Below are 115343 nucleotides of genomic sequence, written 5' to 3'. Positions count from 1 at the left end.
CGGTGGAGCCGGAGGTGTAGATGACGTAGGCGAGGTCGTCCGGACCGGCCGTCGCCGGGACCCGGTCGCTGCCGGACCGCTCCCCCGGGGCCGGTCCGCCGTCCGGCCCGCCGGTGCCGGGGCCGGGCCGGTCGAGCAGGACGGTGGCGGCGCCGTGTGCGGGGAGGCGGTCGCGCAGGCTGCTGTGGGTGAGCAGGACGGAGGCGGCACAGTCGGCGAGCATGTGGCGGATGCGTTCGGCGGGGTAGCCGGGGTCGACGGGTACGTAGGCGCCGCCGGCCTTGAGGACGCCGAGGATGCCGGTGTAGGTGTCCGGCGAGCGCGGGGTGCAGAGCGCGACCAGGGTGCCCGGGCCGACGCCGAGCGTGCGCAGGTGCCGGGCGAGGCGGTCGGCACGGGAGTCGAGTTCCGCGTAGCTGACGGTCGTGCCGTCCGGGCAGCGCAGCGCGACCGCGTCCGGGCGCTGTCGCGCCTGCTGTTCGAAGAGGGCGTGTGCGGTGGTGCCGGGGACGGAGCGGCTCTCGCCGCGGCTCCACGCTTCCACCGCGCGGGCGTCGCGCTCGGTGAGCGCGGGCAGTGCGGACAGGGGGCGTGCGGGGTCTGCGGCGGCCGCTTCGAGAAGGGCCACGAAGTGGTCGAGGAGACGGTCGGCCGTGTGCTGCTCGAAGAGGTCGGTGTTGTACTCCAGCGCGGCCCGCCAGCCGCCGTCGCGGGGCACGATCTCCAGGACGAGGTCGAACTTGGAGGTGCCGGTGTCCACGTCGAACGGGCGGACGCGGGCGTCTCCCATCCGGGTCTGCGGCACCTCGACGTTGCCGAAGGAGAACACCGTCTGGAAGAGGGGGGTGCGGGAGAGGTCGCGGGCGGCTCCGGTCTCCTCCACCAGACGCTCGAAGGGGACGTCGGCGTGGGCGTAGGCGTCCAGGCAGGTGTCGCGGACGCGCGCGACGAGTCCGGTGAACGCCGGGTCCGAGGAGAGGTCGGTGCGCAGCACCAGGTTGCCGACGAAGAACCCGATCAGTCCCTCGGTCTCCGGCCTGCCGCGCCCGGCGACGGGTGAGCCGACCGCGAGGTCGTGCCGGCCGCTGTACCGCTGGAGCAGCACGTAGTAGGCGGCGAGCAGGACCATGAACAGGGTGGCGCCCTCGCGGCGGCCGATGTGCTCCAGGGTGCGCAGCACCTCGCCGGGCAGGGTGCGGGTGCGGACCGCGCCGTGGAAGGTCTGCACGGGCGGGCGGGGGTGGTCGGTCGGCAGGTCGACGACGGGCAGGTCGCGCAGCTTCTCCCGCCAGTGGGCGAGTTGCGCCTCCGTCTCCGGGGAGTCCAGGCGGGCCCGCTGCCAGGCGGCGTGGTCGGCGTACTGGACGGGCAGCGGCGGCAGGTCCGGCTCCCGGCCCTCGGTGAGGGCCTCGTAGACCGTGACGAGTTCCCGGACGAGGACGGCGACGGACCAGCGGTCGCAGATCGCGTGGTGGAGGACGAGGGAGAGGACACGGCGGTCGGCGCCGGTGCGCAGCAGGGTGAGCCGCAGCAGCGGCGCCCGGGTGAGGTCGAAGGGGCGGGTGGCCGCCTCGCGCAGCAGGCGGCCGGCCTCCTCCTCGCGTGCGGACTGCGGCAGCGTGCGCAGGTCGCCGCGGTCCAGGGAGACGGTGGCGTGCGGGGCGATCGCCTGGCGGGGTTCCCCGTCCACGTCGACCAGCGCGGTCCGCAGGCTCTCGTGGCGGTCCACGAGCACGTCGACGGCCCGTTGCAGGGCGTCCTCGTCGACGTGGCCGTGGATCTCGACCTGTCCGGACATCAGGTAGGCGGTGGCGCTGCCCGGGTCGAGGCGGTGGAGGAACCACAGCCGTGCCTGTCCGGGGGACGCGGGCAGCAGTACGTGGCCGGGTGCCGGGCCGCCGGACTCGGCGGCCCGGGGCAGCGGGACGGGCCCGTCGCCGGCGGCCGGGCCCGGGGGCGCGGGGCGAGCCGCCGGGGCGGGCGCTTCCGGCGCCCCGGGGGGCGGGACCGCCGGGGACGGGCCGGCGGCGGTCCCGGCGTCGGCCTCGGCCTCGGTCTCGGTCTCGGCGTCGAGCCGGGCGGCGAGGGCGGTGACGGTGGGGTTGTCGAACAGCGTGCGGACGGGAATCCGCCGCCCGTACCGCCTGCTGAGCCGGGAGACCACGCGGCCAGCCAGCAGCGAGTGGCCGCCCAGGTCGAAGAAGTCGTCGCCGGCCGACACCACGTCGGTCTTGAGCACCTCCGCCCAGAGTGCGGCGACGTACCGTTCGGTGTCCGTACGGGGCGCGGTGGACGCGTCGTCGGACGCGCGCGCCGGGCCCTCCGGGTCGGGCAGCGCGCGGCGGTCCACCTTGCCGTTGGGGGTGCGGGGCAGAGCGGGCAGCACCACGACGACCGCGGGCACCATGTACTCCGGGACGCGGAGGCGGGCGAAGTCCCGCAGCGCGGCGGCGAGTGTGCCGGGATCCGCCGGCATCGCGGCGGGCTCGGCGTACCCGACGAGCCGCCGGTCCCCCGGGGTGTCCTCCCGCACCACGACGACGGCTGCGCGCACCTCGGGGTGCTCGCGCAGCACCGCGGTGATCTCGCCGAGTTCGACGCGGAAACCGCGGATCTTGACCTGGGAGTCGGCGCGTCCGACGAACTCCAGGCGCCCGTCGCCGCGGTAGCGCACCAGGTCGCCGGTGCGGTACATGCGCGCGTCCGGGGCCTCGGGGTCGGGCAGGAAGTGCCGGTCGGTCAGGTCCGGGCGCCCGTGGTAGCCGAGGGCGACGCCGGGGCCGCTGATGTGCAGCTCGCCGGTGACGCCGACGGGGACGGGCCGCCCGGCGCGGTCCAGCACCCGGAAGCGGGTGTGGGCGAGGGGGCGTCCCAGCGGGACGGGGGCGTCGCCCTCCCGGAACCGGTGGCAGCCGGCCCAGACGGTGGTCTCCGTGGGCCCGTACACCTGCCACACCTCGACGCCCGCGGCGGCCATCCGGCGGGCCAGGCCGGGGTCCAGGGGTTCGGCACCGCAGAGTCCGCGGAACGGGTGGGCGGCCCGCCAGCCGGCGTCCAGCAGCAACTGCCAGGCGGCGGGGGTGGCCTGCCAGTACGTGGCACCGGTGGCCGTCATGCGGGCGGCGAGCCGTTCGCCGTCGACGGCTTCGTCGCGGGGCACCAGCGCGATCGTCGCGCCGGTGGTGAGCGGCAGGAAGAAGTCCAGCACCGACATGTCGAAGGCGTGGGTGATGGTGGCGGCCACGACGTCGTCCTCGCCGAGGCCGGGTTCGCGGCGCATGCAGTCGAGGAAGTTCGGCAGCCGCCCGTGCGGGATCATCACGCCCTTGGGGCGGCCGGTGGAGCCCGAGGTGTAGATGACGTACGCGAGGTCGCCGGGACCGCCCACGGGCTCGGGGTCGTGGCCGGGCTCGTCCGCGGCCGGGTCCGCGTCGAGGCAGACGGTCTCGGCGTCGTGGCCGGGCAGGGCGGCGGCGACGCTGCGGTGGGTGAGCAGCACCGCCGCGTCCGCGTCACGGAGCATGAACCGGACCCGCTCGGCCGGGTAGCCGGGGTCGACCGGGACGTACGCGCCGCCGGACTTGAGCACCGCGAGCAGGGCGACGAGGAGGTCGGGGGTGCGCTCGGTGCAGACCCCGACGCGGGTGCCCGGGCGGACTCCCCGGCGGCGCAGCAGGTGGGCGAGACGGTTGGCGCGGGTGTTCAGCTCCCGGTAGGTGAGCGTGTGGTCGTCGAGGAAGACGGCCGTCTTGTCTCCGGTGCGGGCGGCCTGTTCCTCGAACATGCGGTGCACGGGCAGCGTGCGCCGGGGCGCCGCCGTGTCGCCGCTCCCCCAGGCGGCGAGCAGTTCCGCCTCCGCCTCCGGCAGGGCCGGGAAGCGGGAGAGCGGGCGGGACGGGTCCGCGGCGGCCTCCCGCAGCAGCAGGGTGAGGTGGTCGAGCATGCGGTCCGCGGTGTCCGCCGTGAACAGCGCCGTGTCGTACTCGAGGGTCACGCGCAGCCCGCCGGCGCCGTCCGGCACCAGGGAGAGGAAGAGGTCGACCTTGGCGGTGCCGGTGTCCGCCTCTACGGGCTCCACGTCCAGGCCGCCCATGCGCAGGTCGCCGGGGGGCGTGTTCCCGAGCATCAGCCACACCTGGGCGAGGGGCGAGCGGGAGAGGTCGCGTTCCGGCTTCACCTCCTCCACCAGGCGTTCGAAGGGGAGACCGGCGTGGGCGTAGGCGCCGAGGCAGGTCTCCCGGGAGCGGTCCAGCACCTGCTCGAACGTGGGGTCGCCGCTGAGGTCGGTGCGCAGCACCAGGGTGTTGATGAACATCCCGATGAGGTTCTCCAGCTCCGGCCGGTCGCGGCCGGCGACGGAGGTGCCCACGGGGATGTCCTGCTGCCCCGAGTAGCGGGAGAGCAGGACGCAGTAGGCGGCGTGCAGCACCATGAAGAGGCTGGCACCGCGCTCCCGGGCGAGGCGTTCCAGGTCGCCGACCAGCTCCGCGGGGAGACGGGTGCCGCGGACCGCGCCGCGGAAGGACTGCACCGGGGGGCGGGGCAGGTCGGTGGCGAGTTCGAGGACGGGCAGGTCGTCGAGGGTCATGCGCCACCAGGCGAGGTCGCCGAGGAACTCGCCGTCCTCGAGCCGCCGCTGCTGCCAGGCCGCGTAGTCGCCGTACTGTACCGGGAGCGCGGGGAGGTCCGGTGGGGCGCCGGTGAGCTCGGCCTCGTAGCAGGCCGCGAGTTCCCGTACGAAGACGGCTCCGGACCACATGTCGCCGATGCCGTGGTGGAAGGTGACGACGAGCAGGTGGTCCTCGGGGCCCAGCCGGACCAGCGTCATCCGGGCGAGGGGCGCCGCGTCGGTCCGGAACGGCGTGGAGGTCTCCTCGGTGAGGATCTCCTGCAGGGCTGCGTCGGGGTCGTCCGCCGCGGGCAGGTCACGTCGCGTCACCGGGAGCCGGCCGGTGGGATGCACGTACTGCACGGGCTCGGTGCCGTCCAGGCCGAACGAGGTACGCAGCGTCTCGTGCCGCCGTACCAGGGCGTCCGCGGCCCGCTGCAACGCCTCCTCGTCCAGCCGCCCGCGCAGCCGGGCGGCGCCGTGGCCGAGGTAGGCGGCGGCGCTGCCGGAGTCGAGCTGGGCGAGGAACCACAGCCGCTGCTGTCCGGAGGACATCGGCAGGACGGCGGGGGCCTCCTCGTCGGGAGCCGTGGAGGCTGCCGCCGGGTGGGTCTGCTCCGTCGTCACGTCAGTCCTCCTCGGTGTGCCCGGCGGTGCCGGCGGCGGGGCGGCGCGGGGTGCGGGGCACGGCGACCAGGTCGCCGCCCGCCGCGGCCCCGGCGTCAGCGGTCTCGCGGAGTGCGCGGGCGAAGTCGGCCAGCACCGGCCGGTCGAAGAGGGTGCGCACCCGTACCTCGCGGCGCAGCGCCGACTTGAGCCGGCCGGTCACCCGGGTGGCGAGGAGCGAGTGACCGCCCAGGGCGAAGAAGTCGTCGTGGGCGCCGACCCGTTCGGTCTCCAGGACCTCGCTCCACACCTGTGCGACCTGGCGCTCCAGGGCGTCCCGGGGGGCCACGTACGTGCCGGCCGCCTCCGACCGGCCGGTGCCCGGGGCCGGCAGGGCGCTGCGGTCGGTCTTGCCGTTGGCGGTGAGCGGCAGCGCGTCCAGCAGGACGAGGGACGAAGGCACCATGTACGCGGGAAGGCTGCGGCGGGCGAGTTCCAGCAACTCCGTCTCGGTGGGGACCGGCGTCTCCCCGGGCGGCCCGGACACCACGACGTAGGCGGCGAGCCGCACATCGCCCTCGCCGTGGTCGTGCGGCACCACGACGGCGTCGCGTACGGCGGGGTGGCCGGTCAGCACCTCGGCGACCTCGCCGGGCTCCACCCGGAAGCCGCGGACCTTCACCTGGTCGTCGATCCGGCCCAGCACCTCCAGGGTGCCGTCCTCGAGCAGCCGGGCGAGGTCGCCGGAGCGGTACATCCGTGCCTCGCCGTCCGCGTAGGGGTCGGGAACGAACCGTTCGGCGGTCAGTTCGGGCAGGTTGCGGTAGCCGCGGGCGACACCGGGACCGGACACGTGGATCTCGCCCGCCACGCCCTGCGGCACGGGCCGCAGTCGGGAGTCGAGGAGGCGCAGCGTCAGGTCCGGGAGCGGGCGCCCGATGTTGCTGCGCACCCCCGACGCGGCGTCACGGCGGGTCACCCGGTGGAACGTGGCGTGCACGGTCACCTCGGTGATGCCGTACAGATTGACCAGCTCCGGTTCCTCGTCGCCGAAGTGGTCGAACCAGGGAGCCAGGGCGGGCACGTCCAGGTACTCGCCGGCGAAGAGCACGTACCGCAGCGGAGGCTGCTTGCCGTCCGTCTCCAGCGCGTGCCGCGCGTACGGGCGGAAGGCCGACGGGGTCTGGCTGAAGACGGTGACGCCCTCCTCGGCGAGGAGCTCGTGCAGGGCGTCGGCGGCCCGCACGGTGTCCCGGGGGACGACGACCAGGCGGGCGCCGTCGGCGAAGGCGCCCCACATCTCGTACACCGAGACGTCGAAGGCGTAGGAGTGGCACATGCTCCACACGTCCGCCGCGCCGGTGTCCAGGAGCCGCCCGGCGCCGCGTACCAGGCGCACCACGTTGGAGTGGGGCACCTCGACGCCCTTGGGCCGGCCGGTGGAGCCGGAGGTGTAGAGGACGTAGGCGAGGTCTGCGGGGGTGGCGCCGGTGTCCGGGGCGGTGGGGTCCTGTGCGGCGAGGGCGTCCGCGTCCTTGTCGAGGTGGACCGGCGTGCCGTCGAAGGCGGGCCCCCGGCCCGCGGCGGCGTCGTGCGTGACGAGCAGCGAGGCGCCCGCGTCGGCGAGCACGTACGCCATGCGGTCGGCGGGCTGGGCGAGGTCGAGCGGCACATAGGCGGCACCGCTCTTCAGCACGGCGAGGACGGCGGCGACCATGTCGACGGACCGCTCCAGGCAGAGGCCGACGCGTTCGCCGGGCCCGGCGCCGAGCCCGGCGAGGTGCCGGGCGAGGCGGTTGGCGCGTTCGTCCAGTTCCCGGTAGGTGGCCGTCTCCGGGCCGCAGACCACGGCCACCGCGTCCGGGGTCCGGGCCGCCTGCCGGGCGAACATCTCGTGCAGCAGGTCGTCGCCGTCCACGGGTTCCGGGCGGTGACCGCCGTCCAGCAGCCGGACGCGTTCGGCCGGTGTGTAGGGCTCGATGTCGCCGAGGCTGCGGCCGGGGTCGCCGGCCATGCCGCCGAGGAGGTGGTGGAAGTGGCCGAGGAGGCGCTCCGCGACCGGGGCGGGGAAGCGGCGGCGGTCGTGCACGAGGCGGGGCGGCAGCTCCTCCTGCGGGAAGACGACCATGGTCAGCGGGTAGTGCGGCCGGCCGTCGTAGGCGAAGTCGGTGATCTCCAGCCCGTGCAGGGCCATCTCGGGGGCGGGGGTGTTCTCGAAGGCCAGGTCGGTCTCGAACAACTGCGTACCGCCGGGGAGCCCGGCCCAGCGTGGGAAGAGGTGCAGCGGGACGTCGGCGTACTCACGTGCCGAGGTCATGGCGTCCTGGAGACGGTGCAGCCAGGGCAGCAGCCGCTCGGCCGGGTCGATGCGGGCCCGTACCGGGGTGGTGGTGATCATGGGCCCGACGATGGTCTCGGCGCCGGGCAGGTCGGCGGGCCGGTGGGTCGAGGTGGCGCCGCTGACCACGTCGTCGCGGCCGGTGTAGCGTCCGAGCAGCAGCAGCCAGGCGCCCTGCACGAGGGTGTTGAGGGTGAGGCGGTTCTCCCGGGCGAGGCCGTCCAGGTCGCGGACGAGCGAGCCCAGCCGGCGGTCCGGGACGAAGGTGTGGGTGGGGCCGCCGTCGTCCGGTGCGCCGGGCCCGGTCTCCAGCGGCCCCGGCGTGGCCCCGGCCAGTTCCCGGCGCCAGAACTCCTCGGCACGGCCCGTGTCGCGGCGCTTCCACCAGGCGACGTAGTCCCGGTACGGGCGGGCGCCCGGAAGCTGCGGCGCCGCTCCCGCGCAGCGTGCGGCGTAGGCGGCGGCGAACTCCTGGAGAACCAGGCCGAACGACCAGCCGTCCATGACCAGGTGCGGGAAGCTCCAGAAGAGCCGGTGCACGTCGTCCTCGAGACGGAGGAGCGCGAGCCGCATCAGCGGAGGCCGGCGCAGGTCGAAGCCGCGGCGGCGCTGCTCGGCGCGGAAGGCCTCGTACCGTCCCTCCCGCTCGGCGGCGGGCACGTCGCGCCAGTCGTGGTGCCGCACCGGCACCTCGACACGGCGGTGCACGGCCTGCAGGGACCTGCCGGCCTCCTCCCAGTGGAAGCCGGTGCGCAGGATCGGGTGCCGGGCGACGAGGTCCTGCCACGCCTGCTGGAAGGCGTCCGGGTCGAGTGTGCCGCGCAGGGTGAAGGAGAGCTGCTCCACGTAGACGCCCGACTCGGGGGTGAAGAGGCTGTGGAAGAGCATGCCCTCCTGGACGGGGGTCAGTTCGAAGACGTCCTGGAGGTTCTCGGGCTTCATCGGGTCTCCTCGGCGTGTCGGGTCGGCCGTGCTGCGCCGGCCGGGGTGCCGGTGTCCGCTGCGGTCTCGGCGTTCTCGGCGGTATCGGCGTTCTCGCCATCCGCGCCGCCTCGGGCGCCGGGGCCGTCGTCGGCGAAGGCGCCGAGGAACGCGGTCAGGGTGTCCTCGTCCAGGCCGGCCAGCGGGAAGTCGCCGGGGGTGAGGACGGCGGTGCCGGTGGCGCGGCAGTGCGCGGCGATCCGCCGGCATGCGCCGGGAAGGGCGTCCCGCAGCGCGGTGAGGTGCGGGACGGCCGCCTCGTCGGCGCGGCAGGCGAGCGTGAGGTGCAGCCGCCCGGACTCCAGGTGGGTGTCGAGGACGACCGGGTGCCCGGCCGCGTCCAGCCGCGGAGGTCCGGCGAGCCGCAGCGGTCCGTCCGGCGGCAGGTCGAGAGCCCCCAGGTGGCGGACGAGGACCGGGGCTGCCGGGCCGTCCGCGGAAGGCCGGTCGCCCTCGCGCAGGGACTTCACCGCGCGCAGCAGCACGTCCGCCTCGGCGTCCTCGCCGCTCGCCGGGGGTTCGGAACGGTCCCCTCGTGCCGCGGGGCCGGGCGGGAGCAGTGCGTCGAGGGACGCGCTGAAGCTGCCGGCGGGCAGCCGTTCACGGCGGTCCTCCTCCCCGGCGGGGTGCTGCTCGTCCTCCACCTCGCAGCGCAGGGCCTGCCGGTGGCCGGCGGCGCGGGCGGCGAGGGCGAGGGCGGCGGCCGCGGTACGGGCGGGCGACAGCCGGTAGGTGCCGTCCACCGCGTCCAGCAGGTCCGTGGTGTCCTCCTCGGTGAGGGCGGTGTGCAGCGTGTGCGGGGCACCGGCCCCGGTGAGACCGAACAGGTCGCCGCCGTCGTCGCCGTCTTCCGTCTCCGGCGGGGGGCCGGGCTCGGAGACGTACGCGGAGGTCTCTGCGGCGAGTGCGGTGAGGGCACGGACCTGCTGCTCGTCCGCCGCGGGGAGGGACGGGTCCGCACCGTCCCGCACCGCCTGGGCGGCGCCGCCCAGGTCGCGCAGGAGAGCCTGCCAGGACGCGCCGTCCACGAGGAGTTCGTGCACGAGCCAGACCAGGCGCCGGCCCTCGTCGCCCAGGTCGAACAAGGCCGCCTTGGTCACCGGCCCGCGGTACGGGCACAGCTCCTGGTGCATCTCCTCGACCATGCCGTGGAAGGCACGCGTCCGGCGGTCCCCGGGCAGCGAGGTGAGATCGATGTGCGGCACGGGGACGTCTGCCCCGTCTGCGTTCCGCACGAGGCCGCCGGTTCCGCCGGCCTCGGCGAGCCGGTGGTGCAGCGCGGTGTGCCGGGCGGTCACCGCGGCGAGGGCGGTCTCCAGCTCCTCGGGGCCGGTGCCGGGCGTCACCAGGAGTTCGGCCCGGTGCGCCCCGGCGGGAGTACCGGGCGCGGCGGCCTCGAGCAGCCGGGCCTGGCGGCGGGTCGCGGGCACCGTCTGCGCCGTGCCGGCGACGACCGCGCCACGCGCCTCGAGTACGGCGGCGAGTTCGCCGAGGGTCTCGTGCTGGAAGAGGTCGGCAGCCGTGAAGTCCAGGCCCTCGGCGTTGGCACGGGAGACGATCTGGACGCCCATGATCGAATTGCCGCCGACGGAGAAGAAGTTGTCGTGCGGGCCGACGCCGGGGACGCCGACCACCTCGGCGACGAGCTCGACGAGTCTGGCCGCGACGGGGCCGGCGGCGGCGTCCGCGCCGGCGGTGGTGCGTGCCGGGTCGGGCAGCGCGGACCGGTCGACCTTGCCGTTGGCGCTCAGCGGCAGCCGGTCGAGGACCAGGACCGCGGTGGGCACCATGTAGGCCGGCAGGGCGGCCTCCGCCAGGGCCGTGACCTCGTCGACGAGCCGGGCGTCGGACTCGGGGGTACGTGCGTCCGGGTCCGCCTCGGGCAGCAGGTAGGCCACCAGGCGGCGGTTGTGGCGGTCCCCGGGGGCCGCGGCGAGGGCGGTGCGCACGTCCGCGTGGCGGGTGAGCACGGCTTCGATCTCGCCGAGTTCGATGCGGAACCCGCCGACCTTGACCTGGAAGTCCTCCCGGCCGAGGAACTCGAGGGTGCCGTCGGGCAGGCGCCGGCCCAGGTCGCCGGTGCGGTACAGCCGCTCCCCCGTGGCCGGCCAGGTGACGAACGAGGAGCGGGTGCGTTCCTCGTCGCGCCAGTACCCCAGGGCGAGGCCGGCCCCGCCGATGTAGAGCTCGCCGGTCCCCCAGACGGGGCAGGGTTCCATCCGGTCGTTGAGGACGTGGAAGGTCTGGTTGCGGAGCGGGCGGCCGTAGGGCACGGACTCGCGCTCGGTGTCGTCGGGGTCGATGGGGTGCCAGATGGACCACACGGCGGCCTCGGTGGCGCCGCCGAGGCTGACCGGGCGGGCGTGCGGGGCGACCTCGCGCAGCCGTGCCGCGAGGTCGACGGGGATCCAGTCGCCCGACATCAGCGCCAGCCGCAGGGGGTGGTCGGGTCCGGCACCGGCTCCGTCCCCGCCCGGCGCCCCGGCGAGGTGTTCGACGTACATGCGGAGCAGCGCGGGCACGCTGTTCCACAGGGTGACGCGGTGCCGGCGCACCAGGTCGTCCCAGTGTCCGGGGTCCCTGCTGGTGCCGGGGCGGGGCAGCACGAGCAGCCCGCCGGCGCCGAGCACGCCGAACACGTCGTACACGGACAGGTCGAAGCTCAGCGAGGACAGGCCGAGGACGGCGTCCTCGGGGCCGACGTGGAACCGTTCGTTGATGTCCTCCAGGGTGTTCAGCGCGGCCCGGTGGGAGAGCATGACGCCCTTGGGCTCGCCGGTCGAGCCGGAGGTGAAGATCACGTAGGCCAGGTCGTCGGGCACCTGGACCGGCTCCGGCGGAACGCCGTCGGCTCCGGGGCCCTCCGGGGCGGCGGCCAGGTCGACCGGGACCTCGCGCGCGTCGCCGGGCCAGTGACGCCCGGTGCCGTCCGCGCGGGCGAGGACGAGCCGCACCTCGCCGCGGCTGCACAGGTGGTCCTGTCGCTCCGCCGGCAGTCCGGGGTCGACCGGCAGGTAGGCGCCGCCGGCCAGTTGCACGGCGAGGGCGGCGACGATCTGCGCGCGGCCCTTCTCCAGGGCGACGGCGACGAGCCGGCCGGGGCCGGCGCCGAGGCCGCGCAGGCGGTGAGCGAGCGCGCAGGCGTGGGCGCGGAGCTCCCCGTACGTCAGCTCCCCGTCGTCGGCGGTGACGGCGACGCGGTCCGGGTGTTCCTCCGCCCGGGCCAGGAACGCCGAGTAGAGGAAGCCGTCCGGGAGCGGGCCGCCGGTGGCGTTCGCCTGCTCGATCAGCTCGCGCTGCGCGGGCGGCAGCGGGCAGTGGGCGGCGGAGCCCCAGGCCTCGTCGGACGTGGCGAGGCGGTCGACGAGCGCGTGGAAGGCGTCGAAGACGGCGTCGACGACGCCCTCGGGGAAGAGGCGGCGCAGCCAGTGCCAGCTGAGCTGGACGCCGTCGGCGTTCTCCATGACGGCGAAGTCGAGCCACACCTGCGGGGTCTGCGCGATCTCGTGCAGCATCTCGCCGAGCCACCCGAACATGGAGGCGTCCTCCGCCTCGTTCTCCTGCACCAGGGTGCTGGTGAAGACGACGGGCATGACGGAGCCGCTGGTGCCGCCGCGCAGCCGGGCCATCTCACGGAGGATCTCGACCCCGTTCAAATACCGGTACTCCAGGTCCTCCCAGCTCTGCCGCTGCAACGCGGTGGCGAGTGCGCCGAAGCTCTGCCCGGTGGACAGGTCGACGGGCAGCAGGTCGAAGGAGGCGAACTCGCCGACCAGGTCGCGCACGTCCTCGTGCACCTGGAGACGGTTGATGACGGTGACGTTGAGGCTGAAGCGGGCAGTGCGGGACCAGGTGCCCAGCGCGGCCGCGTAGGCGGCCAGCAGGGCGGCCGAGGGGGTCACCCCCGCGGCGGCGGCCCGGCTGCGGAAGGACTGCCACCGGTCGGCGGGCAGTTGCGCGTCCCGCGCGGTGAAGTCGGGGTCGGTGAGGGCGCCGGGGTTGAGCGCCAGCGGCAGGTCGGGGCCGGGCGGCAGCTCGGCGACGCGGTCGCGCCAGTACTCCAGGGAGCGGGTGTGGAGGGCGGTGTCGCGGATCCGCTCGGAGGCGAGGACGTAGTCGCGGTAGCTGATGCGGAGCGGCCGGATCTCGTCCTCGCGCTCCTGGTAGTAACGGCGCCAGTCCCGGACCAGCAGGCGGATGCTGCCGATGTCGGCGATGAGCAGGTCGAAACTGAAGTGGAGGCGGGTGCGGTCGCCGGGCAGCAGGGTCACCCGGACGTCGAAGAGCGGCCACCGGTCGGCGGGCCGGACCTCGTGGGACAGGGCGTCGCGCAGTGCGGTCAGGCGCCGTTCGGCGTCCTCGGCTGTGGACTGCCGCAGGTCGAGGCGGGCGAAGGGGTACGGGCCCGCCTCGGGCAGGATGCGCTGGGTGCCGTCGCGGTCGATGACGGCGCGGAGCATGTCGTGCCGGTCGACGACGCGCTGCCAGGCCGCCTCCAGGCGTTCCAGGTCGACGCCGGCGTCGACGTCGACCTCCCAGTAGACGTGTGCGGCGATGTTGCCGCCCTGGAAGCTGTCCTGGCGGCCTATCCACTGGGCCTGCTGCATCTCCGACAGCGGGAAGGGGTCGTGCAGCCGGCCCGGGTCCGGTACGGCCGCCGGCAGGCGGTCGCCGTGCGTCGGCGCCTGGTCGCCGGCCGTGCCGGCGTCCTCCCCGGCCCCGTCGGCGAGGAGGGCGGCGACTCCGGCGACGGTCGGCTCGGCGAGCAGGTCGGCGAGCCGGACCTCGGTGCCGAGGGCCGCCTTGACGCGTTCGACGACGCGGGCGGCGAGCAGCGAGTGGCCGCCGAGTTCCATGAAGTTGTCGTGGACGCCGACCGGGGCGACGCCGAGGAGTTCCCGCCAGATCGCCGCGATCTCGCGTTCGCGGGGGTCGCGGGGTTCGACGTACTCCGTGGTGAGGGCGGGCCGGGGGTCGCAGGCGCCGTCGGTCTGCGGCATGCCGTCCGACTCGGCCGGGGTCCCCTCGGGCACCTGCAACCGGTAGCCGCCGGAACGGGCGGGCGTCTCCCCGGAAGCGGGCTCGATCCAGTAGCGGCGCCGTTCGAACGGGTAGGTGGGCAGGCCGGTACGGCGTGCGGTACCGCCCTGGACGAGTTCCCAGTCGAGTGCGGCACCGGCCAGCCACAGCCGGCCGAGCCCCTCGGTGAAGCAGTGCGCGTCGTCCTGCTCCTCCCCCGGCCCGGGCAGCAGCGGCACGGTGGCGGCGCCGCGGCCGCGGGCCGCCTCCCGCGCCAGGGAGCACAGGGTGGTGCCGGGCCCGATCTCGACCAGCACGGCCGGGCCGGATTCGGTCAGCAGGCGCACGCCGTCGCCGAAGCGGACCGGCTCCCGGATGTGCCGCACCCAGTGCCGGGGGTCCTGCGCCTGCGCGGCCGTGGCCCAGGTGCCGGTGCGGTTGGTGACGTAGGGCAGGCGCGGGGCCCGGAAGTCGATGCCGTCGAGCGCGGCGCCGAACGCGTCCAGCACGGGTTCGACCATGGCCGAGTGGAAGGCGTGCGAGGTGTGCAGCCGGCGGGTGGGGACGTCGTCGGCGTGCAGGGTGTCGGCGAAGGCGGCCACCTGGGCGTCGGGGCCGGAGACCACGCACAGTTCGGGGGCGTTGACCGCGGCGAGGGAGAGCCCGTCGGGAAGCCGGCGGCGCACGTCCTCCTCCGCCAGGGGGACGGAGAGCATGCCGCCGGGCGGCATCTCCTGCATGAGCCGGCCGCGTACGGCGGCGAGGCGGAGCGCGTCGGGCAGGGAGAGCACTCCGGAGCGGCAGGCCGCCAGGATCTCGCCGACGCTGTGGCCGACCATGGCGTCGGGGGCCACGCCGACGCTGCCGAGGAGCTCGGTCAGGGCGTACCCGAGAGCGAAGAGCGCGGGCTGGGCGAGGTCGGTGCGGCGCAGCCGGGCGGCCGCCTCCCCGGGGTCCGCGTCGCCGGCCGGGTGGACGACCTCCCGCAGGTCCAGGCCGAGGTGGGGGGCCAGCTCGTCGGCGCACTCGTCGAAGTGCCGCCGGAAGACGGGCTCCTGCTCGTACAGGCGCCGTCCCATGCCCGGGTACTGGCTGCCCTGGCCGGGGAACATGAACACCACGCGGGGGTCCTCGGCTGCCCGGTGGGTGACGACCCGGCCGGCGTCCCGTGCCCGCAGCGCCTCCCGGGCGTCCGCGGCGCCGCCGGCCACCACCAGCCTGCGGTGACCGTGGTGGGTCCGGCCCTGCTGCAGGGTGGTGGCGGTGGCCGCCAGGTCGTCCCCGGCGGGTCCCGTCAGCGCGGTGGCGAGCGCGTCCGTGGCCGACTCCAGCGCGGCGGGGGTGCGGGCGGACAGGGGCAGCAGGAACAGGTCGCGGGTGAAGGGGCGCGAAGGCTCCGGCGCGGGGCCCTCCTCGAGCACGACGTGCGCGTTGGTGCCGCCCATGCCGAAGGAGCTGACGCCGATGCGGCGGGGTGTCCCGCCGGTCTGCCACTCCTCCAGTCCGGTGACGACGCGGAAGGGGGAACGCTCCAGCCCGAGTTCGGGGTTGGGCTTCTCGAAGTGGAGGCTGGGGACGAGCTCGCGGTGGCGCAACTGGAGGACGGCCTTGATGAGGCCGGCGACGCCGGCGGCCTCCGCGAGGTGGCCGACGTTCGACTTCACCGAGCTCAGCGCGCAGCCTCCGTCCGGGGCGGGGCCGCGGCCGTAGACCCGGGTGAGGGCGGTGACCTCGATGGGGTCGCCGAGGGGGGTGGCGGTGCCGTGGCCCTCGATCGCGGTCACGGTGTGCGGCTCGATCCCGGCCACGCCGAGAGCACCGGCGATCGCACGGGACTGGCCGTCCACTCCGGGGGCGGTGTAGCCGACCTTGGCGGAGCCGTCGTTGGTGACCGCGGAACCCTTGATGACGGCGTCCACGCGGTCGCCGTCGGCGAGGGCGTCGGCAAGGCGCTTGAGGACGACGGCTCCGACGCCGCTGCCGAACATGGTGCCGCTGCCCGCGGCGTCGAATGACCGGGTGTGGCCGTCCGCGGAGAAGATCATGCCCTGCCGGTGCAGGTAGCCGAGTCCCTGCGGCAGGCGTACGGACGCGCCGCCGGTGACGGCGACGTCGCATTCGTGGCCCAGCAGGGCCTGCACGGCCATGTGGACGGCGACCAGCGAGGACGAGCACGCGGTCTGCACCGACACGGCGGGGCCGTCGAGGTCGAGGCCGTAGCTGATGCGGGTGGCGAGGTAGTCCTTGTCGTTGGTGGTGAGCAGCTCGGTGGCGTCGGCGATGTCGGCGAACCCCGGGCCGGCGGAGAGCAGGTGGGAGACGAGGTAGGTGGAGAGGCTGCTGCCGGCGTAGACGCCGATGGAGCCCGGGAACGCGGCGGGCACGCACCCGGCGTCCTCCAGCGCGGCGTGCGCCGTCTCCAGCAGGATGCGCTGCTGGGGATCGATCATGGCGGCGTCCCGGGCGTTGTAGCCGAAGAACGCGGCGTCGAACAGCTCGGGCTCCTCCAGGACGGAGGCGGCCCGCACGTACCAGGGGTCGGCCAGGAGTTCCGCCGGCACCCCTCGCTCGAGGAGCTCGGCCTCTTCGTAGAAGCTGACCGATTCCACGCCGGTGCGCAGGTTGTGCCAGAAACGGGACGTGTCGGGGGCCCCTGGGAAGCGACAGGCGAGGCCGATGACGGCGATGTCGCCCGCGTCGTCCACCGGCTCCTGGGGAGCACTGCTCTGCTGGGGGGTCATACCGGGGGCTCCTCCTGGTGTGTGCGCGTGCGTCGTCGCCCGTTCCGTCGGAGTGGGGGTGGCGGCCGGGCGAGCCGTGGGGCGTGTGACGGGTGAGGCGGCGGATCAGGTGAGGGCGCCGTGCGGGGCGCGTCCGGAGGGCCGTCCCTAGGGCCGCGGGCGTGCCGGGTCGTGGCCGGTGCCGACCTGCCGGTTCTCACCGTCGACGAAGACCACCTGCGGCCGGTGCGTGCCGAGTTCGTCCTCGGGGACCTGGGCGTAGCTGATGACGATGACGAGGTCCCCGGTGTGGACCATCCGGGCGGCCGCTCCGTTGACCCCGATGACGCCGCTGCCCGCCTCGCCCTCGATGACGTAGGTCTCCAGCCGGGCGCCGTTGTCGATGTCCACGACGTGCACGAGTTCGCCGGGCAGGAGGTCGGCGGCCTTCATCAGGTCGGTGTCGATGGTGAGCGAACCGACGTAGTGCAGGTCGGACTGGGTGACGGTGGCGCGGTGGATCTTGGATTTGAGCATGGTGCGGTGCTTCATGGTCGCCCCAAGCGGTGGGAGGGTTCTGCCACCACGGGAGGATGCCGAGATCGCGGGCGGGGGTCTCACCCCCTTCGGCGCGTCCGTTCGTACGCCCGGGGAGGTGGTACGGCGGCCTGGGCTGCCGTGATACCGGCGGGGTGCCCGTTCGGGCACCGCGGAGTGACCGCGTGGCGCGCCCGGTTCCGGGCGAGGCCGGTGCCGGGGTGGCGAGCACGCCGTGCCGGCGAGGACGTCGCGGGGCGGAGCGGGAGGGCAGGGGGCAGGGCGGGGCGGGGAGGGGCAGGCGGAGGACGCGCAAGAGCACGGAGGGGGCGGAGGGCGGGGCACGACCGGCCCCGCGGGTCTCAGCGCGCGGCGACCTGCTCGCGGCGTGGGCGCCGGCGCTCCGCGACGAACCTCACCGTGAGGGCCGCGCCGGTCAGATAGGCGGCGCCGCTCACGGCGAGCCCGCCGTGGATGCCCTCGGTGAACGCGGAGTCGACGGCCTCGCCGCGTGCGCCGCCGGCGGAGGGCCCGGTGCCCAGGCTGCCCTGCACCGCGTCGTGGACGAGCTCCCGGGTCGCGGCGGTGGACAGGTCGAGTGCGGCGGCGCGTTCGGCGAGTGCGGTGGCGAAGCCCCCGGCGACCACCGCTCCGATCACGGCGACCCCGAGGGCGTTGCCGACCTGCTGACTGACGATCGACGTGGCCGAGGCGATGCCCGCCTTGTCCGGCGGGACGCTGCCCATGAGCGCCGCGTTGGTGGGGGTCATGGTCAGGCCGACACCGGCGCCGAGGGGCACCAGCACCAGCGCCCACAGGGCGTACGGGGTGTCGGCGCCGACCCTGGTGAGCGCCAGCAGGGCGGCGCCGGTGGACGTCTGCCCGGCGACCATGGGAAGTGCCGGGCCGTGGCGTGCGGCGAGCCGCCCGGCCAGCGGTGCGGCCGCTGCGGCCGGCAGCAGCAACGGCAGCATCCGCAGGCCGGCCTGGAAGGGCGCGTACTCCTGGATCTGCTGGAGGAAGAGGGAGAGGAAGAGGAAGGAACTCAGCAGCCCGAACGCGCCCACGAAGAGCACGCCGTTGCACGCGGCGAAGCGGCGGTTGCGGAACAGGGCGAGGGGCAGCATCGGCTGCCGGGCGCGGCTCTCGGCCGCCAGGAAGGAGAGCAGCAGCACCCCTGCGGTGGTCAGCAGCGCCACCGTGCGCAGCGAGGACCAGCCGGCCTGCTCGGCCTCGATCAGGGCGTAGGTCAGGCAGCCCAGCCAGCCGACGCCCAGCAGCTGGCCGGACACGTCGAAGGCCCGCCGGGCGCGCGGCGTCTCGGACAACGCCCACCAGGACACGGCCAGTGCGGCGGTCCCCACGGGGAGGTTGAGCAGGAAGACGCTGGGCCAGCCGAACCCGTCGACCAGGACGCCGCCGAGCACCGGCCCGAGCGGCAGGGCGGTTGCCGAGACCCCCGCCCACACGCCGATGGCCCGGGCTCGTTCGCCCGGTTCCGGGTAGAGCCGGGTGAGGACGGCCAGCGTGGCCGGCACGAAGAGCGCCGCCCCGACGCCCTGGCCCACCCGGCCCGCGACGAGCACGCCGAGGGTGGGCGCCGCCCCGCAGAGCGCGGAACTGCCGGTGAAGACGGCCAGGCCGGTCAGGAAGACCCGCTTGCGGCCGAACCGGTCGCCGAGCGAGCCGCCGGTGAGCAGCAGACAGGCGAAGGCGAGGACGTAGGAGCCGACGACCCACTGGAGTCCGGAGACACCCGCGCCGAAGTCACGGCGGACGCTGGGCAGCGCGAGGTTGACCACCGTGAGGTCGAGCATCGACATGAACTGGGCCGCGCACAGTGCCGCGAACGCCCAGGTCCGTCCCCTCCCGTCCATGATCCCGGCCTGCCTTCCGGTCCGCGTGTGGCGGGGCCGTCACCGCGCCGCGGAAACCGTAGGCGCCCGCGGGCGGGCGTCGCAGCCCCCGGCGGGGCCCGCCGTCCGGGGTGCCCGGCCGGGCACGGCGGGGGCGGCCCGGCGGGAGCGCCCGTCGGGCCGGGCGAAGAGACCGCCTCCGGGGCCACGGTGCCGCCGCACGCCCGCTCCTACGCTGTCGCGGGCGGGCTCGCGGAAACGGCCGGCGGACCCCCTCGGCATCCCGTCGAAGGCTCACCGGCCTGCCCGGCAACCGGACGGAGGCGCCATGTCCCACCCCCACGTCGTCGAGTCGCTGAGCCCGGCGGAGTTCCTGAACCGGCATCTCGGGCCGGGACAGCCGGTCGTGGTGCGCGGCGCCCTCGACGGGTGGCCCGAGCCCCCGCCGTGGCACCTGGAGGACCTGGCCCGGAAGTTCGGGGACCACGAGGTCACGCTCTTCGACACGCTGTTCGCGCTGGAGGAGGTGGCGACCTTCGCCGAGTACGTCGACCGGCACACCGGTGCGGCGGTGCAGGGCGTGCCGCCCTACCTGCGCTGGTTCACCCGGCAGAGCGACGAGCAGATGATGGAGGCGGACGAGGCGTTCGCGGAACTGGCCGAGGACTGGACGATGCCGTCGTGGCTGCCGCGCGGGGACTACGTCTTCCCGCCGGCCGAGGGACCGGTGGACGCCGCACGCGACCGCTTCCCGGCGCGTGGCCTGTTCGTCTGCGGCCGGGGCGGGCGTACCCGGCTGCACGTCGACCCGTGGGCCAGTGACGCCTGTCTCTGCCAGGTCACGGGCCGCAAGCGGTTCGTCATGTACGCCCCCGGCCAGGGCCCGCTGCTCTCCGACGCCGAGGGCGTCGTCGACCTGGACGCGCCGGACGAGACGCGCTTCCCCCGGTGGAAGGAGGCGGTGCCCACGCTCGACGAGGTACTCGCCCCCGGGGACGCCATCTTCATCCCGTCCGGCTGGTACCACACGGCCGTCGCCCTGGACGACAGCGTGTCGCTGACCTGGAACTTCACCCACCGTGTGCACGAGGAGCGCTTCGCGGCGCACCTGCGCGCCGGTGGTGGCTCGGACCCCGTGGTCGCCTACTTCCTCAACCGGGACGGCGCTTCGTAGCGGGGCGGCGGTCTTCCCACGGTGCGTGGTCCGCTCGCTGCACGAACACCGCGTCCGGGGCGGAGGACCCGTCGAGGAGGCACCGGACCGCCGCCGGGTCGAGCCGCCCGGAGCCGGCGACGAACCGGCGCACCGAGGAGAACGGCCGGGTGGGCGCCGCCGCGAGAGGCAGCCAGGCGGTGAGGGCCGCTGCCGGCGCTTCCAGTGACACCGGCCGGTGCTCCCGCAGCAGGGCGTCCACCAGCGGCTGCTCCGTACGGACCACGGCGAGCAGCGGCACGCCCTGCTCGAGCGCCGCCAGCAGTGTGGCGCAGGCGTGCGCCGTCCCGAAGTCCAGGTGGACGAAGCCGGTACCGGCCGGCCTCGGCTCGCGCGTGGGGGCACCGGCCGGCGTCCGGGGGCAGGCCAGTGCCCGGGCGCGGGCCCGGAGGTCCGGGGTGGGCAGCAGCCGCGGCCGGCGGCTGCGCCCGTCGTGGAGGACCACGCCGCGGGGTTCCGGGACCCGCGCCGGGAGGGTGCCGGGGACGGCTGCCGGGAGGGGCGGTGCCCAGGCGGCGGTGGCGTCGTCGACCGGCCCCAGGGTGAAGACGCCCGAGCACAGGGCGCGCGCCGCGTCCTCCGCCTGGTGGAGGCGGTTCACGCCCGCCACGTCCAGCACCAGGTACGGGCGGCCGAGGAGGGCGAGGCAGTGCAGGATCTCGCGGCGGTTCAGCCGGGTGGGCAGCAGAGCCGGGACGGCACCCGCGCGGAGCGCACCGTAGAGCTGGGCCTGCAGATCGGCGTGGTTGCGCCGGAGGACCGCGACGACGTCGCCGGGGCGGACGCCTCCGGCGACGAGGCGGGCGGCGTGCCGGGCCACCGCCGCGGCGAAGCCCGCGACGGTGTCGACGAGTCCGGCTCCCGCGGTCCAGCGGACGTCGCTGCCGAGCAGCAGGTCGCCGTGCGCCCGCGCCGCCAGGTCCGGGACGCGGTCCAGCGGCGCTTCGCCGAGGCAGGGCACGGGGGCCGCCTCAGCCGCGGCGGGCGGGGCGCCGGCGGCGGGCGCGGGCCCGTTGCAGGGCGTCGTCGACGACGTCCCGCCCGGTGTGCGTGCCGGTCAGGTGGGCGGCCAGGGTGCGTATGGTCGCGTGCTCGAACATCGTCATCAGCGGGAAGTCGCGCCCGAGGGCCTCCTTGAGCGCCCGGTGGATGCGGACGATGACGACGGAGTCCGCGCCCATGTCGAAGAAGCGGTCCCGGACGGTGAGGCGTGTGCCGTCCGGGAGTGCCGCACGGAAGACCGCGAGGATCTCCGCCTCGGTGTCGTTCTCGGCGCCGCCGTCCACCGGGCCGTCCCCGGCCCCGCCCGCCGCGTCCTCGGCGAGGCGGCGCAGGGCGGCCCGGTCGAGCTTGCCCCGGGCGGTCAGCGGCAGGGCGGGGACCTCGACGAAGGTGGCGGGGACCATGTGGTCCGGGAGGGTGGCGGCGAGGTGCCGGGCGAGCATGTCGGAGAGCCCTCCGGGGGCGTCCGGTGCCGGCGCCGCCTCGTCGGTGAGCACCCCGCCGAGCATGCCGTGCAGGATCTCGGCCGACTCGCCCAGGGCGAGGGCGTCGCGCAGCTCTTCGGTGTCCCGCACGAAGCCGACCTGGCAGAGCCCGATGCCGCACGCGGTGGCATGCCCGTCCAGGAGCTGGGTCATCAGTCCGGCTTCCAGGAGGCTGAAGTCGCGGGCCCGCTTGCCGTACAGCGGCTCGACGGCGTCCCGGTGGGCGACGAGGAAGAGGGTGAAGGCCGCGTTGTCGTGGGCCGGCCGGTTCTCCGGCGCGTGGACGCCGGCGTCGAGCACGGCGCCGGGCCGGATCTCGACCAGGCGGTGCCCGTCCGGGTCGTGGTAGTAGGTGCCGCCGGGCAGGCCCTCGACACGGCCCTCCGCGACGTGCAGGTAGGTCTGCACCGGGTAGAGGGCGCCGGCCGAGGCGTACCGGTGGCGCGGGAGGGCTCCGCCGTCGTCGTGCTCGGCGCACAGGGGCTCCAGCAGGCGGCCGAGCGCCGCCTGCGGGAGCGGGCCCGCCCCGTAGTCGCGGCGGCTGCGGCGCGGCGGGGGCGCATCGTCACCGTGGGGTCGCCCGGGGGCGGGGAACGGGTGGGCGGTGCCGTCGAGGCCGGTGCGCAGGCCGGGGCGGCGGGCCTTGAAGGCCAGGCGCTCCAGCGGGTCGGTGATCACGTCGCCGAGGGCCTCGTCGTGAAGGTCGCCGTCGGAGCCGGGAGCCTCCTCCGGCGCACCGGCCCGGGCGTCGCCGGCGGTCCCGGTGCCTTCGGGGACGACGACGGCCGCGAGGCGCAGGCCCTCGGGGCCGTCGCCGACGGGGGTGACGGCGGCGGTACGGACGTCGTCATGGTGCAGCAACGCCGCCTCGATCTCGCCGAGTTCGATGCGGTGCCCGCGGATCTTCACCTGGGAGTCCTCGCGGCCGAGGATCTCGATCTCGCCGTTCGGCAGGCGCCGGCCCAGGTCACCGGAGCGGTAGAGACGCCGCCCGGTACGGGGGTGGACGACGAACGACGCGGCGGTGCGTTCCGGGTCCCGCCAGTAGCCGTCCGCCAGGCCGCTGCCGCCGATGTACATCTCGCCGGCCACCCACAGCGGGCACGGCTGCATGCGGTCGTCGAGAATGTCGATGGTGTGGTTCCGCATGGGCAGGCCGTACGGGATCACGTCGCGGTCGTCCTCGGTGACGTCGTGGGCCACACACCAGATGGCCGTCTCGGTCGGGCCGCCGGAGGCGACCACGCGCGCCGAGGGGGCCGCCGCGCGGACACGTCCGGGCAGGTCCAGGGGGATCCAGTCGCCGGAGAACCAGACCAGTCGCAGCGCCGCCAGGCCGGGGTGGGCGGGCCGTCCGCCGCCGTCCGGGTTGCCGAGGTGTTCCAGCAGCATGCGCATCAGGGCGGGCACGGAGTTCCAGACGGTGACTCCGTGTGCGGACATCAGCTCGATCCAGCGACCGGGGTCCTTGACCGCTTCGGGCTCCGGGAGCACCAGCGCGCCGCCGCTGCGGAGGACGGCGAAGAGGTCTCCGGCGGAGAGGTCGAAGCTGAGGGCGGACAGGGCGAGCGCCCGGTCCTCGGGGGTGAGGGCGCAGCGGTCGGTGAAGTCGGCGACGGTGTTGAGCACGGCCCGGTGCGACAGCGCGACGCCCTTGGGTTCGCCGGTGGAGCCGGAGGTGTAGAGCACGTAGGCCAGGTCGTCGGGGCGCTGTACGGGGGACAGCGGTGTGTCGTCGCCGGGCGCGTCCAGGTCGACGGGGATCGCGGTGGTGCCGGCGGCGGGTGCCCGGCCGCTGCCGCCGGGCGGGGTGAGGACCAGCCGTGCGCCGGAGTGGGCGAGCAGCTTGTCGCGGCGGCCCGCCGGCAGGTCGGGGTCGAGCGGCAGGTAGCCGGCGCCCGAGAGGTGGACGGCGAGGACGGCGACGATCTGCTCGACGCTCTTGCCGAGGGCGACCGCCACCGGGGAGCCGGGGGCGGCGCCGTGCTCGCGGAGCCGGCGGCCGAGGCGGCAGGCGTGCCGGTACAGCTCCCCGTAGGTGAGGGTACGGCCGCCGGCGAGGACGGCGGTACGGTCGGGGTGCCGTTCGGCCTGGGCGACGACGGCGGTGCAGAGCAGCTCGTCCGGCAGGTCGCCGGCGGTGTCGTTGGCCTGGTCCGTGATCTCGCGGTGCGCCGCGGGCAGGACGTCGGCCGTGTCGGCGTTCCACGCCTCCTCGTCGTCGGCGAGGGCGTGCAGGAGGTCGTCGTAGGCGGCGAACATGTCGTCCATGACGCCGGGCGGGAAGAGCGCCTCGACGGCGTCCCACTTGTAGGTGAGCGCACCGCGGTCCTCGTACACCTGGTGGTCGAGGAGGACCTGCGGGGTCTGGGAGACGGCGTGGACCGTCTCGCCGAGCCAGTCCGCTCCGAGTTCGCCCCGGCTGAAGTCCTGGTCGCGGCCCTGTTCCCGGGCGCTGGCGAAGACGATGCCGGCGTAGGCGCCGGCGGACACGCCGCGTGCGCGGGCGATCTCCCGCATCACCTCCACCCCGCTGAAGAAGCGGTGGTCGAGATCGCGCCACAACTGGTGCTGGATGCGGTCGGCGAGGGCGAGGAAGCCGCCGCCGGGGCGGAGGTCGACCTCCAGCAGCGTGACGGAGGTGAAGTCGCCGATGATCAGGTCGATGTCGGGATGCAGCGGGTGCCGGTTGAACAGCGGCACGTCGATCGTGAAGTGGCTGGTGCGGCTCCACGCGCCGAGGACGGTGGCGTACGCGGCGAGCTGCACGGCGGAGGGGGTGATGCCGCGTGCGCTCGCCCGTTCCTTGACACGGGCCCAGCGTCCGGCGTCCAGCCGGGAGACGCGGCGCCGGCGTTCCGGCCGGGCGCCGGGGGGCAGTCCGGTGCGGGAGACGGGCAGTTGCGGGTTGGGCGGCAGTGTCGGGAGACGCTCCTGCCAGTACGCCTTCGACCGGGTGTACGCCTCGGTGTCGCGCAGGCCGCGCGCGGCGAGGACGTAGTCGCGGAAGGAGACGGTGAGCGGCGGCAGTGCGGCGTCCCCGCCGGCGTACAGATCCCCGAGCTCCAGGAAGAACAGCCGGACGCTGGCGACGTCGGCGACCAGCAGGTCCAGGCTGACGTGGACGCGCGCCCGGCGGTCCCCGTCACCGCCGGTCCAGGTCACCCGGACGTCGAACATGGGCCACTGGTCGAGGGGCAGGACCTGGTGGCCGAGTTCGTCGCGGACCCGCTCCAGGTGCGCGTCGAGGGCGGCCGGGCCCGCTCCGCGGAGGTCGTACTCGGTGACGGGCACCTCGCCCACGTCGGGAAGGATGCGCTGATGCCCGTCGGCGGAGATGACGGCGCGGAGCATCTCCTGCCGGTCCACCAGCGCGTCGAGGGCCGTGCGCAGCCGCTGCACGTCCAGGTCGGGGCAGTCGTACTCGGTGTAGAGGTGGATCGAGGACCCGCCGAGGTCGTAGGCGCTGCTGCGCCCGACCAGGTAGCCGTGCTGGATCTCGGTCAGCGGGAACGGCTCGTGCCGGTGCGCGGGATCGGCGACGAGTTCGGGCCAGGCGATGCCCTCCGTGCCGTCGCCGCGCAGGCTGTTCAGCACCCGCCCGGCCACGTCGGCGAGGCTTCCGCGCACGAAGTCGGCCATGGGGAGGGTGAGGTCGAAGTCCCGGCCGAGGGCGTACCGGAGCTCCACGATCCGCAGCGACTCCAGCCCGAGGGCGATCAGCGGCGTGTCCTCGGGCACCTCCTCCGGCGGGACGGCGAGCGCCGCGCCGATGCGCCGGCGCACCTCGGCGGTGACCACCTGGGCACGCAGCTCGGGGGCGAGAGCCAGCACCATGTCCCGCAGCGGGGCGGCGGCCGGGGTGCCGGTACGGGCCTCCGCGGCGCCGCGGCCGGGCTCGTCGGCGCCGGGCCGGCCGCGTGTGGTGTCGGAGTGCAGGGCCTCGATCCCGCCGTCGAGGAAGGACTGCCGGCAGGTGGTGCGGCGGATCTTGCCACTGCCGGTCGTGGGGATGTGGTCGGGGTGGACCAGCAGCACGGTGTCGGGTTCGACCTCCTGCTCGGCGGCGACCCGGGTCCGTACCAGCCGGGCCAGTCCGGCGAGCTCCGGCGCGTCACCGTGAGCCGGGTCCACGCCCTGCACCACGATGAGGCGCTCGCCCTCCTCGGCGTCCACGGAGAAGGCCGCCCCGGGGGCCGCCGTGAGGGCCGGGTGGGCGCGGCGGGCGGCGGCCTCCACGTCCTGCGGGTGGATGTTGCGGCCGCGGATGATGACGAGTTCCTTGAGCCGTCCGCAGACGACGACGTCCTCGCCGTGGCGGAAGGCGAGGTCGCCGGTGCGCAGGTAGGGCCCGGCGCCGCCGGCGAGGCGGCCGGCGAAGGTCTCCTCGGTCTGCTCGGGGCGCCGCCAGTAGCCCTGGTTCACCACGTCACCGCCCACCCAGATCTCGCCGACCTCGCCCTGCGCGCACTCCGTTCGGGTGCCGGGGTCCACGACGAGCATCCGGACGCCGGGGTGGGCGGGGCCGCAGCTGACGAGATCCAGGGTGCGGGAGGTGCCGGGCCCGGCCGGCTGCGCCGTGCCCTGTTCCAGGGCGGCCGCGTCCACGGTCAGGGTGAGCGGGTCGGCGCCGCGGCGGCCGCAGATGCCGAGGGTGACCTCGGTGAGGCCGTAACCGGGGAACCATGCCTCGGGGCGGAAGCCGTGCGGGGCGAAGGTCTCGGTGAAGGCGTCGATGGTGCGGCGCTGGACGCGTTCGGCGGCGTTGAACGCCGCGTGCCAGCGGCTGAGGTCGAGTTCCGCGCGCTGCTCCGGGGAGACGTGCTCGACGCACCGGTCGTAGGCGAAGTTGGGGCCGCAGCTGAAGACGGGAGCGGTGGCGTCGGAGACCGCCTTGAGCCACCGGAAGGGCTCGGCGACGAAGTCCTCGGGGGCGAGCAGAGTGCAGCGTCCGCCGATGAACTGGGACATGGTCACGGTGCCGGCGATGCCGAGGGCGTGGTAGACGGGCATCCAGGTGACGGTCTCCGCGCCGTCGGGCAGCCCGGCCAGGTCGCGGAAGACGCGCAGCTGCGCGAGCAGGTTGGCGTTCGACACCATGACGCCCTTGGGGTTGCCGGTGGAGCCGGAGGTGTACTGCATCAGCGCCAGGTCGTCGTCCCGGACGGCCGGCGGGGTCCACAGGTCCGGGTCCGCGTGCCGGCCGTCGACCGCGATCCAGGGGACGCCGGGTGCGCCGCCCGCCTGCCAGGCGGCGCGCAGCTCGTCCACCCGGGCGCCGTGACAGACCACGGCTGCCACATCGGCGTCCAGACCGACCTGCACGAAGCGTTCCCCCTGGACGCCGTCCGGCGCTCCCTTGGGCGGGGCGCAGGCGACGATGCAGGAACCGGCGTAGTAGCAGCCGAACTGGCCGGTGACGAAGTCCTCGCCGGGCGGCAGCAGCAGCAGGACCCGCCGCCCGCCCGCCCCGTGGTGCTGGAGGGTGGCTGCCATGCTGCGCGCCCGGGTGTCGAGCAGGCCGCGGCTGAGGTCGAGGGGCGGCAGCTCCCGGCCGTCACGCTCGTCGAAGGCGGTGAAGCGGAACGCGGCCGCCTCCGGATCGGCCTCGACCCGTTCGCGGAGGATGCCGAGCAGGCTGCTGCTGCGAAGGCCCGTGTCGTTCGGGAGGCCGACTGTCATGACGCTGATCCCCAATCTCGACGGTCTCGGACGGTCGCGACGTCAGGCGGCCGTACGCGTCCGAGGAGAAGGATGGGAGGCTGCCGGCCGCCGTCCCAGACCCGAGTGAGGTGACCGAACGGGCACCTGTGAAGGTCGCCCGACTGCCGCGCAGTTCGAGGCTGCATGGCGGTTCCGCTTCGGCCGAAGCTGGGTGCGTGCCCGTCTCGCCCCGGCGGGTGCGGCCGCCCGTCGACGGGACGGGGGGCCCGGCTGGTCCGCGGGGCCGGAGAGCGACGCCGGGAGGAACGATGCACCTGCGGGTCGTCCGCGCCGGACGTCTGCCGGAGCGCCGCCCGGGCGCCGTCGGGCGGCAGGGGCGCCCTGCCGGAACGCCGCGCCCCCGGGCGGCGCTCCGGAACGGCGCAGTGCGGGGAAGCCTCTCCGGTCACGGCGGACGGCCGGCGCCCCGGCCGCCGCACGCCGCGCCGCCCTCGCAGGCGGGCCCTCACGTGCCCGTACGCGGCATCTTCGCCGGGGCGGAGGCCGTCCGGGCCGGACCGGGCCGGGAGGCGCGTGCGACCACCACGGCCCCTTTCCACCCGAACCCACCAGAAGGAGAACCCCGGTGAGCGTCAAGCGATGGATGTACCAGATACTGTACCGGATCGGCGCACCCTGGGAAGGCGGAGTCCGCGAGAACCTCGTCCAGCTCCTGGAGCACGAGCAGCGCCTCTCCCCGGACCGGCAGAAGACGGTGCTGGACATGGGGTGCGGCAGCGGCACCTGCTCGGTGTACCTGGCCGGGCACGGCTTCGAGGTGACCGGGGTCGACTTCACGCCCGTCGCCCTGCGCAAGGCCCAGCGGGCCGCGCAGGAGGCCGGGGTGACGGACCGTTGCCGCTTCGTCCGCGCCGACCTGAGGTCCCCCCGCATACCCGGGGTCGAGGGCACCTACGACCTGATCGTCGACTTCGGGACCCTCGACGACCTCACCGGGCAGGACCGCCTCGACATGGCGGCGAACATCACACGGCACTCGCACCCGGGGACGCTGGTGGTGCTCTGGTGTTTCTACAGCAAGGGCGACAGGAGTCTCCCCCTGTTCCGGTACTCCGGAGTGTCCCGCGCGCTCAGCGGCCTGCGCCCCGGCGAGGAGCAGGAACTGTTCGGCGCGGACTTCGAGATCGAACGTCTGCCGGAACCACCGGTGGACTCCACCATGGCATGCTTCCTGATGACGCGACGGTGACCGGACCACCGGCGGGCCGGGGGACGGCGGCCGTGTCCGCGGGCGGCTCACAGCCGGGTGCGCAGCTCCCACAGAGCGGGGAAGAACCTCTTGTCCAGCGTGGACCGCAGATACTGCGCACCGCTGGAGCCCCCGGTGCCGGCCTTGGCGCCGATGACCCGCTCCACCATCAGCACGTGCCGGGCACGCCAGGTGCTGAACAGCTCGTCGTGGTCCAGCAGCGCCTCGGCGACGGCGAGCACCTCGGAGTCCGGGGCCTCCGCGCGCAGCAGCTCGGTCAGGTCGGGATCGCCGCGCTTCTCGCACAGGGCCCGGAAGGCGTCGTACAGGGCGGGTTCGGCGAGCCGCCGGTGCAGCCTGGTGCGCTCCCCGGCGCTGAGGTCGGCCCGCTCGGCGTACCGCCGGTCCTTGAGCCCGGAGAGGAACTCGATCTCGCGGAACTGGACCGACTGGATGCCGCTGGCCTGGTACAGCGAGGGCCGGAGCAGGGCGAAACTGCCGGGGGTGATGGTCCTGAGCACGTCGACCTGCCCGGCGAGCACCCGCTCGATGACCCCGGCCCGGCGCAGCGCGTGCAGGGCACAGGGCACGTCGTCGGCGAACATGCCCTCCCGGGCCCGCTCCAGTTCCTGCAGTACGACCTTGAACCACAGTTCGTAGACCATGTGCGCGACATAGAAGAGTTCCTCGTCGTGCAGGTCCGTGTACCTCGGCGGAAGCTCGAGGAGGTGGTCCAGGCGCAGCAGCTCCCCGTAGGAGGGGCCGGGTGCGTCCGGCTCCCGCGCCGGGCCCGCGAGGGGGCACCCGCTGAGCGCGTCCATGGTCTCCGGGCCGGCGGTCGAGCCGTTCATCGACGCTCCTTCGCTCAACTCTCCACGTGCGGCGAACGGCTCTCAGCATCGAAGTGCCCCGTACCCGCGCACAACCGCCTCCCGCCCGGTCGGGCGGCCTGCCCGGATGACCACCCCGCCCCGCGAGCGGCCGTCCCCGTCCGGCGGGCCGCTCGGAACAGCACGCGCGGGCCCGATGGGGCACCGCGGCCGCGCGGTGCCCCACACCTCCTCCGGCACGCGGACGCCGTCCGGAGAAACCACGGGAGAGGATCGTCATGCACAGCTTCCACGGGCATCCCCTGCCCCAGCACACGGCATCGCTCGCCGGAGCGCTGTCGCCTCCGAGGACCGTGGCCGGCCTGGCGCGGGTACGTCCGGGGGGCGCGGCAGCCCCGGGGGCGCACCGGATCCGGGTGTGCGTGGTGCATCCGCACGAGATGGTGCGGTGCGGGCTGGAGGCGATGCTGACGGACATCGTGGAGGAGGTCGTCGTGCTGGCCGACGCCCGTCACGCCCGGCACCGGCTGGCTGCGGAGCACTTCGACGTCCTCGTCTGCCGGTGTGCGGCCACCGAGGAGGTGCTCGGCCTGGTGCCGGTGTGCCGGGACCGCCGGACGAAGATGGTCGCCTTGCTGGACAGCGCGGAGGAGCAGCAGTTCGCGCTCGCCTCCGAGGTGCCGGCCGACGGGTTCCTCCTCGCCGGCGATCTCACCGCCCGCTCCCTCGACGACACGCTGCGGCGCCTGGGGAGGGGGGAGATGCCGCTCCCGGCCGCGCTCTCCCGGTGGCTGCTGGGGCGCATGCGGGAGGGACCCGCCTCCTCCGCGGGCCGCTCCGAACGTCCGTACTGCCTGACGCCTCGCGAGCAGGAGGCGCTCAACCTGCTCGCCCAGGGCCTGAGCAACAAGCAGATCGCGCGGACGCTGGGCATATCGCAGCACGGGGCGAAGAGGCATGTCGCCAACGTCATCGCCAAACTGAACTGCCCCAACCGCACGCTGGCGGTGGCGCTCGCGCTGCGCGAAGGGCTGGTGGACGCACCGGGCACCGACCCGGCGGGCGCGGAGGCCCGCCCCGCCGGTGCGGGCAGGCGTCAGGAGCCGGCCTCCACGGGGCTGTCCGGCTGAACCTGCGGAACCGGTCGCGGCGGTGCGTGCCGGCGCCGGTCGGCACCGGCACGCGCTCCTGGAGGGGCCGTGTTCCCCTGACGAGGCGAAGAGCCGCTCCGGCCGGATCCGGCCGGAGCCGGACCGCGCCGGGCGGCTCCACCGGCAGGCCACGGAGGCCGGGGCGGCCGGCGGCCGGCGCCGACCTGCGCACCGCCCGGTGCCACCGCCGGGCGGGCCCGCCGTGCGCTTCCGGGCCACCAGGCCCGGCGCCGTGCGCACCGGTGGTGCCGGCCGGTGCACGGCCGGCACCACCCGCCGTGTCAGCTCTCCAGCCGCAGAGGGGCGTCGGTCTGGGCGCGGAGGGTGCCGCCGGCGTCCACCGCGACCGTGAGGTCCGCGCCCGCCACGCGCAGCCCCGCCGCCCGCAGCGGCCCCGGGTCCGCCCCGGGCGGCGGGGCTGCCCGTAGCCGGCCCTCCGGGACGTCGGGTTCCAGCCCGAGCACCGCCCGCAGGAGGAGGAAGACCGCGGCGGCCGACCAGGCCTGCGGGCGGCACGCCGCCGGGTAGGGCGCGGGGGCCGTGTCCGGGCCGTGCCCGTGCCCGGCGTAGAGCTCGGGCATCCGGCCGGCGAAGGTCTCCGAGGCCCGTACGAGCCCGTCGGCGAGCGCCGCGGCGGTGCCGCCGAAGCCCGCGCGGGCGAGGCCGTACACCGCGATCGCGGTGTCGTGCGGCCACACCGACCCGATGTGGTAGCCGAACGGGTTGAACCCGGTGGCCTGCGGGGTGAGGGTGCGCACCCCGAAGCCGCAGTCGAGCTCCGGGCGGGCCAGCCGGGCGGCCACCGCGGCGCTCTCCGCGCCGTCGAGCAGGCCGGTGCCGAGCAGGTGGCCCATGCTGGAGGTGACGGTGTCCAGCGGCCGCTTGTCGCGGTCGAGGGCGGCGGCGCAGTACGGGCCGTACTCGTCCTCCAGCCAGAACCGTTCCCGGAATCGCTCGCGCAGCCGCCCGGCCCACTCCTCCCAGCGGTCGGCGCCCGGCCGGCCGAAGGCCCGGAGCAGCGCGGCCCCGTCCGTCGCCGCCTGGTGGGCGTACGCCTGGACCTCGCTGAGCGCGACCGGGGGCTCGGCGAGGGTGCCGTCCCGCCGGCGGATGGAGTCGCCGGAGTCCTTCCAGCCCTGGTTGGCCAGCCCGGTGCCGGTCCGGTCCACGTACTCCAGGAGGCCGTCCCCGTCCGCGTCCCCGTACTCGGCCATCCAGCGGAGCGCGGCCTCGGCGTGCGGCAGGAGGGCGGACACCTCCTCCTCCGCCAGGCCCCAGCGCCAGGCGTCGTGGAGGAGCACCACCCACAGCGGGGTGGCGTCCACGGTGCCGTAGTAGCGGGGCGGGAGGACCCGCCCCGCGCCCAGGTCGAGCGCTTCCCGGCGGACCTCGTGCAGGATCTTTCCCGGCTCCTCCTCGGTGGCCGGATCGGTGCGGGTGCCCTGCCGCCGGGCCAGCACCCGGAGGGTGCCGGCGGCCGCTCCGGTGCCGAGCGGCAGCAGCATCCGGGCGGCCCAGAGCGAGTCGCGGCCGAAGAGGGTGAGGAACCAGGGCGCCCCGGCGGCGAGGAAGGTGTCCCGCGGCTCCTCGGGATCGCTGAGCAGGAGACGGCCCAGGTCGGCGGCGGACTGCTGCACCAGGCGGTCGAGCCGGCGGTCGGCGCTCTCCACCCGCGGGGTCGCCCAGGGGACGGCGCCGGGCGGCACGGCGGCGAAGGGGCCGGGACGCTGGTGGTGGGCGGTGCACTCCAGCGTGCCCTCCCAGGTGTCGCCGGGCCCCAGCTCGACGGTGTACCGGAGGGTTCCGGCGGCCGGGTCCACCGCGTCCGGGGCGGGCGTGCCCTCCAGCCGGGAGCGGAGCTCGCCGGAGCTCCAGTGCAGGCCGCGGGTGTCGCCCCGGGCCCGTACGGGTCCGGCGCCGGGGCGGCCGGCCTTGACGTCCTCCATCGCGGCGAAGTCCGCGGCCGCCGTGACCGTCAGCTCCAGCCGGACCCGGCAGCCGCCGGCGTTGTGCACCGTGAGGTGCTCCGCCAGGCGCTCCGGCCGTACCCGGCGCACCCGGTGCAGAGTGACGGCGGGGTCCGGGGTGCGCTCCCCCGCGCCGCGGACGACGGCGCGGAACGCGGCCTCGTCGGCGTCTCCCGTGGCGCCCCCGGCCGGGGCGAGGGGGTGCGCACCGAAGTCCAGCTCCAGGCGGGAGAGGAAGCGCCTGTCCTCGTGGTAGAACCCGTCCGCGCCCGTGGAGACGTCTCCGCCCGGCCGGGAGACCGCGAGCGCGGGCGCCCACAGGGCGAGGGACGCGTCGTGCAGGAAGGGCTGCAACTCCGGTGGCGGCTCCGGGGTGCCGGGCGCGGTGCCGCCGTTCCGGACGCCCGCGCTCCCCTTGACAGATGAGGTCATCAGGGTCAGCCTTTCGTGGCATTGGATCGATCAAATAAGTCTCCACGATAGGCATACTGCTCGGATGGTCCGAACGATTTTTTTGATCGATCCAACCCATGCGGCGCCCGCCGGGCCCGCGGCCGAGGAGTGGTGATGACGCGGAAGACACGTGCGCAGAGCGCATCGGTGACCATGGCGATGGTCGCCGCGCGGGCCGGGGTCTCCGCACAGACCGTGTCCAACGCGCTGAACGCACCCGAACTGCTGCGCCCGGAGACCCTGGAGCGGGTCCGGGAGGCGGTGGCCGAGCTCAACTACCGGCCGCACCGTGACGCCCGGGCACTGCGGACCCGGTCCAGCCGACTCATCGGGCTGGCCGTCCGCGCCGCCGACGAGAACGGCGTGCTCGACAGGTTCCTGCACGCCCTGTCCCTGGCCGCCGGCGAGTCCGGCTACCGCATCCTGCTCTTCCCGGCCTCCGGCGGCGACGCGGAACTGGCGGAGTACGAGGCGCTGCTGAGCGAGCACTCCGTGGACGCCTTCGCCCTCACCCACACCGACCGGGGCGACCCGCGGCCGCGCTGGCTGCTGGATCACGGAGTGCCCTTCGTGTCGTTCGGCCGCGCCTGGGGGTCCCGCCTGGACGCGGACTGGGTGGACGTGGACGGCGCGGACGGCACCGCGCAGGCCGTGGACCACCTGGTCGCCCTCGGCCACCGGCGGATCGCCTTCCTCGGCTGGCCGCTCGGCTCCGCCGTCGGCGACGACCGCCGGCGCGGCTGGACCGAGAGCATGCGCCTGCACCGGCTTCCGGTGCGGGACCTGCACGCCCAGTCCGTCGGCGAGGTAGAGAAGGGTGCGGAGGCCGCCGCCCGGCTGCTGGACGCGGGAGCGACGGCCGTCGTCGCGGTGAGCGACACCCTGGCGACGGGGGCCTATCTGGCGCTGCGCGACCGCGGCCTGACGGCCGGCCGGGACGTCTCCGTGGTCGGCTTCGACGACACTCCGGCCGCCCGCGTCCTCTCCCCCGGGCTCACCACGCTCCAGCAGCCCCTGGACCGCGTCGGCGAGGAGTGCATGCGGCTGCTCCTCGCCCGCATCAAGCGGCCGGAGGCTCCGCCGGAACATCTGCTCCTGCCCCCGCGACTCGTCGTGCGCGGCAGTACGGCGCCCGCGCCCCCGGCGGACGGTCCCGCCGGGAGCGGGGGCGCACCCTCTCATCCGTGAGTCCCTTGGAGGAACCATGCGCATCCGGGCACGTACCGCCGTTCTCACCGGCTGTGCCGCACTCGTCCTGACGGCGTGCGGCGGCGGCTTCGGCAGCAGCGAGGAGACCGCCCAGGACACCTCGGAGCACCAGCGGCTCCGGGTCCTGATCGGCACCTCCGCGGACGCCGAGACGGAGGCGGTCAAGGCGGCCGCCGCGGCCTGGGCGCAGCGCACCGGCAACGAGGTGACGGTGACCGTCGCCCGGGACCTCCCGCAGCAGCTCGGCCAGGCGTTCGCGGGCGGCACGCCGCCGGACGTCTTCTACGCCACCTCGGACAAGTTCGCCGACTACGCGGAGGGCGGCTCCCTCCACGCGTACGGCGACGAGCTCGCCGAGCCCGAGGCGTTCAGCGAGGGGCTGCGCGAGGCGTTCAGCCGGGACGGCGAACTGGTGTGCGCCCCCAAGGACTCCTCCACCCTGGCACTGGCGATCAACAAGGACCTGTGGCAGGAGGCGGGACTGACGGACGCCGACATACCCCGGGACTGGGCGGGGCTGGAACGCGCCGCCGGGAAGCTGACGAAGGGCGAGGTCACCGGCCTGAGCTTCGACCCGACCTACAACCGCATCGGTGCCTTCCTGCGGCAGAGCGGCGGCTGGCTGACCGACGCCGAGCAGAGCCGCATGACCGCCGACTCGGAGGAGAACCTCCGGGCGCTGGAGTACGTGCGCGGGCTGCTGGACAAGGGCGTCCTGGCCTACCCGAAGGACATCGGCGCGGGCTGGGGCGGCGAGGCGTTCGGCAAGGAACGCGCGGCCATGGTGATCGAGGGCAACTGGCTGCTCGGCGCCCTGGAGAAGGACTTCCCGGACGTGGACTACCGGCTGGTCGAGCTCCCGGCCGGGCCGGCGGGCAAGGGGACCCTGTCGTTCAGCACCTGCTGGGGCGTGGCGAAGAAGAGCGCACACCACAAGGCGGCGGTGGACCTGGTGGAGTCGCTGACCGCGCCCGGCCGGCAGCTCGCCTTCGCCGACGCGTTCGGCGTCATGCCGTCCCGCGAGGACGCGATGGCACGCTACGAGAAGGAGTACCCGGAGCAGCAGGCCTTCGTGGCGGGCACGGCGTACGCCCAGGGCCCGGTGACCCTCGCCGGCTTCCAGAAGGTACTGGGGCAGTTCGACACCGGGCTGGCCTCGCTGGAGTCCGAGGACCCGGAGGAGATCCTGGCCGCCCTGCAGCGGCAGGGCACCAGCGCCATGAAGAGCGGTGACTGACGGAATGAGCGTGCCGTCCTCCACCGCACCGCCCGCCGCGGTGCGCCGGACCGGCGGTCGTGCGGTGGGGCCCGGCGGCGGCCGGGTCCCACCCCGGCGCCACGGCATCCGCGGTCGCGAGGCGCTGTGGGGCTGGCTCTTCGCCACCCCCGTGGTCGCCGTACTGGGCCTGTTCCTGCTCGTCCCGATCCTCATGGCGCTGTGGGTGAGCCTGCTGGACTGGAACGGGCAGACCAACCCGTTCTCCACCTCGGCCGACTTCGTCGGCCTGGGCAACTACACCGAACTGCTGTCCGAAGACGGCCTCGACCGCCAGCTGCTGATGACCGCGCTGCGGAACAACTTCTTCTACGTCCTGCTGGTGGTGCCGCTCCAGACCGCGGTCGCCCTGCTGCTGGCGGTGGCCGTCAACCAGCGGCTGCGGGGCCGCGGGCTGTTCCGCACCGCCTTCTACTTCCCGTCCGTCACCAGCTCCATCGCCATCGCCACCGTGTTCCTCTTCCTCTTCCAGGGCGACGGGGCGGTGAACGCGATGCTGGCCCTGGCCGGGATCGACGGGCCGAACTGGTTCACCGACGCCCGCGGGCTGACCTGGGTGCTGACGGACGCGCTCGGCCTCACCGACGGGGCGCGCGCGCCGGCGGGGCTGGCGGAGCAGAGGTTCCTCGGGCTGCCGTGGGGCGAGTGGCTGGCGGGCCCGTCGGTGGCGTTGTGCACCATCATCGTGCTCGCCGTGTGGACCACCTCCGGCACCTTCATGCTCATCTTCCTGGCCGCCCTCCAGGACGTGCCGCCGGAGCGGGAGGAGGCCGCCCGCATCGACGGGGCCAACCGCCGCCAGGTCTTCCGCCACGTCACGCTGCCGGCGATCCGCCCCGTGCTCTTCCTCGTGACCACGCTGGGCCTGATCGGCACCTGGCAGGTCTTCGACCAGGTGTACGTGATGAGCCAGGGGGCGCCGGGCAACACCACCCTCACCCCGGCCTACCTCTCCTACCTCCAGGCGTTCGAGGACGGCCAGTACGGCAAGGGAGCGGCCATCGCGTTCCTGCTCTTCGGGCTGATCGTGGTGATGACCCTGGTGCAGCGCCGGCTGATGCGGGAGCGGGACGGAGCACGCCCGGTCCGGCCGCTGCGCCGGCGCGGGCGGGCCCGCCCGGAGGGGAGGGCCGTCCGGTGAGGACGCCGAAGCGCCTGCGGCTGCTCGGCTACGCGCTGCTGACCGCCGCCGCCCTGCTGTACCTGCTGCCGTTCGCCGTGCAGGTCGCCACCTCGTTCAAGACGGAGCCGGACGCCGCCTCCGACCCGCTGTCCCTCGTCCCCGACCCCTTCACGCTGGACGCCTACCGGCGGCTCTTCGGTACCGGCGGGCAGGACGGGGTGCCGTTCCTCCGCTGGCTGGGGAACTCCACGCTGGTGACCGTGCTGGTGACCGGCGGGCGGGTGCTCTTCGACTCGATGGCGGGCTACGCCCTGGCCCGGCTGCGCTTCCCCGGCCGGGGACTGCTGCTCGCGCTGGTGCTCGGGGTGCTCGCGGTACCCGGCGTGGTGCTGCTGATCCCGCGGTTCCTGGTGCTGAACACCCTCGGGATCTACGACACGTACGCCGGCATGGTGCTCCCCCTGATGGCCGACGCGGCGGGGGTCTTCATCATGAAGCAGTTCTTCGAGTCGATCCCGCGGGAGGTGGAGGAGGCCGCCCGGATCGACGGCGCCGGCTTTGTACGGACCTACTGGTCGGTGATCCTGCCGATGGCCCGCCCGGCGCTGATCACCCTGACGATTCTCTCCTTCCAGGGGTCGTGGAACGAGTTCACGCACTTCCTGGTGTCCACCCAGTCCGCGGAGTACGAGACGCTCACCACCGGGCTGGCCCGCTTCGTGGCGGGCGGACTGGGTGCGGGCACGCAGTACCCGCTGAAGCTGACCGCGGCGCTGCTCTCCACCATCCCGGTGGCGGTGCTGTTCTTCTGCTTCCAGCGGCACTTCGTACGGGGCGCGTCCGCCGGCAGCGTCAAGGGGTGAGGCTGAGGGGGGCGCCCCTGTGGGCGGACCGGTACGGGACTCCGGCGAACTGCTGGACAGCGTGGAGCGGAGGACCGGGTGGTGGGCCGCGCGACGCGGGGCGAGGCGACCGCCCGGCGGCTGCGGCACCCTCGGTCTCCGTCCAGGTGCGGGAGCCCGCCGGACGGTCGGAGTGCCACCGCAGGCTCCGCCGGTGGCACCGGAAGCACGGCGCGCACCGGGGCTGAGGTGCGGCGACGGCGGCCCGCGCGGGTGCGCCGGCCGGGGATCTCCTAGGCTCGGGGCATGTTCCCCGTCCGACGGCTTCTGGCGACACTGACCCTCTGGTTCGCCCCGCAGCGGCTGCGCGCGGAGGGCGTCACGCCCGACTACCGCTTCTCGCTGGCGAACGAGCGCACCTTCCTCGCCTGGATCCGCACGGCCCTGGCACTGGTCGCCGGGGGGATCGCCGTGGACCAGTTCCTCACCGGGATGCGCTGGGGCGCGCGGACGGCGATCGCGGTGACCCTGCTGGCCGGGGGCGCGGCGTGCGCCGTGCGGGCGGTGAACCACTGGGTGCGCTGCGAGCGCGCCATGCGCCGCGGGGAGGATTTGCCCGTCTCCCGCTTCCCGGCGCTGCTGGGGGCCGCCACGGCGCTGGCGGCGCTGCTGGTGGTGCTGGCCGTGGTGCTGGGACGGGCCGGGTGATGCGGCCCCCCGCCGCGCCGCCGCCGGGCGACCCGGACATGCGTGACGCGGGTGCCCAGCCGGAGCGGACCCGGCTGGCGTGGCGGCGCACCACGCTGACGTTCGCCGTCGCGGCGGCGCTGGCGGTGCGCAGCGCGGTGGAGCGGGCCGACGCCCCCGGGTATGCCGCGGCGGCGCTCGGGGCACTCGCCTGGCTGGCCTTTCTGTCGGTGGCGCACCGCCGTATCCGCGCCCTGGCGCACGGCCGTGCGCCGGTCACGGACGGCTCGCCGGTGCAGGCGGCGGCGGTGTGCGCGCTGGCGATGACGCTTTTCGGGACGGTGCTGCTGTGGTGAACTCGCTGGTCGTGGTGATGGGTGTGTCCGGGAGCGGAAAGACGACGGTGGGCGAGGAGCTCGCCGGACGGCTGGCCGTGCCGTTCGCGGAGGCCGACGACTTCCACCCCGCGGCGAGCATCACCAAGATGTCCTCGGGCACGCCGCTGGACGACGAGGACCGCCGGCCCTGGCTGGACGCGATCGCACGCTGGCTGGGCGCGCACACGGACGAGGGCGGGGTGGTCGCCTGCTCGGCGCTGCGGCGCCGGTACCGCGACCGGCTGCGGGCCTCCGCCCCCGAGACGGTCTTCGTCCATCTGGACGGCCCGGAGGAGCTGATCGCGGAGCGGCTGCGGCGGCGCAAGGGGCACTTCATGCCGGCCGAGCTGCTGCGGTCGCAGTTCGAGGCGCTGGAGCCGCTGGAGGAGGACGAACGGGGCGTGACGGTGTCCGTGGCGGGTGCGCCCGGGGAGGTCACCGAGCGGGTGCGGGCGGCTCTGGGGTAGCTCCTCCGGCGCCGGGCGCCGCCGCCGGGTGCGGGGGCGCGGCCGGGCGGCACCACGGCTTCCGGTGCGGGGGACCGGGCGCCGCGCGGGGCGCCCCGCCGTGCCGGGCACGGAGGCGCATCGGGGAGGCCCGGGGAGAGCCCTGGGGAACACTGTGGTGTCCCTCTCCGGTCCTGCCTCTGGACGTCATACCGACCAGTCGGCATGATCGGGGGCGGTCCCATCGTCAGCTTTCCCCGCCGAGGAGGCACACGCACGTGAGCATGGAGAACCCGCCCGGACTCGATCTGGCACGGCTCGCCGCGCATCTGGACAGGGAGCGCCCGGGATCGGCCGTGGGGCCGCTGCGGGCCGAGGTGGTCCAGGGCGGCCGCTCCAACCTGACGTACCGGGTGACCGACGGCGTCTCGCGGTGGGTGCTGCGGCGCCCGCCGCTCGGGCACGTGCTGGCCACGGCCCACGACATGGCCCGCGAGTACCGGGTGATCAGCGCGCTGTACGGGACCGATGTGCCGGTGCCCCGCACGGAGCTGCTGTGCGAGGACCCGGAGGTGCTGGGCGCCCCCTTCTACCTGATGGAGGAGGTGGCGGGCACGCCCTACCGCACGGCGGACGAGCTGGCGGCGCTGGGCCCGGAGCGGACCCGGGCACTGGTGCTCTCGCTGCCGGACACGCTGGTCGCCCTGCACGCCGTGGACCCGGAGAAGGCGGGGCTCGGCGACTTCGGCCGCCCCGAGGGCTTCCTGGAACGGCAGCTGAGGCGCTGGGGCAAACAGCTCGACGCGTCCCGCAGCCGGGACCTGCCGGGCATCGACGAGCTGCACCGCTCGCTCGGCGAGAAGCTGCCCGCGTCGCCGGCGCCCGCGGTGGTGCACGGCGACTTCCGGCTGGACAACGTGCTGGCCGGGCCGGACGACCGGATCGCGGCGGTGCTGGACTGGGAGATGTCCACGCTGGGCGACCCGCTGACGGACCTGGGGCTGCTGGTGATGTACAGCGAGCGGTGGGGCACCTCCGCCTCGCCGGTGGCGACCACCCAGCTCGCACCGGGCCACCCGGAGCCCGGGGAGCTGGTGGAGCGCTACGCGGCCGCCTCGGGCCGGGACGTCTCCCGCATCGGCTGGTACACGGCCTTCGCCTACTTCAAGCTCGCGGTGATCCTCGAGGGCATCCACTACCGGTGGACCCTCGGCCAGACGGTGGGCGCCGGCTTCGACCGTATCGGCGCTCTGGTCCCCGTGTTCATCGACAACGGTCTCGGCACCCTCCAGGAGGACTGACGGCACATGGACTTCGCATACGACGCCCGCACCGAGGAGTTCCGGCGGCGGCTGCTGCACTTCATGGACGAGCACGTGTACCCGGCCGAGGCGGTGGCGGAGGAGCAGCGGGCCGGCCTGGACGACCCGTGGCGGACGGTGCCGGTGGTGGAGGAGCTCAAGGCGACCGCCCGCAAGCAGGGGCTGTGGAACCTCTTCCTGCCGGACCGCACCTACGGCGCGGGGCTGACCAACCTCCAGTACGCGCCGCTGGCCGAGATCACCGGACGCAGCCCGCAGCTCGCCCCGGTGGCGCTCAACTGCGCGGCCCCGGACACCGGCAACATGGAGGTGCTGACCGAGTTCGGCGACCCGGAGCAGCGCCGTCGGTGGCTGGAGCCGCTGCTGGCCGGCGAGATCCGCTCGGCGTTCGCGATGACGGAGCCCGACGTCGCCTCCTCGGACGCCACCAACATCGAGACGCGGATACGCCGGGAGGGTGACGAGTACGTCCTCTCGGGCCGCAAGTGGTACATCTCCGGGGCCATGCACCCGGAGTGCCGGATCTTCATCGTGATGGGCAAGACGGACCCGGACGCGGAGGACGTCCGGCGCCAGCAGTCCATGGTGCTGGTGCCGCGGGACACACCGGGGGTGGAGATCCGGCGGGCGATGAAGGTCTACGGGTACGAGGACCAGTACCACGGCGGCCATGCCGAGGTGGTCTTCGACGAGGCGCGGGTGCCGGCGGCGAACCTGATCGGCGAGGAGGGCGGGGGGTTCGCCATCGCCCAGGCCCGGCTCGGGCCCGGCCGTATCCACCACTGCATGCGGCTGATCGGGATGGCGGAGCGGGCGATCGAGCTGATGTGCCGGCGCGCGGCCGGGCGGACCGCCTTCGGGAAGCCGCTGGCGGGCCAGGGCGTGGTCCAGCAGTGGATCGCGGACGCGCGGGTGAAGGTGGAGCAGCTCCGGCTGCTGGTGCTGAAGACGGCATGGCTGATGGACACCGTCGGGAACAAGGGCGCGCACACCGAGATCCAGGCGATCAAGATCGAGACGCCGCGGACCGTGGTGGGCATCCTGGACCGGGCGGTGCAACTGCACGGGGCCGGCGGGGTGAGCCAGGACTTCCCGCTGGCGGAGCTGTGGGCGGCGGCCCGCACCCTGCAGCTCGCGGACGGGCCGGACGAGGTGCACCAGCGGTCGCTGGCGCGCCGGGAGCTGAAGCAGTACGCCTGAGCCGCCCGGCGGCACGCCGGAGGGCCCCGCGGCGGGTGACCGCCGCGGGGCCCTCTCCTTGCCGGGGGCTCAGAGCTCGACGACGACCCGGCCCGTGGTGACGCCGTCGAAGACGCGCTGCACGGCCTCCCCCGCGGCGTCCAGCGGCACCCGCTCGCTGACCAGCGGCTTGATCGCGCCCTGCCCGGCGAGCTTGGTCAGCTCCTCGTGGCAGGCGGCGACCGCCTCCGGGTCCCGCTGGTTGTACAGGCCCCAGTGCAGGCCGAGGATCGAGTAGTTCTTGATGAGCGCGTGGTTGAGCCCCGGGGTGGGCACGGCGCCGCTGGCGAAGCCCACCACGACGATCCGGCCCTCGAAGGCGATGCACTTGACGGACTTGGCGTAGGCGTCGCCCCCGACCGGATCGTAGACGACGTCCGCACCGCGGCCGCCGGTCTCCTCCTTGACCGTGGCGACGAGGTCGTCCGTGCGCCGGTCGACGACCACGTCGCAGCCGAGTTCGCGGGCGATGGCCGCCTTGGCCTCACCGCCGACGACGCCGATGACGCGGGCGCCGGCGGCCTTGCCGAGCTGGACCGCGGCGCTGCCCACGCCGCCGGCGGCGGCATGCACCAGCAGGGTCTCGCCGGGCTGCAGGCGGGCCCGCCGGTGCAGCCCGAACCAGCCGGTCTGGTAGCCGATGTGCAGCGCCGCGGCCTCGGCGTCGTCCAGCTCCTCGGGGGCGGGACGGGCCGCCTCGGCGGAGACCACCGCCCGTTCGGCGAAGGCGCCGCCGGGCAGCAGCGGCTGGCCGATGACCCGGGCGCCCTCCTCGGCGCCGGTGCCCTCGCCGCCGGCCAGCACCTCGCCGCACAGCTCCACGCCCGGGGTGAACGGGAGGGGCGGACGGACCTGGTACTCCCCGCGGCAGAGCAGCGCGTCGGGGAAGTTGATGTTCGCGGCGCGGACCCGGACCAGGAGCTCGCCGGGACCCGGCTCCGGTTCGGGGACGTCCTCCAGCCGCATCACGTCACGCGGCTCGCCGTTGTTGTGGACGCGCCATGCCTTCACGGGGGTTGCCTCCGCCCTCTGGGTTCGTCTCGTGCGGTGTCTACGGGCGCAGCGCCCGCAGCAGCAGGCCGGCCAGGTGGTCGGCGACCTGCTGCGGCGCCAGCGGTCCGTCGGGCCGGTACCAGCTTCCGAGGTGGTGGACGGAGCCGAAGTGGTAGTCCACCACGAGATCCGCGGGGGTCTCGTCGCTGAACACCCCGCTGCGCTGTCCCTCCTCGACCAGGGCCCGGAAGCGTTCGTGGTAGCGGCGGCGCTCGGCGCGCACCTGCCGCTGCTTCTCCGGACCGAGCTGGTGCATCGAACGGAAGAAAATCATGGCGTCGTCGAGGTTGTCGATGGTGGTCACCACGACGTCCGCGGCGGCGTCCCGCAGTCGTTGCTCCACGGGTGCGGCGGAGTCCGCGAGCGCGTCCAGCCGCTCCTGCTGGAGCCGGAGCAGCCGCCCGTAGATCTCGTGCAGCAGATCGTCCTTGGAGCCGAAGTAGTGGTAGAGGGCGCCCTTGGTGACGCCTGCGGCCTCGACGATCTCCTGCACCGAGGTGCGGTCGTAGCCCTGCTCCGCGAAGAGGCGGGTGGCGGCGGCGAGCAGCCGCTGCGGGACGGGCTGCTCGTCGGTACGGACGGGCCGGCCGGCGCGGGTGGCGGGGTTCGCGGGGGCGGCCGTCCGGGCGGCGGTGCGGGTTCCGGTGCGGGTTCCGGTGCGGGTGCGGCTCACGAGGTGCTCTCCGTGGCGGTTGCGGGCCCGGTGCCGCCGGGCGCACCGGAGGCGGTGGCCGGGGACGGCGTCCGGGCGAGGGTCTCCTCCAGCTTCTGCTGGAGGTGGTTCATGGAGGCCACCCACTGGTCGGTGCCGGCGGCGCGGGCGGCGTAGAGCTCGCCGGTGCCCGGGTGCGGGAGGACGAGGAAGCGGTTCTCCGCGACGGCGTCCAGCACCGCGTCGGCGACCTGCTCCGGCTCGATCGCGGTGGGGGCGAGCACCAGGTCGCCGGCGGCCCCCGCGGACGTCAGCATGTCGGTGCGGACACCCTGCGGGCACACGGCGTGCACGTCGATGCCGCGGTGCCGGTAGGTCACGGAGAGCCACTCGGCGAAGGCGAGGGCCGCGTGCTTGGTGACGCTGTAGGGCGCGGCGCCGACCATGGTGAGCAGCCCCGCTGCGGAGACGGTGGAGACGAAGCGTCCGCGACCGCGCTCCAGCCACTCGGGGACCAGTTCCTTCGCCGCGCGGACGTGCGCCATCACGTTCACGTCCCAGGCGGTGCCCCACACCTCCTCGGCGGCCTCCGGGCCGCCCTCGTGGGCCACGCCGGCGTTGGCGCAGAACACGTCGATGCCGCCGCCCAGCGCCCGGCGCGCCGGGGCGACCACCGCGGAGGCGTCGCCCGGCACGGCCACCCCGCCCGTCTCCTCGGCCACGGCGGCCGCCTGCCCGGCGTCCAGGTCGTTCACGGCGACCGTCGCCCCGGCGGCCGCGAAGCGCCGGGCGAGCGCCGCCCCGATGCCGCGGCCCGCGCCGGTGACGACGACCCGCGCCCCTGTGAGGTCCTCCACGTCTGCCGTCCCTCCATTCGGTGTCCCGGGCAGACTAACCGGTCGGTATGTCGTTCGAAAAGACTTCGGAGGCCGGGAACGGGGCACACGGGTGCCACGTTGACGCTATACGGGGCCGGTCACCGCCCCGTGGCAAGGCAGACGAGGACTCCCGCGAGGGATCCGCAGCGGCCGCGGATGCGTCACATCCCCGACGCGTCGGGTCCTCTCCGTCGGAGGTGGGATGATTGGCCGGTTTCAGAGCACTCGCCGAACAGGTCCGGGACCCGGACAGAGCACCGTCCCAGCGCCGGCAGGCGCTGCGCAAGTGCCTGGAGCGCTTCGCGCCGTACGGGCACCGGGCCACCTGGTACCACCTGTGCCACCGTGCGGGCATCCAGCCGGAGGACCGTGAGCCGGACCCGGTGCGGCTGGTGGCCGCGCTGGAGGAGCTGGAGGAGGCGCGGGACGTCTGGCTGGCCTACGAGGCGGAGGTCGCCGCGCGGCGCAGACGGGAGAAGCACGACGGCATCCGGCAGCCCACGGCGCTGGACGAGTGGCACCGCCTCACCTGGGGCGGCCGTTCGCTGCTCCCCTGCAAGGACCCGACAGCGCCGCCCGACACGCGGCTGGCCGTGGTGCTGCGGCGGCTGATCGCCGCGATGGAGCGGGCGGCGGAGCCCCGCCCCGCGGAACCGCGCCGGATGGTGGGCACCCCCGGCTGACCTCCGCGCCGGCCACGGCCGCCGGTCCGGGAGACCGGCCGGCCGCGCCTCGTGCCCGGGTACGGTCCGCCGCGCGGGCCGGGCGTTGACAGTGCGGAGGAGCCCCAGCATGCTGAACAAGCGCTTAGTAGGGTTGCCGGGGGCCTCGGGCCCCGCCCTGCGCCGGCGCGCATGACCCATCGTGTTCATCGTGTTGAGAGACCCGGCAGCGCCGGGCGAGGCACCGCGCCCCCGGGCCGGGCGCGGGCGGAGGGAGTCGGTGATGGCGGAGCCCCGTATCTTCACTTCGGCGGAGGAGCTGCGTGCGGCGGTCGGCGAGGAGCTCGGCACCAGCGCGTGGCTGGAGATCGACCAGAAGCGGATCGACCTCTTCGCCGACGCGACCGGCGACCACCAGTGGATCCACGTGGACCCGGAGCGCGCCGCGGAGGGCCCGTTCGGCACCACCATCGCGCACGGCTATCTCACGCTCTCCCTGCTGCCCGTGCTGGTGCCCCAGGTGCTGCGGGTGGAGAACGTGAAGATGGGCCTCAACTACGGCACCGGCAAGGTGCGTTTCCCCTCCCCGGTTCCGGTGGGGTCCCGGGTGCGCGGCCGCGTGGAGCTGGCCGAGGTGACCGAGGCGGGCGGCGGCGTACAGGTCACCGCGAAGGTGACGGTGGAGCGCGAGGGCGGCGACAAGCCGGTGTGCGTGGCGGAGAGCCTCAGCCGCTACTTCTTCTGAGCCCGGCGCCCGCGCCCGGCACCCGGGGCGCGGGCCCTCCCGCGCACCGCCGCGGCCGCCGTCACGGGCCTGTCCCCGAGCGACCGCGGTCGCCGTCGCCGTCCGGGGTGGGCCCCGGACGGGCCCCCACCATGCGCAGCACCAGCCCCGCGTAGAGCGCCCCGATCTCGTCCGGCGTGCGGGGGCCCTCGCTGCGGAACCACCGCGCCACGTCGATGCAGAGTGACAGCACGGCAAGCGCCGTGCCGCGCACGTCCTCGACGGTGAACTCGCCGGCGGCCACCCCGTCGCTCAGCAGGTCCCGCAGGATCTGCTCGGTGCGGCGCCGCATCGCCACGATCTCCGCGTAGTGCTCCTCGTCGAGCGCGGCGAGCTCGTACTGCACCACCCGGGCGGTCAGATGGTGCTCGGCGTGCCAGCGCACGAAGGCGCGGACGGCGGTGTCGAGCCGCTCCGCGGCGCCGGGTCCGCTCGCCGCCGCCGCGCTGAGGATCCGCACGGACCGCTCGTGCCCCACCCGGCTGATCTGGTAGAGGAGCTCCTCCTTGGTGCGGTAGTGGATGTAGAGCGCGGCCGGGCTCATGCCCGCGCGGCCCGCGATGTCCCGGGTGGTCGTGGCGTGGAAGCCGCGCTCGGCGAACGCCTCGACCGCGCCCAGCAGCAGCCGCCGGGCGGCGTCCGGGCTCACTGCGGCGAAGGACTCGTCCAGGGACTCCTCCGCCGCCTCCTCCACCGTCTCTGCCATCTCGTCCGCTCCGCCTCGCTCGCTTTCGGGCACACGCTCCGCCGGGCGAACCACCATACAACGCCGGAATGAGCAGGCGCTTAGCTCATCCCGGGGTCCGGAGGGCCGCCGGACGGCGGGCCGGGCGGCGGGGTCCGCGGCGAGCCGTGCGGCGCGGTGCGGCGGGCTCCCGCGGCGGTGCGGATCAGAACGCGGCGACGCCGGTGTGCGCACGCCCGATGAGCAGCTTGTGGATCTGGCTGGTGCCCTCGTACAGCGTCATCACCCGGGCGTCCCGGAGCAGCTTCCCGGCCGGGAACTCGTCGATGTAACCGTAGCCGCCGAAGACCTGCAGCGCGTTGTTGGCCGAGCGCACGGCGGCCTCGGCGGCGTAGAGCTTGGCCACGGACGCCTCGGTGCCGAAGGGCAGGCCGCGCTCGATGTGGTCGGCGACGCGCCAGGTGAGCAGGCGCGCCGCGGCCACGTCCACGGCGATGTCGGAGATCAGTTCCTGGACGAGCTGGTGCCCGGCGATCGGTTTGCCGAACTGCTCGCGTTCCCCGGCATAGCCCACCGCCGCGTCCAGGCAGGCCTGGGCGATGCCCACGCAGCCGGCGGCGACCGACATCCGCCCCTTGGCGAGCGCGGACATGGCGACCCTGAAGCCCTTGCCCTCCGGCGCCATCAGGGCGGAGCCGGGGACCCGTACGTCCTCCAGGGTGAGCTCTGCGGTGGGCTGGCCGCGCAGCCCGAGCTTGCCGTGGATCTCCCGCCGGGTCAGCCCGGGCGTGTCCGTGGGCACCAGGAAGGCGCTGATGCCGCGGTGCCCCTCCTCGGAACCGCTGCGGGCGAAGAGCAGCACCACGTCCGCCCAGGTGCCGTTGGTGATGAAGGTCTTGGCGCCGTCGAGCACCCAGTCGTCGCCGTCCCGCCGGGCGCGGGTGGTGAGACGGGCGGCGTCGGAGCCGGTGCCGGGCTCGGTGAGCCCGAAGCAGCCGATCGCCTCGCCGGAGCAGAGCGGGGGCAGCCAGCGGCGCTTCTGCTCCTCGCTCCCCCAGGCCGCGACCGACTTGGCGACCAGGCCGAGGGAGACCGAGAGCACGCCGCGCACCGCGGAGTCGCCCCGCCCGAGCTCCTCGGTGACCAGGACGTACGACAGGTGGTCGCCCCCGGAGCCGCCGTACTCCTCGGGAACGGTCAGCCCGAGGAAGCCGAGCGAGCCCAGCTTGCGCACCACCTCGCGGTCGATGCGCTCGGCCCGGTCCCACTCCGCGGCGTACGGGGCGATCTCGCGGTCGGTGAAGTCCCGGGCGAGGTCGCGCACGGCGGCCTGTTCGGGGGTGAGTTCCAGGTCCACGCCCACTCCTCGGTGTTCATTCAAACTAACGCCGCTAGTTTTCGGTGCGCTCTACTATGTGCGCCATGGCCCGCCCACGCAAGCCCCTGCTCAGCCGCGAGCGCATCGTGCGGTGCGCGCTCGCGCTCGTGGACTCCGAGGGGCTCCAGGCCGTCTCCACCCGCCGCCTGGCGGCCGAGCTGGGCGTGAGCGGCCCCTCGCTCTACAACCACTTCCGCACCAAGGACGAGATCCTGGACGCGGTGGCGGACGAGGTGTGCGCCCATGTCGAGGTGTCGATGTTCGAGGACGGGACCGGCTGGCGGGACGCGCTGCTGGCCTGGGCCCGCTCGTACCGCGCGGCGCTCACCGCGCACCCGAACATCGTGCCGTTCCTGGCCCAGGGCCCGGGGCGGCGCCCGAGCCAGCTCCGCATGGCCGACGCGGTCTTCGGGGGGATGGTGGCGGCGGGCTGGTCACGGGCGCAGGCCACCCATATCGGGGCGCTGATGCGGTACTTCGTGGCGGGCTCGGCCCTGGGCTCGTTCGCCCGCGGCTTCGTGGACGACGCGGCGCTCTACGCCCGGGACTACCCGCACCTGGACCAGGCGCACCTGCTGGCCGAGCACCAGCAGCGGGTGGACGAGGGCGCCTTCGAGACCGGGCTGCGCGCCCTGGTCGACGGGCTCTCGCTGCAGTTCGGGCAGCAGCAGAGCTGAGCGGCTCCCGGGGCCCCGGGAACGCGAGCCCGGTGTGCGGCGCCGCGGCCCGCGCCCGCGGCGCCGTACGCCGGGGCCCCGGGGCCTCCGTTCAACGGCCTCCGGTCCCCGGCTCGCCGCACACGCCCGGCTCCCGCGCCCGGCACGCGGCCTCGGGGCACGCGGGGCGTGGCCTCCGGGGCACGAGCTTCCGGGGCGACGCTTCGGCACGCCCGCGTCCCGCGGACCCGGAGGGCGGAGCCCGGGTCCTGGAGCCGGGGGGCGCTACGCCCCGGTACCCGGAGCCGGAGCGTCGCCGTCCCCGCCGAACACCACCAGGGAGCGCCCGCCGCGCCCGGCGACCATGGCCTCGAAGGCCGCCGGGATCTCCTCCAGGGTGATCCGCCCGGTCACCAGCGCGCCCAGGTCGAGCCGCCCCTCCCGGACATGCCCGGCGAGCAGGGGCAGGTCCCGTGCCGGGTCGCAGTCGCCGTACACGCAGCCGGTCAGGGTGCGGGCGAAGTGGAAGACCTCCAGGGCGGAGAGCGAGAACCGGTCGTCCTTCCGGCCGATGCCCACCACGGTCGTCCGGCCGCCGCGCCGCGTGGACCCCCAGGCCGTGCGGATCACCGCGGCCCGCCCCGCACACTCGATCGCCACGTCGGCGCCGTGTCCGCCGGTGAGCGCGCGGATCTCCCTGGCCGTGGTCTCCGAGGCGACCAGATAGTCGGTGGCACCGGCCGCGCGGGCCAGCTCCTCCTTCTCCGGCGTGACGTCCACCGCGACGATCCGGCCGGCCCCGGCGATCCGTGCCGCCTGGAGCGTGGCCAGGCCGACGCCGCCGACTCCGAAGACGGCCACCGCCTCGCCGGAGCGCACCCGCGCGCTGTGGTGCACGGCTCCGTAGCCGGTCAGCGCGGCGCAGCCGAGCAGCGCCGCGTCCGTCAGCGGCACGCCCCCGGGCAGCGGCAGCACGGCGTGCGCCGGCACCACCGTCTCCTCGGCGAAGGCGGCGACGCCCAGCCCCGGGTACAGCTCCCCGCCCGCGGTGGTACGGGCGTACGGGACGGCGGCGCCCGCACCGGCGTTCTCGCACAGCCAGGGCTCGCCGAGAGCGGCGCAGAAGTGGCACCGGCCGCAGGAGGGCGCCCAGTTGAGCACCACGCGGTCGCCGGGTGCGAAGCCCGTCACGTCCGGGCCGGCGGACACCACCGTGCCCGCGCCCTCGTGGCCGAGCACCGCGGGCACCGGCTGGCGGAGGGTGCCGTCGGAGAGCGAGAGGTCGGAGTGGCAGACACCGGCGGCGGCGAGGCGGACCCGTACCTGCCCGGCGGCGGGCTCGGGCAGGTCGATCTCCGTCACCTCGAGCGGGGCTCCGACGGCGGGCAGGACAGCGGCGCGGACCATGTGCGGCGGGCTCCTCAGAACTGCAGGGACTTGGTCTGGAGGTACTCGGTGAGGCCGTGCGGGCCGAGTTCGCGGCCGACGCCGGAGCGCTTGTAGCCGCCGAACGGCGCCAGCGGGTTGAAGCGGCCGCCGTTGATGTCGACCTGGCCGGTCTCCATCCGGCGGGCGAAGGCGACGGCCTCCCCCTCGTCGCCCGCCCACACGGCGCCGGAGAGGCCGTAGTCGGTGCCGTTGGCGATGCGCAGCGCGTCCTCGGTGTCCTCGTACCGCAGGATGCTCAGCACCGGCCCGAAGATCTCCTCCTGGGCGAGGGTCATCTCCGGGGTGACGTCCGCGAAGACCGTGGGCCGCACCCACGAGCCCTGCTCGAACCCCTCGGGCGGCTCGGTGCCGCCGGTGACCAGCCGGGCGCCCTCCCGCTGCCCCTCCGCGATGTAGCCGGTGACCCGCTCCCGCTGGGCGGCGCTGACGACGGGCCCGAGGCGGGTGGCGTCGTCCAGGGGGTCGCCGGGCGCGTACCTGGCGGTGGCGGCGGCGGCCCGCTCGACGGCCTCCTCGTAGTCCCCGGCGTGCACCAGCATCCGGGTCCAGGCGCTGCACGTCTGGCCGGAGTTGGCCATCACGTTGGCCACGCCGGCCTTCACCGCGCGGGCGAGGTCGGCGCCGGGGAGCACGACGTTCGCCGACTTGCCGCCCAGTTCCAGCGCGACCCGCTTGACCGCGCCGCCGGCCAGTGCGCCGATGCGGCGGCCGACCGCGGTTGAGCCGGTGAAGGAGACCAGGTCCACGCCCTCGTGCTCGGCGAGGGCCTGCCCGGCGACCGGGCCGAGCCCGGTGACGAGGTTGACCACGCCGGCCGGCAGGCCGGCCTCGTGCACCGCCTCGGCGAAGAGCCGGGCGACCAGCGGGGTGTTCTCGGCGGGCTTGAGGACCACGGTGCAGCCCGCGGCCAGCGCGGGGGCGACCTTGGCGACGATCTGGTGCAGGGGGTAGTTCCACGGCGTGATGGCGCCCACCACGCCGACCGGCTCGTGCAGCACCCGGGAGGTGCCGAGGCGTTCCTCGAAGGGGTGCTCGGCGGCCAGGTCGATGTAGCTGCCGGCCACCGCGACCGGCACCGCGGCGTGTACCGCCCGGGAGAAGGAGACCGGGGAGCCCAGCTCGGTGGTGACGGTGCGGGCGATCTCCTCCTGGCGGGCGACCAGGACGTCACGCAGAGCGCCGAGCCGGGCCGCCCGCTCCACCGGAGGGGTCGCGGCCCAGCCGGGGAACGCGGCCCGCGCGGCGCGCACCGCGGCGTCCACGTCCTCCGGGCCCCCGGCGGGCACGCTGCCGGCGACGGTGCCGTCCGCGGGGTTGAGCACGTCGATGCGGTCGTCGCCCGCAGCGGGCCGCCATGCTCCGTCGATGTACATACCCTCGTGTGCCTGCATGGGTCCAAACTATCGGCGCTAGTTTCTGGTGTCAGCAGGCCGCGGAGTGCGCTGGGTCACTCCACGGCCTCTGCGGCGGCGACCTGGGACGCCCCGGCCGTCCGCCCGGAGGCGGCGCGTGCCGGCGTCACCCGGACCGGGAAGCCGTTCAGCACCGCGGTGCCGGAGAGCGGGTCGTACCGGGAGCCGTCCAGGAGCTGGTTGACGTTCACCCCCGGGTCCTCGGCCGCCACCCGCGTCCGGGTGCCGGGCCGGTGGTGCCCCCAGCCGTGCGGCAGGCTGACCACCCCGGTGCGCAGCGCGTCCGTCACCTCCACCGGGACCTCCAGCGTGCCGCCGTCCCCCGCGACCCGCGCCGGCTCGCCGTCGGCGAGCCCCGCGCGGGCGGCGTCCTCCGGGTGCATCTGGAGCGTGCAGCGGTTGGTGCCGCCACGCAGCGCCGGGACGTTGTGCATCCAGCTGTTGTTGGACCGCAGGTGCCGCCGCCCGACGAGCAGCAGCTCGTCCTCCCGGGTGCGGGAGGCCAGTGCCGCGCCCAGCCGCCGCGCCTCGGCGGCGAGCGGCTCGGGGCAGAGCTCGACGGTTCCGGAGCGGGTGCGCAGCACCTCCGGCAGCCGTGGGCGCAGCGGGCCCAGGTCGATGCCGTGCGGGTGCGCCAGCAGCCGCTCCAGGGTGAGCCCGCCGGGGTCGGCGCCGAAGCCGTCGCCGTACGGGCCGAGGCGCAGCATCATGTCCAAGCGCCGCTCGGGGCCGTTCTCGCCGGTGAGCAGGGCGGCGAGCTCGCCGGGGTCCCGGCCGTGCACGGCCGAGTGCGGATCGGCGACGGCCCGGGAGAGGGTGTGGTCGACGACGAGGGCGTCGACGCTCGCCGGGTCCCTCTCGGGCGTACCGCCGGCGCAGAGCACCAGCCGGGCCAGCAGGGCGCACTCCGACGGGCGGTCCGCCTCGGGCGGGACGGCGGGGCGGGTGTAGCGCACCTGGTTGCGCACGGCCAGGGCGTTGAAGGCGAAGTCGAAGTGCGCGGCCTGCCCGGGCGGGGGCGGCGGCAGGACCACATGGGCGTGCCGCGAGGTCTCGTTCAGGTACGGATCGACGCTGACCATGAAGTCGAGCGTGGCCAGGGCCTCCTCCAGCGCGGCGCCGTCGGGCGCGGAGAGCACGGGGTTCCCGGCGAGCACCAGCAGGGCCCGGATGCGGCCGGTGCCGGGGGTGCGGATCTCCTCGGTGAGCACCGCGGTGGGCAGCTCCGACTTGGCCTCGGGGCGGCCGCTCACCCGGCTGTGCCAGCGGCCCAGCGTGAAACCCTTGCCGGGGGCCGGCGGGCGCGGCGCGGGACCGGTGGCGGAGAGCGGGAACATGGCCCCGCCCGGGCGGTCCAGGTTGCCGGTCAGGGCGTTGACGACGTCCACCAGCCAGCTGGTGAGGGTCCCGAACTCGACGGTGGAGGAGCCGATGCGCCCGTAGACCGCGGCCCGGTCGGCGGCGGCGAGTTCCCGGGCGAGGGTGCGGATCTCGCCGGCCGCCAGGTCGCAGGCGTCCGCCACGGCCTCCGGCGGGAAGCCGGCGGCCAGTTCGCGGACCCGCTCGGTGCCGGTGAGGTGCGGCCCGGCGGCGCCCGGGTCGGTCAGCTCCTCGGCGAAGAGCACGTGCACCACGGACATCAGCAGCAGGGCGTCGGTGCCGGGCCGGATGGCCAGATGACGGTCGGCGAGCCGGGCGGTGCGGGTGCGGCGGGGGTCGACCACGGTGAGCCGGCCGCCGCGGCGGCGCAGCGCCTTCAGGCGCCCGGGGAAGTCGGGTGCGGTGGCCAGGCTGCCGTTCGAGTCGACCGGGTTGGCGCCGAGGACCAGCAGGTGGTCGGTGCGGTCCAGGTCCGGCACCGGGATCGCCAGCGGGTCGCCGAAGAGCAGCCCGCTGGAGACGTGCTTGGGCATCTGGTCCAGGGTGCTCGCGGAGAAGACGTTGCGGGTTCGCAGCGCCCGCAGCAGCACCGGCGGATAGAGGGCCCCGGCCATGCTGTGCACGTTCGGGTTGCCGAGGTAGACGGCGGTGGCGTCCGGGTCGCCGTCCCGGCGTACGGCGGCCAGGCCCTCGGCGACCGCCGCGAACGCCTCCTCCCAGGTGGCCTCGGTGAGCCGGCCGTCCCGGCGGACCAGCGGCCGGGTCAGCCGGTCCGGGTCCGCGTCCAGGGCGCCCAGCGCGGCGCCCTTCGGGCAGAGGAACCCGCGGCTGAAGACATCCTCGCGGTCCCCGCGCGCCGCGGTGATCCGGCCGTCCCCGACCGTCACGGTCAGGCCGCAGGTCGCCTCGCAGAGCGGGCAGATCCGCAGCGCGCTGGTGGTGTCCGTCATCGGTCCCCCTCGTGGACGCGGCTGACACTGAGTGCCGCCGACTGTAGACCCCAGGGGGTCCGGCAGGGCCCTCCGGCGGCGAAAGTGAGACGCGTTACGCCGGCCGGCACCCCCGGAGGCCCGCGGACCCGCCGCCGCGCACGAACGTTGACGCGCCCCCCTGTGATTCCTATGGTCTTCCATAGGAATCCTTGACGGCGGGAGCATCGCGATGAGCAGCACCGAGCAGGCGCGCAAGACGGCGGAGTCACTGGAGTACCTCTCCGGCTTCGGGAACGAGCACAGCAGCGAGGCCGTGCCGGGCGCGCTGCCCGTCGGGCGGAACTCGCCGCAGCGCGCCCCGCTGGGCCTCTACGCGGAGCAGCTCAGCGGCACCGCGTTCACCGAGCCGCGGGCGCGGAACCGGCGCTCCTGGCTCTACCGCATCCGTCCCTCCGCCGCGCACCCGCGCTTCGTCCGCACGGACCACGGTGCGCTGCGCACCGCTCCCTTCACCGAGGCCGTGCCGGACCCGAACCGGCTGCGCTGGGACCCGCTGCCCGCGCCGCCCGCCGGTACCGACTTCCTCGCCGGGCTGTGGACGCTGGGCGGCAACGGCGACGTCACCCAGCGGGCCGGCATGGCGATCCACCTGTACTCCGCGAACACCTCCATGACGGACCGGGTGTTCAGCGACGCCGACGGCGAGCTGCTGCTGGTGCCGCAGCACGGCGGGCTGCTGCTGCGCACCGAGTTCGGCCTGCTCCGGGCCGCGCCGGGCGAGGTGGCACTGATTCCGCGCGGGGTGCGGTTCCGCGTCGAGCTGCTGGACGACGAGGCCCGCGGCTACGTCTGCGAGAACTACGGCCAGCCCTTCGCCCTCCCGGACCTCGGCCCGATCGGCGCCAACGGTCTGGCCAACCCGCGGGACTTCCTGGCCCCGGTCGCCGCCTACGAGGACGAGGACCGCCCCACCGAGGTGGTGAACAAGTTCTGCGGCAACCTGTGGCGGGCCGTCTACGACCACTCCCCGCTGGACGTCGTCGCCTGGCACGGCAACCACCTGCCGTACGTCTACGACCTGCACCGCTTCAACGTCCTCGGCACCATCAGCTACGACCACCCGGACCCCTCCCTGTTCACCGTGCTCACCTCGCCCTCGGACACCCCCGGGCTGGCCGGCGTGGACTTCGTGGTCTTCGCGCCACGCTGGCTGGTCGGCGAGGACACCTTCCGGCCGCCCTACTTCCACCGGAACGTGATGAGCGAGTACATGGGCCTGATCGAGGGCGCCTACGACGCCAAGACGGCCGGTCCGGGCGGTTTCGTGCCGGGCGGCGGTTCGCTGCACAACATGATGTCCGCGCACGGCCCCGACCGGGAGACCTTCGACCGGGCCAGTGCGGCCGAGCTGGTCCCGCAGAAGGTGGACGACGGCCTGGCCTTCATGTTCGAGACCCGCTGGCCGGTGACGGCCACCCCGCAGGCACGGGAGACCGGCCGTCTTCAGCGGGGGTACGACGAGGTGTGGCAGGGTCTGCAGCGGCACTTCCGCCCGTAGCGGGCCGCCACTCCGCCTCCTCCCCTGCACCGAAGGGAGCCGCCGTGACTGAATTCGCTCCCGACTCGCTGGAGCTGAACCGGAAGCTTCCCCTCTGGTACCAGGTCTCGCAGTCGCTCCGCGCCTCGATACTGGGGCGCGCGCCCGAGGCGCCGCTACGCCTGCCGACCGAGGACCGGCTGGCGCGGCACTACGGCGTGAGCGTCCTCACCATGCGACAGGCGCTCAAGGAGCTGGAGGCGGAGGGCCTGATCAGCCGGCACCGGCGGCGCGGCACCTTCATCGAGCCGGACGCGCGGCGCGCGCGGACGGTGCGGCTGCTGGGCTCCGTGGACACCATCGTCGCCCAGCAGTCCGGCGAGGAGACCACGCTGCTGGCGCACGGCCCGCAGCCGGTGCCCGCCGCCCACGCCGGGCACTTCCCGGGGATGACGGAGGCGATGGGATACCGCCGGCTGCGCCGCGACCGGGAGAGCGGCGAGCCGGTGAACTGGGCGGAGAACCTCATCCACCCCGAGGTGGCCCGGCACATCGACCCCGCCGACCTGGTCCGCGGCTGGCCGATGACGAAGGTGCTGCGGGACGCCGTGGGCGTGCGGATCAGCCGGATCACCGACACCGTCGAGGCCCGGCTCGCCGACCCGGAGACCGCGAAGCTGCTCGACGTGCCGCTGCTCAGCCCGATCCTCCACTACACGGGCGTGACCTACGACCACGCCGGGCGGGTGGTGGACGTCGTCCGCATCCACTACCGCGGCGACCGCTTCTCCTTCTCGGTCACGGTGGAGGCGGGCGCTGGGGACGGGGTCTGAAGTGAGAAGCCGCGGGCCGCAGGTGGGGGGCCGCGGGCCGCGGGTGGGGCCACAGGCGCGGGCCGGACGCCTGGGGGCCGTGCCGGGCCGTACGGCGCCGGGCCGCGTGCACGCGGCGCCGTACGGAGGCGGGCGGGGAGCCGCGCCGGGCCGCTCGGCGCCCCGGCCGGGCGGAGCGGCTAGTCGCGCCCGCCGAACAGCGAGCGCCGCAGCCGGCGCAGCGGCGCGAAGAGCGAGACGCGCGCGCCCCGGTTCCTCTGGTCGCTCCGCGCGGCGTCCCGGGTCGTTATCTCCCGCATCAGGGTGGTGGCCTCCTCGGTCTCCCCCGGGGGGACGGCCGGTCCCGCGAGCACCGCGAGGTGGCGGTCCAGACGCGAACTCGTCGCGCCCGTCCCGCAGGTGATCGCGGGCACGCGCGCCCTGCTGCGCACTGTTATCTGCTCCATGTCTCTCCCCACCCGTACGAGGGCACCCGGCCCGGGCAGGGTAACCCTATCTCCCGCATCCGACAGTCCGGTATCCCGGTCACCTGATTCACCTTCCCCGTACGGCTGTTGACGAACACGGGCGAACACCGGTGCACACGGTGTGCCCCTGCGCGCCCCCGGTGCGCCGCCGGAAAACCCGCATGCGTCCGGGGCCCGCATGCCGGATCATGGGCGGCATGCCTGCCCACCGTTCCCGCGACGAGAGGACCGCCCTGACCGCCGCCACACCCACCGGCCCGCCGCCCGCCGCGGCTCCGTCCGCCGCAACCCCGGCCACCGGCGAGGCACCGCCGGCCCCGGCCGCCCCGGACGTCCCGCCGACTCCGGCCGAGCGCTCCGTGCCCCTGCGGATGACCGTGGACGACAGCGACGCGCCGTCCGACGTGATCGACGCGCTCTTCCTCGGCCGCTTCACCACCGGGGAACAGCCCTACGCCCGCAGCCACTCCGTGGGCCGGGTCCGCAAGGGCCGTACGCTGCTGCCGTCCGGGGCCACCGTGCTCCGCGAGGCCCGCGGCGACGGACGCAGCTCGGTGCTCGCCGAGGGCTCCGGCTGGACGGCGCTGGTCAACCGCTGGAGTCAGGGCGCGGAGGTCACGGTCACCGCCGTCAGCGGCGAACTCGCCGAAGCCCGTCTGCGGGAGGCGGTCGAGGACGCCGAGGACGAGCCGGAGCCGCAACCGGACACCGTCCCCATGGGCTTCTGGTACCACTCGCCGCGCCGCGGCCCGTACCGCACCACGCGGACCATCACCGCGGGCTCCTGGGGGGAGGTCCGCCGGAACTACTCGGCCCCGGTGGCCGGCGAGCTGGACGGGCTGATGAAGGTCTCCCCGGACGACGTCGCCGGGCGGCTCCTGCTGCTCCACGGCCCCCCGGGCACCGGGAAGACCTCCCTGCTGCGCACGCTCGCCCGCTCCTGGAGCGACTGGTGCCAGGTGGACTGCGTGCTGGACCCGGAGCGGCTCTTCAACGACATCGGGTACCTGATGGACATCGCCATCGGTGCCGAGGACGGCGACGGCGGCGCGGACCGCTGGCGGCTGCTGCTGCTCGAGGACTGCGACGAGCTGATCCGCGGCGAGGCCAAGCACGCGGCCGGCCAGGCCCTCTCCCGGCTGCTGAACCTCACCGACGGGCTGCTCGGGCAGGGCCGGAACGTCCTGGTGGGCGTGACCACCAACGAGGACCTGGAGCGGCTGCACCCGGCCGTGGTGCGCCCGGGCCGCTGCCTGGCCCGGATCGAGGTCGGTCCGCTGACCCGCCCGGAGGCCGCGGCCTGGCTGGGCACCGGGGAGGGGCTGGGCCGGGACGGCGCCACCCTGGCCGAGCTGTACGCGCTCCGGCGCGGCACCACGCCCGCCGGTCTCCCCGGACGGCCGGCCCCGGACGGGCCGGGGCTGTACCTCTGACCGCCGCCCCGTGGCGGTGCCCGGCTCGGCGGCACCGCCACGGGGCGGCGGTCAGCCGGAGGTGGCGCGGAGCGCGGAGTCGAGGGCGGCGCGGGCGGCGGCGTCGTCCGCGCCGAGGCGCCGGGCACGGCGGGCGTAGGCCAGGGCCGCCTCGGCGAGCTCGCGCGCGGCCGCGTCCCCCGCGGCGGCCACGAAGGTGCCGTGCCGGCCACGGGTCTCGATCACGCCGTCGCTCTCCAGCGCGCGGTACGCCTTGGCCACCGTGTTGGCCGCCAGGCCCAGCTCCCGGGCCAGCGCCCGCACGGTCGGCAGCCGGTACCCCGCGGGCAGCCGGCCGTCGCGGGCCTGCTCGGCGATCCGGGCGCGGAGCTGTTCGTACGGCGCCTCGGGCGCGGACGGGTCGAGGGTGATCTGCAGGGGCACGGGCTCTCCGGTGTGGTTCGCGGACGGTGCGGGCCGATTGTCCCGCATGCCGGGGCGGATCCGGCGGCGGCTCAGCGCAGCCGGCGGCCGACCCGGCCCAGCGCCTCGGCGAGCACCGTGAGCTCCTGGGGGTCCAGCGCGTCCAGCAGGGCCTCGCGCACGGCGGCCACATGGCCGGGCGCCGCCTCCGCCAGGGTGGCGCGGCCGGCCTCGGTGAGCACCGCGTATGTCCCGCGCACATCGCTGGGGCAGGCGCGGCGGCGCACCAGCCCCCGCTTCTCCAACTGACCGATCTGGTAGGTCAGGCCGCTCTTCGAGGTGATCAGCCGCTCGGCCAGCTCGGTCATGCGGAGCTCGCCGTCCGGCGCGTCCGCGAGCCGCACCAGCACCTCGTACTGCGGGTGCGACAGCCCGGCGGACTCGCGGAGCTGCTGCTCCAGACGGCGGGAGACCCGGCTGCCGGCCTCGAGGAAGCCCTGCCAGGCCGCCATCTCCCGGGCGTCCAGCCATCTGGTCTCGGTCATGGCGTCATCGTACGTCCGCCGGGCCTGGTTGTTCACATGTGAACCATCGCCTGGGCTCGCCGCACGGCGTTCGCATGCGCATCACCGGAGGAGCCCCATGACCTCCCCCACTCCCCGCCGCACCGGTCACCGCGCCCCCGGCAATGGTCCCGCGGAAGGGCCGGGCCCCGCACCGGCGGGAGCCGCCCAGGACGCCGGACTGCTCGTGCTGCGGCCGGCGCGCCGGCGGTGACCCGGGGCGGTGGCTTCGTCACCCCGGCCGGCGTGGGGTACGAGCTGCTGCCGGCGGCCACCGCCGCGGGGCTCACGCTCGGCGGCCCGGGCCGGTGGGCGCTGGACGCCCGGCTGCCCGTGCTGCGCCGCCACCGGTTCGCGCACGGCGCGCTCGCGGTGCTGCTGGGGCCGTCTCCGCCGGGGCCGTGCTGCTGCTCCGCTCCCGAACGCCGCCGCCCGGGCCGGGGCGCGGGGTCAGCCGTGCACCGCGGCGTCCCCGGAGACGTCCCCGCCCGGGCGTACGGACCAGGACGGCCGGGCGTTGAGCTCGGCCGCGTCCGTGTCCGTGGTACGGCGCAGGGCCGTCCGCATCGCCGCGAGCTCGGCGGCGGAAAGCACCTCCTCGATGCACCGGAAGCCCTGGGGCGCCCGCTCGGCGACGGTGTCCAGCATCCGGTCGGCGGGCATGTCGCGGCAGGCCAGGGCGATCGCGTTCACCGGGCCGAGCCGCTCGGCCTCGTACGCCCGCAGGGCCCCCTCCGGGTCGCCGGGGCGGCGGGCCAGCTCGCGGGCGAGCACCCGGGCGTCCAGCACGGCCTGGGAGCCGCCGTTGGAGCCGACCGGGTACATCGGGTGGGCCGCGTCGCCGAGCAGGGTCACCGGGCCGGCGCCCCAGGTGGCCAGCGGGTCGCGGTCGACCATGGGGTACTCCAGGATGCGCGCGGCGCCACGCAGCAGGCCGGCCACGTCGAGCCCGTCGATGCGCCAGTCCGCGAAGTACGGCAGGACGTCGTCCAGCCGTCCGCGGCGGGACCAGTCGGCGCCGTGGGGTGCCGGGCGGCCGCCGCCCGGCACCCCGGGACCGGCGACCCGCACCTCGGCGACCCAGTTGACCAGCCCGCCGCCCAGCGGGTAGACGACGACGCGGGCCGGCCGGTAGCTGCCCGCGATGATCATCGTGCGGCCGTCCAGCGGCGGCGGCGCCTCGGTGACGCCGCGCCACATCCGGATGCCGTTCCACAGCGGCGGGCCCTCGCCGGGGTGCAGGCCCCGCCGTACGGCCGAGTGCAGACCGTCGGCGCCGACCAGCACGTCCGCGTCCAGGGTGACGCCGGTGCCCGCGGCGCCGTCCCGGGCACGGAACCACGCCCGTACGCCGCCCGGCCCGGCGGCGGCGTCCTCCAGGGCGAGCCCGGTGCGCACCGCCCGGGGGCCGAGGCGTTCCCGCACCGCCTCCAGCAGGATCCGCTGCAGCGCGCCACGGTGCACCGAGAGCTGCGGCCAGCGGTACCCGGCCGCGCGCCCACGGGGGTGGCCGGTGATGCGGTTGCCGTGCCGGTCGGTGAAGAGCAGCTCGCGGGGCTCGGCGGCGACCGCGGCGAGCCGGTCGCCCAGTCCCAGCTCGGTGAGTTCGCGGACCGCGTGCGGCAGGAGGTTGATGCCCGCGCCGACCGGCCGCAGCCGCCGCGAGGCGTCCGCCACCACGACGCCTTCGCCGGCACCCGCCGCGTGCAGGCTGAGCGCGGTGCTGAGCCCCCCGATCCCCGCTCCGGCGATCAGCACCCGCAGGTCCTCGCGTGTCAACTCCGCCCCCCGGTACCGTCCGTGCGCCGTTGTGGCGCCACGGTACCGGGGGTGCGGAGTGAGGTGGCGGCGGTTTCCGGTCAGCCCGCCGCGGGCTCCCGGTCCCGTCGCCGGCGCGGCAGCAGCCTGCGGAGCCAGGGCCAGGCGAGCAGCAGCGCGACGACCGCGTAGACGGTGACGGAGAACGGCGTGTTCGCCAGGCCCGTCACACTGCCGTCGCTGATCTGCAGGGCCCGGCGGAGCTGCTGCTCGGCGGCCGGGCCGAGGATCACCCCGATCACGGCAGGCAGCACCGGCAGCCCGTACCTCCGCATCATCAGCCCGAGGAAGCCGATGATCAGCAGGATCACCAGGTCCACGGCCTGACCGCCGACCGCGTAGGCGCCGACCGCGGCGAAGAAGAGGATGCCCGCGTAGAGATACGGCCGCGGGATCCGCAGCAGCTTCGCCCACACCGGGGCCAGCGGCAGGTTGAGCACCAGCAGAAGCGCCATGCCCACGAAGAGGGAGGCGATCAGGCCCCAGACCAGGTCGGGTTCGCGCTCGAAGAGCAGCGGCCCGGGCTGGATGCCGTACTGCTGGAACGCGGCCAGCATCACCGCGGCGACCGCCGTGGTGGGCAGCCCCAGGGTGAGCAGGGAGACCAGGGTGCCCGCCGCGGAGGCGGAGGCCGCCGACTCCGGCCCGGCGACGCCCTCGATGGCGCCCTTCCCGAACTCGCCCCGGTGCCGGGAGAGCCGTTTCTCGGTGACGTAGGAGAGAAAGGTGGGGATCTCCGCGCCGCCTGCCGGGATGGCGCCGAACGGGAAGCCGATGAACGGGCCGCGCAGCCAGGGCCGCCAGGTGCGCCGCAGCTCGCCGCGGCCCAGCCAGGGGCGGCTGACCGGCACGGACTCGCCGGTGGTGCGGCGCAGACGTGCGGCCACCCACAGGGCCTCCCCGATGGCGAAGAGCCCGACGGCCACGATGACGATGTCGATGCCGTCCGCCAGCAGCAGGCTGTCGAAGGTGAGGCGCTGCTGACCGGTCATCTGGTCCAGGCCCACCAGACCGAGGGTGAGGCCGAGCAGCAACGAGGCGAAGCCCCGGACCCGGGAGCGGCCGAGTACGGACGTCACCGCGATGAAGGCCAGCACCATGATCGCGAAGTAGTCGGGCGCGCCGATGTCCACGGCCAGCGCGGCCACCGTGGGCGCGAGGGCGACCAGGGCGAGGGTGCCGAGCATCCCGCCGGTGAAGTGGCCGATGGCCGCGGCGGCCAGCGCCTGGGCGCCGCGGCCGGAGCGAGCCATGGGGTTGCCCTCGATGGCGGCGACCACGGCGGCGCTCTCGCCGGGGGTGTTGAGCAGGATCGAGGTGGTGGAGCCGCCGAACATGCCGCCGTAGTAGATGCCGGCGAACATGATGAAGGCGCCCGTGGGGTCCAGCCCGTAGGTCACGGGCAGCAGCAGCGCGACGGCCATCGCCGGGCCGATGCCGGGCAGTACGCCGATCGCGGTGCCGAGCAGCACGCCGATCGCCGCCCAGAGCAGGTTCAGCGGGGTGAGTGCCGTGCCGAAGCCGTCGAGCAGGGAGTTCAGGGAGTCCACGGCTACAGCACCTCCATCAGGGGGCCGCCGGGCAGCGGCACGCCCAGCAGGTTGTCGAAGACCACGAAGGTGGTCACCGAGAGCACGGCCGCGATCAGCGGGTCGCGGGTGAGGTTGCGGCTGCCGAGGGCGTAGGCGGAGCCCCAGAAGAGCAGTGCGCCGGAGGCGGGGAAGCCGAGCGGCCCGATGAGCGCCGCGTTGGCCAGGAAGATCCCGGCCAGCAGGGCGACGGTGCGCCAGTCGCCGGGTTCGGAGAGGTCGACGTCCTCGCCGCCCTCGGCCTCGCCGCGGCCGCCGCGCAGCACGTCCACGGCGAGCAGCACGGCGACGAGCAGCAGCCCGCAGCCGACGACGACCGGCACGGTCTTCGGGCCGACCGGGCCGCGCTGGATGAAGTTGCCCTCCATGGTGAGGGCGTCGGTGAGGACCAGCACGCCCACGGCGAGCAGCATCGCGCTGACGCCCAGCTCCGACAGCCCGCGGAGCCAGCCCCGGGGGCCGCCGTGCGGGGCGGCGGGCTCCGGGGCTCCGGTGCCGCCGGGTGCTCCGGCGCCGGGTGTGCCCGTACCGTGCGCTTCCGCGCCGGGTGTTCCGGTGTCCGCGGTCACAGTCCCAGCTCCTTCAGCACCGAGTCGACGCGCTTCTCCTGGCCGTCCAGGAAGCGCCCGTACGCCTCGCCGGTCAGGAAGGCGTCGTCCCAGCCGTTGCGCCGCAGCGAGGCGCGCCACTCCTCCGTGCCGTGCAGCGCGGTGACGAAGCGGATCAGCCGGTCCCGCTCCGCGTCGCCGAGGCCGGGCGGTGCGACCAGGCCGCGCCAGTTGGTGAACTCGACGTCGAGCCCGGCCTCCCGGAGCGTGGGGGCGTCGAAGCCCTCGATGCGCTGCGGCCCGGTGACGGCCAGCAGCCGCAGCTCGCCGGACTCGATCTGGTCGCGGTACTCGCCGATGCCGGAGACGCCGAAGGCCACCTTGCCGCCGAGCACGGAGGCCAGCAGTTCTCCGCCCCCGTCGAAGGGGACGTAGTTGACCGACTTCGGGGTGATCCCGGCGGCCTCGGCCATGAGCATCGGGGCCAGGTGGTCCGGGCCGCCCGGGGAGGAGCCGCCGCCGACGGGGAGGTCGCCCGGGTTCCGCTTCCAGTCGGCCAGCAGCTGGTCGATGGTGCGGTACTTCGAGTCCTTGCCGACCACGATGATGTTCGGCTCCTCCACCAGCCGGGCGATGGGCGTGGTGTCGCCGAGCCGGGACGGCGCGTGGTTGGTCTCGACGGCGCCGACCACGCCGAGGCCCATGAGCATGGCGAGCTTGCCGTTGCCGTGCTCGCCGACCACCCGGCTCAGCCCGACGGTGCCGCCCGCGCCGGGCAGGTTGAAGACCTCGATGGTGTGGCCGAGCCCGGCGTCCTCGGCGTTCCTGGCCGCGGTGCGTGCGGTGATGTCGTAACCGCCGCCCGGGGAGTTGGGCACCATGATGCGCAGACCGGGGATGCTGGTGCCCGTCGCGGCGCCGCTGCCCGTGGTGAGCAGCGGCGGTCCGGCGAACACGAGCAGCGCCGCTCCGAGCAGCGCGAGGGTGGTGCGCAGACGCACGCGTGCCACCGCCTTCCGCAGATCGGTGTGGGTGTGAGGCGGCCCACATGCTTCCGGCGGGTCGGCGTGCTGTCTCGCTTGTGGTCGTAAGAAGAGTTGTGCTCGTTCTGCTCACGCGGGGCGGGGCCGGCGGGGCGGCTCAGCTGTCCGGATGCGCCCGGGACGTCCGGGTCGTGCCGGGGGCGCGCATCGCGGCGGTCACGCCCGGCGGCTGGCGCGCGCCACGGGCGGACCGGGCGCCGGGAGGCCGCACACGTGGGCGGCCCCGCGCCGCACACCGGCACGGGACCGCCCGTGACGCCCCGCACTGTCACGCCCCGGGGCCCACGCGTCGCCGCGCGCCCCGGTCAGAAACCTCCGCCGAAGTCGCCCCCGCCGAAGCCGCCGAAGCCGCCGGCGTCCCCGCCCCCGAAGCCTCCGAAGTCCCCGGAGTCGAAGTCGGACCCGGACTCGGCGCCGCCCGCGTACTCGCCGCCGCCGTACTCGCCGCCGTAGCCGTAACCGTACGGACCGTGCAGCATGCCGCCGAGCATGGTGCCCATGAGCAGCCCGGGGAGCAGCGCGCCGCCGAAGTAGCCGAACGCCCACGGGCCGTACGCCGGGCCGGCCTCCCAGTAGGGCCGCCGCCCGGAGGCCGTCTCGACCTCGCGGGTCATCGGCTCCTCGCCCTCCGCCAGCCGTGCGGCGTCCGCGGCGCACACCGGGACCTCGCGCTCGGTGCCGCCCGGCGGGGCCCAGGTCACGTCCTGGACCGAGGGGCCGTGCCGCGGGTCGAAGAAGCACGGGGAGCGCCGCTCCGGCAGCGGCTCCCCCGCCTGCCGCGCCTCCAGGGTGGCCAGGGCGAACCGGCCCTCCTCCAGCGCCTCGGTCACCGCCCGCACGTCGGAGGGGTGCCGCGCCCCCGCCATGGCGTCCTTGGCCTGGTCGTAGGAGTCCAGGGCGCGGGTGTAGTCCTCGCGCATGGCGTCGTCCGTGCCGGGCGCGGAGGGCGAGAACCCGATCCGGTCCAGCCGCTCGCCGAAGGCGGTGATGTCCTCGTCGACCACCGGGCGGAGCGTCTCGAGCTGCGCCCGCTGCTCCTCGGCCCGGCGCTGCGCCCGGCGCCGGCCGGACAGCAGGGCGCCGCCCGTGACGAGCATCAGCAGCCCGAACATCACGACCAGCACGGCCAGTCCGCCGGTTCCGGTGGCGGCGGCGTCGCCGGCGGCACCGCTGTCCGCCCCGCTGTCCCAGGTGGCCGGGGCACGGCCGTCCGCCTGCTGGACCGCCTGGTCGACGAAGTCCGTCACCATGGCCTCCACGTCGCCGTCGGCGGAGCGTTCGGCGGCGCCGGCCAGGTTGGTCACCTCGTCCGGCGACATCACCGAGGAGTCCGCGCGGGCCGCGAAGCGGTCGCCGAGCGCGACCGCGTAGACGCCGGTGATGCCGGTCTCCGTCCGCAGGTCCTGGAAGAGCGTCGCCGGGTCGAACTCCGCGGACTCCGGCAGCACGGCGACGAAGACGGGCTTGTCGGCCCGTTCGATGGTCCCGGCCACGGCGTCCGCTGCCGGGCCGGGCAGCCGGTCGGCGGCGCGCGGGTCGACGTGGACCGGGCCCTGCCGCAGGTCCTGGGCGACGCCCTCCAGACCGTCCGCCGCGCGGGCGCCGGGCGCGGCGGCCAGCAGCAGCGCGAGAGCGGCGCCGAGCACGGCCAGCACCAGCGTCGGAAGGCGGGTGCCCGCTCGGGGCTCAGCAGTGGTCTTCATATCTACGACGCTAACCCCAAAGAGGCCATTCCGGGCATTTCCCGCGGAACTCTGTCGGAATTCTGTGCGACCTGCGGGACCGGGGGCGAGGCGGGGGCCGCCCGGCTCCGGCACCGGACAGCGGGCCGTCCCGGCTCCGCGGCCGGACGGCACCAGTCTTAGCTGCCCGTGAGCGTTTCCTTAAGCGGGCCGTAAGGGCGGCCTCCGGGGCGAATTCCCTGGTTAGCGTGCTGATCACCGGGCGGGTCTGCCGCCGGCACGTCCGCCGGCCCACCGCGCCCGGTGGCGTACGGGCGGCCCCGCGCCCGTACGCCCGCACCGCGACCCCGGAGCAGCGGCCCGGCGCACGGCGCCGGCACCCACGCGCTGCCGACGCACCTGAAGAAGGAGCCTCACGATGACCGCTCGCCGCACGGCCGCCTCGGTCGCCGCCTTCGGCCTCACGCCCCTGGCGCTCTCCCTGGTGACCGCTGCTCCGGCAGCCGCGCACGGCTCGATGTCGGACCCGGTGAGCCGGGTGTCCGCCTGCTTCGCCGAGGGCCCGGAGAACCCGCGGTCGGCGGCGTGCAAGGCGGCGATCGCGGCCGGCGGCACCCAGGCGTTCTACGACTGGAACGAGGTGAACCTGGCGAACGCCGACGGCCGGCACCGGGAGATCGTCCCGGACGGCGAGCTGTGCAGCGCGGGCCGGGAGAAGTACCGGGGACTGGACCTGCCCCGGGCGGACTGGCCGGCCACCGCGATGACGTCCGGGAAGCACACCTTCCGCTACCGCGCCACGGCACCGCACCGTGGCGGCTTCGCGCTCTACCTCACCAAGGAGGGCTACGACCCGGCGAAGCCCCTGAAGTGGTCGGACCTGGAGGAGAAGCCCTTCGCGACGGTGCAGGACCCGAAGCTCGCCGGCGGCCACTACGTCTTCGAGGGGACGGTGCCCGAACGGTCCGGCCGGCACCTGGTCTACAGCATCTGGCAGCGCTCGGACAGCCCCGAGGCCTTCTACACCTGCTCCGACGTGGTCTTCGGCGGCGAGGCCTCCGCCCCCGGGAGCGGTGGCGCGGCGGAGGGCTCCGGGCCGTCCGCGGGCTCCGCGAGCGGAACGGACGACGCACCACCGGCCGCGCCGTCCGAGGAGCAGATCGCGGCGGGCGCGGAGAGGTCCACCGTGGACCACGGCGGGCACGGCGGAGACACCCACGACGCCGGAAACGCCGGGGACGCCGGGGAGTCGGCCCACGCCGCGCACGGGGGGCGCGGCGAGCAGGGCGGGACGCCCGGTGCCGGCGACCCCGGCGCCGCCGGTGACGCCACCGGCTCCGCCACGCAGGAGGCGGCCGGGGCGGGCGCGGCGCGGCCGCAGGGCGCCGGCACCGAGGCCGTCGACCTCGCCGAGACCGGCGGTGACGGCACCGGTGTCCTCGCCGCGGGCGGTGCCGCGGCGCTGGCGGCGGGTGCGGGCCTGCTGTTCGCTCTGCGCCGCCGTACGCTGCGCCGCCGGCGCGCCTGACCCCGCGCCCGGGCACCGCCCGGACCGCCGCGCCGCCGCACCAGTCCCTTCACCTCGGGTGCGGCGGCGCGGCCCGTACGCCCCGGCTCCGGGGCCCGCGCCCTAGGATCGTGGGCATGACCACAGACTGGGTGGAGGTCGCCTCCGAGGCCGAGCTCCGGGAGATCGTCGGCGAACCGGCCCCGCACACGGCGCACAAGACCCGTACGTCCCTGCACGCCCTGGACCGCGAGTGGCTGGCCCACTCGCCGCTCTGCCTGGTCGCCACCTCGGCTCCGGACGGCACCTGCGACGTCTCGCCCAAGGGCGACCCGGCGGGCTTCGCGAAGGTGCTCGACGACCGGACGCTGGTCCTTCCGGACCGCCCGGGCAACAAGCGGGTGGACGGCTTCCGCAACGTCCTCGCCAACCCCCATGTCGGCCTGGTCTTCCTGCTCCCCGGCCGCGGGGACACCCTCCGCGTCAACGGCCGGGCCCGGCTGCTGCGCGACGCGCCGTTCTTCGACGAGATGACCGTCCGGAACCACCGCCCGAAGCTGGCGCTGCTGGTGGAGATCGAGGAGGTCTTCCACCACTGCTCCAAGGCGTTCCTCCGCTCCCGCACGTGGGAGCCGGAGAGCTGGCGGCCGGACGCGCTGCCGGGCCGGGCGCGCCTGGCCAAGGCCCTGGACCGGCCGGAGGACTCGCTGGTGTTCCTGGAGGAGTACTACGGCCCCCGCTACGCCGAACGCCTCTACGGCTGAGGGATCGCGGCCCCGGCGGGGCCGGGACCGGCCCTGTTCCCGGCCCGGGACGCACCCGCTCAGGCGACGTCGTCCAGCAGGCCCGCCGGGTGGGCGGCGGCCGGCCCGAAGCGGGCACGGGCCCGGTCGGCGGCGGCCTCGGCGCGCCGGGCCTTCTCCTCGCGGGGGTCCAGCAGGAGTTGCCGGGGCGCGTCCGCGGCGGGCAGCAGGTCCTCCGCGCGCAGCGTGACGGCCCGCACCCGGGCGCGCTGGAGCCCCAGGGAATCGTGCAGGGCGTAGGCCACCGCGGTCAGCTCCGGGGTGTGCGCGGTCGGTTCGCGGAGCGTACGGGTGCGGGTGAGCGTGGAGCGGTCCGCGCACCGGACGGTGAGGGTCAGGGCACGGGCCACCCGTTCCTCCGTCCGCATGCGGTACCCCAGCTCGTCGGCCAGGGTCAGCAGGGCACGGCGGCGCACCCCGGCGTCCAGCTCGTCCCGGCCGAAGGGGTGTTCGCGGCTCAGCGAGCGGACCGGGGCGCTCGGCACGACGGGCGTGGGGTCGATCCCCCGCGCCCGCTCCCGCAGGCGCCGCCCGGCGGCCGCGCCGAGGATGCGCTGCAGCGTGGCGGGGCGGGCGGCGGCGACCCGGCCGAGGGTGTCCAGCCCGTACGCGGCGAGAGTGCGGGCGGTCGCCGGGCCCACCCCGTCCAGGGCGGCCACCGGTTTCCCGGCGAGGAACTCCGCGGCCTCCTCCGGGTCCGCGGGCACGCACCGCACCGCGCCCGGCGGCCCGTCGGCGGCGGCCATCCGGGCCAGCAGCGGGTTGACGGCGACGCCGACGGTGCAGTCGGCGCCGTAGAGGGCACGCACGCGGAGCCGGAGCAGGGCGGCGAGCCCGGCGGCGTCCCGGCGGAAGTAGCGCAGCGCGCCGCCCACGTCCGCGAGCGCGGCGTCCGGTGGGAGGGCCTGCACCACGGGGGTGAGGGCGCCGAGCAGCTCCAGCAGCTCCGGGTACCGGTCCGGGGCCCCGCCGGAGCCGCCGGTGTCGTCGAAGTGCACGTAGAGCACGTGCGGCCGGCCGGTCATCCCGCGCTCCCGGGGCTGGAGTGCCACAGCTTGCGCGGGCTCTTCGCGGAGTCGCCCGCGGGGCGCAGGTCGGCCCAGGGGTGCATCCGGTAGCCGGTCGGCATCTCGATGCGGCGGTCCCCTGCGGGGTCGCCCGTACGGTCGCCGCCGGCCTCCCCGGTGGCGCCCGGGCCCTCGTCCCCGGGGCCGGTCCCGGTTCCGGCCCCGTCCGTACGGTCGCCGTCCCCGCCGCGGCCGCCCGCCGCGCCGCCGGTGCCCGGCGGCTCCGCGAGCCGTGCCGTGACCGCCTCCAGGCCGCCCGTGCGCCGGAGTTCGGCCAGCTCCGCCAGGTCCCAGGCGACCGCGCCGACCACGCTGAGGCTGCGCGGCCCGCGCCGCTGGACCACCCCGCGCACCAGCAGCAGCCAGGAGTGGAAGACGGTGTGCGCGCAGGCGGCCTGGCTCTCGCCGAAGAAGGCGCAGTCGACCAGCCCGGTGCCGTCGTCCAGGGTGGTGAAGATGACCCGTTTCCCGCTGCGGATCGGCGGGGTCTGGGTGGCCGCCTTGGCCCCGGCGACCAGCACCGTCTCGCCGTGCCGCGCGGTGCGCAGCGCCTGGGCGGAGTGGGCGCCCAGTTCGGTCAGGAACGCGGCGTGGTCCCCCATCAGATGGCGGGAGGTGTCCATGCCGAGGACGCCGAGTTCGGCACCCAGCCGCTCGTCCGGGTCCAGGTCGGGCAGTCCGGCCTCCTCGGGGACCGCGGCCTCGCCGCCGAGCGGCAACTGTCCCTCGCGGGCGCCCGCGCCGCGCTGGTGCCGGTGGAGTTCGGTGATGTGCAGCAGCATGTCGCGCCGGTTGCCGCCGAAGGCGTCCAGCGCGCCGACCCGGGCCAGGCTCTCGGCGACCGGGCGGGAGGGGTGGGCCCGCCGCCACAGGTCGGCGAGCGAGTCGTAGGGCTGCCCGGCGGCGATCCGTTCCGCCTCGGCCTCGCTGATGCCCTGCACCTCCCGGAGGGCGAGGCGCAGCCCCCACTCCCCCGACTCGGACTCCAGTTCGATCCGATAGGAGGTGCCCGAGCGGTTCACGTCGAGGGGCAGCACCGGCACCCCGCGCCGCCGGGCGTCCGCCAGCAGCAGCCGCTTCGGGTACATCCCCGGGTCGTGCTCGAGCACCCCGGCGAAGAAGGCCGCCGGGTGATGGGCCTTCAGCCAGGCCGACTGGTAGGTCGGCACCGCGAAGGCGACGGCGTGCGCCTTGCAGAAGCCGTAGCTGCCGAACGCCTCCACGATCTCCCAGGTGCGCCCGATCACCTCGTCCGCGTAGCCGTGCCCGGCCGCCTCCCGCTCGAACCAGGCGCGCACCCGGCCCTGCCGCTCGGTGTCGGAGAGCGCACGCCGCGCCTCGTCGGCCATCGCCCGGTCGCAGCCGGTCATCACCGACAGGATCCGGATGAGCTGCTCGTGGAAGACCACCACGCCGTGCGTCTCGCGCAGCACCGGCTCCAGGTCCCGGTGCGGGTAGCGGGCCGGGCGCCGCCCGTGCCGCGCCTCGATGAAGGGCCGCACCATGTCGGCGGCCACCGGGCCCGGCCGGAACAGCGAGATGTCCACCACCAGGTCGTGGAAGGTGGCCGGCTGGAGCCGCCCGACCAGGTCCCGCTGCCCGGGCGACTCGATCTGGAAGCAGCCCAGCGTCTCCGCGCTGCGGATCAGCTCGTACGTGTCCGGGTCGCCGTCCGGTACGGCGTCCAGGTCGACCCGTTCGCCGCTCACCCGCTCGACCTCCTGCACCGCGTGCGCCATCGCGGACTGCATCCGGACCCCCAGCACGTCCAGCTTGAGCAGGCCCATCTCCTCCACGTCGTCCTTGTCGAACTGCGACATCGGCAGATGCTCCCCGCTGGTGGGCACCACCGGCGTACGGGCGCGCAGCGACGCGTCGGAGAGCAGCACGCCGCACGGGTGCATGGCCACCCCGCGGGGCAGCCCGTCCAGCGCCTCGACCAGCGACCAGAACCGCTCCCCGTAGCGCCCGGCGTCCACCTGCCGCAGCTCCGGGAGCTCGGCCAGCGCCGCCCGCGCGTCCCGCGCCCGGATGTGCGGGAAGCTCTTGGCCAGCCGGTCCACCTCCGCCGGGTCCAGGCCGAGGGCGGCGCCCACGTCCCGTACGGCATGGCGGACCCGGTAGGTCTCCGGCATGGCCACGGTGGCCACCCGCTCCTCGCCGAAGCGGTCGAAGACCGCCCGGTAGACCTCGATACGACGGGCCGACTCGACGTCGATGTCGATGTCCGGGAGCGCGGTGCGGCGAGGCGAGAGGAAACGTTCCATCAGAAGCCCGTGCTCCACCGGGTCGGCATGCGCGATCCCCAGCAGATGGGCGACGAAGGACCCCGCGCCCGAGCCCCGCGCGGCCACCCGCACCCCCATCTCCCGCACGTCCTCGACGACCTGGGCGACGGTGAGGAAGTACGAGGAGAAGCCGAGCCGCTCGATGATCCGCAGCTCGTCGTCCAGCCGGGACCAGCGCGTACCGTCCCGTGCGTAACCCCGGCGCACCATGCCCGCCGCGCACTGCGAGCGCAGCACCCGCTCGGCGGTACGCCGCCCGGCGCCCACCAGCCGCGGCTCCGGGAAGTGCACCCGGCCGATCCCGAGGTCCGCCTCGGGGTCGATCCGGCACTCCGCCGCCGTCTCCGCGGTGACCTCCAGCAGCCGGTGCGCGGCGTCCCGGCGCAGGCCGGCGGCCTCCGCGATCCGCTCGGCGGCGCGGGCCATCTCCTCCGGGCCCTTCAGCCACCGCTCCCCGTCGTCCAGCCCGCCGCGCGGGTCGATGGGCACCAGCCGGCGCGCCGCGTCCAGCACGTCGGCGACCGGGCCCTGCCCCGGGTCGGCGTAGCGCACGGCGTTGGTCAGCACCGGGCGGACCCCTTCCTGCACGGCCAGGCCCAGCGTCCGCGCGGCGTCCCGCAGCGGCCCGGACGCGTGTACCGCGAGCCGTACCGCGTCCCCGTACCGCTCCCGCCACGGCGCGAGCAGCACGGCGGCGCGGTCCGGGCGCCCGGCGGCCAGCGCCCGGCCGGGCTCGGAGTCCGGGCCCAGCAGGACGGTCAGCCCACCGCCCGGGCGGTCCGCGCCGTCCGGGCCGCCCGGCACGCCGTCCCCGGCGAGCTCCGTCAGGTCCGCCCAGTCCAGCAGGGGCCGGCCGGAGGGCCCGGAGAGCCCGGCGTGCGCGGCCGTCACCGCCCGGCAGAGCCGCGCCCAGCCGGGGGCGCCCCCGCGGGCCAGGAAGACGGCACGGGGCGCCGACTCGTCGACGAAGGCGCCGCCCTTGACGGGGGTGCGGCGCCGCTCCCGGCCGGGGCCCCCGGCGGCGCCGTCCCGGGCGGCCACGGCGAGGTCCGCCCCGTACACGGGCCGGACCCCCGCCCCCACGGCCGCACGGGCGAACCGGACGGCCCCCGCCAGGGTGTCCCGGTCGGTCAGCGCGACCGCTTCCATGCCCCGTTCGGCGGCCCGTGCCGCCAGCACCTCGGGGGACGAGGCGCCGTAGCGCAGGGAGAACCCGCTGGCGACGTGCAGATGCACGAACCCCGCCATCCGCACGCACCTCCCACCGCGTCCGCACCCCCCTGCTCACCGGCCTCAGGTCCCACCTTAACCCCCACCTCGAATATTAGTTCGAGATGGGTTTCCGTGCAGGTCAGGGGTGGGAGACGCCCGCACGACGGGCCGGACGGACGGGGGATCACCCGGGCGGGCGCGGGATCAGTACAGGGAGAGACCGGTTGCCGCGAGGGCCTCCGGCAGGGGCTGGAAGAAGGTCGTGCCGCCCGTGGCACAGGAGCTCGAGCCCCCCACACCGATGCCGAGGGCACGGCCGTCGCTCCCGAACAGCGGAGCGCCGGAGACCGGCCCCCCGACGCAGATGCTGGTCCGGATCAGGCCGTACACGACGCCGCCGCCGTAGGAGACGGTCACGTTCAGGCCCGTGACGGTCCCGCTGCGGACGCCGGTCCAGGGAGTGACCGTGTGCACCCGCTCGCCGACGTACGGGGAGGCGGCGGTGTACCCGCCGCGGGACGCCAGGCCCGGGTCGGCGTACCGGACGAGACCGTAGTCGTTCCCCGGGAACGAGGAGAGGACGGCGGGGCCGACCGGGACGGTCTCCGCGGGATCGGCGTACCAGTACCCGCCCGCCGCGGTGCAGTGACCGGCGGTGAGGAGGAAGACGTCGTCGCCGTCGGTGACGTTGAAGCCGAGCGTGCAGCGTGCCCCGCCGCTGTAGATCGGGTCGCCGGGAGCGAGGACCGGCGACACGGCATCCGGCCCCCGCTCCCCGGACACCGGCGCGGGGCCGGCGGCCGGGGCGGGGGCCGCCCGGTCGGCGGCGGCCGGGTGCGGCGCCGCCGCGGCGGTGGGCGCCCAGGCGAGGGCGGCGGCCAGTAACCCGGCGAGGGCGGCGAGCAGCCGGCCGCCGCGCGGGACGTTCCGCCGCGGGGACGGAGGTGAGGTACGCACAGGAGTTCTCCTTCTCTCTCCGGCTCATTTCCCGGTCCATCCGGCTCTCCGGCTCCACCGCCCCCGGCCGGAGAGCGAGAGCGTGCCGGCGGGCGGCACCTCCACCGGGAAGGCGTGCCCATGACAATCGAGCATGGGCAGTGCGCACCCCGCGCACAAGAGGCCGCCCGCAGCGGCCCGGGAACGGGTGCGGGGGCGGGCCGGGTGCACGCCGGAGCGGCTGACGACGCACCCGCCGGCCCGGTCCGCCCCCGCGGAGGTCACCCCGGTGCCCGGAGGCGGACCAGGTAGGGCTGGGCGCCGGAGACCCGGAGCTGCTGGAGATGGGACGGGGACAGACCGTGCCCCAGGGCGCCGGTCAGCCCGTCCGCGTCCGGCAGCAGCACGACGGCCGTACCGCCCGGCACCAGCACCCGGCGCAGCTCCGCCCACCAGCGGGCGGGACCGCGGGCGAGCAGCCCGCGCGGGTCCACCTGGCCGCCCCAGGGCGGATTGCACAGCACCCGGTCGGCACTGTGCCGGGGCAGCGGCAGCTCCCCGGCGTCGGCCCGGCGGAACCGGACCGCCCGGCACCCGGCGGCGTTCGCCCGGGCGGCGCGCAGCGCCTCCGGTGCGAGATCGCACCCCTCGTAGCGGGCCTGAGGCTCCGTCAGCGCGGCCTCGACCAGCAGGGTGCCGGCGCCGCAGCACGGGTCGAGCACCCGGTGCCCGGCGGACACCCCGGCGAGGCGGGCCATCGCGGCGGCCACCGGCGGGTGGAGGGCGCCGCGGACGGTACGGGCCCGGTACGGCCGCCGGTGGAGCGGCCGTTCGGCGAGCCGGAGCAGCAGCGTGGCGTGCTCGCCGTCCAGCGTCAGCCGCCAGCCGCCGTACCCGGGCGGGGGCGGGTGCCCGCCGCGCCGCGGATGGTAGGGCAGCCCGAGCCGCCGGGCCAGCGCCGTGCCCACGGCGTCCTCGGCGTCGTACCGGTTGAAGGCGCGCCGGCCCAGGAAGGAGGCCGACACCTCGATCCCGGTGCCTGGCCCGCCGGGGCGCCGCCCGAGCAGCGGCGGTGCGGCGGCTTCGGCCAGCCGGGCCAGGCCCCCGGCCGCGGCCCGGCCCGGGCCGGGATCGGGGGCCCGGGCCACGTGCAGGAACACGTCGTCGGCGGTGCGCAGCCGGGCCGCCCGTGCGGCGGGCCGGGCCGTACGGAAGTGCACTTCGCGGTGGCCGAGCCGGGTGACCGGGCCGAGGCCGAGCTCCAGGATCTCGGCGGCCAGCAGGGGCTCCAGACCGCGTACGCACCGCGCCACCAGGCGCGCCGCCGTCACGGGAGGACGGGGGCGCCGGGACGCGGAGCGGAGGACATGCGGGTGCGCATGAGGTGTTCTTCTCCCACGTCGGGACCCGGGACGGCGCCGCGCCGCCCCGCCTCGCCGGCGACGGGATGTCCGCGCCTCGCCGGCGGCCTCTCAGCGGAGGGGGAAGAAGAACTGCGTGCCCTGCATGGCGGGGATCGTAGCAGCCCGGCCCCGGCCGGGGCCGGGCGTCCCACGCGCGATGCCGGCCGTACGCACCCGCGTCCCGGCCGGGCGAGCCGACCGGGACGCGGGGTACGGGACCTGAGCGGTGGTACGGGACCGCCGGCTGCCGGATGGCCCGCCGACCGCCGCCGGGCCGGGGGCGGTCACACGCGGGCTGCGCGGACAGGCCCGGCGGCCCCGTGACGGTCAGTCGCCGACGGCGCAGGCGTCCCCGTTCAGCATGAACCGCTCCGGTGGGGAGGTGTCGCCGGTGTGCTCGGCGAGGTAGCCCAGGGTGACCGAGGCGCCGGGGGCGATCGTGCCGTTGTGCCCGGCGTCGGACGCCGTGATCACGTTGCTGCCCTGGGTGAGGTCGGTGTTCCAGTCCGACACGACGGTCTGGCCCAGCGGCAGGGAGAACTCGAGGGTCCAGCCGTCCACCGGGGCGCTGCCGGTGTTGGTGACGGTGAGTTCCGTGGTGAGGCCGTCGCCCCAGGCGGTCACGGCGCGGTCGACCCGGCAGGTCGCCTCCTCCCGCGCGACGGACACCCGGTGCAGCCCGCCGGGCAGGTCGTTGACGACGTAGAGCTCCCCCTCGGCCGTGGCGCCGAAGGCGGTCACCTGGGTGGGCATCCGGCCGATCTCCGCCTGTTCGTAGCCGCCGCTGCCGTCCGGGCGAAGTGCCCAGACGGTGGAGGAGCAGTAGTCGGTGGCGAGGTAGACGCCGCCGGCCAGATCGGCGTACTCCGCACCGCGGTAGACCCGCCCGCCGATGACCGAGCAGCCGCCGGTGTAGGGGGAGTAGGTGAAGACCGGTTCGGTGTGCTCCGCGCCGGAGGTGCAGTGGTCCGGGTCGAACACCTCGAACCCCTCGTGGCAGGACCAGCCGAGGTTCGCGCCGCCCTCCCCGGGGGTCAGGTGGTCGATCTCCTCCCAGCGGCCCTGGCCCACGTCGCCGATCCACAGCGAGCCGTCGGCGCTGTCGAAGGAGAACCGCCACGGGTTGCGCAGCCCGTACAGCCAGATCTCCTCCCGGGCGCCCTCGACGCCGGTGAAGGGGTTGTCGGCGGGGACGCAGTACGGGCGTGCGCCGCAGCTCCGGCTGACGTCGATGCGGAGGATCTTGCCGAGCAGGGTGTCCAGCCGCTGCCCGCTGCGGAACGGGTCGCCGGAACCGCCGCCGTCGCCGATGCTCCAGTACAGGTACCCGTCCGGGCCGAAGGCGAGCTGACCGCCGTTGTGGTTGCTGTACTCGGCGTGCTCCTGGGCGAGCAGCACCTCCGGGCGGGTCTCGCCGAGCCGGTGACGGGCGAGGGTGACGGCGCCGTCGGGCAGCGCCGTGTAGGCCAGATACAGCTCCCGGCTCTCGGCGAAGTCCGGCGGGAGGGCGATCCCCAGCAGGCCGCGCTCGTTGCCCGAGGTGTCGACGACGGCGGAGATGTCGAGGAGCGGGTCCGGCGCCAGGCCGGTCCCGGGGTGGTAGACGCGGACGGTGCCGGGCTTCTCGGTGATGAAGAGACGGCCCGTGCCGTCGTCGGGGGCGACGACGGCGGTGGGGCGGCTCAGCCCGGAGGCGACCTGGGTGGTGGTCACGGCGAGGTCGGTCAGCGGGACCGGGGAGGTCTCCGCACGCGGCGGGGCGCCGGCGGCCGGTGCCGCCGCCGAGGCGGGCACGGCGGCGAGCACGGCCAGTAAGAGGGCGAGCAGGAACGGGCCGGAACGGCGAATTCTTGGCATGACGGCTCCAGGAGCGTTGGTGCGCTTCCACGGGACACGGCGTCTCGGGCCGCAACCGCCGGCCGTGCGCAGCGCACACGGCCGCACGGCGGGAGCGACCCCGGAACCGGACGCGTTCCGTACCCGGCACGCCTTCGCGCACGACCGTAACGGGCGGGACGCGGGCGCACCAGACCGCCTCGGCGGGACAACCGGTGCGGGTTACGGAGCTGACGCCGGGTGAGAACCGGGCCGTGCGGGCCCCCTTGACAACCCTATTGGTCTGGACCAGAGTGCGCCGGCGTCGCCACCCCCCACAGGCACCCACCCCGGAGGACGCCGTGCACCGAGACAGACGCCCCGCCGGCCCCCGCAGCCGGCCGTACGGCCGGCGCCGCCGCCGCTCCTCCCGGCTGCTCGCCGCGCTCATCACCACCGTGCTCGCGGGCAGCGGGCTGGCGGCCGCCGGACCGGGCGCGCAGGCCGCCGGCACCGGCGCGCAGGCCGCGGACACCGAGCTGGCGCACAACGGCGGCTTCGAGGCCGGGCTGGACGGCTGGAGCTGCAGCGCCGGCAGCGGCAGCACCGTGGACAGCCCGGTGCACGGCGGGAGCGCGGCACTGCGGGCCGTACCGTCGGCGGCGGACCACGCCCGCTGCTCCTGATGACCTGGTCGGTCAACTGGGACGAGTTCAACGGCCGGGAGTTCTCCGCGCACTTCGACGCCTACTACGGCGGCTGACACTCCCCCGGCCACCGGCGCTCCGCCCCGCCCCGGGACACCCGGCGTGCTCCCGCGGCGGGGCCGCGGGCACAATCGCCGGATGCGCACCTGTTCGTTCCCGGAGGCCGGCACCCCCGCCGGGCTCCGCGCCCAGGTCGTGGCGCTGGAGGACGAGGCGTGGCCCTCCCGGGACGCGCCGGCCGGCCGCCCGCCCGGCGCCCTCAGCCACGACCCGGCGCTGCATCCGGTCTCCCTGCTCCTCGTGGAGGAGGAGACGGTACTGGCCGCGCTCTCCGTGCTCTCCACGGAGTTCGCGCATGCGGGGGCCCGTTTCACCGCCGCCGGGCTGAGCACGGTCGTCACCCGGCGCGCGGTGCGGGGGCGCGGGTACGGCCGGCGTCTGGTCGCGGAGGCGCGGACCGCGCTCGCGGAGGGCGGTCGGCACGACCTGGCGCTGTTCACCTGCGACCGGCCGCTCCAGCGGTTCTACGAGAGCGCGGGCTGGCGGCCGCTGCCCGGGGCGGTGCTGGTCGGCGGGACACCCGACGACCCGTTCCCGAGCGACTTCCCCGGCTTCGACAAGGTGGTCATGGGCGACTTCTTCTCCGCCGCCGCCCGCCGTGCCCGGGACTCCTTCCAGCGGTGCCGGATCGGGCTCCACCCGGGGGAGATCGACCGCCTCTGGTGACCGGGCCCCGGCCGGCGGGCGCCCGGCGGCCGGGGGCCGGCCGCGGTGATCGCCGTGGGAGAACGGCACGGCGCCCCGGCCGCCGGGCCGGCAAGACTCCGCTCATGGGACTCAGACCGACCACCGCCCCCCTGTCCCGCGTCGCCGTCCTCTCCGACGTCCACGGCGTGCTCCCCGCCCTGGAGGCCGTGCTCGCCGAACCGGACGTGCGCGCGGCCGACCGGGTGGTACTGACCGGCGACCTCGCGGCCGGGCCGCTGCCCGCCGGGACCCTGGACCTGCTGCGCGACCTCGGCGAGCGGGCACTGTGGCTGTCCGGGAACGCCGACCGGGAGCTGGTCGAGTACCGCCGCGGCGCCCGCACCGGGCTTCCCGACCCGATCGCCCCCTGGGCGGCCCGGCAGCTCCGCCCCGGGCAGGTGGAGCGGCTCGCCGGGCTGCCGGACCGGGCGGTGCTGGAGGTCTCCGGCCTCGGCCGGGTGCTGTTCTGCCACGCCACACCGCGGGACGACGAGGAGACGGTGCTGGTGGACTCCGCGGTGGAGCGCTGGGCGGAGGTGCTGGCGGACGTGCCGGGGGACGTGGCCGCGGTGGTGTGCGGGCACACCCACATGCCGTACGTCCGGCTCACACACGGACGCCTCGTGGTGAACCCGGGCAGCGTCGGGATGCCGTACGGGCGGCCGGGCGCCCACTGGGCGCTGCTGGGCCCGGGCGACGCGGTGAGCCTGCGCCGTACGCCCTACGACGCGGACGCGGCCTGTGCCCGGATCGCCGCGGAGTGCGACTGGGGGGGCGCGGCCGCCTGGGCGGAGGAGTTCGTACGGGCCCGGAACAGCGCCGAGGACGCGCTGACCGCCTTCGGCCCGCCGGCCGGGTGTGACGGAAATCAAAGAATTGGCTCCCGTGACCCCGACCAGGCAGGGTAGGGGGAGGCACAAGGACACAAGCGGCACGCCGGGCGGGGGCCGGCGCACGCACCAGCACAGCAGATCACAGCAGAAGGAGCCCCATGAGGATCGGGATCGTCGGAGCCACCGGTCAGGTCGGCGGCGTGATGCGCGAGATTCTGGCCGAGCGGAACTTCCCGGTCGACGAGCTGCGGCTGTTCGCCTCGGCGCGTTCCGCCGGGCGGACGCTGCCCTGGCGGGACGGCGAGGTGACGGTCGAGGACGCCACCGCGGCCGACTACTCCGGGCTGGACATCGTCCTGTTCTCCGCCGGCGGCGCCACCTCCCGGGCGCTCGCCGAGAAGGTCGCCGCCCAGGGCCCCGTCGTGATCGACAACTCCTCCGCCTGGCGTCTGGACCCCGAGGTGCCGCTGGTCGTCTCCGAGGTGAACCCGCAGGCCTCCCGGCAGCGCCCCAAGGGGATCATCGCCAACCCGAACTGCACCACCATGGCCGCCATGCCGGTGCTGCGGCCGCTGCACGAGGAGGCCGGGCTGACCGCGCTGGTCGTCGCCAGTTACCAGGCGGTCTCCGGCAGCGGGCTGGCCGGCGTGGCCGAGCTGGACGAACAGGCACGCAAGGCCGTGGAGAGCGACGCGACCCGGCTGACCTTCGGCGGCGACGCGGTGGACTTCCCGGAGCCGGACAAGTTCAAGCGGCCCATCGCCTTCAACGTGCTGCCGCTGGCCGGCTCGATCGTGGACGACGGGCTGGAGGAGACCGACGAGGAGCAGAAGCTCCGCAACGAGAGCCGGAAGATCCTCGACGTCCCCGGTCTCAAGGTCTCCGGCACCTGCGTGCGGGTGCCCGTCTTCACCGGTCACTCCCTGCAGGTCAACGCCCGCTTCGAGCGCCCGCTGGCCCCGGAGCGCGCCCGGGAGCTGCTGGCGGACGCGCCGGGCGTGGAGCTCTCCGACATCCCGACGCCGCTCCAGGCCGCCGGCCGGGACGCCAGCTACGTCGGGCGCATCCGCCGGGACGAGACCGCGGAGAACGGGCTGGCCCTCTTCCTCGCCAACGACAACCTGCGCAAGGGCGCGGCGCTGAACGCGGTGCAGATCGCCGAGCTGGTGGCCGCCGAGTCCCGCTGACCGGAGCCCCCCGGGGAGCCGTGGAGACACCGCCCGCTGCGGGGCCGCAGCGCCGGGAGCGCGGACGCGGGAACCCCCGGACCCTCGGGTCCGGGGGTTCCCGCGTGCCGGACGGCGGTCAGCCGAGCTGCGCGCCGAAGGCCTGCAGCGCCTCGCCCACCGGCTGGAAGAAGGTCTCCCCGCCGGAGGTGCAGTCACCGCTGCCGCCGGAGGTCAGGCCCAGCGCCTGGTCGCCCGCGAAGAGCGCGCCGCCGCTGTCGCCCGGCTCGGCGCAGACGGTGGTCTGGATCAGCCCGTCCACGGTGCCCTCCGGGTAGGACACGGAGACGTCCAGCCCGGTGACCTCGCCGTCGTGCAGTTGTGTGGTGCTGCCGCTGCGCTGCACGGTCTGGCCGACGGTGGCCTCGCCCGCCCCCGAGATGGGCTGGCTGCTGCCGTCGTAGAGGTTGACCTCGCCGGGACGGTCGACCTCGGCCGTGTACATGGCCAGGCCGAAGTCGTCGCCCGGGAAGCTGCCGCTCTGGGTGCGGGCGATCTCCGGGCCGCCCTGGGACTCGGCCCAGCTCGAGATGGCGTTGGTGCAGTGGCCGGCGGTGAGGAAGCCGGGCCGGCCGTCCACCGTCACGTTGAAGCCGAGCGAGCAGCGGCCGCTCGGCCCGAATATCGCGTCCCCGCCGGCGATGCGGGTGGTGTACTCGCCCTCGGTGCGCTTGAGGACGGCCTTGCCGTCCTCCGCCGCCACCTGCTTCTCGAGCTGGGCGTACTCGGCGCCGGTGACCGTGCTGTCGGCGGTGACGACCACCTTGTTGGTGACCGGGTCGACCATGCGCGAGGTACCGGTCATGTCGCGCGCGGTGAACATCTCCTTCACCGCCGTGAGCTGGGCCATGGTGTGCTCGACCACCCGCGCCTCGGCGCCGGCCGACTCCACCTTCTCCGCGGCCTCCTCGTCGACGACGTTCACGACGAGTGTGCGGTCCTCGGAGTCGTAGTAGGCGCCGGCGTCACCGGCGAGGCCGGAGACGAGGTCCTGGGCGAGCGTGGCGGCCGCGGCGGACGACAGGGTCCGCGGCTCCGCGGACGGGGACTCCGACGCGTTGGCGTTCGCCAGGGTGAGGGATCCGGCGACGAGCGCGGCGACGCCCGCACCCGCAAGGGCGACGCGGCGCGTGGAGGTACGACGATGCTTCCTCAACTCTGCTCCTCCTGTGGGGGGATGGGCTCGCCCGAGTCAGCGCGGAGCCCGGAGGGTGTTGTGTGGCGACGCGGTTCCCCGAAAACCGGCAGAGTCGCGTCCATGCCAACTTCGCTGGAGTATGGCGCGATCCGCGATCAGCACACAAGCCCCCCACGAAGGAACTGTCCGGTAATCGATACTCAGCGCTCGGATTCTGTGTCGCTTTCCGGGGGTTCCGGGGCAGATGTGAATTCCGAGTCGTCCTGGGACCAGAGTTCCGTGGGCGCCCCGCCCTCACCCGCCCCCTCCGGCCCCTGCGGCCCCTCCGTCTCGCCGGGCGCAGGTCCCGCTCCCGGCGCACCCGGCGCACGGGTCCCGGAGCCGGGCTCCAGCGCGCCGAGGCCGGCGGCCCGCACGGCGGCGTCGACGTCGACCTCCTCGACGTCCTCCGGCTCCAGGACGTGCTCCGCGGACTCCTCCCCCGCCACCACCTCGCGCGGGCCGCGAGCGCCGCCCGCCTCCCCGGTCTGCTGCGAGCGGTCCAGGAAGCGCAGGAGCTCCACCGGGAACGGCAGCACGAGCGTGGAGTTCTTCTCGGTGGCCACCGAGGCCACCGTCTGCAGCAGCCGGAGCTGGAGCGCCGCGGGGGTGTCGGCCATCGCGTCGGCCGCCTGGGCGAGCTTGCGGGAGGCCTGCAGCTCCGCGTCCGCGTTGATCACCCGGGCCCGCCGGTCCCGGGTCGCCTCCGCCTGCCGGGCCATCGACCGCTTCATCGTCTCCGGCAGCGAGACGTCCTTGATCTCCACCCGGTCGATGTTGACCCCCCACTCCACGGCGGGGCTGTCGATCATCAGGGCGAGGCCCTGGTTCAGCTTCTCGCGGTTGGAGAGCAGGTCGTCCAGCTCGCTCTTGCCGATGATCGACCGCAGCGAGGTCTGCGCCATCTGCGCCACCGCGAACCGGTAGTCCTCGACCCGCACGATGGCGTCCGCGGGGTCGACCACCCGGAAGTAGACGACGGCGTCCACCCGGACCGTGACGTTGTCCCGGGTGATGCCCTCCTGGGCCGGCACCGGCAACGTCACGATCTGCAGGTTCACCTTCTGCAGCCGGTCGACGGCGGGGACGATCATGGTGAAGCCGGGCTCACGCAACCCCGGCCGCAGGCGCCCCAGCCGGAAGACGAGCGCCCTCTCGTACTGCTTGACGATCCGGGCCGCGGCGAGGACGTACACCAGCCCGCCGGCCACCGCCGCTGCCACCAGCTCCACGACCATGCTGGCCCCCTGTTTCGGGCTATGCCGGATATATCACCACGGTAGCCCCGGGAAGGGCGCTGGTCGAGACCTGTCCCGGGTGCCGCCGGGCGGGGCGGGTCTCAGCCGCCCGCGGTGCTCAGCAGTCGCACGAGCAGCACTCGCAGGCGTCGCAGCAGTCGCACTTGTGACAGCACCCCTCCCGCTTCTTGCGGGACCACGGGCCCTCGTACTCGCTCGCGCAGCACATCCGGCAGGTGCAGCAGAGCCCGGTGAAGGCGCCGCACCCGGCCGCCGGCCCCCGCCCCGCGGGCCGCCCCGGAACGCCGGGCCCCCGGCCGTGCCCGCCCCCCGGCCCGTACGCGCCCGCCCCGGGGGCGCCGTGCGCGCACCGCACACCGAAGGCGCGGTCCACGGACCGCGGCAGCTCGTGGACGAGCAGCAGGTGGGCCAGGCGTCCGTCGGCGAACGCCACCTCCCGGAGCGCGAGCCGCACCCCCTGCACCGCGTCGTCGCAGAGCCGGCGGGCCTCCTCCCGCGGGGTGCCGGTGGCGGTCAGCGGGTTCCAGGCGCCCGCGGCCTCGTCGGCGGGCAGGTCCTCCACCGCGTCCAGCAGGTGCGCCAGCCGGCCGAAGAGCCGCCCGGCCTCGGCGAGCGGCGCGGCGTTGGCCGGGCGCCCGGCGAGTACCGCGGTGTGCGCGAACGCGGCCGCGGTCGCCGTCTCCGCGGGCTCGGTGACCGCGAGCACCGGGCTGCCCGGCACGGCAGCGGCCTCCAGCGCGGGCTGCCGCTCGACCGCGTCGGCCAGCACGGACACCTCGAACTCCAGCGCGGCCGAGGTGCGCGCGCCGGCCCGGTCCCAGCCGTCCGCCATCCGGCGCGCCGCGGCGGCCAGCGGGCGCCTGGCCAGCAGTCCGTCGCCGTCGGCGAGGTGATCGCGGGTCTTGGCGGAGGCCAGCACCAGGGAGACGGCCGCCGCCAGCCGGGCGCCCTCGCCACGGGCGACGGGGGCGGTGCGCAGCGCCCGCAGCGGGCAGGGGCCCGCCGTGCGGCGGCCGCCCGCCGTGACGCCGGTCTGGGCCTCGGTCAGCACGGAGACGAGCAGCCCGTCGTAGTTGGTCACCAGCCGGGCGAGCTGCCCGTGGTCGTTCCGCAGGGCGAGGCAGAGCCCGCACAGGTGGGCGGTCCACTCGCCGAGCATGGCCGCGCCCAGGCGGTGCCGGCAGGGCCTGACGATCCCGAACAACGTACTCCCCCGTTCCCCCGGTGACGGCGCCTCAGGGCGGCGGCGCCCGCACCGGTCACTCTTATGTCCGCGTGGCCCACCCGTCCGGACGGAACCCGGGCGAAATCTTGCGGACCGTCACCATCCGTCCCGTGCGGGTGCTCTGATACGGCGCCATGTCGCGCTGTGCGCTGTGCACCAGTACCGTCACGAATGCCGCCTGCGGAGGCAATCCGCTTGGCACATCGTGCACGTCATGGACGACGATAGGTCATGCGGACCCCGCGGCGGTTCCGCGGTGGCACACATCTCGACGCCGCGCGCAGAGGAGAGGAGGCGTCCATGGGATCGGTGCGCAAGGCGAGTGCGTGGCTGGGCCTCGTCGACGACAGCGAGATGCGTTACTACGACGACGACTACGCCGAGGGGCCGGAGCCCGGAGACGCCGCGCGCGAGTCCTGGGTGACCGATCCGCGCGTCCGGGTCACCGCGGAGGCCGCGCAGGACCAGGGCACCCGGATCGCCACGGTGACGCCGGACGGCTTCCGGGACGCCCGCGGCATCGGTGAGCTCTTCCGGGACGGCGTGCCGGTCATCGTGAACCTCACGGCGATGGAGTCCGCCGACGCCAAGCGCGTGGTGGACTTCGCCGCGGGCCTGACCTTCGGGCTGCGCGGGTCCATCGAGCGGGTGGCGACGCGGGTGTTCCTGCTGACCCCCGCCGACTACCAGATCGTCAACGGCGAGGCGCGGCGCTCCGCCGAGGGCGGGTTCTTCAACCAGAGCTGACCGCCCGGGCGCGGGCCGGGGCGCCCGCGCCCGGGCGGCCGGCTCAGCGGAAGGCGTCCAGCCCGGTGAGCGCCTTGCCCAGCACGAGCTGGTGCATCTCGACGGTGCCCTCGTAGGTGAGCACCGACTCCAGGTTCGTGGCGTGCCGCATCACCGGGTACTCCAGCGAGATGCCGTTGGCGCCCAGGATCGTCCGGGCGGTGCGGCAGATCCCGATCGCCTCCCGCACGTTGTTCAGCTTGCCGAAGCTCACCTGCTCCGGGCGGAGCCGCCCGGCGTCCATCCGCCGCCCGAGATGATGCGCGAGGAGCACGCCCTTGTGCAGCTCGACCGCCATGTCGGCGAGCTTGGCCTGGGTGAGCTGGAAGCCCCCGATGGGCCTCCCGAACTGCTCCCGGGTCCGCGCGTACTCCAGGGCCGCCTCGAAGCTGGACCGGGCCGCTCCCATGGCACCCCAGACGATGCCGTACCGGGCATGGCTGAGACAGCTCAGCGGGCCGCGCAGCCCGGTCGCCCCGGGCAGCACCGCGTTCTCGGGCAGCCGCACGTCGTCCAGGACCAGCTCGCTGGTCACCGAGGCGCGCAGGGACCACTTGTGGTGGATCTCCGGGGCGGAGAAGCCCGCGGTGCCGGCGGGCACCAGGAAGCCGCGGACGCCGTCGTCCGTACGGGCCCACACCACCGCGACCCCGGACACCGAGCCGTTGGTGATCCACATCTTGCGGCCGTTGAGCACCCAGTCCGTGCCGTCCCGCTTGGCGTGGGTACGCATGCCCGCGGGGTCGGAGCCGTGGTCCGGCTCGGTGAGCCCGAAGCACCCGATGACCTCGCCGGAGGCCATCCGGGGCAGCCACTCCTGCTTCTGCTCCTCGCTGCCGAAGCGGTGGATCGCGTACATGGCGAGCGAGCCCTGGACGGAGACCAGGGAGCGGATGCCCGAGTCGGCGGCCTCCAGCTCCAGGCAGGCCAGCCCGTACTGCACGGCGCTCGCCCCCGCACAGCCGTAGCCCTCCAGGGACATGCCGAGCGCACCCAGGGAGCCCAGCTCGCGGGCGAGCTCCCGCACGCCGGGCAGCTCGCCCCGCTCGTACCACCCGGCCACGTGCGGCAGCACCCGGTCGGCGGCCCAGGAACGCACGGTGTCGCGCACGTCCCGGTCCTCGGGGCCGAGGAGCTCGTCGACGCCGAGCGGGTCGGCGGGGTCGAACGGCGGGAGTGCGGACATGCGGACCTCCGGTGGTCGTGCGGCTCGGACCTGACGCTACGAGCGGGTGAACCCGCTGGACAAGAGCGCGCCCTCGCCCTCGGCGGCCCCCGCGGCCCGGGTGCGGCGGCGGTCGGCGCCGCCGGGCCGGCGCGCTCCCGGAACCCCGGAAGCCCCGCGGGCCCGGCCGGGCGGGTGGGCCCCGGACTCCCCGGCCGGCCGGTCCTCCGCCGCGTCGCCGGGCGACATGGTGCGCGGCAGCCGGAGGGCGGCGAGCGCGCCCAGCAGCAGCAACACGGCGCTGACCAGCAGCGTCATCCGCAGCCCGTGCACGAAGGCGTGGCGGGCGGCGGTGACCAGGTGGTCCCCGGCCGTACCGCCGAGCTGCCCGGCCACGCCGAACGCCTCCCCGAGGGAGTGCTGCGCGGCCCGGGAGGCTTCGGCGGGGACACCGGGGACGGCCCGCACGCCGGGCGCGTAGGCGGCGTTCATGACGGTGCCGAGCAGTGCGATGCCGATGCCGGCGCCGAGCTGGTACGCGGTCTCGCCCAGGGCCGCGGCACCACCGGCGCGCTCCTCGGGCGCGTCGTCGAGCATCGACTCGTAGCAGCCGAAGAGGGTGATCTCCAGGCCGAAGCCGAGCAGCACGAAGCCGCCGAGCAACAGCGCGGGCCGGTCGGTCTGGTCGAGGCCGGTGAGCAGCAGCACGGCGAGTGCGGTGACCAGGAAGCCGAGCGTGACCATCCGCCGCGGCCCGAGCGCCCGGAGCAGCCGGGCGCCGGCGAGCCCGGCTCCGATGGCCGCCAGGGAGAGCGGCAGCAGCCGCAGCCCGGTCTCCAGCGGGGAGAGACCGAGCACGAGCTGGAGGTACTGCGCGGCGATCAGGGCGAGCCCGACGAGCGCCAGTACCGTGAGCACGATGCAGGCGACGGCGGTGCCGAAGGCGGGCCGTGCCAGCGCCGCGACGTCCACCAGCGGGTGGGCGCGGCGCCGCTGCCGGCGCACGAAGAGAGCGAGCAGGACGGCACCGGCGAGCAGCGGCACCACGGTCCCGGGACCGGCGGGGTCTTCGGCGACCCGCTTCACCCCCAGGACGGCCGCGAACAGCCCGGCCGCCGCCAGCGCCGCACCCGCCACGTCCCAGGGTCCGTCAGCCGTTCCGGTGGACTCCGGGAGCAGCCGGCGCCCGGCGGGCAGCGCCGCGGCCATCAACGGGAGGTTGATCAGGAAGACGGCGCCCCACCAGAAGTGCTCCAGCAGGAGCCCGCCGACCAGCGGCCCGACGGCGGCGCCGACCGCGGCCACGGCGCTCCACACACCCACGGCCACCGCGCGCTCGCGGCGGTCGGGGAAGACCTGGCGCAGGATGGAGAGCGTCGCGGGCATGATCATCGCACCGCCGACCCCGAGCAGCGCCCGGGCCGCGACGAGCACCTCGGGCGTGGGGGCGTAGGCGGCCAGCGCGGAGGCCAGCGCGAAGATCCCGTAGCCCAGCAGCAGCACCCGGCGTCTGCCGACCCGGTCGCCCAGCGTGCCGAAGAGGATGAGCAGCGAGGCGCAGACGAGCGGATAGGCGTCCACGATCCACAGCAGCTGCACCGAGGACGGGCGGAGGTCCCCGGAGACGGCCGGCACCGCGACGTGGAGCACCGTGGCGTCCACCGCCACCAGGAGCAGACTGGCGCAGAGGACGACGAGCACGGTCCAGCGGCCGGCGAGGCCGCCCGCGCCCGGCGGCGCCGGCGGCTGTGCGGGGACGTCCGCCGCCTCTGCGGCCACGGGCGTGGTCGTCCCTGACATGTACGCACCTCCTCTTGCACCCGGCATGGTGAACCGGGGGGAACGCCGGGGCGCCGGTGCGCCGCCCGGCCCGGATCACGGCACGAGTGGGCGCCAGCGTACGCGAGTCGTCCCGCAGGTCACGTGGCGCGTCTCACCTTCGGCACGGAAGGGGTGCGAGGTGCCCACCCCGGGAGGCCCGCGCACCCGGTCTCGACGCGGGCCGGAGCGGACCGCGTGGAGACCGGGTGCCGGACACGGCGGCCTCCGGCCGCCGGGGAAGCTCCGGGGAATTCCGGATTAAGGACCGGTGAACGCATTCTTTAAGGTGAAACGATTGCCGCACCGGGGCCCCTCGCCTGAATATGCGGAGGGCACTCGGTATAAGCCGCGGTAATGCGGCGGAAAAGGCCGGGATAGCGGCACGGACCACATCACATCAACATCACAAAGGCCCTGACGAGTGCGTTCGCCTCTCGCGCGCGAGGTAACGTCGATTGGGTGCGTACCGACCGAATCCTCGCCAGGCTCGAGCAAGAGCCTGAGCGACCGAGCAGCCCCCCGCCGCGGATGAGCCGGACCCGCAAGGTCCTGTTCGGCGCGACGATGGCGCTGTACGGGGCCATCGTCGCCGCGGTGCTGCTCACCACCGAACTGGTACGGGTGGACTGGCAGCTCATGCTGTTCCGTCCGTACAAGCAGTGGCCGGAGTTCCACGCCTTCCTCGACTACTTCGTCGTCCTGGGCCAGCGCGCCCCCACCGCGGTGCTGGTGGCGGCCTGGCTCGGCTGGCGCTCGTGGCGCCAGCGCACGCTCCGCCCGCTCCTCGTGCTGGCCACGGCGCTGCTGCTGCTCAACGCCACGGTCGGGGCCGTGAAGATCGGCCTCGGCAGGCTCGGCCCGCACTACGCCACCGAGGTCGGCTCCGCGGAGCTCTTCGCAGGCGGCGACATATTCCCCTCCGGGCACACCGCGAACGCCGTCGTGACCTGGGGCATCCTCGCCTATCTGGCCACCACGCCGCGGGCCCGGCGGGTGCTCTCCGTGGTCGCCGCGTTCTTCGCGCTCGGGGTCGGTGCCACCACCGTGTATCTGGGGACGCACTGGGTCAGCGACGTGCTGCTCGGCTGGGCGGCCGGCCTGCTGATCCTGCTGGGCCTGCCCTGGTGCGAGCCGGTCATCGCCCGGACCGAGGCGCTGGTCTTCCACTGGCGCGAACGGCTGCGTGCGCTGGCGGGCCGCCCGGCGCCCGGGCAGCTCCCACCGGTCGCCCGGCCGCCGCTGATCACCCGTGCGGCGGCGGCCGAGGGCCCGCAGGGGGCCACCCGTCCCTCCGGCGAGGGCCGCTCCGGCCCGCCGGGCGGCACGGGGGCCGGCGGGCCGCAGACGGCTGCCACGGGGCCGTCACACGGCCGGATGCATCTCCCGGGCCGCGGGCACGGGCTGCGCTCCGAGTGCGCCCCGCTGGGGCCGGGGGCGGGCAGCCGCCGCCCGGCCTCCGAGCGTCCGGCGCCCCAGCGCCCGGCACCGCTGGGGCCGCGCGGGCGCTGAGCGCGTGCAGGGGCGTGCTGGGGCTGTGCACGGCCGGGTGCGGGTGCGTGCGGCCGTGGGGGCAGGGATCGAGCCCCGGGGCGTGCGGAGCCGCCCCGGGGCGGCGGAACCCGGCCGGAGCCGGGCGTGGACCGCGGGGACGGGCCGGCGCCGGAGCGGGAGCCTCAGCCCTTCCAGCAGCGCACCACGGTGCCCTCCCGCACGGCGAAGTTCAGCCGTCCGGAGAGGAACTCCATGGTGATGATCGCGTCCGGGGCCAGCCGGCGCACCGTCGGCCAGCCGCGTTCCCGGGCCCGCTCCTCGGCGGTCTCGGCAGGGAGCCCGACGTAGCGCTCGGGGTCGTCCTCGGGGGAGTCCGGATCTGTGGAGTGGGCTGCCATGACCGCCACCGTACGGCTTCCCCTGGGGCACCCGGAAGTCCGGGCCGTATCCGCTCCGCGTCACACTTCTGTCACAGCTTGCGGCGGGGCGCACATGCGTCCGGTCCTTCCCCCGCGGCCGCCCTTCTCACTCGTTCGGCTCAGTCCTTTTCCACGGGAAGAATCCCTTCCGGGAGGGGGCGGCGGACAACTGTCGCAGATATTCCCAGCCGGTCGTCATAGGAGCGGATGAGTGTCCGGAGAACCTCCCGGAACGGGTTCCGCTTCTCCCAGGGAACGGCTCAGCCGGTCCCGGAACGCCCGGATATGGTCATTCAGCTCGACCGGTTCGCGTACCTCGAAGTCGAAGCCGAGGAACATGAGATGGATCACCATGACCTCGGGCGAGTGCGCCCCCGTGCGGAGCAGGCAGCTCCCGGCGTCCACGGCCTCCAGGGTGCCGCTCGTCAGAGGGACCCGTTCGGCGACCCGCTCGGCCGGCGCGTGCAGCAGCACGGTGGCCTGGGTGGCGAAGGCCCGGGTCGAGACACCCTCGGAGACCCAGGCGGCCAGATCCTCGGCCGGCGGGGTGCGCGGGGGGAACCGCGGACCGTGCGGCGGGCGGAGCGCGACGCGATCGGCCCGGAAGGTGCGCCAGTCCGCACGGTCCCGGTCCCAGCCGACCAGGTACCAGCGGCGATGGGTGCTGACCAGCCGGTGCGGCTCCACCACCCGGCGGGAGACCTCTCCACCGTGGGTGCGGTACTCGAAGCGGACCACCTCGTGGTCACGGCAGGCGTGCGCCAGCTCCGTGATGGTCGTGGAGTCCACGGCCGGGCCGCTGTGCGGCCGGGTCAGCGGCACGGTGTACGCGGTGAGGGCGCCGACGCGGCGGCGCAGCCGGTGCGGCAGGACCTGCTCCAGCTTGGCCAGAGCCCGCGCGGAGGACTCCTCGATGCCCTGCACTCCGCCGGCGGCCGCGCCCTGCAGGCCGAGGGCGACCGCCACGGCCTCCTCGTCGTCGAGCAGCAGCGGGGGGAGTTCCGCGCCCGCGCCGAGCCGGTACCCGCCGGTGGTGCCGGTGGCCGAGTGCACGGGGTAGCCGAGGCCGCGGAGCCGGTCGACGTCCCGGCGCACGGTGCGCGGAGTGACGCCGAGCCGTTCGGCGAGCTCTCCGCCGGACCACTCGCGGTGTGCCTGGAGCAGTGAGAGCAGTTTCAGCAGCCGTGCCGAGGTCTCCAACATGGCCCGGAGTCTGCCACCGCTTGCGGACACCTTCCGTCCGCGGTGCCCGCGGTGCCGCCCGCGAGGCGGTCCGGTTCACCGTTCCCGGGCCGCGCGGCCCCCGCCCGGGGCGTCCGCGGCGGTGATCCGTACCGCGAGATCGTTGTCGCACGTCCAGTACGGCGTCACCAGGCGGTCCCCGCAGCGGTGCGGCGGGAGCGGGGGCAGCCGGTGCCGGTCCACGACGTCGTCGAGGAGACGCGCCAGCCGGACGGCCGGGGCCTCCGGGGCGGGGCGCAGCCAGAGATCCCACTCGCCCGTCCCGACCGGGTACGGGACGGAGAGGGTGGCCCGGAAGTCGGCGCCGCTCGCGGTGACGGCGGCCGTCAGCGGAGCCGGCGCCGGCGCGCCGTCCGGCGCCGGGCGCGGCCTGGCCTCCACCACCGCACCGGCGGCCGGCTCGGCCCCGTAGAGCCGCCCGCCGAGGGCCAGCCCGGCGTCCGTGGCCCGCACCTCCCGTGCCTCGGCGTGCGGGCGGCGCAGCCAGGCGCGCAGCGAGAGCCCGCCGCCGGGGCCGGCGTACGGGATGCGCACGCCCAGCCAGGCGCGGTGCGGGCCGGGCTCCCGGTCCCCCAGCGAGCGCAGGTCGTGCTCCCCCGACCGCAGCCGGCGTGGTTCCTCCTCACCGAGCACCAGAAACCCGTCCCAGTGGCCCTCGGCCAGCGTCATGGTGCTGGGCAGTGCCGCGCGCAGCCGCCCGGCGGCGGGAGAACCGGCGGGGGACACGGCGGGGAACAGCGGCAGCCGGACACAGCCGTCGTCCGGGACGCCGGGGGCACCGGCGCCCCGCTCGCGCAGCAGCAGTGCCGCGTCCCAGCGCTCCCCCAGGCCGGGCAGGACGATGTCGAACGTCAGGCCGCCTGCGGAGTCCGCGGTGCAGTCGGCGCGCGGACCGTCAGGGTGCGCCGGGCGGTCGCGAAGTGGTCTGTGCATGTTCCCTGGGTCTCGTGAGCCGTGCGGCCGGTCCCCGGCCGGCCGCCTGACACTCTTCCAGACCCTTTCGGGCGCGCCCGGGTTGGGCGGAAGAGGTCCGCCGTTCTGACCTTGTGCTGCAAAGGTTTCGACATCGTGAGCCGTGGACGGGAACTTCCGCGGCCGCTCAGGCGTACGGGAAGTGACGAGCGCACACGCCGCGGTCATATGCCCGTGGCGGGGCGGCGCCGCGCGACCCCGGTCGGCGCCGGTCAGCGCCGTGGGGACCGTTCAGCGCCGCGCCACGGCCGTCCGTCGCCGAACGGCGCCGGGTCAGGGCGGGATCAAGGCCGGTCCGGCGCCGTCCAGCGCCGCGCCAGGGCTGTTCAGCGGGCGACCATCCGCAGGCTGGGCGCCCGTTCGGCCGCGGTCGCCGGCACCACCGTCGCACGCAGGGTGGCCTCCCCGGAGGGCATGGCTCCCGGCGCCTCGCCCGGCGCGTCTCCGGCCTCCGGGGCACCGGTCGCCTCCGGCGACGCCTCCGCGGGCCCGGTGTCGTCCGCCGTGCCGGAGTCCTCGTCGCCGGACGAGCCGGCGGACCCGCCGGTGCCGGACTCCCCGCCCGTCCCCGCCGGCACCGCCAGTTCGGTGCCGACTCCCACCAGGTCCGGTTCCGGCCCGACCGCGTCGCGGTTCGCCGCGTACAGGGTCTGCCAGCCGCCCCGTACGCCGTAGCGGCCGGCCAGCGAGTGCAGTGTCTCGCCCTGCCGCACCCGGTGGGTCCCCGTGAACTCCGGCGCGGGCACGGCCTCGTCGCCCGGCGGCGGGGCCGGGTCCCGCGCGGGGGCGGCCCCGGGCGGAGCGGGCACCGTGGTGCCGCTCAGCCCGTACCGCCGGGAACAGACCGGCCAGGCCCCCCACCCCTGGACGGCCAGCACCTTGCGGGCGACCGCGATCTGCTCGGCGGGGGTCGCCAGGTCGGCCCGTGGGGCGTACTGCAGGCCTCCGAACCCGGCCCAGGTGGACTGCTGGAACTGCAGGCCGCCGTAGAAGCCGTTCCCGGTGTTGACGTCCCAGCGACCGCTGCTCTCGCACTGCGCGACACAGGACCAGGGCCAGCCCTGGCCGCCACAGCCGTACGCGACCCGGGTCGCCCCGGCCGGTGTCCCCGGCACGGCGGTCACCACCGGCACCGTCGCCGCGGACCGGCCGGTCGCGGCCTGTGCCCCGCCGGCCAGAGTCAGGGCGGCGGCCGCGGCCGCCACACCGGCGGCGGCCGCCCGGAGCGTCGTTCCTGCGCTGCTATGAACACATCGGTTCCGCATCGGCTCACGCTAGGCACAGCCGGAAGCCGGATCGCTCGCGCCACGCCCGGTGCGCCACGCCGCGCCACCCGCTCGGAGCACCGGCACGGGCGCCCTCGTGCACCCGAAGGAGCGACGAGGTAGGGGACGGCGCGTGACCGGGGCGCCCGGTCGCCCGTTGGTTCCACGGAGGGGTAGCACCCCGCCGCAGTCCGCAGAAGCCATCCCGACAAGCGACCGCACGAAGCCAGGAGTCCCCCGTGCCCCCCATGCTCGACGTCAGTGACGCCGTACGCGCCGAGATCGGCGACGAAGAAGCCGCCCGGCTGCTCGCCGGCGAGAACGCACCGGGCAGTTACGACTGCACCTCCTGCCGGAATCCCGGCGACACCCAGCGGGAGCGCACCAGCACCGTGCTCTTCATGGGCGAGGAGACCGCCATCCTCGCCTTCGCCCACGCGAGCTGTGTGCCCTCCCAGGTGGTGACGGTCTCGGAGGAGCAGTTGCAGGGCGCCGTGGCCACCATCACCGGCGACCCGTCAGGAGCCGGCGAGGCGGACTTCGCGGCGGCCGCCGCGGACGCCGAACCCCGCCAGGCCGTGCTCGGGGTGACCTGCGGTCAGGTGCTGATCGACGACACCCTGCACCCGGCGGTGGTGGTGGAGCCGACCGGCCCGATCGCCCGCCCCGGGACCGACGGGCCGGGGGACGACTTCCTGCCGCTCCTGATCGAGCAGGGCTTCCGGCCGGTGACCGACGTCGCGGTGCCGCCCGAGCCGATCGAGGGCTGGTCGGTGCTGCTGGCCATGGGCAAGCTGCACGGCATCCTGCAGCCCTCGCCCGAGGGCGCCACCCAGCCGACGTCCTGGTGGCAGGCGCACCAGCCGCTGGAGGTCACGGAGGGCTGGCGGCACGCCGCCAACCGCCGCCACACCGTGCTGGTCTACGCCTCCCCCGCGGGCACCATCGGGCAGCAGCCCCGGGAGGACCTGCTCCGGGAGGCGCTGGAGAAGGCCGCGGCGGGCGGGACGCTGGTGGCCGCCGCGATGCCGCTCGCCGGCACCTGAGCGGCCGCCTGAGCGGACGAGGTCTCCCGGGAAGCCCGCCGGGAGACCGCCGCCCGGCACCCGGCGATCAGGTCATCCGCCGCCCGGCCCCGCATCCGCCGGGCGGCGGAATCGTTTACCTGTCGTGCGACCCTACGAAGTCTCCCCGAACCACGACCACCACTCCCCCCGGCGCGCGCACGGACCGGCACCGGGTGCGCACCCGCATCCCGGCGGACCGGCGGAGCGCTCGGCGACACCGATCTACGACTCGCTCTACGCCGAGTACCAGCGGCTCTTCCGGGCCCTGCCCGGCGACCGCTCCGGCGAGGAGGAGCTGCGGTTCGAGGCCTTCACGGAGCGCCGTACCGACCACCACGGCTGGGGAGACCACCAGCGCCCCCATGCCGTGCAGTACGGCGGGCACACCCGCCGGGCGCTGCCCGCGGCGCTGCCGCCGGCGCCCCGGGACGGCAACCGCTACGACCGCTAGCCGGTCCGGGGCCGGCCGTCCCACCGGAGCGGGCGGCCCCGTCCCGCCGGAGCGGGCCCGCTCGTCACTTCTTCCGGCCGCGCTTCTCGCGCACCCGTACGGACAGGTGGATCGGCGTCCCCTCGAATCCGAACTCCTCGCGCAGCCGCCGCTCCAGGAAGCGCCGGTAGCTCGCCTCCAGGAACCCGGAGGCGAAGAGCACGAACCGCGGCGGCCTGGTCCCGGCCTGGGTGCCGAAGAGGATGCGGGGCTGCTTGCCGCCGCGCACCGGATGCGGGTGCGCGGCGACGACCTCGCCCAGGAAGGCGTTCAGCCGTCCCGTCGGCACCCGGGTCTCCCAGCCCTCCAGCGCGGTCTCGATCGCCGGCACCAGCTTCTCGAGATGGCGGCCGGTGCGGGCGGAGACGTTGACCCGCGGCGCCCACTTCACATGGCCCAGCTCGCGCTCGATCTCCCGCTCGAGGTAGTAGCGCCGCTCCTCGTCGAGGGTGTCCCACTTGTTGCAGGCCAGCACCAGGGCCCGCCCGGCCTCGACCGTCATGGTGATGATCCGCAGGTCCTGGACGCTGATCGACTCGCTGACGTCCAGCAGCAGGACCGCCACCTCGGCCTTCTCCAGGGCGGCGGCGGTGCGCAGCGAGGCGTAGTAGTCGGCGCCCTCCTGGAGGTGCACCCGGCGCCGGATGCCGGCGGTGTCGACGAACTTCCAGGTCCGGCCGCCGAGTTCGACCAGTTCGTCGACGGGGTCCCGGGTGGTGCCGGCGAGCTCGTCCACCACCACGCGTTCCTCGCCCGCGACCTTGTTCAGCAGCGAGGACTTGCCGACGTTCGGACGCCCGACCAGGGCGACCCTGCGGGGCCCTCCCACGGCGGGTCCGAAGGTCTGGGCGGGGGCGTCGGGCAGCGCCCGCAGCACCTCGTCCAGCATGTCGCCGGTGCCCCGCCCGTGCAGCGCGGAGACCGGGTGCGGCTCCCCGAGCCCGAGGGACCACAGGTAGGCCGCGTCCGCCTCGCCGGAGGGGCCGTCGACCTTGTTGGCGCAGAGCACCACCGGCTTCCCGGCTCGCCGCAGCAGCTTGACCACGGCCTCGTCGGTGTCGGTGGCGCCGACGGCGGCGTCCACCACGAAGACGACCGCGTCGGCCGCCTCGACGGCGAACTCGGCCTGCGCGGCGACGGCGGCGTCGATGCCGAGGACGTCGATCTCCCAGCCGCCGGTGTCCACGACGCGGAAGCGGCGGCCCGCCCACTCGGCCTCGTAGGTGACGCGGTCCCGGGTGACGCCGGGCCGGTCCTCGACCACGGCCTCCCGCCGCCCGATGATCCGGTTCACCAGGGTCGACTTGCCGACGTTGGGCCGGCCGACGACGGCGACCACCGGGAGCGGGCCGTGCCCGGCCGCGTCGAGCGCGCCCTCCACCTCGTCGGGGTCGAAACCCTCCTCCGCGGCGAGTTCCATGAACTCCGCGTACTCGGTCTCGCCGAGCTCACCGTGCCCGCTGTCCTGGCCCTGGCCGTCGCCGGTCTGGGTGTGGTCGTTCATGACGTCCCGGTCCTCGTTCGCTGTGCGGGCGCGCCGGACGCGCGCCGCTCGTTCACTCTTCGCGCCCGGCGGGGCGGCCGGTGAGCCGCCGGGCCTCCGCCAGGTGCCCTGTCAGCCGCCCCTGCACGCGTGCGGTGGCGGCGGCCAGCGCGGTCCGCGTCCGCCGGCCGCTCCCGTCACCCGCCTCGAACGGCGGGCCGAACACGACGTCCACCCGCGCCCGCAGCGGCGGCAGGGCCCCGATCACCCGGCCGCGCCGCCCGCTCCCCAGCACCGCGACCGGCACCACCGGCGCTCCCGAGCGTACGGCGAAATACGCCAGGCCCGAACGCAGCGAGGTGAAGTCCCCGGCACCGCGGGTGCCCTCGGGGAAGATGCCGAGCACGCCGCCGCGCCGCAGCACCTCCAGGGCCGTGCCGATCGCCGACCGGTCCACGGCGTCCCGGTCCACCCGGAGCTGTCCGATGGAGCGCAGGAACGGGTCCAGCGGGCCGGTGAAGGCCTCCTTCTTGATCAGGAAGTGCACCGGCCGGGGCGCGGTGCCCATCAGCAGCGGGCCGTCGACGTTGTGGGTGTGGTTGACCGCGAGGATCACGGGGCCGCTCGCCGGGACCCGCCAGGCTCCGAGGACCCGGGGCCGCCACAGCCCGTACACCAGACCGGCGGCCACCCGGCGGCCTGCCGCGGCGCCCCGCGGCCCAGGCGTGCTCTCGTTCACCTGGCCCGCTGCTTCTCTTCGACCAGCGTCACCACGCACTCCACGACCTGCTCCAGGCTGAGCTCGGTGGTGTCCACGACGACCGCGTCGTCGGCCTGCTTGAGCGGGGACGCCCGGCGGCTGGAGTCGGCGGTGTCCCGCTTGAGGAGGGCCTCCCGGGTGGTGGACAGGTCCGCCGCCTCCCGGCCCTTCAGCTCGCCGCTGCGCCGCGCGGCGCGGGCCTCGGGCGAGGCGGTCAGGAAGATCTTCAGGTCGGCGTCGGGCAGCACCGTGGTGCCGATGTCCCGGCCCTCGACCACGATGCCGTGCGGGGCCCCGGACGCGATGGAACGCTGCAGGGCGGTGACCCGCGTCCGCACGTCGGGCACCGCACTGACCGCGCTGACCGCGGCGGTGACGGCCTGGGTGCGGATCGGCGCGGAGGCGTCCCGGCCGTCCACCGTGATGGTGGGGGCGGCCGGGTCGGTGCCGGAGACCAGGGCGGGCTTGTCCGCGGCGGCCGCGACGGCCGCCGGGTCGTCGACGTCGACGCCGTTGCCCAGCATCCACCAGGTCATCGCCCGGTACTGCGCCCCGGTGTCCAGGTAGCTCAGGCCCAGCTTGGCGGCCACCGCCTTCGAGGTGCTGGACTTGCCCGTGCCGGAGGGGCCGTCGATGGCGACGATGACGGGAGCCGGGGCGGTTTCCACGGTGGATGCGACCTTTCTGGAAGGGCTTCGGAGCTCTCGGCGGAGCACGCGGCACGGACACGGGGCCGACCGGCCCGGCACCAGGCTACCGGCTGTCCCCCGCCGCCCACGCCGCCGGATGCCCGGCCGGGGCACCGGGCGGGACGGTGCGGCGTCCGGTCCCGTCCGGCGGGGCCGTCACTGCTGCCGCAGCGCCCAGCCCCGCTCGCGGAGCGCGGCCGCCAGCGCGGGCGCCGCCGCGGGGTCGACCATGAGCTGGACATGGCCCGCCTGCTGGCCGGTGGCGTGCTCGATCCGGACGTCCTCGATGTTGACCCCGGCGGCACCGGCGTCCGCGAAGATCCGGGCCAGCTCGCCCGGACGGTCGCTGACCAGCACCGCCACGGTCGCGTACGCGGCCGGGGCCTGCCCGTGTTTGCCGGGCACCCGGGCCCGCCCGGCGTTGCCCCGGCGCAGCAGCGCCTCCACCCCGTGCACGCCGTCTCCCCGCTTGGCGTCGTCGGAGGACTCCAGGGCGCGCAGCGCCCGTACCGTCTCGTCCAGGTCCGCGGCGACGTCCGCGAGCACGTCGGCGACCGGCCCCGGGTTGGCGGAGAGGATCTCGATCCACATCGCGGGGTCGCTCGCCGCGATCCGCGTCACGTCCCGGATGCCCTGGCCGCAGAGGCGCACGGCCGTCTCCTCGGCCGCCTCCAGCCGGGCGGCGACCATGCTGGAGAGGAGCTGCGGGGTGTGCGAGACCAGCGCGACGGCGCGGTCGTGGGCGTCGGCGTCCATCACCACCGGCACGGCCCGGCAGAGCGCGACGAGCTCCAGGGCGAGGTTGAGCACCTCGGTGTCGGTCTCGCGGGTCGGGGTGAGCACCCACGGCCGGCCCTCGAACAGGTCGGCGGTCGCCGCGAGCGGGCCGGACTGCTCCCGGCCGGACATCGGGTGGGTGCCGAGGTACGTCACGGGGTCGCCGCCGTGCCCCGCCAGCTCGCGGCGCGGGCCGCCCTTGACGCTGCCCACGTCGAGGTAGCCGCGGGCGAGGCCGCGGCGCTGCGCCTCGGCGACCGTGGGGGCGATGTGGGCGGGCGGCACGGCGATCACCGCCAGGTCCACGGGGCCGTCCGGTTCCGCCCCGGTGCCCGCGCCCAGCGCGACGGCCGTGCGGACCCGCTCCGGGTCCAGGTCACGCAGGTGCACGGCGACTCCGCGGCCCGCCAGCGCGAGCGCGGCGGAGGTGCCGATGAGGCCGGTGCCGACGACGAGAGCGGTACGCATGGCGGGGCGGTGTCCTTGCGGAGGGCGGTCCGGGGCGGGGCGCCGAGGATCTCGGCTCCCGTCAGGATACGGGGCTCCCCCGCCCCGGACGCACGGGCTCCGGCCTCAGAGACCGACCTCGCCCATCAGCATGCCGACCTCGGTGTTGGTCATGCGGCGCAGCCAGCCGGACTTCTGGTCCCCGAGCGAGACCGGCCCGAAGCGGGTGCGGACCAGCTTGTCCACCGGGAACCCGGCCTCGGCGAGCATGCGGCGCACGATGTGCCGGCGGCCCTCGTGGAGCGAGACCTCGACCAGGTAGTTCTTACCGGTGTTCTGCACCACCCGGAAGTGGTCGGCGCGGGCGTACCCGTCGTCCAGCCGGATGCCTTCCTTGAGGCGCTTGCCCAGGTCGCGCGGGAGCGGGCCCTGGACGGCGGCGAGGTAGGTCTTCTGCACGCCGTACCGGGGGTGGGTGAGCCGGTGGGCCAGCTCGCCGTGGTTGGTGAGCAGGATCAGGCCCTCGGTCTCGGTGTCCAGGCGGCCGACGTGGAAGAGCCGGGTCTCCCGGTTCTGCACGTAGTCGCCCAGGCAGGGGCGCCCGTCGGGGTCCTCCATCGCGGAGACCACCCCGGCGGGCTTGTTCAGCGCGAAGAAGACGTGCGACTGGGTGGCGATGGTCAGCCCGTCGACCTTGATCTCGTCCTTCTCCGGGTCGACCCGGAGCCCCTGCTCGACGACGATCTTCCCGTTGACCTCCACCCGGGCCTGGGCGATCAGCTCCTCGCAGGAGCGGCGGGAGCCCATGCCCGCCCGGGCGAGGACCTTCTGCAGGCGCTCGCCCTCCTCCTCGCCGAAGGTCTTCGGCAGCCGGGGCGCCGGCGCCCGGTGCCGCGCGCGGTGGCGCTCCTCGAGCTGCGCCTCGTACTCCCGGGGGCGCTGCGGGGCCGACGCGTTACGCGCCCGCGTCTTGGGCGCGCCGCTACCGGTGACCCGCTTGCCTCCCGGGCCGCCGCGTGCGGCGCCGGCGGCCTTGCCGCCCTTGCCGGGGCCGCCGCCCTTGCCGGGGCCGCCGCCCTTGCCCGGACCGCCGGGCTTGCCCGGCTTCTCGTGGCGGCGCTCCTCCGGGCGCGGGCGGCCGGTGCGCTTCTGCTTCTCGTCCCGCTTGTTGCCCGCACCCCGGTAGTCGCGGTTACCGCCGGTGTTCCTGCCGCTGCTTCGCATCAATGATCCGTCGTCTGGGTGTCGCCGCTGTCGTCTGGGTCGAACGACGGCACGCCCTCCCGGCTGTCCCCTTCGACGGCGTCCGCCTCGGGGAGGAAGGGCGCCAGCTCCGGAAGCTCGTCGAGGCCGCGCAGGCCCATCCGCTCCAGGAAGTAGTGCGTCGTCCTGTACAGGATCGCACCTGTCTCGGGTTCCGTGCCCGCCTCCTCCAGCAGTCCGCGCTGGAGCAGGGTCCGCATGACGCCGTCGCAGTTCACCCCGCGGACGGCCGAGACCCGGGAGCGGCTCACCGGCTGCCGGTACGCCACCACCGCCAGTGTCTCCAGTGCGGCCTGGGTGAGCCGCGCCTGCTGGCCGTCGAGCACGAAGCGCTCCACTGCGGCGGAGTACTCGGAGCGCGTGTAGTAGCGCCACCCGCCGGCGACGAACCGCAGCTCGAAGCCGCGCCGCTGCCGCGCGTACTCGTCCGTGAGCTCCCGCAGGGCGTCGGAGACCGCCCGCCGGGGGCGTTGCAGCACCTTGGCCAGATGCTCCTCCGTCACCGGCTCGTCGACGACCATCAGCACCGCCTCCAGCGCCGGCTTGAGCTCCAGCTCCGCGACGCCGTCCGCGCCGGCCGGGACGTCGCCGGACGCACCGGCCCCGGGCGCCCCGGCCTCCGCCGCCGGGCGCGCGGGGGGCGCCGCATTCGCGGAGACCGCGGGCATGTCGTGGGTGTCCTCGCTCATGGCTCTGCTTCTTCCTCGTCGGTGCCCGGCCCGGCCCCCTCGGCCGCGGCGGCCGGGGGCCGGTCGAACTCGTCGGTGACCAGCGGCTCCGCCCCCTCGCCGCCGCTCCAGCGCACGGTGAGCGACCCCAGCGGCTCGTCCTGGTCGAGCGCCACCGCCCGCTCCCGGTAGAGCTCCAGCAGCGCGAGGAAGCGCGCCACGACCGTGAGGGTGTCCGGCGCGTCCTCGACAAGGGTACGGAAGCCCGCCTCGCCCAGCTCCCGGAGCCGCGCCACCAGGACCTCCGCCTGCTCCCGGACGCTGACCAGCGGGGCGTGGATGTGCTCGACGTACACCTGCGGCTTCGGCTTGGGCTGCATCGCCTTCACGGCGAGCTTCGCGAACCCCTCCGGCCCGATGCTGAGCACCACCTCCGGGAGCAGCTCGGCGTGGTGCGGCTCCAGGCCGACCGTACGGGGGTGACGATGGGTCTCCTCCGCCAGCCGGCCGGCGAAGATGCCGGCCACCTCCTTGTACGCGCGGTACTGGAGCAGCCGGGCGAAGAGCAGGTCGCGGGCCTCCAGGAGGGCGAGGTCGGCCTCGTCCTCGACCTCTGCGGCCGGCAGCAACCGTGCGGCCTTCAGGTCCAGCAGGGTGGCCGCGACGACGAGGAACTCGGTGGTCTGGTCCAGGTCCCAGTCCGGGCCCATGGCGTGGATGTGCGCCATGAACTCGTCGGTGACCCGGGACAGGGCGACCTCGGTGACGTCGAGCTTGTGCTTGGAGATCAGTTGGAGGAGGAGGTCGAAGGGGCCCTCGAAGTTGTCCAGCACGACCGTGAAGCGCCCGTCGTCCTCCGCCGCGCCCTCCCCCTCGGGCGCCTCCCCCGGCGGGCGCGGGGGCCGCGGCTCCGGGGCCTCCGCGTGCGCACCCGGCCCCTCGGGCGCCTCCCCCGGCGGGCGCGGGGGCCCCTCCTCCGGGGCCTCCGCGTCCACGCCCTCCCCGGCAGGCGCCGTCCGCGGGCTCTGCCGCGCCTCCGGGGCGGCACCGTCCCCGGCGGGCGAGGCATCCGTCTCCCGGACGGCCGCCTCCGCACCGGGGCCGGGGGCCGGGCCGCGAGGGGCGGGCCCCGGGGTCTGCGGGCGGGGCGGGGCTCCGGTCCCGGCCTCCGCCGTGGAGCCCGGCGACCGCTCGCCCTCAGGCGTGACCGTGCCGGGGCCGGCGGGGCCCGGCTTCGCGGCCTGCTCCGTGGCGGTCCGGGTCCCGCCCTCGTCCGGTGCGGCCGCCCCGGTCTCCTCCGGACCGGGGCGCTCGTCCGCGTCCGGGAGGGCGGGAGCGCCGGGGCGCTCCTCACCGTTGGCGGGGTCCTCCGTGGCCTCGTGCCCGGCCGGGGTGGCGGTCTCCTCACCCGGTGCACCGGGCTGCGTCCGCGGCGGCCGGGCGGGGCCGGCCGGGTCCTGCGGGCGCGCGGACCCCGGCCCGGCAGGCGCGGCGCCCGGGCCGCGGCCCAGGGCGCGGCGGCGGGGGCGCGGCAGCGCGTCGTCGTCGGGGTTCGGCATCGCGGGGCAGCGTACTGGGATTTTCCGGGCGACGAGGCCGGGGCTCACCCCGATGGGCCTGCGGAACCGTGCGGAAGACGCAGGAGCCGCGGACTCAGCGTCCGCGCAGGCGGCGCACGAGGATGCTCGCGTCGCCACGCGCCTCGAGGTCGGCGAGGACCACGGCGACGGCCTCGCGGACGATCCGGCCGCGGTCGACGGCGAGCCCGTGCTCGCCGCGGAGCACGAGCCGGGCGTGCTCCAGATCCATCAGCTCCTCGGCGGAGACGTACACCGTGATCTTCTCGTCGTGGCGTTCCCGGCCGCTGGGGCGGCGTCCGGCACGCCCGCGCCGGGCGGTGGGCGCGGCGGCCTTGCGGGCGCGCGAGGGTGCGCGGCCGGTGCCGGGGGACGCCGTCGCACCGGCGGCGCGTCCGGCCGCCCGGCGGGCCTCCGGCACCTCGGCGTCGGACGGCCGGGATCCGGCGGGTTCGCCGCCGGTGGCGGCGGCGGAGGCGGCGCTCCGGCGGGACGCGCCACCGCCGGGGCGCCTCTCCGGCGGTGTCTCGCGGCCGCTGTGCTCGCCGGGCCCCGCGGCGCCGGGTGCGGTGGCCGCCGCCGGTTCCGGGGTGACCTCGTGGTCGGCGGGCGCCGAGCCCTCCTCCGGGGCGGCGGCGTGCTCCCCGGTGCGCTCCTCGGCGGGTTCGCCGGCCGGGGCCGGCACGCGCGCCTCTCGTTCCTCGCCGTCGGCCTGTGGCGGGGCCGAGGGCTGTACGGCGGATCCTCCTGTGGTACGGAACAGTTCGTCGGCTGCCGGCAGACTCACTCGGCGTGGCACCGGGCGAGCACCTCCCTGGCAAGCTGACGGTAGGCGGCGGCGCCGACGGAGTTGGAGGCGTATGTGGTGATGGGCTCACCCGCGACCGTGGTCTCGGGGAAGCGGACGGTGCGCCCGATGACGGTGTGGTAGACGTTGTCGTCGAAGGCCTCGACGACCCGCGCGAGCACCTCGCGGCTGTGCACCGTGCGGGAGTCGTACATGGTGGCGAGGATGCCGTCGAGCTCCAGCTCCGGGTTGAGCCGCTCCTGCACCTTCTCGATGGTCTCGGTCAGCAGGGCGACGCCGCGCAGCGCGAAGAACTCGCACTCCAGCGGCACGATCACCTTGTGCGCGGCGGTGAGCGCGTTGACCGTCAGCAGGCCCAGCGAGGGCTGGCAGTCGATGACGATGAAGTCGTAGTCGGGCAGCAGCGGTTGCAGGGCGCGCTGGAGCGTCGACTCCCGGGCGACCTCGCTGACGAGCTGCACCTCGGCCGCCGAGAGGTCGATGTTGCTGGGCAGCAGGTCCATGCCCGCGACCGCGGTCTTCAGCAGCACCTCGTCGGGCGCCATGCCCCGCTCCATGAGCAGGTTGTAGACCGTCAGGTCGAGTTCCATGGGGTTGACGCCGAGGCCCACGGAGAGGGCTCCCTGCGGGTCGAAGTCGACCAGCAGCACCCGGCGTCCGTACTCGGCGAGGGCGGCGCCGAGGTTGATGGTCGAGGTGGTCTTGCCGACCCCGCCCTTCTGGTTGCACATCGCGATGATCTTCGCCGGCCCGTGCTCGGAGACCGGCCCCGGGATCGGGAAGTACGGCAGGGGGCGCCCGGTGGGGCCGATGCGTTCCCGGCGCTGCCGTGCGGCGTCCGGGGCGAGGGTGGCGGCGTACTCGGGATCGGGCTCGAACTCGGCGTCAGGGTCGTAGAAGTGACCCTCCGGAAGCTCTTCGTACTGGGCGTCGTAGTCGGCGAGCCGGTCACCGGACCGACCGTCCGGGCCGTCGCCGGCCATGGCGTTCACGTGGTGGCCGTCCATGCTCTGGTGGGCAGTCGTGCTCGGGGTGTTGGCCTGGTGGGCCGCGAAGGTACGGACAGCGATGGAGCCGACAGCCTCGGGCCCCGTGGGCGCGTGACCCTGTACCGGCGCTCCTGGTTGACCACCCCCGGGAGAAAATGTCGACTCATTCACAAGTCGTCCTACCTCCTTGGCGACCAGGAAACATCCAGACAGGTCAGCGTGACACCATGCCGACGGTTGGCGACTCTATGGCGTGTCGGCGGTCCGCAGCAACACAATCCGCCGGAGACGGCACGATGTGTCGGCAAGTGAACGCGCCGCTGTCAAGGGCGTAAGGGGCGCACATGTGAGGTTTCACCGGCGCGCGAATCGGCAGAACGGTGATGTTCGCGGCGAGTTGCCCGGCCCCCCGCCGATGCGGCGATGCGACCGGCCGGACCTCCCCTCCGGAGGTCCGGCCGGTGACGGGCGCGGGCCGACGTTGACGGCGCGGGTTGACGCCCGCGCGTTCGCCGGCGTGGATCAGCCCAGCAGGGTGCTGAGTTCGGCGACCGGATGGCCGTGCGCCTCGGCGACCGGGCCGTAGGTGACCTCTCCCTCATGGGTGTTGAGGCCCTTGGCCAGTGCGGCGTCCCGCCGGAGGGCCTCCCGCCAGCCACGGTTGGCCAGCTCCACGATGTACGGGAGCGTGGCGTTGGTCAGCGCGTAGGTGGAGGTGGCGGGCACCGCTCCGGGCATGTTGGCCACGCAGTAGAAGACCGAGTCGTGCACCCGGAAGGTCGGCTCCGCGTGCGTGGTGGGCCGGGAGTCCTCGAAGCAACCACCCTGGTCGATCGCGATGTCGACAAGGACACTCCCGGGCTTCATCCGGGACACCAGCTCGTTGGTGACCAGCTTCGGCGCCTTGGCACCGGGGATCAGCACGGCGCCGACGACGAGGTCGGCCCCGAGCACCGCCTGCTCCAGGGCGTACGCGTTCGAGCTGACCGTCTGCACCCGGGTGCCGAAGATGCGGTCGGCCTCCCGGAGCTTGTTCACGTCCTTGTCCAGCAGGGTGACGTGGAAACCCATGCCGACCGCGATCTGGGTGGCGTTCCACCCGGAGACGCCGCCGCCGATGATCACGGCACGGCCCGCGCCGGTACCGGGAACGCCGCCGGGCAGCACGCCACGGCCGCCGGCCGAGCGCATCAGGTGGTAGGCGCCGACCTGGGGGGCGATGCGCCCGGCGACCTCGGACATGGGCGCGAGCAGCGGCAGGGTGCGGTTCGCGGTCTCCACCGTCTCGTAGGCGATGGCGGTGGTGCCGGACTGCAGCAGCGCGTCGGTGCAGGCACCGGACGCGGCCAGGTGCAGGTAGGTGAAGAGGGTCTGGTCCTTGCGGAGCCGGTGGTACTCCTCGGCGACCGGCTCCTTCACCTTCAGCAGCAGGTCGGCGGTGGCCCACACGTCGTCGGCGGTGCCCAGGATGGTGGCACCGGCGCCGGTGTACTCCTCGTCCGGGATGGCGGAGCCGTTCCCGGCCCCCTGCTCCACGTAGACCTGGTGGCCGTTGCGCACAAGCTCGTGCACGCCGGCCGGGGTGATGGCGACGCGGAACTCGTTGTTCTTGACCTCGCGGGGAATGCCGACCTTCACGGCGATCACGGTCCTTGCCTGATGAGAGTGCTGGGGGACGCCCTACCCATCCGCCGGCTTTCCGCACATGACGGGAATGCCGGAAGCAGCCGGGATGGCCACGGCGGAGCCAGTCTAATGAAGGATGCTGCACTGTCTAGCCTTGCAAAGGGTCAATTTTTCTTCTGATGGCTATTGCTTTCGCAGGTCGCACCTGCGGTAACAGCACTGCCACCATCGGTCGCCGCCGGTCCGGGCTCTCCACCCGGCCCGGAGCTCCCGGTTCCCGCGCACAGCAGGTCCGCCGCGTCCCGGTGCGCCCGGGCGCCCTCCGCGTCGCCGGCCGCCTCGCTCGCGGCGGCCAGCAGCAGCCGCAGCTCCCGCTGCAGCCCGGTGTCCCGCGCACGGGCCGCCGCGGCCAGCGCGTCCCGGCCGGTCCGCAGCGCCTCCGGAGCGCGTCCGGCCCGTTCCAGCGCCCGTGCCGCCTCGCCCAGGGCCCGGGCGTACCCGGGGGCGTCCCGCAGCCTGCGGTGCAGCGCGGCCGACGCCCGCCACGCCCGCAGCGCCTCCTCCCAGCGCCCCGCCCCGGCGTGCGCGGCGCCCTGCCGGCCGTGCAGGCGGGCCGCCTCCGGCCAGGCACCGGCCGCGTGGTGGTGCTCCAGCGCGCGCCCGTACCAGTCGGCGGCCCGTGCCTGGTCCCCGAGCTCCCGGTAGGTGTCGCCGAGCGACTCCAGCGCCCGCACGGCCGCCGGTGTGTCGCCGCAGTCCCGTGCCGCGTCGAGCGCCGCGCGGTAGCGGCCCGCGGCCTGCCGCAGCCGTCCGGTGCGCAGGTCCAGGTCGGCCAGCCGGAGCAGCGCCGCCGCGCGCTCCCGCTGCCGGCCGCCGCGCTCGGCGAGCTCCAGGACCAGCTCGTGCAGCCGGTAGCTCTCCGGTGCGGCGGCCTCGCGGCCGTGGTGAGCCTCGCCGGCACGGGCCAGCCCGAGGGCGAGCCGCCGTGCCAGCGAGTCGAGTTCGCCGCCGGCCTCGTCGGCCGCCGGGCGGACGGCCGCCGCCAGGGCGGGGAGCCGCTCCTCCAGCCAGGCGCGGGCGGCGGCCCGCCCGGGGAAGCGCAGGTGCCGGGGGAACGCCTCCAGCCGGCGGGCGGCAGCCGCACCGTCCGGGTCGGCGGCCGCCCGGCAGGCGCCGAGCTGCCGCACCGTGCGCTCCAGCATCCGGGCCCGGGCGAGCATCACCTCGGCCGGGCGCTCGCGGGCGTGGAGTTCCGCCCGCAGCAGCGGCGCGAGGCACCCCGGCACCCGGTAGGCGCCCGGGGCCGCCGGGTGCAGCAGACCGGCACCGGCGAGGCCGGCGAGCACGCCCTCCGCGTCCGGTACCGGGCAGCCGGCCAGCGCGGAGGCGATCTGCGCGTCGGCGAACCCGGCGGGTGCCACGGCGAGCAGCCGCAGCAGCCGGGCTGCCGGGCCCGGCAGCCCGCCGTGCGCCAGCCGGAAGGCGCGCAGCAGCACGTCCGGCCGGCGGGGGTCGGCGCCGGCGGGGATCTCCTCCAGCCGCGCCGTCGCGTCGGACACGGAGAGCTTGGGCCGGGCCGCCAGCCAGCCGGCGACCAGCAGCAGCGCGGCCGGCAGGTCGCCGCAGGCCTCGGCCAGGGCCTCGGCACGGCGGGGGTCGACGGTGATCCGGGGCGCGGCGCCGGAGCGGCGGCGCAGCAGTTCGACGGCGGCTCCGCGGTCGAGGCCGCCCAGCACGCAGGGGCGTACGTCGCTCACCCCGGTGAGCGGGCCCCGGGCGACGGCCACGACCAGGCAGTGCCGGTTGTCCGGGAGCAGGTCGAGGAGTTGCCCGGAGTCGGCGACGTCGTCCAGCAGGAGCAGCACCCGGCGGCCCGCGAGGGCGTCCCGGAGTGCCCCGGTCACCTCGTCCTCGTCCGCTCCGGCGGGCGGGGCCGGGGTACGCAGGGCGGCGAGCAGCTCGCGGGCGGTGCGCTCGGCGGGGACCGGTACGCCCGTGGGCCCGCTGAGCCGGGCCCGCAGCACCCCGTCGGGGTAGCGGCCGGCGATCCGCCGGACCAGTTCGCCGGCGAGCGCGGTACGGCCGGAGCCGGGCCGGCCGGCGACCAGCAGCACCCGGCCGTACGGGGCGGGGCGTCCGGCCAGGGTGTGCAGCCCGGCCCGCTCGATGTCCGTACGCAGCAGCCGCAGCTCGCGCTCCCGCCCCACGAACCCGTCCGCAGCGGTCGCGGCGCCCTGCGTGCCGCCCCGCACCGCCTGATCCGTCACGGGCCACGCTCCCGTCCGTGTGCGCCTGTGCATACGAACCCGCCCGAGCCGCCGGCGGGGTGGCACCGAGCGTAATTCACCCCGCCCGTCCGCCCCTGCCCCGCAGGGCTGCGGGAGCGGCGCAGGATCACCTCATCGGATCATCGCGCCCGCCCGGTCCCGGTGCGGGCCGGACCGGACCGGCTCAGGGCTCGAAGGGGCGTGCGGGCCAGGGCGCGTCCGCGGGGCGCAACGCGTCCGGGCCGTCCCCGGTGAGCGCGGCGCTGAGGGCGAGGGTGCCGACGACGAGGGCGTTGTTGTGCAGGTCACCGGCGAGCACCGCCCGTACCAGGTCCGGCAGCGGTACCCGGGCGTGCTCCATCTCGGCCTCCTCGGCGAAGGTCTCGAAGCGTGCACCCTCCGCCGGGGAGATCCGGCGGGCGAGGAAGATCCGCACGGCCTCGTCGCAGCCGCCCGGGGTGGTGTACACGTCGGCCAGCACGCGCCAGTCCTCGGCCTTGACGTGCGCCTCCTCGTACAGCTCGCGCTGTGCCGCACGCAGCGGGTTCTCCCCGGGCACGTCGAGCAGCCCGGCCGGGATCTCCCAGAGCTTCTGCCGCACCGGGTGCCGGTACTGGCTGAGCACCAGCACCCGGTCCTGCTCGTCGAGGGCGAGGACCGCGACGGAGCCGGGATGGACCTGGTAGTCACGGCGGGCGACGCCGCCGTCGGGCATGACCACGTCGTCGGCGCGGACGCTCGTCTTCTTCCCGCGGAAGGGCACCTCGGTGCTGCGCACCTCCCACTCCTCGGGGGCGTCGGCGAGGCGGGGGCCGCTCCCGTGCTCCGGCTGCGCCACGTCAGGCTCCCTTCCCGGTCCGGCCGGTCTGCGCGGTCTCTCCGGTGCGCGCCCCCTGCTGCCGCTCCACGGCCGCCCGGACCAGCCCGGCGAAGAGCGGATGCGGCCGGGTGGGCCGGGAGCGCAGCTCGGGGTGTGCCTGGGTGGCGACGAGATACGGGTGCACCTCGCGCGGGTACTCGACGTACTCGACGAGCTTGTTGTCCGGCGAGGTGCCGGAGAAGACCAGGCCGGCCTTCTTCTCCAGCTCGGAGCGGTAGGCGTTGTTGACCTCGTAGCGGTGCCGGTGGCGCTCCTCGGCGTAGGGCTCGCCGCCGTACACCTCACGGACCAGGGAGCCCTCGGCGAGCTTGGCCGGGTACAGGCCGAGCCGCATGGTGCCGCCCATGTCGCCGTCACCGGCGACGATGTCGAGCTGCTCCTCCATGGTGGAGACCACGGGGTGGGCGGTGCCCCGGTCGAACTCGGTGGAGTTGGCGTTCTCGATGCCGGCCAGGTTCCGCGCCGCCTCCACCACGATGCACTGGAGGCCGAGGCAGAGGCCGAGCAGCGGGATGCCCTGCTCACGGGCGTAGGTGATGGCGGAGAGCTTGCCCTCGACGCCGCGCTCGCCGAAGCCGCCGGGGATGCAGACGGCGTCGACGCCGGCGAGCTGCCGCTCGGCGCCGGCCGGGGTGCGGCAGTCGTCCGAGGTCACCCACGTGATCTTCGCCCGGGCGTTGTTGGCGAAGCCGCCGGCCCGGATCGCCTCGGTGACGGAGAGATAGGCGTCGGGCAGGTCGATGTACTTGCCGACCAGTGCGACGGTGACCTCGTGCTCGGGCTGGTGCACCCGGCGCAGCAGGTCGTCCCACTGCGTCCAGTCCACGTCCCGGAAGGGCAGGTCGAGCTTGCGCACGGCGAACGCATCCAGGCCCTCGGCGTGCAGCACCTTGGGGATGTCGTAGATCGACTTGGCGTCGATGGCGGCGACGACGGCGGCCTCGTCGACGTCGCACATCAGCGAGATCTTGCGCTTGATGGAGACCGGGACCTCGCGGTCGGCCCGGAGCACGATGGCGTCCGGCTGGATGCCGATGTTGCGCAGGGCGGCCACGGAGTGCTGGGTCGGCTTGGTCTTGAGCTCGCCGGAGGGGCCGATGTACGGCAGCAGGGAGATGTGCACCACCAGCACGTTGTCCCGGCCGACCTCGTGGCGGACCTGGCGCACGGCCTCCAGGAACGGCAGCGACTCGATGTCGCCCACGGTGCCGCCGACCTCGGTGATCACCACGTCCACGTCGTCGGTGGCCATCCGGCGGATGCGGTTCTTGATCTCGTTGGTGATGTGCGGGATGACCTGCACGGTGTCGCCCAGGTACTCGCCGCGCCGCTCCTTGGCGATGACGGAGGAGTACACCTGGCCGGTGGTGACGTTGGCCGAGCCGTCCAGGTCCACGTCGAGGAAGCGCTCGTAGTGGCCGATGTCCAGGTCGGTCTCGGCGCCGTCGTTGGTGACGAACACCTCACCGTGCTGGAAGGGATTCATCGTGCCGGGGTCGACGTTGAGATAGGGGTCGAGCTTCTGCATGGTGACCCGCAGGCCGCGGGCCTTGAGCAGCGCACCCAGGCTGGAGGCCGTGAGACCCTTGCCGAGAGAGGAGGCGACACCCCCCGTGACGAAGAGGTGCTTGGTCGTCATGGAAGACGGGGATCGAGTCGGCATGGCCAAGAGGGGCTCCCGTGGTCGCGTGGTGGGGTGCGCACCGGCACCCCGTACGCTGCCGCAGAGGGGAGCCGTCGCTGCGGTCGGGGGGCTGCCGTGTCGAGGACTCGAGATCGCATGCCCACCGGTCCACGGGCTACCAGGGTATCAGTGACCGGTCGCGGCGGTGCCGGGCGACGGGGCGGCGCGGACGCAGGGGCCGGGCGGGTGACGAGGCCGGTCCGCCGGAAGGGCCACCCTGGACCTTGTACCGCGTCGTATCCTGCTCGGACACTCGCATGGGCAGGACGGAAGATCGCGCGTCCCACGGGGGCGTATCCACAGTCGGACTGGAGTGCACGTGGCTGGGCGCATCGAGGACTACGCACTGATCGGGGACATGCAGACGGCCGCCCTCGTCTGCCGGGACGGCACGGCGGACTGGCTCTGCCTGCCCCGGTTCGACTCGCATGCCGTCTTCGCCGGGATGCTGGGCACCGAGGAGCACGGCTTCTGGCGGGTGGGACCCGCGCACGGCAGTGACGAGGAGCCGCCTCCGGCCACCCGGCGCCGCTACCGCGACGAGTCGCTGATCCTGGAGTCGGAGTGGGACACCTCCCGCGGCACCGTGCGGGTGATCGACTTCATGCCGCCGCGGGGCACGGACGCGCCGCAGCTCGTGCGGATCGTGGAGGGCGTCAGCGGCCGGGTGCCGATGCGCTCCGCGCTGCGGATGCGCTTCTCCTACGGCTGGGTGGTCCCGTGGGTGCACAAGGTGGACGGCCGCACGGTGGCGGTCGCCGGGCCGGACTCGGTCTGGCTGGACAGCGAGGTGGAGACCTACGGCAAGGACCTCACCACCTTCTCCGACTTCACCGTGGCGCCGGGCGACCGGGTGGCGCTCGCCATCAGCTGGCAGTCCTCGCACCGTGAGGCCCCGCCGCTGCCCGAGCCGGAGGCCGCGCTGGCCGCGACGGAGGACTTCTGGCAGGACTGGGTGGGCCACTGCACGTACCACGGCCCCTACCGGGAGGCGGTCGTCCGGTCGCTGATCACGCTCAAGGCCCTCACCTACGAGCCGACGGGCGGCATCGTCGCCGCCCCGACCACCTCGCTGCCCGAGGACATCGGCGGCAGCCGGAACTGGGACTACCGCTTCACCTGGCTGCGTGACGCCGCGATCACCCTCTCCTCGCTGCTGCGCACCGGCTACCACGAGGAGGCGCGGGCCTGGCGGGAGTGGCTGCTGCGGGCGGTCGCGGGCGATCCCGAGCATCTGCAGATCATGTACGGCATCGCCGGGGAGCGCGACCTCGGCGAGCGCGAGCTGACCTGGCTGCCGGGGTACGAGGGCTCCACGCCGGTCCGCATCGGCAACGGCGCCGCGGGCCAGCTCCAGCTCGACGTCTACGGCGAGGTCACCGAGGCGCTGCACCTGGGTCACATGACCGGCCTGGCGCGGAACGACTACGCCTCGCTGCTGCAGATCAAGCTCATCAGCTATCTCGAGAGGCACTGGGACGAGCCGGACGAGGGCATCTGGGAGGTGCGCGGGCCGCGCCGTCACTTCGTGCACTCCAAGGTGATGGCCTGGGTGGCCGTGGACCGCACGGTGAAGCTCATCGAGTCCGGGGAGGTGGACGGGCCGCTGGAGCGCTGGCAGCGGCTGCGTGACGAGATCCACCGGACCGTCTGCGAGCGGGGCTACGACAAGGAGCGCAACACCTTCACGCAGTACTACGGCTCCCGTGAACTGGACGCGTCGCTGCTGCTGATCCCGCAGATGGGCTTCCTGCCGCCGGACGACAAGCGGGTCATCGGCACCGTGGAGGCCATCCAGCGGGAGCTGTCCACCGAGGACGGCTTCGTGCTGCGCTACCCCACCTCGGCGACCCGGGCCGACGAGAACGTCGACGGCCTGGAGGGCGACGAGGGCGCGTTCCTCGCCTGTTCCTTCTGGCTGGCGGACGACCTGGCGATGATCGGCCGGGTCGAGGAGGCCCGGCGGCTGTTCGAGAAGCTGCTGGCGCTGCGGAACGACCTCGGGCTGCTCGCCGAGGAGTGGGACCCGCGGCTGCAGCGGCAGGTCGGCAACTTCCCGCAGGCGTTCAGCCATGTGCCGCTGATCGACACCGCGCTGCGGCTGACGGCGTCCGGCGCGTACGGGGGCTGAACGCGCCCGTACGCGCCGGGGCCCGGCCGGCGGGCGGCCGGGCCCGCGCAGGGTCAGAACGGCGTGAGGGTGAGCGTCAGCTCGCGCGGTGCGTGGTCCTGGATGTAGGACGCGAACCCGGCCACGTCGTCGAAGGCGAAGCCGTACGCCTTCCCGTCCACCGTGGCGGCGTGCAGCGCCTTGCTGTAGTGGTGGGTCGGCTCGCCCTGGTAGAAGGCCGCCGGGTCGTCGGTGGGCTGCCGGTCGATCGCGGCCAGGGTGGTGCGGTTGAAGGCCGCGCCGAGCACCGCCGCGACCGGGCCGGTGATCGGGTCGTTGGGCGCGGCGAGGGCACCGTGGCAGAAGAGGACGTCCCGGGTGGACGGGCGGGCGAAGGAGACCTCGCCCGGGCCGGTGAAGGTGAGACGGTCGCCGCGCACCCGGCCGGTGAACGTGCCGGCGTTGGTGGTCACATGCAGGTCCCGGCCGGCGTAGGTGCTCCAGACCCGGTCGATGTACGGGTCGAGGTAGTCGGCCGGGAAGAGCCCGGCGTCCAGCCCGTGGCCGGGAGCGATGACGCGGCGGTCGCCGACCACCAGGGGGGCGAACTCGCTCACCGCGCCCACGTCCGCGAAGACGCGGTCCCGCGCGCCGTCCTTCAGCGTGCCGGTGGTCTGGTCCGCGGCGCCGGTGAGGCGGATGGCGAGCGGCACGCTGAACATGTCCACCATCGTGGTGTTGCAGAACATGCCGTCGGCGTTGTGCGTGAACTCGGCGCAGTCGTGCAGCACCGGGTAGTTGGGGTCGGACTCGACCCAGCCGGCCGGGTAGGCCAGCGCGGCGTTGCCGTTGCCGTCCTCGACCGCCTTGAACTTCAGCTCTCCGCCCAGCGCGACGTAGATGCGGCCGGACAGGTGCGGGAGGTTGAGGGTGGTGGTGCCGCTGCCCGCCAGCGGGATGGCGTAGTCGGTGTAGCCGTCCGGGCCGTTGTCGGCGAGGGCGACCGGACGGAGCTGCCCGTCCGGGGTGACGCGGACCTGGCGGGTGCCGTCGTTGCCGACGATGTAGATCCGTATCGAGGAGTTGCCGTACTGGCCGGTATTGTTGACGATCTTCAGCGGCAGCCCGGCGGCCGCGGACCCGGACTCGGCCCCGCCCGCGCTGCCGCTCGTGAGCGCCAGGCCGGTACCGGCCGAGGCGGCCGTCAGGGTCAGGCCGCCGAGGAAGGTGCGGCGGGAGAGCCGTGCACGGTGGGCACCCGGAAGCTTTCTCATGCTCATGACATGCGCTCCTTCAGTGGGGGGTTGTGAGAGCGCTCTCACTTCACGGTCCTGCACAGTGCCGCGTGACAGGAGTAGCGTCAAGGGCTCCCGACAGGAAAAGGAGTGCGAAGTGCACGGTGCCCACGGTTCCCGCCCCACCCTCGAAGCCGTCGCCGCGCACGCCGGCGTCTCCCGCGCGACCGTGTCACGGGTGGTCAACGGCGGTCCGGGGGTACGGGCGGAGGTCCGCGAGAAGGTCCAGCGTTCCGTGGAGGCGCTCGGCTACGTGCCGAACAGCGCCGCCCGGAGCCTTGTGACCCGGCGCACCGGCGCGGTGGCCGTGGTCATCGCCGAGCCGGAGACCCGGGTCTTCTCCGACCCGTTCTTCGCCCAGCAGCTCCGCGGCATCAGCCGCGAACTCTCGGAGCACGACATCCAACTGCTGCTCCTGCTGCTCGAACAGCGCCGCGACTACGACCGCATCGGCCGCTACCTCTCCGGCGGCCACGTCGACGGCGCCCTGATGTTCTCCCTGCACACCGAGGACCCGCTGCCGTCGATGGCCGCCGAGTCCGGGCTGCCGACCGTCTTCGGCGGCCGCCCCGGCTGGCCCGGCGCCGACCGGGACCCCGGGCTCCTCTACGTCGACACCGACAACCGCGGCGGCGCCCGGCAGGCCGTCGAACACCTGCTGGACCGCGGCTGCCGCGAGGTCGCCGTCATCACCGGGCCGCTGGACCAGACGTCCGCGCTGGACCGCCTGCACGGCTACTGCGACGCCCTCGGCCGCACCGAGCCCGACCCCGCCCTGGTCGCGCGCGGCGACTTCACCGCGGACGGCGGCGAGCGCGCGATGACCGAACTGCTGGAGCGCGCGCCGCGGCTGGACGCCGTCTTCGCCGGCTCCGACCTGATGGCCTCGGGCGCGCTGCGGGCGCTGCGGGCGTACGGGCGGCGGGTGCCGGAGGACGTGGCGGTGGTCGGCTACGACGACCTGGAGCCGGCGGGCTGGTCGGACCCGCCGCTGACCACGGTGCGGCAGGACGTGGAGGGCATGGGCCGCATGATGGCGGCGCTGCTGATGCGGCGGCTCGGCGCCGGGGGCGCCGGGGACGGCACCGCGCCCGCCCCGGTGGTGACCCCGGCCCAGCTCGTGGTCCGCGCCTCCAGCTGAACCGCCGGGGGCCACGGCACCGTCGCGACCGGCCCGCCGGGGTGCCCGGGGGCGCCGCCCCAGCGGGGCCGTGCGGGCCCGTCCGTACCGTGGCCGGAGCCACCGGCTCGCCCGGCACTGCGGGCGGCCCGCGCAGCCGCCCGGCGCCGCGCGGCCCCGAGGGGCGGCGCCGGTCAGCGGGACAGCAACTCGTCGTAGACCCGGAGCACATGGGCGACCGTGTCCTCCTCGGTGGGGAGCATCGCGGCCTGGGCACGCCCGGCGGCGGCGAGCGCCGCGTGGCGCTCCGGGTCCGCCAGCAGTCCGCAGACCGCCGCGGCCAGCGCCTCGGCGTCCCCGTAGGGCACCAGGTCGGCGGCGCCGCCGACCAGGTCCGCGAGGCCGTCCCCCGGGGTGGCCACCAGCGGCACCCCGCTCGCCAGCGCCGCCTGCGCGAGCGGGGAGGGCCCCGGCCAGCGGCCGGTGACCACGGCGAGGTCGGCCACCTCCAGCAGCTCCAGGGCGTCGTCCCGGCGGCCCAGCAGCCGTACGGGCAGCTCCTCCACGTCCACCCGGGCCTGGAGCGCGGGGCGCGCGGGCCCCTCACCCGCGACCGCGAGCAGCGGCGGGGGCTCCAGGCTGCGCCAGGCGCGGGCCGCGGTGAGCGCCGTCCGCAGACCCTGGTGCCGGTCGAGGGGGGCGACGGCGAGCAGCAGCGGCCGGTCGACCGCCCCGATCTCCGCGCGGACCTTGGCCGCCCGCTCGGATTCCGTGCAGGGCTCTCCTTCGTCGCCGCCCGGCCCGCCCAGCCCGTACGGCCCGCCGGGAGGACGTCCGCCGCCCCGCCCGGCGCCGTCCCCCGGCTCCGCGGTCCCGGCGGGCTCCGCCCCGGGTGCGCCCGGCCCGTGCCCCGCCCGGGGTGCCCGGAGCGGCGCGGGCA

General features: G+C 75.2%; 83 protein-coding genes and 1 pseudogene (1 of these 84 running past the window's edge). 30 read left to right on the top strand and 54 right to left on the bottom strand.

Annotation, left to right across the window (positions count from 1 at the left end):
- From HOY81_RS05445 to HOY81_RS05425, 5 genes are all read right to left on the bottom strand, one after another.
- Positions 1-5236: the 5' portion of a non-ribosomal peptide synthetase gene (locus HOY81_RS05445; protein WP_237318734.1), read on the bottom strand. Its footprint begins 2498 nt before the window's first position; only the first 5236 of its 7734 coding nucleotides appear in the window; its start codon is at positions 5234-5236; its stop codon lies off the left edge, out of view.
- Position 5237: 1 nt separating this feature from the next.
- Positions 5238-8495 (bottom strand): amino acid adenylation domain-containing protein, encoded by a 3258-nt coding sequence (locus HOY81_RS05440; RefSeq protein ID WP_237318732.1) that lies wholly within the window; start codon positions 8493-8495, stop codon positions 5238-5240.
- Entirely contained in the window at positions 8492-16294 is a 7803-nt protein-coding gene (locus HOY81_RS05435; protein WP_237318730.1) for a non-ribosomal peptide synthetase/type I polyketide synthase, read from the bottom strand. Before HOY81_RS05435 ends, HOY81_RS05440 begins: the two co-directional genes overlap by 4 nt.
- A 147-nt stretch (positions 16295-16441) precedes the next feature.
- Positions 16442-16825 carry an aspartate 1-decarboxylase gene (gene panD / locus HOY81_RS05430; RefSeq protein ID WP_237318728.1) on the bottom strand — a complete coding sequence of 128 codons (384 nt, stop codon included), beginning with the start codon at positions 16823-16825 and terminating at the stop codon, positions 16442-16444.
- A gap of 347 nt (positions 16826-17172) precedes the next feature.
- A complete protein-coding gene (locus tag HOY81_RS05425; RefSeq protein ID WP_237318726.1) occupies positions 17173-18687 on the bottom strand; it encodes an MFS transporter in 1515 nt (504 codons plus the stop codon).
- A 307-nt stretch (positions 18688-18994) separates the two neighbouring features.
- Here HOY81_RS05425 and HOY81_RS05420 point away from each other — a divergent pair, with 307 nt between their 5' ends.
- Positions 18995-19840 (top strand): cupin-like domain-containing protein, encoded by an 846-nt coding sequence (locus HOY81_RS05420; protein ID WP_237318724.1) that lies wholly within the window; start codon positions 18995-18997, stop codon positions 19838-19840.
- On the opposite strand, the gene HOY81_RS05415 is transcribed toward HOY81_RS05420, so the two are convergent.
- Both HOY81_RS05415 and HOY81_RS05410 read right to left on the bottom strand, forming a co-directional pair.
- On the bottom strand, positions 19818-20840 hold the full coding sequence (locus HOY81_RS05415) for an AMP-binding protein (protein WP_237318722.1): 1023 nt from the start codon (positions 20838-20840) through the stop codon (positions 19818-19820). The two genes, HOY81_RS05420 and HOY81_RS05415, sit on opposite strands and share 23 nt — an antisense overlap.
- Before the next feature lie 10 nt (positions 20841-20850).
- Positions 20851-27048, bottom strand: a complete 6198-nt coding sequence (locus HOY81_RS05410; RefSeq protein ID WP_237318720.1) for a non-ribosomal peptide synthetase — start codon at positions 27046-27048, stop codon at positions 20851-20853.
- Between the two features lie 607 nt (positions 27049-27655).
- On the opposite strand from HOY81_RS05410, the gene HOY81_RS05405 reads away from it, so the two are divergent.
- Positions 27656-28279: a class I SAM-dependent methyltransferase gene (locus tag HOY81_RS05405; RefSeq protein ID WP_237318718.1), complete on the top strand. Its 624-nt coding sequence runs from the start codon at positions 27656-27658 to the stop codon at positions 28277-28279.
- Between the two features lie 47 nt (positions 28280-28326).
- Here HOY81_RS05405 and HOY81_RS05400 read toward each other — a convergent pair whose 3' ends face one another.
- A complete protein-coding gene (locus tag HOY81_RS05400; protein ID WP_237318716.1) occupies positions 28327-29130 on the bottom strand; it encodes a tryptophan 2,3-dioxygenase family protein in 804 nt (267 codons plus the stop codon).
- 404 nt (positions 29131-29534) lie between these two features.
- Here HOY81_RS05400 and HOY81_RS05395 point away from each other — a divergent pair, with 404 nt between their 5' ends.
- A complete protein-coding gene (locus HOY81_RS05395) occupies positions 29535-30239 on the top strand; it encodes a response regulator transcription factor (RefSeq protein WP_237318713.1) in 705 nt (234 codons plus the stop codon).
- 302 nt (positions 30240-30541) lie between these two features.
- On the opposite strand, the gene HOY81_RS05390 is transcribed toward HOY81_RS05395, so the two are convergent.
- Complete coding sequence (locus HOY81_RS05390; RefSeq protein WP_237318711.1) at positions 30542-32659, bottom strand: glycogen debranching N-terminal domain-containing protein; 2118 nt, start codon at positions 32657-32659, stop codon at positions 30542-30544.
- 135 nt (positions 32660-32794) lie between these two features.
- Between HOY81_RS05390 and HOY81_RS05385 the strand changes: the two genes are divergently transcribed.
- From HOY81_RS05385 to HOY81_RS05345, 9 genes are all read left to right on the top strand, one after another.
- Positions 32795-33868 (top strand): LacI family DNA-binding transcriptional regulator, encoded by a 1074-nt coding sequence (locus HOY81_RS05385; RefSeq protein ID WP_237318709.1) that lies wholly within the window; start codon positions 32795-32797, stop codon positions 33866-33868.
- 16 nt (positions 33869-33884) lie between these two features.
- Positions 33885-35126, top strand: coding sequence for an extracellular solute-binding protein (locus HOY81_RS05380; protein WP_237318707.1), 1242 nt, complete (start codon positions 33885-33887; stop codon positions 35124-35126).
- Between the two features lie 4 nt (positions 35127-35130).
- On the top strand, positions 35131-36306 hold the full coding sequence (locus HOY81_RS05375) for a carbohydrate ABC transporter permease (RefSeq protein WP_237318705.1): 1176 nt from the start codon (positions 35131-35133) through the stop codon (positions 36304-36306).
- Complete coding sequence (locus HOY81_RS05370; protein ID WP_237318703.1) at positions 36303-37151, top strand: carbohydrate ABC transporter permease; 849 nt, start codon at positions 36303-36305, stop codon at positions 37149-37151. Before HOY81_RS05375 ends, HOY81_RS05370 begins: the two co-directional genes overlap by 4 nt.
- A gap of 285 nt (positions 37152-37436) precedes the next feature.
- A complete protein-coding gene (locus tag HOY81_RS05365) occupies positions 37437-37838 on the top strand; it encodes a YidH family protein (protein WP_237318701.1) in 402 nt (133 codons plus the stop codon).
- A gap of 38 nt (positions 37839-37876) precedes the next feature.
- The gene (locus HOY81_RS05360) at positions 37877-38173 is read left to right on the top strand and encodes a DUF202 domain-containing protein (RefSeq protein WP_237318699.1); all 297 of its coding nucleotides are present in this window, start codon (positions 37877-37879) and stop codon (positions 38171-38173) included.
- Positions 38170-38661 (top strand): gluconokinase, encoded by a 492-nt coding sequence (locus HOY81_RS05355; protein WP_237318779.1) that lies wholly within the window; start codon positions 38170-38172, stop codon positions 38659-38661. The genes HOY81_RS05360 and HOY81_RS05355 overlap by 4 nt, the downstream gene beginning before the upstream one ends.
- 257 nt (positions 38662-38918) lie before the next feature.
- Positions 38919-39941, top strand: a complete 1023-nt coding sequence (locus tag HOY81_RS05350; protein ID WP_237318697.1) for a phosphotransferase family protein — start codon at positions 38919-38921, stop codon at positions 39939-39941.
- 6 nt (positions 39942-39947) lie between these two features.
- Complete coding sequence (locus HOY81_RS05345) at positions 39948-41162, top strand: acyl-CoA dehydrogenase family protein (protein ID WP_237318695.1); 1215 nt, start codon at positions 39948-39950, stop codon at positions 41160-41162.
- A 69-nt stretch (positions 41163-41231) separates the two neighbouring features.
- Here the strand turns inward: HOY81_RS05345 and HOY81_RS05340 are convergent, their stop codons facing one another.
- From HOY81_RS05340 to HOY81_RS05330, 3 genes are all read right to left on the bottom strand, one after another.
- The gene (locus tag HOY81_RS05340) at positions 41232-42212 is read right to left on the bottom strand and encodes an NADPH:quinone oxidoreductase family protein (RefSeq protein WP_237318693.1); all 981 of its coding nucleotides are present in this window, start codon (positions 42210-42212) and stop codon (positions 41232-41234) included.
- Between the two features lie 40 nt (positions 42213-42252).
- Positions 42253-42801 (bottom strand): TetR/AcrR family transcriptional regulator, encoded by a 549-nt coding sequence (locus HOY81_RS05335; protein WP_237318778.1) that lies wholly within the window; start codon positions 42799-42801, stop codon positions 42253-42255.
- A gap of 122 nt (positions 42802-42923) precedes the next feature.
- Positions 42924-43763 (bottom strand): SDR family oxidoreductase, encoded by an 840-nt coding sequence (locus tag HOY81_RS05330; protein WP_237318691.1) that lies wholly within the window; start codon positions 43761-43763, stop codon positions 42924-42926.
- 227 nt (positions 43764-43990) lie between these two features.
- Here HOY81_RS05330 and HOY81_RS05325 point away from each other — a divergent pair, with 227 nt between their 5' ends.
- Both HOY81_RS05325 and HOY81_RS05320 read left to right on the top strand, forming a co-directional pair.
- Complete coding sequence (locus tag HOY81_RS05325) at positions 43991-44467, top strand: hypothetical protein (RefSeq protein ID WP_237318688.1); 477 nt, start codon at positions 43991-43993, stop codon at positions 44465-44467.
- Positions 44468-44729: 262 nt separating this feature from the next.
- Positions 44730-45191, top strand: a complete 462-nt coding sequence (locus tag HOY81_RS05320; protein WP_237318686.1) for a MaoC family dehydratase — start codon at positions 44730-44732, stop codon at positions 45189-45191.
- A gap of 61 nt (positions 45192-45252) precedes the next feature.
- Here the strand turns inward: HOY81_RS05320 and HOY81_RS05315 are convergent, their stop codons facing one another.
- The gene (locus tag HOY81_RS05315; protein WP_237318684.1) at positions 45253-45936 is read right to left on the bottom strand and encodes a TetR/AcrR family transcriptional regulator; all 684 of its coding nucleotides are present in this window, start codon (positions 45934-45936) and stop codon (positions 45253-45255) included.
- A gap of 184 nt (positions 45937-46120) precedes the next feature.
- Positions 46121-47272 carry an acyl-CoA dehydrogenase family protein gene (locus HOY81_RS05310; RefSeq protein ID WP_237318681.1) on the bottom strand — a complete coding sequence of 384 codons (1152 nt, stop codon included), beginning with the start codon at positions 47270-47272 and terminating at the stop codon, positions 46121-46123.
- 65 nt (positions 47273-47337) lie between these two features.
- Here HOY81_RS05310 and HOY81_RS05305 point away from each other — a divergent pair, with 65 nt between their 5' ends.
- Positions 47338-47970: a TetR/AcrR family transcriptional regulator gene (locus HOY81_RS05305; RefSeq protein WP_237318679.1), complete on the top strand. Its 633-nt coding sequence runs from the start codon at positions 47338-47340 to the stop codon at positions 47968-47970.
- Between the two features lie 264 nt (positions 47971-48234).
- On the opposite strand, the gene HOY81_RS05300 is transcribed toward HOY81_RS05305, so the two are convergent.
- From HOY81_RS05300 to HOY81_RS05290, 3 genes are read right to left on the bottom strand one after another with little or no spacing between them, the layout of a single operon-like run.
- The gene (locus HOY81_RS05300) at positions 48235-49356 is read right to left on the bottom strand and encodes a zinc-binding dehydrogenase (RefSeq protein ID WP_237318676.1); all 1122 of its coding nucleotides are present in this window, start codon (positions 49354-49356) and stop codon (positions 48235-48237) included.
- 14 nt (positions 49357-49370) lie between these two features.
- Entirely contained in the window at positions 49371-50789 is a 1419-nt protein-coding gene (locus HOY81_RS05295) for an aldehyde dehydrogenase family protein (RefSeq protein WP_237318675.1), read from the bottom strand.
- Between the two features lie 56 nt (positions 50790-50845).
- Positions 50846-53140 carry a molybdopterin oxidoreductase family protein gene (locus HOY81_RS05290; protein WP_237318672.1) on the bottom strand — a complete coding sequence of 765 codons (2295 nt, stop codon included), beginning with the start codon at positions 53138-53140 and terminating at the stop codon, positions 50846-50848.
- Positions 53141-53351: 211 nt separating this feature from the next.
- Between HOY81_RS05290 and hmgA the strand changes: the two genes are divergently transcribed.
- Both hmgA and HOY81_RS05280 read left to right on the top strand, forming a co-directional pair.
- Positions 53352-54680 (top strand): homogentisate 1,2-dioxygenase, encoded by a 1329-nt coding sequence (hmgA, locus tag HOY81_RS05285; protein ID WP_237318670.1) that lies wholly within the window; start codon positions 53352-53354, stop codon positions 54678-54680.
- Between the two features lie 44 nt (positions 54681-54724).
- Positions 54725-55492: a GntR family transcriptional regulator gene (locus HOY81_RS05280; RefSeq protein ID WP_237318668.1), complete on the top strand. Its 768-nt coding sequence runs from the start codon at positions 54725-54727 to the stop codon at positions 55490-55492.
- A gap of 179 nt (positions 55493-55671) precedes the next feature.
- Here HOY81_RS05280 and HOY81_RS05275 read toward each other — a convergent pair whose 3' ends face one another.
- Complete coding sequence (locus HOY81_RS05275; protein ID WP_237318666.1) at positions 55672-55938, bottom strand: hypothetical protein; 267 nt, start codon at positions 55936-55938, stop codon at positions 55672-55674.
- A gap of 218 nt (positions 55939-56156) precedes the next feature.
- On the opposite strand from HOY81_RS05275, the gene HOY81_RS05270 reads away from it, so the two are divergent.
- On the top strand, positions 56157-57392 hold the full coding sequence (locus HOY81_RS05270; RefSeq protein ID WP_272892383.1) for a DUF5925 domain-containing protein: 1236 nt from the start codon (positions 56157-56159) through the stop codon (positions 57390-57392).
- Between the two features lie 51 nt (positions 57393-57443).
- On the opposite strand, the gene HOY81_RS05265 is transcribed toward HOY81_RS05270, so the two are convergent.
- The 7 genes from HOY81_RS05265 to HOY81_RS05235 all read right to left on the bottom strand — a co-directional run bounded on the left by HOY81_RS05265 (position 57444) and on the right by HOY81_RS05235 (position 65058).
- Positions 57444-57815 carry a GntR family transcriptional regulator gene (locus HOY81_RS05265; protein WP_237318664.1) on the bottom strand — a complete coding sequence of 124 codons (372 nt, stop codon included), beginning with the start codon at positions 57813-57815 and terminating at the stop codon, positions 57444-57446.
- A gap of 71 nt (positions 57816-57886) precedes the next feature.
- Entirely contained in the window at positions 57887-58339 is a 453-nt protein-coding gene (locus HOY81_RS05260) for a MarR family winged helix-turn-helix transcriptional regulator (protein ID WP_237318662.1), read from the bottom strand.
- A 468-nt stretch (positions 58340-58807) separates the two neighbouring features.
- Positions 58808-60136, bottom strand: a complete 1329-nt coding sequence (locus HOY81_RS05255; protein ID WP_237318659.1) for a flavin-dependent oxidoreductase — start codon at positions 60134-60136, stop codon at positions 58808-58810.
- Between the two features lie 80 nt (positions 60137-60216).
- The gene (locus tag HOY81_RS05250) at positions 60217-61725 is read right to left on the bottom strand and encodes a tripartite tricarboxylate transporter permease (protein WP_237318657.1); all 1509 of its coding nucleotides are present in this window, start codon (positions 61723-61725) and stop codon (positions 60217-60219) included.
- Between the two features lie 2 nt (positions 61726-61727).
- Positions 61728-62201, bottom strand: a complete 474-nt coding sequence (locus tag HOY81_RS05245) for a tripartite tricarboxylate transporter TctB family protein (RefSeq protein ID WP_237318774.1) — start codon at positions 62199-62201, stop codon at positions 61728-61730.
- Between the two features lie 128 nt (positions 62202-62329).
- Positions 62330-63313: a tripartite tricarboxylate transporter substrate binding protein gene (locus tag HOY81_RS05240; protein ID WP_237318772.1), complete on the bottom strand. Its 984-nt coding sequence runs from the start codon at positions 63311-63313 to the stop codon at positions 62330-62332.
- Between the two features lie 347 nt (positions 63314-63660).
- Complete coding sequence (locus HOY81_RS05235) at positions 63661-65058, bottom strand: hypothetical protein (protein ID WP_237318655.1); 1398 nt, start codon at positions 65056-65058, stop codon at positions 63661-63663.
- A 397-nt stretch (positions 65059-65455) separates the two neighbouring features.
- On the opposite strand from HOY81_RS05235, the gene HOY81_RS05230 reads away from it, so the two are divergent.
- Together HOY81_RS05230 and HOY81_RS05225 are read left to right on the top strand one after the other, a co-directional pair.
- On the top strand, positions 65456-66565 hold the full coding sequence (locus tag HOY81_RS05230; protein WP_237318653.1) for a lytic polysaccharide monooxygenase: 1110 nt from the start codon (positions 65456-65458) through the stop codon (positions 66563-66565).
- 116 nt (positions 66566-66681) lie between these two features.
- Positions 66682-67308 carry a pyridoxamine 5'-phosphate oxidase family protein gene (locus tag HOY81_RS05225; RefSeq protein ID WP_237318651.1) on the top strand — a complete coding sequence of 209 codons (627 nt, stop codon included), beginning with the start codon at positions 66682-66684 and terminating at the stop codon, positions 67306-67308.
- A gap of 59 nt (positions 67309-67367) precedes the next feature.
- Here the strand turns inward: HOY81_RS05225 and HOY81_RS05220 are convergent, their stop codons facing one another.
- From HOY81_RS05220 to HOY81_RS05200, 5 genes are all read right to left on the bottom strand, one after another.
- The gene (locus HOY81_RS05220; protein ID WP_237318649.1) at positions 67368-68372 is read right to left on the bottom strand and encodes a hypothetical protein; all 1005 of its coding nucleotides are present in this window, start codon (positions 68370-68372) and stop codon (positions 67368-67370) included.
- Positions 68369-71950 carry a DNA polymerase III subunit alpha gene (locus HOY81_RS05215; RefSeq protein ID WP_237318647.1) on the bottom strand — a complete coding sequence of 1194 codons (3582 nt, stop codon included), beginning with the start codon at positions 71948-71950 and terminating at the stop codon, positions 68369-68371. Before HOY81_RS05215 ends, HOY81_RS05220 begins: the two co-directional genes overlap by 4 nt.
- A 168-nt stretch (positions 71951-72118) precedes the next feature.
- Positions 72119-72871 carry a S1 family peptidase gene (locus HOY81_RS05210; protein ID WP_237318645.1) on the bottom strand — a complete coding sequence of 251 codons (753 nt, stop codon included), beginning with the start codon at positions 72869-72871 and terminating at the stop codon, positions 72119-72121.
- A 260-nt stretch (positions 72872-73131) separates the two neighbouring features.
- Entirely contained in the window at positions 73132-74181 is a 1050-nt protein-coding gene (locus HOY81_RS05205; protein WP_237318643.1) for a methyltransferase domain-containing protein, read from the bottom strand.
- A 399-nt stretch (positions 74182-74580) separates the two neighbouring features.
- Positions 74581-76110, bottom strand: a complete 1530-nt coding sequence (locus tag HOY81_RS05200; protein ID WP_237318641.1) for a PQQ-dependent sugar dehydrogenase — start codon at positions 76108-76110, stop codon at positions 74581-74583.
- Positions 76111-76526: 416 nt separating this feature from the next.
- On the opposite strand from HOY81_RS05200, the pseudogene HOY81_RS05195 reads away from it, so the two are divergent.
- The 4 genes and pseudogenes from HOY81_RS05195 to HOY81_RS05180 form a co-directional block, all read left to right on the top strand.
- A pseudogene (locus tag HOY81_RS05195) lies at positions 76527-76751 on the top strand (chitinase); the annotation flags it as partial.
- 162 nt (positions 76752-76913) lie between these two features.
- A complete protein-coding gene (locus tag HOY81_RS05190) occupies positions 76914-77501 on the top strand; it encodes a GNAT family N-acetyltransferase (protein WP_237318639.1) in 588 nt (195 codons plus the stop codon).
- 104 nt (positions 77502-77605) lie between these two features.
- The gene (locus HOY81_RS05185) at positions 77606-78430 is read left to right on the top strand and encodes a metallophosphoesterase (protein ID WP_237318638.1); all 825 of its coding nucleotides are present in this window, start codon (positions 77606-77608) and stop codon (positions 78428-78430) included.
- Positions 78431-78513: 83 nt separating this feature from the next.
- Positions 78514-79542, top strand: a complete 1029-nt coding sequence (locus tag HOY81_RS05180; protein WP_237318636.1) for an aspartate-semialdehyde dehydrogenase — start codon at positions 78514-78516, stop codon at positions 79540-79542.
- A gap of 118 nt (positions 79543-79660) precedes the next feature.
- Here the strand turns inward: HOY81_RS05180 and HOY81_RS05175 are convergent, their stop codons facing one another.
- From HOY81_RS05175 to HOY81_RS05165, 3 genes are all read right to left on the bottom strand, one after another.
- Positions 79661-80737, bottom strand: a complete 1077-nt coding sequence (locus HOY81_RS05175; protein ID WP_237318634.1) for a S1 family peptidase — start codon at positions 80735-80737, stop codon at positions 79661-79663.
- 182 nt (positions 80738-80919) lie between these two features.
- Positions 80920-81996 carry a slipin family protein gene (locus HOY81_RS05170; protein WP_237318632.1) on the bottom strand — a complete coding sequence of 359 codons (1077 nt, stop codon included), beginning with the start codon at positions 81994-81996 and terminating at the stop codon, positions 80920-80922.
- A gap of 118 nt (positions 81997-82114) precedes the next feature.
- Positions 82115-83221: a DUF5685 family protein gene (locus HOY81_RS05165; RefSeq protein ID WP_237318630.1), complete on the bottom strand. Its 1107-nt coding sequence runs from the start codon at positions 83219-83221 to the stop codon at positions 82115-82117.
- Between the two features lie 321 nt (positions 83222-83542).
- Between HOY81_RS05165 and HOY81_RS05160 the strand changes: the two genes are divergently transcribed.
- Positions 83543-83989 (top strand): cell division protein SepF, encoded by a 447-nt coding sequence (locus tag HOY81_RS05160; protein WP_237318628.1) that lies wholly within the window; start codon positions 83543-83545, stop codon positions 83987-83989.
- A 43-nt stretch (positions 83990-84032) separates the two neighbouring features.
- Here HOY81_RS05160 and HOY81_RS05155 read toward each other — a convergent pair whose 3' ends face one another.
- Positions 84033-85214 carry an acyl-CoA dehydrogenase family protein gene (locus tag HOY81_RS05155; RefSeq protein ID WP_237318627.1) on the bottom strand — a complete coding sequence of 394 codons (1182 nt, stop codon included), beginning with the start codon at positions 85212-85214 and terminating at the stop codon, positions 84033-84035.
- A gap of 36 nt (positions 85215-85250) precedes the next feature.
- Positions 85251-86993, bottom strand: coding sequence for an MFS transporter (locus tag HOY81_RS05150; protein ID WP_237318625.1), 1743 nt, complete (start codon positions 86991-86993; stop codon positions 85251-85253).
- 480 nt (positions 86994-87473) lie between these two features.
- Between HOY81_RS05150 and HOY81_RS05145 the strand changes: the two genes are divergently transcribed.
- Positions 87474-88523, top strand: coding sequence for a phosphatase PAP2 family protein (locus tag HOY81_RS05145; protein WP_237318623.1), 1050 nt, complete (start codon positions 87474-87476; stop codon positions 88521-88523).
- Between the two features lie 164 nt (positions 88524-88687).
- On the opposite strand, the gene HOY81_RS05140 is transcribed toward HOY81_RS05145, so the two are convergent.
- The 4 genes from HOY81_RS05140 to HOY81_RS27555 all read right to left on the bottom strand — a co-directional run bounded on the left by HOY81_RS05140 (position 88688) and on the right by HOY81_RS27555 (position 92403).
- Positions 88688-88903: a hypothetical protein gene (locus HOY81_RS05140; protein ID WP_237318620.1), complete on the bottom strand. Its 216-nt coding sequence runs from the start codon at positions 88901-88903 to the stop codon at positions 88688-88690.
- Between the two features lie 216 nt (positions 88904-89119).
- Positions 89120-90127, bottom strand: coding sequence for a YafY family protein (locus HOY81_RS05135; protein ID WP_237318618.1), 1008 nt, complete (start codon positions 90125-90127; stop codon positions 89120-89122).
- Between the two features lie 75 nt (positions 90128-90202).
- Positions 90203-91099, bottom strand: a complete 897-nt coding sequence (locus HOY81_RS05130) for a hypothetical protein (protein WP_237318616.1) — start codon at positions 91097-91099, stop codon at positions 90203-90205.
- A 365-nt stretch (positions 91100-91464) separates the two neighbouring features.
- The gene (locus HOY81_RS27555; RefSeq protein WP_306423449.1) at positions 91465-92403 is read right to left on the bottom strand and encodes a transglycosylase family protein; all 939 of its coding nucleotides are present in this window, start codon (positions 92401-92403) and stop codon (positions 91465-91467) included.
- Positions 92404-92651: 248 nt separating this feature from the next.
- On the opposite strand from HOY81_RS27555, the gene HOY81_RS05120 reads away from it, so the two are divergent.
- Both HOY81_RS05120 and HOY81_RS05115 read left to right on the top strand, forming a co-directional pair.
- Positions 92652-93449 (top strand): hypothetical protein, encoded by a 798-nt coding sequence (locus tag HOY81_RS05120; protein WP_237318770.1) that lies wholly within the window; start codon positions 92652-92654, stop codon positions 93447-93449.
- Positions 93450-93573: 124 nt separating this feature from the next.
- Positions 93574-93921, top strand: a complete 348-nt coding sequence (locus tag HOY81_RS05115; RefSeq protein ID WP_237318614.1) for a hypothetical protein — start codon at positions 93574-93576, stop codon at positions 93919-93921.
- Between the two features lie 64 nt (positions 93922-93985).
- Here HOY81_RS05115 and der read toward each other — a convergent pair whose 3' ends face one another.
- From der to HOY81_RS05050, 13 genes are all read right to left on the bottom strand, one after another.
- A complete protein-coding gene (der, locus tag HOY81_RS05110) occupies positions 93986-95464 on the bottom strand; it encodes a ribosome biogenesis GTPase Der (protein ID WP_237318612.1) in 1479 nt (492 codons plus the stop codon).
- A gap of 52 nt (positions 95465-95516) precedes the next feature.
- Positions 95517-96182 carry a 1-acyl-sn-glycerol-3-phosphate acyltransferase gene (locus HOY81_RS05105; RefSeq protein ID WP_237318609.1) on the bottom strand — a complete coding sequence of 222 codons (666 nt, stop codon included), beginning with the start codon at positions 96180-96182 and terminating at the stop codon, positions 95517-95519.
- Positions 96179-96871, bottom strand: a complete 693-nt coding sequence (gene cmk, locus HOY81_RS05100) for a (d)CMP kinase (RefSeq protein WP_237318607.1) — start codon at positions 96869-96871, stop codon at positions 96179-96181. Before cmk ends, HOY81_RS05105 begins: the two co-directional genes overlap by 4 nt.
- Positions 96872-97048: 177 nt before the next feature.
- Positions 97049-98137: a prephenate dehydrogenase gene (locus HOY81_RS05095; RefSeq protein ID WP_237318606.1), complete on the bottom strand. Its 1089-nt coding sequence runs from the start codon at positions 98135-98137 to the stop codon at positions 97049-97051.
- 105 nt (positions 98138-98242) lie between these two features.
- A complete protein-coding gene (locus HOY81_RS05090; protein ID WP_237318604.1) occupies positions 98243-99340 on the bottom strand; it encodes a pseudouridine synthase in 1098 nt (365 codons plus the stop codon).
- Complete coding sequence (gene scpB, locus HOY81_RS05085) at positions 99340-100068, bottom strand: SMC-Scp complex subunit ScpB (protein WP_237318602.1); 729 nt, start codon at positions 100066-100068, stop codon at positions 99340-99342. The genes HOY81_RS05090 and scpB overlap by 1 nt, the downstream gene beginning before the upstream one ends.
- The gene (locus tag HOY81_RS05080) at positions 100065-101606 is read right to left on the bottom strand and encodes a ScpA family protein (RefSeq protein WP_237318600.1); all 1542 of its coding nucleotides are present in this window, start codon (positions 101604-101606) and stop codon (positions 100065-100067) included. Before HOY81_RS05080 ends, scpB begins: the two co-directional genes overlap by 4 nt.
- 94 nt (positions 101607-101700) lie before the next feature.
- The gene (locus HOY81_RS05075) at positions 101701-102411 is read right to left on the bottom strand and encodes a hypothetical protein (RefSeq protein WP_237318598.1); all 711 of its coding nucleotides are present in this window, start codon (positions 102409-102411) and stop codon (positions 101701-101703) included.
- Positions 102408-103592, bottom strand: coding sequence for a ParA family protein (locus HOY81_RS05070; RefSeq protein ID WP_237318596.1), 1185 nt, complete (start codon positions 103590-103592; stop codon positions 102408-102410). The genes HOY81_RS05075 and HOY81_RS05070 overlap by 4 nt, the downstream gene beginning before the upstream one ends.
- Before the next feature lie 351 nt (positions 103593-103943).
- Entirely contained in the window at positions 103944-105059 is a 1116-nt protein-coding gene (gene ald, locus HOY81_RS05065) for an alanine dehydrogenase (protein ID WP_237318593.1), read from the bottom strand.
- 152 nt (positions 105060-105211) lie between these two features.
- Positions 105212-107314 carry a tetratricopeptide repeat protein gene (locus tag HOY81_RS05060; RefSeq protein WP_237318591.1) on the bottom strand — a complete coding sequence of 701 codons (2103 nt, stop codon included), beginning with the start codon at positions 107312-107314 and terminating at the stop codon, positions 105212-105214.
- A gap of 184 nt (positions 107315-107498) precedes the next feature.
- The gene (locus HOY81_RS05055) at positions 107499-108152 is read right to left on the bottom strand and encodes an NUDIX hydrolase (protein WP_237318589.1); all 654 of its coding nucleotides are present in this window, start codon (positions 108150-108152) and stop codon (positions 107499-107501) included.
- A gap of 1 nt (position 108153) precedes the next feature.
- On the bottom strand, positions 108154-109857 hold the full coding sequence (locus HOY81_RS05050; RefSeq protein WP_237318586.1) for a CTP synthase: 1704 nt from the start codon (positions 109855-109857) through the stop codon (positions 108154-108156).
- Between the two features lie 334 nt (positions 109858-110191).
- Here HOY81_RS05050 and HOY81_RS05045 point away from each other — a divergent pair, with 334 nt between their 5' ends.
- Entirely contained in the window at positions 110192-112009 is a 1818-nt protein-coding gene (locus tag HOY81_RS05045; protein ID WP_237318584.1) for a glycoside hydrolase family 15 protein, read from the top strand.
- A 53-nt stretch (positions 112010-112062) separates the two neighbouring features.
- Here the strand turns inward: HOY81_RS05045 and HOY81_RS05040 are convergent, their stop codons facing one another.
- Positions 112063-113268, bottom strand: a complete 1206-nt coding sequence (locus HOY81_RS05040; protein ID WP_237318582.1) for a beta-1,3-glucanase family protein — start codon at positions 113266-113268, stop codon at positions 112063-112065.
- A 112-nt stretch (positions 113269-113380) separates the two neighbouring features.
- Here HOY81_RS05040 and HOY81_RS05035 point away from each other — a divergent pair, with 112 nt between their 5' ends.
- Complete coding sequence (locus HOY81_RS05035; protein ID WP_237318581.1) at positions 113381-114424, top strand: LacI family DNA-binding transcriptional regulator; 1044 nt, start codon at positions 113381-113383, stop codon at positions 114422-114424.
- A gap of 173 nt (positions 114425-114597) precedes the next feature.
- Here the strand turns inward: HOY81_RS05035 and HOY81_RS05030 are convergent.
- Positions 114598-115343, bottom strand: a 746-nt coding sequence (locus HOY81_RS05030) for a glycosyltransferase family 4 protein (RefSeq protein ID WP_237318579.1), incomplete at its 5' end; no start/stop codon positions are given.

Source organism: Streptomyces sp. JJ36, assembly GCF_021696945.1.
Taxonomy (GTDB): domain Bacteria; phylum Actinomycetota; class Actinomycetes; order Streptomycetales; family Streptomycetaceae; genus Streptomyces.
Note: the sequence above shows the minus strand (reverse complement) of the source record. Positions and strands in the feature narration are given on the sequence as shown.

Bases quoted from the DNA above. Each gene is read 5' to 3' on its own strand.
- HOY81_RS05375 (WP_237318705.1), top strand. From the start codon at position 35,131: ATGAGCGTGCCGTCCTCCACCGCACCGCCCGCCGCGGTGCGCCGGACC.
- HOY81_RS05200 (WP_237318641.1), bottom strand. From the start codon at position 76,110: ATGCCAAGAATTCGCCGTTCCGGCCCGTTCCTGCTCGCCCTCTTACTG.
- HOY81_RS05295 (WP_237318675.1), bottom strand. From the start codon at position 50,789: ATGCAGGCACACGAGGGTATGTACATCGACGGAGCATGGCGGCCCGCT.
- HOY81_RS05300 (WP_237318676.1), bottom strand. From the start codon at position 49,356: ATGGTCCGCGCCGCTGTCCTGCCCGCCGTCGGAGCCCCGCTCGAGGTG.
- scpB (WP_237318602.1), bottom strand. From the start codon at position 100,068: ATGAGCGAGGACACCCACGACATGCCCGCGGTCTCCGCGAATGCGGCG.
- HOY81_RS05440 (WP_237318732.1), bottom strand. From the start codon at position 8,495: ATGAAGCCCGAGAACCTCCAGGACGTCTTCGAACTGACCCCCGTCCAG.
- hmgA (WP_237318670.1), top strand. From the start codon at position 53,352: ATGAGCAGCACCGAGCAGGCGCGCAAGACGGCGGAGTCACTGGAGTAC.
- HOY81_RS05425 (WP_237318726.1), bottom strand. From the start codon at position 18,687: ATGGACGGGAGGGGACGGACCTGGGCGTTCGCGGCACTGTGCGCGGCC.
- HOY81_RS05365 (WP_237318701.1), top strand. From the start codon at position 37,437: ATGTTCCCCGTCCGACGGCTTCTGGCGACACTGACCCTCTGGTTCGCC.
- panD (WP_237318728.1), bottom strand. From the start codon at position 16,825: ATGAAGCACCGCACCATGCTCAAATCCAAGATCCACCGCGCCACCGTC.
- HOY81_RS05290 (WP_237318672.1), bottom strand. From the start codon at position 53,140: ATGACGGACACCACCAGCGCGCTGCGGATCTGCCCGCTCTGCGAGGCG.
- HOY81_RS05230 (WP_237318653.1), top strand. From the start codon at position 65,456: ATGACCGCTCGCCGCACGGCCGCCTCGGTCGCCGCCTTCGGCCTCACG.
- HOY81_RS05095 (WP_237318606.1), bottom strand. From the start codon at position 98,137: ATGCGTACCGCTCTCGTCGTCGGCACCGGCCTCATCGGCACCTCCGCC.
- HOY81_RS05305 (WP_237318679.1), top strand. From the start codon at position 47,338: ATGGCCCGCCCACGCAAGCCCCTGCTCAGCCGCGAGCGCATCGTGCGG.
- HOY81_RS05160 (WP_237318628.1), top strand. From the start codon at position 83,543: ATGGGATCGGTGCGCAAGGCGAGTGCGTGGCTGGGCCTCGTCGACGAC.
- HOY81_RS05155 (WP_237318627.1), bottom strand. From the start codon at position 85,214: ATGTCCGCACTCCCGCCGTTCGACCCCGCCGACCCGCTCGGCGTCGAC.
- HOY81_RS05390 (WP_237318711.1), bottom strand. From the start codon at position 32,659: ATGACCTCATCTGTCAAGGGGAGCGCGGGCGTCCGGAACGGCGGCACC.
- HOY81_RS05270 (WP_272892383.1), top strand. From the start codon at position 56,157: ATGCCTGCCCACCGTTCCCGCGACGAGAGGACCGCCCTGACCGCCGCC.
- HOY81_RS05225 (WP_237318651.1), top strand. From the start codon at position 66,682: ATGACCACAGACTGGGTGGAGGTCGCCTCCGAGGCCGAGCTCCGGGAG.
- HOY81_RS05040 (WP_237318582.1), bottom strand. From the start codon at position 113,268: ATGAGCATGAGAAAGCTTCCGGGTGCCCACCGTGCACGGCTCTCCCGC.
- HOY81_RS05135 (WP_237318618.1), bottom strand. From the start codon at position 90,127: ATGTTGGAGACCTCGGCACGGCTGCTGAAACTGCTCTCACTGCTCCAG.
- HOY81_RS05435 (WP_237318730.1), bottom strand. From the start codon at position 16,294: ATGACCCCCCAGCAGAGCAGTGCTCCCCAGGAGCCGGTGGACGACGCG.
- HOY81_RS05130 (WP_237318616.1), bottom strand. From the start codon at position 91,099: ATGCACAGACCACTTCGCGACCGCCCGGCGCACCCTGACGGTCCGCGC.
- HOY81_RS05235 (WP_237318655.1), bottom strand. From the start codon at position 65,058: ATGAAGACCACTGCTGAGCCCCGAGCGGGCACCCGCCTTCCGACGCTG.
- HOY81_RS05315 (WP_237318684.1), bottom strand. From the start codon at position 45,936: ATGGCAGAGACGGTGGAGGAGGCGGCGGAGGAGTCCCTGGACGAGTCC.
- HOY81_RS05150 (WP_237318625.1), bottom strand. From the start codon at position 86,993: ATGTCAGGGACGACCACGCCCGTGGCCGCAGAGGCGGCGGACGTCCCC.
- HOY81_RS05185 (WP_237318638.1), top strand. From the start codon at position 77,606: ATGGGACTCAGACCGACCACCGCCCCCCTGTCCCGCGTCGCCGTCCTC.
- HOY81_RS05170 (WP_237318632.1), bottom strand. From the start codon at position 81,996: ATGGTCGTGGAGCTGGTGGCAGCGGCGGTGGCCGGCGGGCTGGTGTAC.
- HOY81_RS05050 (WP_237318586.1), bottom strand. From the start codon at position 109,857: ATGCCGACTCGATCCCCGTCTTCCATGACGACCAAGCACCTCTTCGTC.
- HOY81_RS05190 (WP_237318639.1), top strand. From the start codon at position 76,914: ATGCGCACCTGTTCGTTCCCGGAGGCCGGCACCCCCGCCGGGCTCCGC.
- HOY81_RS05080 (WP_237318600.1), bottom strand. From the start codon at position 101,606: ATGCCGAACCCCGACGACGACGCGCTGCCGCGCCCCCGCCGCCGCGCC.
- HOY81_RS05410 (WP_237318720.1), bottom strand. From the start codon at position 27,048: ATGACAGTCGGCCTCCCGAACGACACGGGCCTTCGCAGCAGCAGCCTG.
- HOY81_RS05385 (WP_237318709.1), top strand. From the start codon at position 32,795: ATGACGCGGAAGACACGTGCGCAGAGCGCATCGGTGACCATGGCGATG.
- HOY81_RS05180 (WP_237318636.1), top strand. From the start codon at position 78,514: ATGAGGATCGGGATCGTCGGAGCCACCGGTCAGGTCGGCGGCGTGATG.
- HOY81_RS05140 (WP_237318620.1), bottom strand. From the start codon at position 88,903: ATGGCAGCCCACTCCACAGATCCGGACTCCCCCGAGGACGACCCCGAG.
- HOY81_RS05120 (WP_237318770.1), top strand. From the start codon at position 92,652: ATGCTCGACGTCAGTGACGCCGTACGCGCCGAGATCGGCGACGAAGAA.
- HOY81_RS05220 (WP_237318649.1), bottom strand. From the start codon at position 68,372: ATGACCGGCCGGCCGCACGTGCTCTACGTGCACTTCGACGACACCGGC.
- HOY81_RS05400 (WP_237318716.1), bottom strand. From the start codon at position 29,130: ATGAACGGCTCGACCGCCGGCCCGGAGACCATGGACGCGCTCAGCGGG.
- HOY81_RS05320 (WP_237318686.1), top strand. From the start codon at position 44,730: ATGGCGGAGCCCCGTATCTTCACTTCGGCGGAGGAGCTGCGTGCGGCG.
- HOY81_RS05345 (WP_237318695.1), top strand. From the start codon at position 39,948: ATGGACTTCGCATACGACGCCCGCACCGAGGAGTTCCGGCGGCGGCTG.
- HOY81_RS05360 (WP_237318699.1), top strand. From the start codon at position 37,877: ATGCGTGACGCGGGTGCCCAGCCGGAGCGGACCCGGCTGGCGTGGCGG.
- HOY81_RS05215 (WP_237318647.1), bottom strand. From the start codon at position 71,950: ATGGCGGGGTTCGTGCATCTGCACGTCGCCAGCGGGTTCTCCCTGCGC.
- HOY81_RS05420 (WP_237318724.1), top strand. From the start codon at position 18,995: ATGTCCCACCCCCACGTCGTCGAGTCGCTGAGCCCGGCGGAGTTCCTG.
- HOY81_RS05380 (WP_237318707.1), top strand. From the start codon at position 33,885: ATGCGCATCCGGGCACGTACCGCCGTTCTCACCGGCTGTGCCGCACTC.
- der (WP_237318612.1), bottom strand. From the start codon at position 95,464: ATGAACGACCACACCCAGACCGGCGACGGCCAGGGCCAGGACAGCGGG.
- HOY81_RS05260 (WP_237318662.1), bottom strand. From the start codon at position 58,339: ATGACCGAGACCAGATGGCTGGACGCCCGGGAGATGGCGGCCTGGCAG.
- HOY81_RS05275 (WP_237318666.1), bottom strand. From the start codon at position 55,938: ATGGAGCAGATAACAGTGCGCAGCAGGGCGCGCGTGCCCGCGATCACC.
- HOY81_RS27555 (WP_306423449.1), bottom strand. From the start codon at position 92,403: ATGCGGAACCGATGTGTTCATAGCAGCGCAGGAACGACGCTCCGGGCG.
- HOY81_RS05090 (WP_237318604.1), bottom strand. From the start codon at position 99,340: ATGCGAAGCAGCGGCAGGAACACCGGCGGTAACCGCGACTACCGGGGT.